Annotated in this window: 107 protein-coding genes; 65 read left to right on the top strand and 42 right to left on the bottom strand. The window is 61.7% G+C overall.

What is annotated here, in order from left to right:
- Nucleotides 1-38 precede the first annotated feature (38 nt).
- The 4 genes from ASC85_RS00530 to ASC85_RS00515 all read right to left on the bottom strand — a co-directional run bounded on the left by ASC85_RS00530 (nt 39) and on the right by ASC85_RS00515 (nt 4601).
- Nucleotides 39-2516, bottom strand: coding sequence for a TonB-dependent siderophore receptor (locus ASC85_RS00530; RefSeq protein ID WP_057447822.1), 2478 nt, complete (start codon nt 2514-2516; stop codon nt 39-41).
- Nucleotides 2517-2612: 96 nt separating this feature from the next.
- Entirely contained in the window at nt 2613-3572 is a 960-nt protein-coding gene (locus tag ASC85_RS00525; protein ID WP_057447821.1) for a FecR domain-containing protein, read from the bottom strand.
- A complete protein-coding gene (locus ASC85_RS00520) occupies nt 3569-4090 on the bottom strand; it encodes a sigma-70 family RNA polymerase sigma factor (RefSeq protein WP_057447820.1) in 522 nt (173 codons plus the stop codon). The genes ASC85_RS00525 and ASC85_RS00520 overlap by 4 nt, the downstream gene beginning before the upstream one ends.
- A gap of 103 nt (nt 4091-4193) precedes the next feature.
- Nucleotides 4194-4601, bottom strand: a complete 408-nt coding sequence (locus tag ASC85_RS00515; protein ID WP_057447819.1) for a response regulator — start codon at nt 4599-4601, stop codon at nt 4194-4196.
- A 244-nt stretch (nt 4602-4845) separates the two neighbouring features.
- Here ASC85_RS00515 and ASC85_RS00510 point away from each other — a divergent pair, with 244 nt between their 5' ends.
- Both ASC85_RS00510 and ASC85_RS00505 read left to right on the top strand, forming a co-directional pair.
- Nucleotides 4846-6792, top strand: a complete 1947-nt coding sequence (locus ASC85_RS00510) for a DNA topoisomerase III (RefSeq protein WP_057447818.1) — start codon at nt 4846-4848, stop codon at nt 6790-6792.
- 664 nt (nt 6793-7456) lie between these two features.
- Entirely contained in the window at nt 7457-7786 is a 330-nt protein-coding gene (locus ASC85_RS00505; RefSeq protein WP_003200138.1) for a hypothetical protein, read from the top strand.
- A gap of 67 nt (nt 7787-7853) precedes the next feature.
- On the opposite strand, the gene glsB is transcribed toward ASC85_RS00505, so the two are convergent.
- Nucleotides 7854-8762, bottom strand: a complete 909-nt coding sequence (glsB, locus tag ASC85_RS00500) for a glutaminase B (RefSeq protein ID WP_003200136.1) — start codon at nt 8760-8762, stop codon at nt 7854-7856.
- 302 nt (nt 8763-9064) lie between these two features.
- Between glsB and ASC85_RS00495 the strand changes: the two genes are divergently transcribed.
- Nucleotides 9065-9259, top strand: coding sequence for a hypothetical protein (locus ASC85_RS00495; protein ID WP_057447817.1), 195 nt, complete (start codon nt 9065-9067; stop codon nt 9257-9259).
- 9 nt (nt 9260-9268) lie between these two features.
- On the opposite strand, the gene ASC85_RS00490 is transcribed toward ASC85_RS00495, so the two are convergent.
- The gene (locus ASC85_RS00490; RefSeq protein ID WP_082534278.1) at nt 9269-10288 is read right to left on the bottom strand and encodes a hypothetical protein; all 1020 of its coding nucleotides are present in this window, start codon (nt 10286-10288) and stop codon (nt 9269-9271) included.
- Between the two features lie 243 nt (nt 10289-10531).
- Here ASC85_RS00490 and ASC85_RS00485 point away from each other — a divergent pair, with 243 nt between their 5' ends.
- A complete protein-coding gene (locus ASC85_RS00485) occupies nt 10532-10939 on the top strand; it encodes a YkvA family protein (protein ID WP_003200130.1) in 408 nt (135 codons plus the stop codon).
- A gap of 25 nt (nt 10940-10964) precedes the next feature.
- Here ASC85_RS00485 and ASC85_RS00480 read toward each other — a convergent pair whose 3' ends face one another.
- The 3 genes from ASC85_RS00480 to ASC85_RS00470 all read right to left on the bottom strand — a co-directional run bounded on the left by ASC85_RS00480 (nt 10965) and on the right by ASC85_RS00470 (nt 13081).
- Entirely contained in the window at nt 10965-11894 is a 930-nt protein-coding gene (locus tag ASC85_RS00480) for a ZIP family metal transporter (RefSeq protein WP_057447816.1), read from the bottom strand.
- A 310-nt stretch (nt 11895-12204) separates the two neighbouring features.
- Nucleotides 12205-12582, bottom strand: a complete 378-nt coding sequence (locus tag ASC85_RS00475; RefSeq protein WP_013692695.1) for a general stress protein — start codon at nt 12580-12582, stop codon at nt 12205-12207.
- A gap of 226 nt (nt 12583-12808) precedes the next feature.
- Nucleotides 12809-13081 (bottom strand): hypothetical protein, encoded by a 273-nt coding sequence (locus ASC85_RS00470; protein WP_057447815.1) that lies wholly within the window; start codon nt 13079-13081, stop codon nt 12809-12811.
- 184 nt (nt 13082-13265) lie between these two features.
- Here ASC85_RS00470 and ASC85_RS00465 point away from each other — a divergent pair, with 184 nt between their 5' ends.
- Nucleotides 13266-14093 carry an NAD-dependent protein deacetylase gene (locus ASC85_RS00465; protein ID WP_057447814.1) on the top strand — a complete coding sequence of 276 codons (828 nt, stop codon included), beginning with the start codon at nt 13266-13268 and terminating at the stop codon, nt 14091-14093.
- Between the two features lie 46 nt (nt 14094-14139).
- On the opposite strand, the gene ASC85_RS00460 is transcribed toward ASC85_RS00465, so the two are convergent.
- Complete coding sequence (locus ASC85_RS00460) at nt 14140-15045, bottom strand: LysR family transcriptional regulator (protein ID WP_057447813.1); 906 nt, start codon at nt 15043-15045, stop codon at nt 14140-14142.
- 166 nt (nt 15046-15211) lie between these two features.
- Between ASC85_RS00460 and ASC85_RS00455 the strand changes: the two genes are divergently transcribed.
- Genes ASC85_RS00455 through ASC85_RS00445 form a run of 3 tightly spaced genes read left to right on the top strand, consistent with a single transcriptional unit; the run spans nt 15212 to nt 17804 of the window.
- Nucleotides 15212-15910: a CoA transferase subunit A gene (locus ASC85_RS00455; protein ID WP_003200117.1), complete on the top strand. Its 699-nt coding sequence runs from the start codon at nt 15212-15214 to the stop codon at nt 15908-15910.
- Nucleotides 15911-15945: 35 nt separating this feature from the next.
- Nucleotides 15946-16611, top strand: a complete 666-nt coding sequence (locus tag ASC85_RS00450; protein ID WP_003180355.1) for a CoA transferase subunit B — start codon at nt 15946-15948, stop codon at nt 16609-16611.
- An 11-nt stretch (nt 16612-16622) separates the two neighbouring features.
- Nucleotides 16623-17804, top strand: a complete 1182-nt coding sequence (locus tag ASC85_RS00445; RefSeq protein WP_057447812.1) for an acetyl-CoA C-acetyltransferase — start codon at nt 16623-16625, stop codon at nt 17802-17804.
- Between the two features lie 249 nt (nt 17805-18053).
- On the opposite strand, the gene ASC85_RS00440 is transcribed toward ASC85_RS00445, so the two are convergent.
- The gene (locus ASC85_RS00440; RefSeq protein WP_003200113.1) at nt 18054-18764 is read right to left on the bottom strand and encodes a FadR/GntR family transcriptional regulator; all 711 of its coding nucleotides are present in this window, start codon (nt 18762-18764) and stop codon (nt 18054-18056) included.
- Nucleotides 18765-18841: 77 nt separating this feature from the next.
- Between ASC85_RS00440 and ASC85_RS31975 the strand changes: the two genes are divergently transcribed.
- Genes ASC85_RS31975 through gudD form a run of 3 tightly spaced genes read left to right on the top strand, consistent with a single transcriptional unit; the run spans nt 18842 to nt 21820 of the window.
- Nucleotides 18842-19105, top strand: a complete 264-nt coding sequence (locus ASC85_RS31975) for a hypothetical protein (protein WP_156395596.1) — start codon at nt 18842-18844, stop codon at nt 19103-19105.
- Nucleotides 19102-20448, top strand: coding sequence for an MFS transporter (locus ASC85_RS00435; protein ID WP_057447811.1), 1347 nt, complete (start codon nt 19102-19104; stop codon nt 20446-20448). The genes ASC85_RS31975 and ASC85_RS00435 overlap by 4 nt, the downstream gene beginning before the upstream one ends.
- A 28-nt stretch (nt 20449-20476) precedes the next feature.
- A complete protein-coding gene (gene gudD / locus ASC85_RS00430) occupies nt 20477-21820 on the top strand; it encodes a glucarate dehydratase (protein ID WP_057447810.1) in 1344 nt (447 codons plus the stop codon).
- A gap of 126 nt (nt 21821-21946) precedes the next feature.
- Here gudD and glgB read toward each other — a convergent pair whose 3' ends face one another.
- The 3 genes from glgB to ASC85_RS00415 form a co-directional block, all read right to left on the bottom strand.
- Nucleotides 21947-24181, bottom strand: a complete 2235-nt coding sequence (gene glgB, locus ASC85_RS00425) for a 1,4-alpha-glucan branching protein GlgB (RefSeq protein WP_057447809.1) — start codon at nt 24179-24181, stop codon at nt 21947-21949.
- Between the two features lie 11 nt (nt 24182-24192).
- Nucleotides 24193-27537: a maltose alpha-D-glucosyltransferase gene (gene treS / locus ASC85_RS00420; RefSeq protein ID WP_057447808.1), complete on the bottom strand. Its 3345-nt coding sequence runs from the start codon at nt 27535-27537 to the stop codon at nt 24193-24195.
- A 242-nt stretch (nt 27538-27779) separates the two neighbouring features.
- Nucleotides 27780-29777: an alpha-1,4-glucan--maltose-1-phosphate maltosyltransferase gene (locus ASC85_RS00415; RefSeq protein ID WP_057447807.1), complete on the bottom strand. Its 1998-nt coding sequence runs from the start codon at nt 29775-29777 to the stop codon at nt 27780-27782.
- Nucleotides 29778-29987: 210 nt separating this feature from the next.
- Between ASC85_RS00415 and ASC85_RS32555 the strand changes: the two genes are divergently transcribed.
- A complete protein-coding gene (locus ASC85_RS32555) occupies nt 29988-30152 on the top strand; it encodes a hypothetical protein (protein ID WP_013692690.1) in 165 nt (54 codons plus the stop codon).
- Nucleotides 30153-30202: 50 nt separating this feature from the next.
- On the opposite strand, the gene ASC85_RS00410 is transcribed toward ASC85_RS32555, so the two are convergent.
- Nucleotides 30203-30703, bottom strand: coding sequence for an MgtC/SapB family protein (locus tag ASC85_RS00410; RefSeq protein WP_057447806.1), 501 nt, complete (start codon nt 30701-30703; stop codon nt 30203-30205).
- Between the two features lie 135 nt (nt 30704-30838).
- Here ASC85_RS00410 and ASC85_RS00405 point away from each other — a divergent pair, with 135 nt between their 5' ends.
- From ASC85_RS00405 to mapR, 3 genes are all read left to right on the top strand, one after another.
- Nucleotides 30839-31075 (top strand): DUF3203 family protein, encoded by a 237-nt coding sequence (locus tag ASC85_RS00405; protein ID WP_003200097.1) that lies wholly within the window; start codon nt 30839-30841, stop codon nt 31073-31075.
- A 428-nt stretch (nt 31076-31503) separates the two neighbouring features.
- Entirely contained in the window at nt 31504-32916 is a 1413-nt protein-coding gene (ccoG, locus tag ASC85_RS00395) for a cytochrome c oxidase accessory protein CcoG (RefSeq protein WP_057447804.1), read from the top strand.
- 198 nt (nt 32917-33114) lie between these two features.
- The gene (gene mapR / locus ASC85_RS00390) at nt 33115-34524 is read left to right on the top strand and encodes a GntR family transcriptional regulator MpaR (RefSeq protein ID WP_057447803.1); all 1410 of its coding nucleotides are present in this window, start codon (nt 33115-33117) and stop codon (nt 34522-34524) included.
- 115 nt (nt 34525-34639) lie between these two features.
- Here the strand turns inward: mapR and ASC85_RS00385 are convergent, their stop codons facing one another.
- Together ASC85_RS00385 and ASC85_RS00380 are read right to left on the bottom strand one after the other, a co-directional pair.
- On the bottom strand, nt 34640-35386 hold the full coding sequence (locus tag ASC85_RS00385) for an SDR family oxidoreductase (RefSeq protein ID WP_057448212.1): 747 nt from the start codon (nt 35384-35386) through the stop codon (nt 34640-34642).
- A gap of 78 nt (nt 35387-35464) precedes the next feature.
- Nucleotides 35465-36343, bottom strand: a complete 879-nt coding sequence (locus tag ASC85_RS00380; protein WP_057447802.1) for a Dyp-type peroxidase — start codon at nt 36341-36343, stop codon at nt 35465-35467.
- 225 nt (nt 36344-36568) lie between these two features.
- Here ASC85_RS00380 and ampC point away from each other — a divergent pair, with 225 nt between their 5' ends.
- A complete protein-coding gene (gene ampC / locus ASC85_RS00375; RefSeq protein ID WP_057447801.1) occupies nt 36569-37717 on the top strand; it encodes a class C beta-lactamase in 1149 nt (382 codons plus the stop codon).
- A gap of 192 nt (nt 37718-37909) precedes the next feature.
- Here ampC and ASC85_RS00370 read toward each other — a convergent pair whose 3' ends face one another.
- The 3 genes from ASC85_RS00370 to ASC85_RS00360 all read right to left on the bottom strand — a co-directional run bounded on the left by ASC85_RS00370 (nt 37910) and on the right by ASC85_RS00360 (nt 40369).
- Nucleotides 37910-38458, bottom strand: coding sequence for a DUF4174 domain-containing protein (locus ASC85_RS00370; protein WP_057447800.1), 549 nt, complete (start codon nt 38456-38458; stop codon nt 37910-37912).
- 268 nt (nt 38459-38726) lie between these two features.
- A complete protein-coding gene (locus ASC85_RS00365; protein ID WP_057447799.1) occupies nt 38727-39512 on the bottom strand; it encodes a sulfite exporter TauE/SafE family protein in 786 nt (261 codons plus the stop codon).
- A 107-nt stretch (nt 39513-39619) separates the two neighbouring features.
- The gene (locus ASC85_RS00360) at nt 39620-40369 is read right to left on the bottom strand and encodes a hypothetical protein (protein ID WP_057447798.1); all 750 of its coding nucleotides are present in this window, start codon (nt 40367-40369) and stop codon (nt 39620-39622) included.
- Between the two features lie 298 nt (nt 40370-40667).
- On the opposite strand from ASC85_RS00360, the gene ASC85_RS00355 reads away from it, so the two are divergent.
- Complete coding sequence (locus tag ASC85_RS00355; RefSeq protein WP_057447797.1) at nt 40668-41819, top strand: aldose epimerase family protein; 1152 nt, start codon at nt 40668-40670, stop codon at nt 41817-41819.
- Nucleotides 41820-41997: 178 nt separating this feature from the next.
- On the top strand, nt 41998-42819 hold the full coding sequence (locus tag ASC85_RS00350; protein ID WP_057447796.1) for an aldo/keto reductase: 822 nt from the start codon (nt 41998-42000) through the stop codon (nt 42817-42819).
- A gap of 179 nt (nt 42820-42998) precedes the next feature.
- On the opposite strand, the gene ASC85_RS00345 is transcribed toward ASC85_RS00350, so the two are convergent.
- A complete protein-coding gene (locus ASC85_RS00345) occupies nt 42999-45362 on the bottom strand; it encodes a DNA polymerase II (protein ID WP_057447795.1) in 2364 nt (787 codons plus the stop codon).
- Nucleotides 45363-45680: 318 nt separating this feature from the next.
- Here ASC85_RS00345 and ASC85_RS00340 point away from each other — a divergent pair, with 318 nt between their 5' ends.
- From ASC85_RS00340 to ASC85_RS00320, 5 genes are all read left to right on the top strand, one after another.
- Nucleotides 45681-46121, top strand: a complete 441-nt coding sequence (locus ASC85_RS00340) for a CBS domain-containing protein (protein WP_018611433.1) — start codon at nt 45681-45683, stop codon at nt 46119-46121.
- Nucleotides 46122-46190: 69 nt separating this feature from the next.
- On the top strand, nt 46191-46787 hold the full coding sequence (locus ASC85_RS00335; RefSeq protein ID WP_057447794.1) for a paraquat-inducible protein A: 597 nt from the start codon (nt 46191-46193) through the stop codon (nt 46785-46787).
- Nucleotides 46784-47443, top strand: a complete 660-nt coding sequence (locus ASC85_RS00330; protein ID WP_057447793.1) for a paraquat-inducible protein A — start codon at nt 46784-46786, stop codon at nt 47441-47443. Before ASC85_RS00335 ends, ASC85_RS00330 begins: the two co-directional genes overlap by 4 nt.
- Entirely contained in the window at nt 47424-49082 is a 1659-nt protein-coding gene (locus ASC85_RS00325; RefSeq protein ID WP_057447792.1) for a PqiB family protein, read from the top strand. The genes ASC85_RS00330 and ASC85_RS00325 overlap by 20 nt, the downstream gene beginning before the upstream one ends.
- 17 nt (nt 49083-49099) lie before the next feature.
- Complete coding sequence (locus ASC85_RS00320; RefSeq protein WP_057447791.1) at nt 49100-49636, top strand: PqiC family protein; 537 nt, start codon at nt 49100-49102, stop codon at nt 49634-49636.
- A gap of 103 nt (nt 49637-49739) precedes the next feature.
- Here ASC85_RS00320 and ASC85_RS00315 read toward each other — a convergent pair whose 3' ends face one another.
- Nucleotides 49740-50369, bottom strand: coding sequence for a glutathione S-transferase family protein (locus ASC85_RS00315; RefSeq protein ID WP_057447790.1), 630 nt, complete (start codon nt 50367-50369; stop codon nt 49740-49742).
- Nucleotides 50370-50562: 193 nt separating this feature from the next.
- Between ASC85_RS00315 and ASC85_RS00310 the strand changes: the two genes are divergently transcribed.
- Nucleotides 50563-51075 carry a hypothetical protein gene (locus ASC85_RS00310; protein WP_057448211.1) on the top strand — a complete coding sequence of 171 codons (513 nt, stop codon included), beginning with the start codon at nt 50563-50565 and terminating at the stop codon, nt 51073-51075.
- Between the two features lie 108 nt (nt 51076-51183).
- On the opposite strand, the gene ASC85_RS00305 is transcribed toward ASC85_RS00310, so the two are convergent.
- The 3 genes from ASC85_RS00305 to ASC85_RS00295 all read right to left on the bottom strand — a co-directional run bounded on the left by ASC85_RS00305 (nt 51184) and on the right by ASC85_RS00295 (nt 54348).
- Complete coding sequence (locus ASC85_RS00305; RefSeq protein WP_057447789.1) at nt 51184-52278, bottom strand: DUF1615 domain-containing protein; 1095 nt, start codon at nt 52276-52278, stop codon at nt 51184-51186.
- Nucleotides 52279-52486: 208 nt separating this feature from the next.
- The gene (gene hemB, locus ASC85_RS00300; RefSeq protein ID WP_003200059.1) at nt 52487-53461 is read right to left on the bottom strand and encodes a porphobilinogen synthase; all 975 of its coding nucleotides are present in this window, start codon (nt 53459-53461) and stop codon (nt 52487-52489) included.
- A 188-nt stretch (nt 53462-53649) separates the two neighbouring features.
- The gene (locus ASC85_RS00295) at nt 53650-54348 is read right to left on the bottom strand and encodes a glutathione S-transferase family protein (protein ID WP_057447788.1); all 699 of its coding nucleotides are present in this window, start codon (nt 54346-54348) and stop codon (nt 53650-53652) included.
- 298 nt (nt 54349-54646) lie between these two features.
- On the opposite strand from ASC85_RS00295, the gene ASC85_RS00290 reads away from it, so the two are divergent.
- Complete coding sequence (locus tag ASC85_RS00290) at nt 54647-55342, top strand: histidine phosphatase family protein (RefSeq protein WP_430458884.1); 696 nt, start codon at nt 54647-54649, stop codon at nt 55340-55342.
- Between the two features lie 123 nt (nt 55343-55465).
- On the opposite strand, the gene mnmH is transcribed toward ASC85_RS00290, so the two are convergent.
- Both mnmH and selD read right to left on the bottom strand, forming a co-directional pair.
- Nucleotides 55466-56569, bottom strand: coding sequence for a tRNA 2-selenouridine(34) synthase MnmH (gene mnmH / locus ASC85_RS00285; protein ID WP_057447787.1), 1104 nt, complete (start codon nt 56567-56569; stop codon nt 55466-55468).
- Complete coding sequence (selD, locus tag ASC85_RS00280; RefSeq protein ID WP_057447786.1) at nt 56569-57603, bottom strand: selenide, water dikinase SelD; 1035 nt, start codon at nt 57601-57603, stop codon at nt 56569-56571. The genes mnmH and selD overlap by 1 nt, the downstream gene beginning before the upstream one ends.
- Before the next feature lie 298 nt (nt 57604-57901).
- Between selD and ASC85_RS00275 the strand changes: the two genes are divergently transcribed.
- The 3 genes from ASC85_RS00275 (at nt 57902) to ASC85_RS00265 (ending at nt 60365) form a co-directional block, all read left to right on the top strand.
- The gene (locus tag ASC85_RS00275) at nt 57902-58852 is read left to right on the top strand and encodes a nucleoside-specific channel-forming protein Tsx (RefSeq protein ID WP_057447785.1); all 951 of its coding nucleotides are present in this window, start codon (nt 57902-57904) and stop codon (nt 58850-58852) included.
- 45 nt (nt 58853-58897) lie between these two features.
- Nucleotides 58898-59923, top strand: a complete 1026-nt coding sequence (locus tag ASC85_RS00270; RefSeq protein ID WP_057447784.1) for a purine-nucleoside phosphorylase — start codon at nt 58898-58900, stop codon at nt 59921-59923.
- 160 nt (nt 59924-60083) lie between these two features.
- The gene (locus ASC85_RS00265) at nt 60084-60365 is read left to right on the top strand and encodes a hypothetical protein (protein WP_057447783.1); all 282 of its coding nucleotides are present in this window, start codon (nt 60084-60086) and stop codon (nt 60363-60365) included.
- A gap of 59 nt (nt 60366-60424) precedes the next feature.
- On the opposite strand, the gene ASC85_RS00260 is transcribed toward ASC85_RS00265, so the two are convergent.
- Nucleotides 60425-61027, bottom strand: a complete 603-nt coding sequence (locus tag ASC85_RS00260; RefSeq protein ID WP_057448209.1) for an NADPH-dependent F420 reductase — start codon at nt 61025-61027, stop codon at nt 60425-60427.
- A gap of 143 nt (nt 61028-61170) precedes the next feature.
- Here ASC85_RS00260 and ASC85_RS00255 point away from each other — a divergent pair, with 143 nt between their 5' ends.
- The 3 genes from ASC85_RS00255 (at nt 61171) to ASC85_RS00245 (ending at nt 63676) form a co-directional block, all read left to right on the top strand.
- Nucleotides 61171-62100, top strand: a complete 930-nt coding sequence (locus ASC85_RS00255) for a LysR family transcriptional regulator (protein WP_057447782.1) — start codon at nt 61171-61173, stop codon at nt 62098-62100.
- Nucleotides 62101-62216: 116 nt separating this feature from the next.
- Nucleotides 62217-63002, top strand: a complete 786-nt coding sequence (locus tag ASC85_RS00250; RefSeq protein WP_057447781.1) for a hypothetical protein — start codon at nt 62217-62219, stop codon at nt 63000-63002.
- An 86-nt stretch (nt 63003-63088) separates the two neighbouring features.
- A complete protein-coding gene (locus ASC85_RS00245; RefSeq protein WP_057447780.1) occupies nt 63089-63676 on the top strand; it encodes a hypothetical protein in 588 nt (195 codons plus the stop codon).
- Between the two features lie 44 nt (nt 63677-63720).
- On the opposite strand, the gene ASC85_RS00240 is transcribed toward ASC85_RS00245, so the two are convergent.
- From ASC85_RS00240 to ASC85_RS00225, 4 genes are all read right to left on the bottom strand, one after another.
- Nucleotides 63721-64437, bottom strand: a complete 717-nt coding sequence (locus ASC85_RS00240) for an alpha/beta hydrolase (RefSeq protein ID WP_057447779.1) — start codon at nt 64435-64437, stop codon at nt 63721-63723.
- A gap of 64 nt (nt 64438-64501) precedes the next feature.
- Nucleotides 64502-65614, bottom strand: a complete 1113-nt coding sequence (locus tag ASC85_RS00235; protein ID WP_057447778.1) for a M14 family metallopeptidase — start codon at nt 65612-65614, stop codon at nt 64502-64504.
- Nucleotides 65615-65800: 186 nt separating this feature from the next.
- A complete protein-coding gene (locus ASC85_RS00230) occupies nt 65801-66580 on the bottom strand; it encodes an ABC transporter substrate-binding protein (RefSeq protein ID WP_057447777.1) in 780 nt (259 codons plus the stop codon).
- A gap of 278 nt (nt 66581-66858) precedes the next feature.
- Nucleotides 66859-67293: a rhodanese-like domain-containing protein gene (locus ASC85_RS00225; protein WP_046064789.1), complete on the bottom strand. Its 435-nt coding sequence runs from the start codon at nt 67291-67293 to the stop codon at nt 66859-66861.
- A 101-nt stretch (nt 67294-67394) separates the two neighbouring features.
- On the opposite strand from ASC85_RS00225, the gene ftrA reads away from it, so the two are divergent.
- Complete coding sequence (gene ftrA / locus ASC85_RS00220; RefSeq protein ID WP_057447776.1) at nt 67395-68354, top strand: transcriptional regulator FtrA; 960 nt, start codon at nt 67395-67397, stop codon at nt 68352-68354.
- A 169-nt stretch (nt 68355-68523) separates the two neighbouring features.
- Here the strand turns inward: ftrA and cobF are convergent, their stop codons facing one another.
- Nucleotides 68524-69282 carry a precorrin-6A synthase (deacetylating) gene (cobF, locus tag ASC85_RS00215; protein ID WP_046064787.1) on the bottom strand — a complete coding sequence of 253 codons (759 nt, stop codon included), beginning with the start codon at nt 69280-69282 and terminating at the stop codon, nt 68524-68526.
- Complete coding sequence (locus ASC85_RS00210) at nt 69279-69857, bottom strand: histidine phosphatase family protein (protein ID WP_057447775.1); 579 nt, start codon at nt 69855-69857, stop codon at nt 69279-69281. Before ASC85_RS00210 ends, cobF begins: the two co-directional genes overlap by 4 nt.
- A gap of 299 nt (nt 69858-70156) precedes the next feature.
- On the opposite strand from ASC85_RS00210, the gene ASC85_RS00205 reads away from it, so the two are divergent.
- From ASC85_RS00205 to ASC85_RS00155, 11 genes are all read left to right on the top strand, one after another.
- Complete coding sequence (locus ASC85_RS00205; RefSeq protein WP_057447774.1) at nt 70157-71011, top strand: MurR/RpiR family transcriptional regulator; 855 nt, start codon at nt 70157-70159, stop codon at nt 71009-71011.
- Nucleotides 71012-71013: 2 nt separating this feature from the next.
- The gene (locus ASC85_RS00200) at nt 71014-71658 is read left to right on the top strand and encodes an isochorismatase family cysteine hydrolase (RefSeq protein ID WP_057447773.1); all 645 of its coding nucleotides are present in this window, start codon (nt 71014-71016) and stop codon (nt 71656-71658) included.
- Nucleotides 71655-73007 carry a glutamine synthetase family protein gene (locus ASC85_RS00195; protein ID WP_057447772.1) on the top strand — a complete coding sequence of 451 codons (1353 nt, stop codon included), beginning with the start codon at nt 71655-71657 and terminating at the stop codon, nt 73005-73007. The genes ASC85_RS00200 and ASC85_RS00195 overlap by 4 nt, the downstream gene beginning before the upstream one ends.
- Nucleotides 72991-73743 carry an N-formylglutamate amidohydrolase gene (locus ASC85_RS00190; RefSeq protein ID WP_057447771.1) on the top strand — a complete coding sequence of 251 codons (753 nt, stop codon included), beginning with the start codon at nt 72991-72993 and terminating at the stop codon, nt 73741-73743. The genes ASC85_RS00195 and ASC85_RS00190 overlap by 17 nt, the downstream gene beginning before the upstream one ends.
- 73 nt (nt 73744-73816) lie before the next feature.
- Nucleotides 73817-75166 (top strand): APC family permease, encoded by a 1350-nt coding sequence (locus ASC85_RS00185; RefSeq protein WP_057447770.1) that lies wholly within the window; start codon nt 73817-73819, stop codon nt 75164-75166.
- A 110-nt stretch (nt 75167-75276) separates the two neighbouring features.
- On the top strand, nt 75277-76293 hold the full coding sequence (locus ASC85_RS00180; protein WP_057447769.1) for an arginine N-succinyltransferase: 1017 nt from the start codon (nt 75277-75279) through the stop codon (nt 76291-76293).
- A gap of 61 nt (nt 76294-76354) precedes the next feature.
- Nucleotides 76355-77389: an arginine N-succinyltransferase gene (gene astA / locus ASC85_RS00175; RefSeq protein ID WP_057447768.1), complete on the top strand. Its 1035-nt coding sequence runs from the start codon at nt 76355-76357 to the stop codon at nt 77387-77389.
- Between the two features lie 139 nt (nt 77390-77528).
- Nucleotides 77529-78302 (top strand): hypothetical protein, encoded by a 774-nt coding sequence (locus ASC85_RS00170; protein WP_057447767.1) that lies wholly within the window; start codon nt 77529-77531, stop codon nt 78300-78302.
- Nucleotides 78299-78940 (top strand): hypothetical protein, encoded by a 642-nt coding sequence (locus ASC85_RS00165; RefSeq protein ID WP_057447766.1) that lies wholly within the window; start codon nt 78299-78301, stop codon nt 78938-78940. Before ASC85_RS00170 ends, ASC85_RS00165 begins: the two co-directional genes overlap by 4 nt.
- A gap of 35 nt (nt 78941-78975) precedes the next feature.
- Complete coding sequence (locus tag ASC85_RS00160; protein ID WP_003200007.1) at nt 78976-79158, top strand: hypothetical protein; 183 nt, start codon at nt 78976-78978, stop codon at nt 79156-79158.
- A 185-nt stretch (nt 79159-79343) separates the two neighbouring features.
- Nucleotides 79344-80213 carry an isocitrate lyase/PEP mutase family protein gene (locus ASC85_RS00155; protein WP_003200006.1) on the top strand — a complete coding sequence of 290 codons (870 nt, stop codon included), beginning with the start codon at nt 79344-79346 and terminating at the stop codon, nt 80211-80213.
- 26 nt (nt 80214-80239) lie between these two features.
- On the opposite strand, the gene ASC85_RS00150 is transcribed toward ASC85_RS00155, so the two are convergent.
- Complete coding sequence (locus tag ASC85_RS00150; protein WP_003200004.1) at nt 80240-81469, bottom strand: acyl-CoA dehydrogenase; 1230 nt, start codon at nt 81467-81469, stop codon at nt 80240-80242.
- A 177-nt stretch (nt 81470-81646) separates the two neighbouring features.
- On the opposite strand from ASC85_RS00150, the gene ASC85_RS00145 reads away from it, so the two are divergent.
- From ASC85_RS00145 to ASC85_RS00135, 3 genes are all read left to right on the top strand, one after another.
- Nucleotides 81647-82576 (top strand): LysR family transcriptional regulator, encoded by a 930-nt coding sequence (locus tag ASC85_RS00145; RefSeq protein ID WP_003200002.1) that lies wholly within the window; start codon nt 81647-81649, stop codon nt 82574-82576.
- A gap of 194 nt (nt 82577-82770) precedes the next feature.
- The gene (locus tag ASC85_RS00140; RefSeq protein WP_057447765.1) at nt 82771-83172 is read left to right on the top strand and encodes a MerR family transcriptional regulator; all 402 of its coding nucleotides are present in this window, start codon (nt 82771-82773) and stop codon (nt 83170-83172) included.
- A 155-nt stretch (nt 83173-83327) separates the two neighbouring features.
- Entirely contained in the window at nt 83328-84227 is a 900-nt protein-coding gene (locus ASC85_RS00135) for a hydroxymethylglutaryl-CoA lyase (protein WP_057447764.1), read from the top strand.
- 651 nt (nt 84228-84878) lie between these two features.
- Here the strand turns inward: ASC85_RS00135 and ASC85_RS00130 are convergent.
- Nucleotides 84879-86576, bottom strand: coding sequence for an AMP-binding protein (locus ASC85_RS00130; protein ID WP_057447763.1), 1698 nt, complete (start codon nt 86574-86576; stop codon nt 84879-84881).
- A gap of 372 nt (nt 86577-86948) precedes the next feature.
- Between ASC85_RS00130 and ASC85_RS00125 the strand changes: the two genes are divergently transcribed.
- The 4 genes from ASC85_RS00125 (at nt 86949) to ASC85_RS00110 (ending at nt 92592) form a co-directional block, all read left to right on the top strand.
- Complete coding sequence (locus ASC85_RS00125; protein ID WP_057447762.1) at nt 86949-88112, top strand: isovaleryl-CoA dehydrogenase; 1164 nt, start codon at nt 86949-86951, stop codon at nt 88110-88112.
- Between the two features lie 97 nt (nt 88113-88209).
- Complete coding sequence (locus ASC85_RS00120; protein ID WP_057447761.1) at nt 88210-89814, top strand: carboxyl transferase domain-containing protein; 1605 nt, start codon at nt 88210-88212, stop codon at nt 89812-89814.
- A 13-nt stretch (nt 89815-89827) separates the two neighbouring features.
- Nucleotides 89828-90646, top strand: coding sequence for a gamma-carboxygeranoyl-CoA hydratase (locus tag ASC85_RS00115; RefSeq protein ID WP_057448208.1), 819 nt, complete (start codon nt 89828-89830; stop codon nt 90644-90646).
- Nucleotides 90643-92592, top strand: a complete 1950-nt coding sequence (locus ASC85_RS00110; RefSeq protein ID WP_057447760.1) for an acetyl/propionyl/methylcrotonyl-CoA carboxylase subunit alpha — start codon at nt 90643-90645, stop codon at nt 92590-92592. Before ASC85_RS00115 ends, ASC85_RS00110 begins: the two co-directional genes overlap by 4 nt.
- A gap of 29 nt (nt 92593-92621) precedes the next feature.
- On the opposite strand, the gene ASC85_RS00105 is transcribed toward ASC85_RS00110, so the two are convergent.
- Nucleotides 92622-93269, bottom strand: coding sequence for a LexA family protein (locus ASC85_RS00105; RefSeq protein WP_057447759.1), 648 nt, complete (start codon nt 93267-93269; stop codon nt 92622-92624).
- A gap of 131 nt (nt 93270-93400) precedes the next feature.
- Between ASC85_RS00105 and ASC85_RS00100 the strand changes: the two genes are divergently transcribed.
- Complete coding sequence (locus ASC85_RS00100; protein ID WP_057447758.1) at nt 93401-93742, top strand: DUF6124 family protein; 342 nt, start codon at nt 93401-93403, stop codon at nt 93740-93742.
- 495 nt (nt 93743-94237) lie between these two features.
- Entirely contained in the window at nt 94238-95389 is a 1152-nt protein-coding gene (locus ASC85_RS00095; RefSeq protein ID WP_057447757.1) for a M14 family metallopeptidase, read from the top strand.
- Between the two features lie 175 nt (nt 95390-95564).
- On the opposite strand, the gene ASC85_RS00090 is transcribed toward ASC85_RS00095, so the two are convergent.
- Nucleotides 95565-96101 (bottom strand): cytochrome b, encoded by a 537-nt coding sequence (locus ASC85_RS00090; protein ID WP_057447756.1) that lies wholly within the window; start codon nt 96099-96101, stop codon nt 95565-95567.
- Nucleotides 96098-97180, bottom strand: a complete 1083-nt coding sequence (locus tag ASC85_RS00085; protein ID WP_057447755.1) for a catalase family peroxidase — start codon at nt 97178-97180, stop codon at nt 96098-96100. The genes ASC85_RS00090 and ASC85_RS00085 overlap by 4 nt, the downstream gene beginning before the upstream one ends.
- Before the next feature lie 167 nt (nt 97181-97347).
- On the opposite strand from ASC85_RS00085, the gene ASC85_RS00080 reads away from it, so the two are divergent.
- Nucleotides 97348-97854, top strand: a complete 507-nt coding sequence (locus ASC85_RS00080; protein WP_057447754.1) for a sigma-70 family RNA polymerase sigma factor — start codon at nt 97348-97350, stop codon at nt 97852-97854.
- Nucleotides 97851-98603: an anti-sigma factor family protein gene (locus ASC85_RS00075; protein WP_057447753.1), complete on the top strand. Its 753-nt coding sequence runs from the start codon at nt 97851-97853 to the stop codon at nt 98601-98603. The genes ASC85_RS00080 and ASC85_RS00075 overlap by 4 nt, the downstream gene beginning before the upstream one ends.
- 43 nt (nt 98604-98646) lie before the next feature.
- On the opposite strand, the gene ASC85_RS00070 is transcribed toward ASC85_RS00075, so the two are convergent.
- Nucleotides 98647-99483 carry an IclR family transcriptional regulator gene (locus tag ASC85_RS00070; RefSeq protein ID WP_046064767.1) on the bottom strand — a complete coding sequence of 279 codons (837 nt, stop codon included), beginning with the start codon at nt 99481-99483 and terminating at the stop codon, nt 98647-98649.
- A gap of 244 nt (nt 99484-99727) precedes the next feature.
- Here ASC85_RS00070 and ASC85_RS00065 point away from each other — a divergent pair, with 244 nt between their 5' ends.
- The 8 genes from ASC85_RS00065 (at nt 99728) to ASC85_RS00030 (ending at nt 107997) form a co-directional block, all read left to right on the top strand.
- A complete protein-coding gene (locus ASC85_RS00065; protein WP_057447752.1) occupies nt 99728-100753 on the top strand; it encodes an ABC transporter ATP-binding protein in 1026 nt (341 codons plus the stop codon).
- On the top strand, nt 100750-101619 hold the full coding sequence (locus ASC85_RS00060; RefSeq protein ID WP_014339287.1) for an ABC transporter permease: 870 nt from the start codon (nt 100750-100752) through the stop codon (nt 101617-101619). Before ASC85_RS00065 ends, ASC85_RS00060 begins: the two co-directional genes overlap by 4 nt.
- Before the next feature lie 3 nt (nt 101620-101622).
- Complete coding sequence (locus ASC85_RS00055; RefSeq protein WP_057447751.1) at nt 101623-102417, top strand: ABC transporter permease; 795 nt, start codon at nt 101623-101625, stop codon at nt 102415-102417.
- A gap of 7 nt (nt 102418-102424) precedes the next feature.
- On the top strand, nt 102425-102715 hold the full coding sequence (locus tag ASC85_RS00050) for a (2Fe-2S)-binding protein (RefSeq protein ID WP_003199964.1): 291 nt from the start codon (nt 102425-102427) through the stop codon (nt 102713-102715).
- Nucleotides 102716-102808: 93 nt separating this feature from the next.
- Nucleotides 102809-104164, top strand: coding sequence for an FAD/NAD(P)-dependent oxidoreductase (locus ASC85_RS00045; RefSeq protein WP_057447750.1), 1356 nt, complete (start codon nt 102809-102811; stop codon nt 104162-104164).
- The gene (locus ASC85_RS00040) at nt 104161-105276 is read left to right on the top strand and encodes an NAD(P)/FAD-dependent oxidoreductase (RefSeq protein WP_057447749.1); all 1116 of its coding nucleotides are present in this window, start codon (nt 104161-104163) and stop codon (nt 105274-105276) included. The genes ASC85_RS00045 and ASC85_RS00040 overlap by 4 nt, the downstream gene beginning before the upstream one ends.
- Nucleotides 105277-105294: 18 nt before the next feature.
- Entirely contained in the window at nt 105295-106356 is a 1062-nt protein-coding gene (locus ASC85_RS00035) for an ABC transporter substrate-binding protein (RefSeq protein ID WP_057447748.1), read from the top strand.
- A gap of 297 nt (nt 106357-106653) precedes the next feature.
- A complete protein-coding gene (locus ASC85_RS00030) occupies nt 106654-107997 on the top strand; it encodes a leucine-rich repeat-containing protein kinase family protein (RefSeq protein ID WP_057447747.1) in 1344 nt (447 codons plus the stop codon).
- 176 nt (nt 107998-108173) lie between these two features.
- Here the strand turns inward: ASC85_RS00030 and ASC85_RS00025 are convergent, their stop codons facing one another.
- The gene (locus tag ASC85_RS00025) at nt 108174-108878 is read right to left on the bottom strand and encodes a YebC/PmpR family DNA-binding transcriptional regulator (protein WP_003199952.1); all 705 of its coding nucleotides are present in this window, start codon (nt 108876-108878) and stop codon (nt 108174-108176) included.
- A gap of 219 nt (nt 108879-109097) precedes the next feature.
- Here ASC85_RS00025 and ASC85_RS00020 point away from each other — a divergent pair, with 219 nt between their 5' ends.
- Nucleotides 109098-110504 (top strand): type VI secretion system Vgr family protein, encoded by a 1407-nt coding sequence (locus ASC85_RS00020; RefSeq protein WP_057447746.1) that lies wholly within the window; start codon nt 109098-109100, stop codon nt 110502-110504.
- Between the two features lie 126 nt (nt 110505-110630).
- Nucleotides 110631-111179: a cytochrome b gene (locus ASC85_RS00015; protein ID WP_057447745.1), complete on the top strand. Its 549-nt coding sequence runs from the start codon at nt 110631-110633 to the stop codon at nt 111177-111179.
- A gap of 6 nt (nt 111180-111185) precedes the next feature.
- Here the strand turns inward: ASC85_RS00015 and ASC85_RS00010 are convergent, their stop codons facing one another.
- Nucleotides 111186-112094, bottom strand: coding sequence for a 1-aminocyclopropane-1-carboxylate deaminase/D-cysteine desulfhydrase (locus ASC85_RS00010; protein WP_057447744.1), 909 nt, complete (start codon nt 112092-112094; stop codon nt 111186-111188).
- Between the two features lie 456 nt (nt 112095-112550).
- On the opposite strand from ASC85_RS00010, the gene ASC85_RS00005 reads away from it, so the two are divergent.
- On the top strand, nt 112551-113513 hold the full coding sequence (locus ASC85_RS00005) for an IS110 family transposase (protein ID WP_003199432.1): 963 nt from the start codon (nt 112551-112553) through the stop codon (nt 113511-113513).
- The last annotated feature ends 11 nt before the right edge of the window (nt 113514-113524 follow it).

Raw genomic sequence — 113524 nt, 5'->3', positions numbered from 1 at the left:
AAACCGTGGCGAGGGCACTGGTGCCCTCGCCACCGGGATCAGAAGCGCGCCTTCACGGTCATGGTGAAATTGCGCGGCTCACCGTAATAGTTACCGAAACCCTCGGTGCCAATGGTGGTGTAGTAGCGCTTGTCGAACAGGTTGTTGCCATTGAGGGCCAACGACCAGGTGTCATCGACGCGGTAGCCGACGCGGCCATTCCACACGGCATAACCGGCCTGGGTGATCTTCTCGCCCGTCGCCGGCGATACGCGGAAGTTGTCGCTTTGGGCATTGACCCCGGCACCGACACTGAACCGTTCGAACGCTCCGCCGAGGGCATAATCGCCCCACAGGCGCAGCACATGACGCGGCACATAACTGTTGAACGAACCGCCGTTGAGGCTGGTGTCTATATCGCTGAGGGTCTTGGTCTGGGTGTAGGTGTAGCCGGCAAGCAGTTGCAGGCGTTCGATGACTTCACCGCTGATCTCGGCTTCGAAGCCTTGGGCGCGAACCTTGCCGGCGTTCTCATAGCAGTAACCGTCCGAGGACGCACAACTTGAGTTGTAGTCGGTCTGGGCCTGGTCTTTCTGCAGCGTGCGGAACAGGTTGAAAGCGCTGTTCAAGCGTCCCTCGAACCACTCGCCCTTGATCCCCAACTCATAACTCTCGCCCACCAGGGGTTTGAGCGCCGCGCCGCTTTCGGAGCGATAGTTGCCCTGGGGCGTGAAGATATCCGAATAACTGGCATAGGCCGTCAGGTGCTCATTGAGGTCCAGCAGCACGGCGGCAAACGGCGTGACCTGGCCGGTCTCCGTGCTCTTGGCGTGCTCCGAACCACCCGTGAGGAACACCGAGTCGGTCTTGGAGCGGTACCAGCTCACCCGACTGCCGACGACAAAGGTCAACGGGTCCGCCAGTTTCAGGCGCAGGGTCGAATACATGCCTTGCTGCTGGGTAACGGTCTTGACCGGGCCACCGCGCGTCGAGTTTTCGATGAAGTAACTGTCCTCCGGTTCGGGAATATGTCGATCCGGATCGAACACGTTCTGCTTCTGTGGCAGCAGTGCCACCGAGAAGAAGTCATCCTTGTCCGAACGACTGGCGTTGAAACCAACGATCAATTCATGTTGCTGCCCCAGGGCGTCGAACTTGCCGTCCAGGTAGGCGTCGAGGCCGTAATCGACCTGGTCGTAGTCGTACATGCTGCCCAGCAGGTTGGTGGTCGAGGTGCCTGGCGCCACCGAGCCCGATGCAAAGGCGTATTTGATGTCCTGGGTATTCTTCGTATAGACACCGGCGACCTTCACCGCCCAGTCGTCATTGAGCTGATGCTTGAGATCGCTGAACACCGTGGTCCGCTGGCTGCGCCAAGTGTTCCACGACGGGTCCAGGCAAGTGGAACGGCTGAGTTTCAGATCGCTGCCGTCGCGGTAGCGAGGAAGCCCGCCCCAGCAAGGGCTTGCATCGACGTCTTCATAGGCAACGCCCACGCCAAGCGTCGTGTCGGGCGACAGATCGAAATCCAGGGCACCGTAATAAATCTGGTCCTTGCGCCGGGCATCGTCGTAGAAAAAATGCCGGCTCTGCTCGGCGATCACCGCCCTGCCCCGCACAGTGCCGGAATCATTCAGCGGGCCACCGGTATCGACCTGCCCACGGTAGTTGTCCCAGGTCCCCCCCGAGAGGCTGAGTTCGGTCTGGGCCGTGGCCTGGCCACGTTTGCGCACGAAATTGACGCCGCCGGAAGTACCGCCCGCGCCCTTCATCATCCCGGCGGCACCGCGCAGGACTTCGACACGGTCGTAATAGGCCATGTCGCTGCTGAAACTGTCGGCCTGGACATAGCTGTTGCCCATGTCCAGTGGAACGCCGTCGTATTGATACTGGCCGGACATGCGGAACCCACGGGAATAGAAATACTTGCCACCCATGGTCGAGTCGTAGACGGTAATGCCGGGGGTCTTTTCCATCACTTGATCGATGGTGTTGAGGTTCTGGTCATCGAGCATCTTGCGGGTGATCACCGTCACCGACTGCGGCGTTTCGCGCAGGGAATGCTCGCCCTTGCCGATGGTCACAGCACCCGTCGTGTAGGAGCCACTGTTCTCGGTGGTCGCGCCGAGCATCTGTGCCTCGATGCTGGTGGCTCCCAGTTCCATGACCGAACCGTTGACGGGCAGCCGGCGCAGCACGTACGTGCCGTTGGCCTGGGGCTCAGCTTGCAGGCCACTACCGCCAAGAATGCGAGCGAAGCCGTCAGCCACGCCGAAAGAACCTCTCAGGCCGGGCGATTGCAGATCCGCCAGTTGCCGGGCATCAAACGAAAGGGCGACACCGGCGGCGCTGGAGAAACGGGTCAGCACATCCACCAGGCTGCCGGCGCCGATATCGTAGGCCTGCACCGAGCGTTGCTGCGCCGAGGCGCCTGGCACCGGGTTGGCATTCACGGCCGTGGCGCCGACGGTGGTGACCGCCAGCAAGCCGATTTTCACTGCAAACACCAGACGGCCTGGCGCGCTTACCCAAGGCATATTTCCCCTCCCCAAAACGGTCGATAAAAACTCACTGAGGAAGAGCCGAACGATGAGGATGAAAAGTGCAGGGCCAGATTTTTTTATTACACAGCGTCACCGCCGCTCGCCACCTGCGACCTGGACCCAGAATCGGCTGTAGCGCGTCACCCGCAACGAAAAGCCGCTCTCCAGCGCCGCCAGGGCGAGGTCAGTGTTATCGACAGGAAACACACCGGACACCTTCAAGTCGCCAATCGCCGGGTCCCAGCGCAGCACACCGGGGCGATAGCGCGACAGCTCATCCAGCAGCGCCGCCAGGGGACGGTCGATGGCGATGATGCTGCCCTTCTGCCAGGCACCGACCGACACATCGTTGCCCCGCAACGTGCCCAGCGACCGCTCATTGAAATCCAGGCGCTGGCCGGCTTCGACCCGCCTCCTTGCTCCCATCGCCGGCAGGCTCACCTCGACCGCTTTCTCCAGCACCGCCACTTCGCCGCCTCGCGCCTGACCACGGACGATAAACCGCGTGCCCAGTGCAAGCACCTCGACCGGCCCCGTCACCACCGTGAACGGACGTCGCAAGGGGTCGACCGCCGTCGTCACGAGCACCTCACCCCGCAACAACTCCACGAGCCGCTGCCTCCCATCGAAACGAACATTGATCGAGGTATCGGTGTTGAGCAGGACCGTGCTGCCATCGGCCAGTTGGAATTCGCGACGCTCGCCCACGGCGGTGCGGTAATCGCAAAACAGGTTCTGGCTTGCCTGGCTGCGCCAGCCCAACCAGCCCAGGCCGCCGGCGGACGTCAGCAGCAAGGCGCTGCGCAACACCTGGCGGCGGGATCGACGATGGGTGTTGCTCAAGGTCGGTGCGGCCAGGGCGCCGGGTACGCTTGCCATCTGCTCGGCCACTGCCGCCATGCGTTGCCAGGCCTGGCCGTGCAACGGATCCGCAGCCAGCCAGGCGCGCCAGTCGGCCCGGTCCGCGTCGGTGCTGATGCCGGAATGCAGCCGGGCGTACCACTGCGCCGCCACACGAATGGCGTCCAACTCTTCAGGAGGCAGGTTCATGAAAGCTGCAGTTGAATCTGCATCAGGCAGCAATGCTCCATGGCCTTGGCCATGTGGTTGTTGACCGTGCGTACGCTGACGCCCAGGCGTTCGGCGATTTGCGGGTACGTCAGGCCATCGAACTGCGACAGGATGAACGCCTGCCTGACCCGCGGTCCCAGCCCCAGGAGCAAGCGGTCGATCTCCATCAGGGCCTGGAGCATGATCGCCTGCTCTTCCAGCGAGGGGTGCTGCGCTTGCGGCATGGCCGCCAATACTTCGAGGTAGGATTGCTCCAGCGAGCGACGGCGAAACAGATCGATCAGCAGCCCTTTGGCGATCATCGACAAATACGGTCGTGGCTCACGGATATCCAGCGCAGTGCGCGCCTTGATAACCCGCACAAACGTATCCTGGGCAAGGTCCGCGGCATCGAAGGTGTTGCCCAAACGCTTGCGCAGCCAGCCCTGGAGCCAACCGTGATGATCACTGTACAGAACGTCGACAGCACTGCGTAGGGTCAGATCGTTGGCGGACATGGCAATGGAATAATTCGCGACTGATAATGACTCGCATTGTCATGGAGCCTATCGCCGCTTGCAACCCAAACATGCCCGGCCACCTTCCGCCCGCTGGAAGCATTCAGTTGATGGCGTGGTTTTTCACCGTGCTTTCCACCAGGTCCAGCATCTGTCCCAGCGCCCAGGGCTTGGCGATGAACGAAGCGTGGTGCTTGATTCCCGCGCTTTCCGGGGTCTCGAAGCCGGACATGATCAGCAGCGGTATCTGCGGCCAACGGTCACCGGTGAGGTTGGCCAGGTCCGCGCCGTCGATCTTGCCGGGCATGGTGATATCCGTGAGCAACAGGTCGACGTAATGGGCGCTCTCTTCGAGAAACGTCAACGCCGCGTCGGCGCTTTCCCGAGGCTCCACGACAAACCCTTCCTCCTCGAGAATTTCACAGAGGAACTCCAGGATGGTCGGATCATCTTCCACAACGAGAATCAAACGTGTAGTCGCCTGGCCGTTGCCATTTGGCATCGCATTCATGAAAGTGACTCTCCTTGACCTCATAAAACCTTCTTTGCGGCAACAACCGCCTTGAAGTTATGAGCAATCCCCCTGCGAGAAATTCATTCTGTGTGCCAACAGGTCGCCGAATGTCATGCCAGAGCCGTCCTGGCAACGCAGCGCAACGCTTTTTATCTGTATATCCATACAGATAAAACTTGCCCTGGCGCGCATCCATGACCATGCTACAGCCCCATGAAAATCTGCTCGGGAAAAGGGCGCTATGCAGCTGTACCTGTGTGAAAAACCGTCCCAGGCCAAGGACATCGCCGCCGTGCTCGGTGCCACGCGCCGTGGCGACGGTTGCTGGCTGGGCCCTGGCATCACGGTCACCTGGTGCATCGGCCATCTGCTGGAGACCGCCCCACCCGACGCCTACGACGCGCGCTACAAGCGCTGGGTACTGGCCGACCTGCCCATCGTGCCGGCGCAATGGAAAATGACCGTCAAACCGAAAACCGCCAGCCAGTACAAGGCGGTCAAGCGCCTGCTGGGGGAAGCGAAGGAACTGGTGATCGCCACCGACGCCGACCGCGAAGGCGAAATGATCGCCCGGGAGCTGGTGGAACATTGCCGTTATCGCGGGCCGATCCGGCGGCTATGGCTGTCGGCCCTGGACGAAGCATCAATCCGCAAGGCCCTGGCCGCCCTCAAGCCGGGGGCCGAAACCTTCAACCTGTATCACTCGGCCCTGGGCCGTTCCCGGGCCGACTGGCTGATCGGCATGAACATGAGTCGCCTGTTCACCTTGCTGGGGCGCCAGTCCGGCTACCAGGGCGTATTGCCGGTGGGCCGCGTACAGACACCCACGCTGCGCCTGGTGGTGGACCGCGACCGCAGCATCGCCGACTTCGTGCCGGTCGCCTACTGGGCCATCGACGTGCAGCTCAGCCACGAAGGCACGGCGTTCACCGCCCAGTGGCGCGCCGATCCGGACGCCTGCGACGACCAGGAGCGCTGCCTGAACCAGGCCCTGGCCCGAGACGCGGCCCAAGCCATGAACAACGCCGCCACCGCCCGGACGCTGAAAGTGCGTACCGAGCGTCTGCGCGAAGCGGCACCGTTGCCCTTCGACCTGGGCACGCTGCAGGAAGTCTGCTCGAAGAAACTCGGCCTCGGCGCCCAGGAAACCCTGGACATTGCCCAGTCGCTCTACGAGACCTACAAGCTCATCACCTACCCTCGCAGCGATTGCGGTTTCCTGCCCTTGAGCCAGCACAGCGAAGCACCGGCCATCCTGGCCGCCCTCGCCCAGGCCGACCCAAGCCTGGCACCGCTGCGCGAGCACCTGCAGCCGCAACGCAAGTCCCGGGCCTGGAACGACGCCAAGGTCAGCGCTCACCACGGCATCATTCCCACCGCCGCCGCCAGGAACCTCGACAAACTCGCCGGCAAGCAGCGCGCGGTCTACACGCTGATTCGCGCACGCTACCTGGCGCAGTTCCTGCCCAACCACGAATACGACCGGACCCAGGCCGACTTCGACTGTGCCGGCCAGGCGCTGCGTGCCGTGGGCAAGCAGATCGTCGAGCCCGGCTGGAAACGCGCCCTGCCCGAAGCGCTGGCACCGGCAAGGGGCCGTGAAGCACCGACGCCGCAGACGCTGCCGGCACTGAGCGAAGGTCGCGATTGCGCCGTGGACGAGGTGAAACCCAAGGACCTGTGGACCCAACCGCCCAAGCCGTTCACCGAAGGCGACCTGATCAAGGCGATGAAGAACGTCGCCAAGCTGGTGGAAGACCCGCTGCTCAAGCAAAAGCTCAAGGACACCACCGGCATTGGCACCGAAGCGACCCGGGCCTCGATTATCCAGGGGCTGCTCGACCGCGGTTACCTGGTGAAAAACGGCAAGGCCCTGTCCGCCACCCCGGCGGCCTTCAGCCTGATCGACGCCGTGCCCCGGGCCATCGCCGACCCGGGCACCACGGCCATCTGGGAGCAGGCGCTGGACATGGTCCAAAGCGGCGAAATGAGCCTAGAGGAATTCGTGACCCGGCAAGCCGCCTGGATGAGCAAGCATGTCGCCCGCTGCCAGGGCATGAGCCTGACCATCAGCGGCCCGGCCAGCCCCGCCGGGCGCGGCGCAACGCCGTGGAAAAACAAACGCAAGCCGGCCAAGCGCAAGGCTGGAGGCGCACCGCGCAAGGCGAGCAAGGCCAAGGCGACCTGAGCAGCGGCTCACCGATGGCATGAGAGACCTATGGCAGGAGGACCTGTGGAAGCAAGGCTTTGTGGGAGCAAGGCTTGCCCGCGATGAAGAGCACTCGGTCTATCGGGAACCCCGTCGCCTGCTTCGCGGGCAAGCCTTGCTCCCACAGATAAGTCCACGCCTCGCCATTTTTCATACCCAAACCATTTTGTCCGACAATATGTAGTGACCAAAAATAATCACTACAAAACCGTTGACGCCTCCGATTTGCCCTTGCATGATGCAGACGTCTCCCCGATCGGGAGTACAGGCAACTGTTTGAGCAAGCTCGTCTGACCGCCGAGCTGTTTTTTGGATAAGGGACTGCCCACAAGGCAGATTGAAGGTGCTGACCTGGCCTGACCGTCCGGTAACAAGGACGAGAAACGTCGGTGAAGATCCTCATGATGCGCGTGGTTCAACCCTCGAAAGTTGACACTGCCTGAAGATTCTTCGCTGTTTCTCTTCGTTGTCGCGCATTTGCGTAGCAGCCCTTCGATAACACTACACAACCGATGCACGACCCTGTCGAAGTTCGACGGAAGAATGCTGACGGCCTGGTTTCGGTAGCAGGCAGGTACTTACCGAGTAGCGAAGTTTTTGCGAACCACCAGACAGATCAACCAAATGGTCAAGGGGCTTACACATGAATCTGAATAATCAACCATCTATTGATGAACTGGCTCGCATATTCGCAGCACACAAGGACACTCTCGACAGCCATATCCTGTGGATCAGCAAGACTGGCCAGGTGCATATGGACTGCCTGTCGCCCTACACCCGCGAAGACGAGTTCGAAAAGAACACGCAAGAGCTGGGTGCCCGGCTGAAGATGTACCGCCGTGGCCAGGGCTACGTTGGCAAGAAGGCCGCGGCCGACAAAGACTTCATCGGTCGCGTGTTGCAAACGCTGACCCAGGCCTGGCAGTCGATGCAGAACACTTCTGAGGTCCGGGTCATCGACCGCCTCTGCTGATACGCCCTAAACAAAAGGGCCCGCTCCTGACTCAGGAGCGGGCCCTTTCTTTTGTGAGATACGTCCCCTAGAACACCGACCAGCCGATCCGCTGGCTCATCAACTCCAGCGCAGCCATGCCGGCCAGGGAGTTGCCGGCGACGTTGAGCTCAGGCGACCAGACGCACACCGTGAATCGCCCCGGCACCACGGCGACAATCCCGCCACCGACCCCGCTCTTGCCCGGCAGACCGACGCGATAAGCGAAATTGCCGGCCTCATCGTACAAGCCGCTGGTGGCCATGATGGAATTGACCTGCTGGGTTTGCCGGGCGCTGAGGATCTGTTCGCCGCTGTGCTTGCAGAACCCGTCGTTGGCCAGGAAGCAGAATGCCCGTGCCAGGTCGACACAGCTCATCCGCAGGGCGCAGTGGCTGAAGTAACTGCGCAGTACCGCTTCCACATCGTTATGGAAATTGCCGAACGATTGCATCAGGTACGCCATCGCCGCGTTGCGGGCGCGGTGCTGGTATTCCGATTCGGCGACCTTGCCGTCCACCATCACCTGTGGGTTACCCGACAGACGGCGTACGAAATCGCGCATCGACAGCGCCGGGGCGGCGAAACGCGACTGGTTGATATCGCAGATCACCAACGCGCCGGCATTGATGAACGGGTTGCGCGGTCGACCGCGTTCGAATTCCAGTTGCACCAGGGAATTGAACGGTTGGCCGGACGGCTCATGGCCCAGGCGCTCCCAGATCGCTTCGCCGGAATGCCCGATGGCCTGCACCAGGCTGAACACCTTGGAAATACTCTGCACCGAAAACGCTGTTTCGGCGTCGCCGGCGCAATACAACTCGCCGTCGTTGCCATACACGGCAATGCCCAACTGGTTGGGCGCCACAGTGCCCAGGGCCGGAATGTAGTCGGCCACCTTGCCCTGACCAATCAGGGGGCGAACCGCATCGAGGATCTCGTTCAACAGTGCTTGCATATGCGCGGGGTCCAGTCATTCCCCGTTCGAGTGCGGGGATACAGACGCTAGACGCTGGTGGGCGAGGTCAGAGCACACTGATTATCAAGCTTCAGACACACAACCCTCCGGCAAGGGGATCTGTGGAAGCAGACTTTGTGGGAGCAAGGCTTGCCCGCGATGAAGATCACACGGTCTATCTGGAACCGAGTCGCCTGCTTCGCGGGCAAGCCTTGCTCCCACAAGATGCAAGCGTTTTCATGGGCGCTGGTCATCAGATCGAGCGGTCTATAGTTCAAAGGATCAATCGACAGGAGCAGACGATGCGCCAGATCATGCAAAAAGAACCCTGGTGGGCCTCGCCGCCCAAGCCCGGGCAGGATGAAAGCGAGCTGGAATGGGGCTGGCTGGTGATCTACAGCGAAGGCGAGCCGCGCTTCGAGTTCATCAAGGAGCGCCCATCGGACGAGCAGATCCGCCAGCGCAAGGGTTGTCGTGTCACCCTCGGGGCAGAATGAGCCGGCCCGTCACGGCTTGATCTGCGGCAATGCCACCGCGCGATTGGCCAGCTCCGCCTCCACCAGATTGCCTTCTATCTCCTCGTCCAGGTAGTACACCGGTGCCATCACCCCGCTGAGGGGATGCTTGAGCGACTTGGACCATGCCTCATCGAACGCAGCGCTCAGGCTTTTGCGGATTTGCGCCTCCATTTCCGGCCGCTCGCCCTCGTGGATGATCGCGCGAATACCCGCCACGCCCACCGAGATCAATGCCCCTGCCGCCTTCCCGGCCACCGCTGCCGCCGCGCCGGTCGCCCCTCGGGTGGCAAATTGCGCCTCGATTTTCTCGCTGGTGCGTTGCGCCACCGTTGCGATCACCGCCTCTGAAGGCCCGGCACCTGTGGTAGCAGCCTTGTTGACGTGGTCGATCAGGGCCGCATAAGCCGGCAGCGTGTTCAGCGGTTCGGTATGCACCACCTCGTACAACGACGCGTTACGCGCCGCCGGCGGCCCCAGGTTGATGGCAGGAATGCCGTGCAGGCGCCGGTTCATCAGTTCGTTCGGGATTTGATGTCGCAGGGCGATGACCTGGACCTGCTGATTGAGCTGGCGTATGTAGTAGTCCGTCGCGGCAGCCCTGATCGCCTCGGGATCAATTTCCACCGCCACCGGTTCCAGTACCTGCTCGCGATACTGTTCTTGCAGGTAAACCGCCAGGCGCCTGGAGGAGGAATCCGCCTCGCCCTCGGCGCTGGCGGCGTACCAACTGACCTTCACTGCCAGCCATTCCTGAGTCCAGTAGCTGCTGAACCAGGGGATGAACTCAGCCTCGGTGCGTTCATAGACCAACACACGCCAGTGCTCCATCGAACCGCGCGCGTAGAGGGCCGCCTGTTCGATAGCGCTTTTCGACGCCGCGATGATCTGCTGGTCCACCTGTCGCCAAGTATCCTGGGCTATCACTACCGTGGCGACCGGTTGGCCGCGCTGTGACGTGGCGCACCCCGCCAGAACGAGCATAACGGCCAACATCAGCGAACGCAGCACAGTCGCGCCACCCCGGATTCAGGTCACCCATGGGGTTGAGTATAGGTCGCGAGAACAGTAAAACCTGTGGAGGCAAAAACCTATGGGAGCAAACCTGTGGGAGCAAAGCTTGCTCGCGATAGCGGTGTATCAGCCGACATCAATACTGCTGATACACCTGTCGCGAGCAAGCTTTGCTCCCACAGGTTTCATCTCGCAGTTTGCGAGTATCCTTTGTCGATCCCTAGACCTTGCAGGGCTTTGATGACCAAGCTCCTCGAACGTCTTCGCCAATGGGCCAGGACCCTGAAACGCCAGACCATGACGCTGTGGTTCTGCTATCGCCATCCGCAGACGCCCTGGCTGCCCAAATGGATCGCCGTTATCGTGGTGGCGTATGCCCTGAGCCCCATTGACCTGATCCCGGATTTCATCCCGGTATTGGGTTATCTGGATGATGTGATCTTGCTGCCCCTGGGGATTTGGTTGGCGCTTCGCCTGACGCCGCTCGCAGTGCTGGCAGAATGTGCAGCCAAAGCCCGGCAATGGCAGGAAAACGATGGCCAGCGCCCGGTGAACAAGCTAGCGGCGGCGTTGATTGTGCTGGCCTGGATAGCGACACTGGCAGGTACCTGGTTCATGTTCTACGGCGGTCCCGTCAATACCGGCTGAAACCATGCATTCGGTTCAGGGGGGCTCAGCCCAGCGCCGTGTCGAGAAACATCATCACCGCAAACCCCATCATCAGCCCCAGGGTGGCCGGTGTTTCATGGCCGTTGCGGTGGGTTTCGGGAATCACTTCGTGGGATACCACGAAAATCATCGCCCCCGCCGCCAACCCCAGGCTGATGGGGTACGCGACGGCGACGCCCGATGACATGCCCAGGCCAATCACCGCGCCCAGTGGCTCCATCAATCCCGAGCCGACTGCGATGAGCGCGGCACGCAAGGTGCTGATACCGGTAACCCGCAGCGCCATGGCAATGGCCAGGCCTTCGGGGATGTCCTGGATAGCGATGGCGGTGGTCAGGGGCAGGCCGACCTTGAAGTCGCCGTCGGCAAAACTGACGCCGATGGCCATGCCCTCCGGCAAGTTGTGCAAGGTGATGGCAAGCACGAACAGCCAGACGCGATTGATGCGCTCGGCCTGGGGCCCACGTCGGCCACTGAGTTCGTGCTCGTGCGGCACGAAACGGTCCAGGCCGATCATCAGGGCGACACCCAGGCCCAGGCCGACCACGACGACAAACGCGGCGAGCAACTGATTGCCGCAGATGATCTGTGCCGCTTCGATGCCCGGCAGGATCAATGAGAACGAACTGGCGGCGAGCATCATGCCGGCGGCAAAACCGAGCATGATGTCCTGGGTCCGCGAGGCGATATCGCGCAACACCACAGCCATCAACGCCCCAAGGGCGGTGGCGGCAAAGCCCGAGGTCCCGCCCAACACCGCATAGCCCAGGTTTTGACGATTGGCGCCAACCAGGGCGTTGTAGCCGCTGTAGAGCAGCAATGCAGTCACCAACGCCAGCCCGAGCCAGAACGTCACCCCCAGCAACAGGTTGTCTTGCAGGGGGTTGAGCCAGGTTCGCCAGGGCGATCGAATTCGGGAGGTGGGTTGGTCCATCGAAGGTCCTTACTGGTGTTGACCAAAACATGGCTGATCGTGCTCCTAAACGGTGGCAACGATCAAACGTAATATCCAGGCAAGGAAGCGCTGCCCCCGCCGTTTTTATAGTCGGAGGAAGTAACAGGGTGATTTATCTTTTATTCAATGAACAAGACAAACGGTTCTCGGCTCAACAATTAACGAACATCTTTTAATGAATAAGGCGAAAGACTGTAAAGCCCGACAGTAGTTTAAACCCGGTAAACCCGACTATATAAACCAATGGGGCCCCATGCCATGGGCACGGGGCTTGCCATGTCACCGGGCATTATGAATCACGGCCGCCGCCGCGGCTGTTCTCACCGCCTTTTCTACCCGCTTCGGAGGCTTTCTCCCGGTCGTTGGCAAAGTTGCCGCCCGAGGCCTGGCCACCTTTGCGGCCGGCTTCCGAAGCCCGCTCAGGGTCATTGGCAAAATTACCGCCCGAGGCTTGCCCGCCTTTGCGGCCGGCTTCTGCGGCACGCCCAGGGTCGTTGGCAAAATTACCACCCGAGGCCTGCCCTCCCTTGCGCCCGGCCTCGGATGCACGCTCAGGATTATTGGCGAAGTTACCCCCTGATGCATGGCCGCCCTTTTTCCCGGCTGCCGATGCCTTTTCACGATCGTTAGCGAAATTGCCAGGATTGTTATTTCCTGTGTTAGCCATTTCATTCACCTCGTTTAGTTAATGTCAACGAGCCTTGCTGACTCGTCTTATTCGGAAAACATGACGCCGCCAAGGTTTTAAGGAAACGTCGTAAACGGCGACGAATGGTCAGCGCTCAATTTATATCGCCGCCGCCAATGATCTTTATTGCATCAGGCTATTAAACAGGCCGAGACCGAAACTTCCTGTGGGCTTGCTCGCGATGGCGGTGTGTCAGAAGGCGCCGTCAGGAAGAACCCACCATCAACTGGACCTCAAGGTTGGCCGTCGCCACACCGTGGTTTGCCACATACACATCGGCGGTCCAGCCCTTGGTCTGGTTGTGATAGGACTGAGTGCCCAAGGCCGTGCCGCTGCCCCACTCCAGGATGTCGCCAATATCGATGTCATTGGCCGAACGCAGCACGAGCACGGTATGGCTGTGCTCCTGCTCCACGTACACACCCACCATTGCGCGCGGTCGATTGATGGCCCGTACTTCACCGATGGTCTGTTTCATAAGCCTCCTCTGCGACAGGTTCAGAGCGACCGAAACACCCGATTGCTCTTTTACACATAAGTGTGGAGGTCCCACCGGCAAGGAAAGTTTGCAGAACAGCGCCGCTGAGCGACGAAAGGCGTGACGCAGGCCCCGTGCTCGACAGTGCTACCCTCAACGAATCCAGGCCCACGGAGAAACACCCATGCCGGACGATTTCCATCGCGAACCGCTCGATCAGTTGCAGGCGTACCTGGCCGGACGCCGTTTCCTGGTGCTCACCGGTGCTGGCATCAGCACCCCTTCGGGCATCCCCGACTACCGCGACAGCGACGGTGTACGCCGGGGTCGACAGCCGATGATGTACCAGGAGTTCCTCGCCCAGGCCGAGGCACGACGGCGCTACTGGGCGCGGGCGATGCTGGGCTGGCCGCGGGTGCGGCAGGCCAGGCCGAACGCGGCTCACGAGGCCTTGGCCCAATTGCAGGCACGGCAACGCATCACCGGCCTGATTACCCAGAATGTCGACACGCTGCATGACCAGGCCGGCAGCCAGGACGTCATCGAACTGCACGGCAGCCTGCATCGCGTGCTGTGCCTGGATTGCGGCCAGCGCAGCGAACGGCAGCAGATTCAACAGTTGATGGAAACCGAAAACCCTTACCTGGCCGGTGTCGATGCGGTGCAGGCGCCCGATGGCGACACCCTGCTCGACCCGGCCTTCGAGGCGCGTTTCCAGGTCCCTCGCTGCCCTCACTGCGACGGCGAGCGGTTGAAACCCGACGTGGTGTTTTTCGGCGAGAACGTCGCCCCCCTCACCGCGACCCGCGCCGTGCAAGCCGTCGAGCAAGCGGACGGCCTGCTGGTGGTGGGCTCGTCGCTGATGGCGTATTCGGCGTTTCGCCTGTGCCGGGCCATCAAGGACCAGGGCAAGCCGCTGCTGGCGATCAACCGCGGCAAGACCCGGGCCGATGAGCTGCTGGACCTCAAGCTGGAAGAGCCGTGCGAGCAACTGTTGCCACTGTTGATCTGACACCACGCCATACCCTGTGGGAGCGAGCAAGCTCGCTCCCACAGGATCAGTGATAGCCTGCGGTCAATGTGCCCAAATCCTGATCCCTGAGCGTATCGAACAACGCCTGCGCCGCCGCCGACAGTTCATGCCCCGGCTTGGTCAGCACCCCGATGGCCCGTTCGATCACCGGATCGCTCAAGGTGATGCAGCGGGCACCCAGTTCATGCATCTGCCCGACGCACAGCGCCGGCACGGCACTCACCCCCAGCCCGCTGGCGACCATCCGCCCGACGGTCGCCAACTGGTGGCTCTCGAACTCCACAGGCAGTTTCATGCCCCGGGCCCGCAGATGTTCCTCCAGCATCACCCGTACGGTGGAGGGCCGTTGCAGCGTGATGAAGGGCTGCTCCAGCAGGGTTTCCCAGTGGATTTCGTCGCGCTGGGCAAGGGGTGAGTCCAGTGGCACTACCGCGACGAAACGATCGAGATACAAGGGCGTGAACGCCAATGACGAACCTTGCATCGGCTCGAACGCCACGCCCAATTCGACATGACGATCACGGACCATTTCCAGCACCTGCTCGTTGATCACGTCGTTGACCGTGACGTTGACATTCGGGTAGCGGGCGCGGAAGGTCTTGAGGATCGGCGGTAGCAGGTTGCCGGCAAACGACGGCATCGCCGCCAACGTCACACGACCACGCTGCAAGGTGAAGCGCTGGCGCATTTCATCCTCGGCGTTGTCCCAGTCGGCAATCAGCCGTCGGGCCAGTGGCAGCAAGGATTCGCCTTCGGGCGTCAGCGCCACGTTACGGGTATTGCGGCTGAACAAACGACCGCCGAGGCCTTCTTCCAGGGCCTTGATGGTCAGGCTCAGGGCCGACTGGGACAGGTGCAGCCGCTCGCAGGCCACAGCAAAGCTCAGGCTCTGGGCCACGGCGAGGAAGGCGCGGATTTGCTTGAGGGTCATGGTCGCTTTGCTCCCAGCGGCAAGTGGTTAGCTACAAGCTGCAAGCGGAGGCCGGCAATTATTGAGTTTTATCAATCAATCCAACCTAAAAATCAACTTAACAAATATATGACTTGGCGCAACACTGCATTCCATTGCGACCCCATCAAGAATAAAAGAGGTGTCTATGGCAGGTTTCGACAAACGCGTGAGTTCTTATGAAGAAGCGCTGGAAGGCTTGAAGGACGGCATGACCGTCATCGCCGGCGGCTTCGGCCTGTGCGGTATCCCGGAAAACCTGATCGCCGAGATCAAGCGCAAGGGCATCCGCGACCTCACCGTGGTGTCCAACAACTGCGGCGTCGACGGCTTCGGCCTCGGCGTGCTGCTGGAAGACCGGCAGATCCGCAAGGTGGTCGCCTCCTACGTGGGCGAAAACGCCCTGTTCGAGAAGCAACTGCTCAGCGGTGAAATCGAAGTCGTACTCACCCCCCAAGGCACCCTCGCCGAAAAAATGCGCGCCGGTGGCGCAGGCATCCCGGCGTTCTTCACCGCCACCGGCGTCGGCACCCCGGTGGCCGAAGGCAAGGAAGTGCGTGAATTCCATGGCCGCCAGTACCTGATGGAAGAATCCATCACCGGCGACTTCGCCATCGTCAAAGGCTGGAAGGCCGATCATTTCGGCAACGTGATCTATCGCCACACCGCCCAGAACTTCAATCCGCTGGCCGCCACGGCGGGCAAGATCACAGTGGTGGAAGTCGAAGAAATCGTCGAACCCGGCGAGCTGGACCCGACGCAGATCCACACCCCTGGCATCTACGTCGACCGGGTCATTTGCGGCACGTTCGAAAAACGCATCGAACAGCGCACCGTGCGTAAGTGATCCCCTGCCCCCGGCCCGAATGAAGGAATAACAACATGGCACTTTCCCGCGAACAAATGGCTCAACGCGTCGCCCGCGAAATGCAGGACGGCTACTACGTCAACCTGGGCATCGGCATTCCGACCCTGGTCGCCAACTACATTCCCGAAGGCATGGAAGTCATGCTGCAATCGGAAAACGGCCTGCTCGGCATGGGTGCGTTTCCCACCGAAGCCGAAGTCGATGCCGACATGATCAACGCCGGCAAGCAGACCGTCACCGCGCGCATTGGCGCGTCGATCTTCTCTTCGGCCGAATCGTTTGCCATGATCCGTGGCGGCCACATCGACCTGACCGTGCTCGGCGCGTTCGAGGTGGATGTCGAAGGCAACATCGCCTCGTGGATGATCCCCGGCAAGCTGGTCAAGGGCATGGGCGGCGCGATGGACCTGGTGGCTGGTGCCGAGAACATCATCGTCACCATGACCCATGCGTCCAAGGACGGCGAGTCGAAACTGCTCCCGCGTTGCAGCCTGCCACTGACCGGCGCCGGTTGCATCAAGCGGGTGCTGACCGACCTGGCCTACCTGGAAATCCAGGACGGCGCCTTCATCCTGAAAGAACGCGCCCCGGGCGTCAGCGTCGAGGAAATCGTCGCCAAGACCGCCGGCAAATTGATCGTGCCGGACCATGTGCCTGAAATGCAATTCGCTGCCCAGTGAGGAGAGATTCGATGCAAGAAGTCGTGATTGTCGCCGCTACCCGTACCGCCATCGGCAGTTTCCAGGGTTCGCTGGCTTCCATTCCCGCGCCGGAACTCGGTGCCGCGGTGATTCGTCGCCTGCTGGAACAGACCGGTTTGTCGGGTGAACAGGTCGATGAAGTGATTCTTGGCCAGGTGCTGACCGCAGGCTCCGGGCAAAACCCGGCTCGCCAGGCGGCGATCCTGGCCGGCCTGCCTCATGCGGTGCCGGCGCTGACCCTGAACAAGGTCTGCGGCTCGGGACTCAAGGCGTTGCACCTGGGCGCCCAGGCGATCCGCTGTGGCGACGCCGACGTCATCATCGCCGGCGGCATGGAGAACATGAGCCTGGCCCCGTACGTGTTGCCGGCCGCCCGCACCGGCCTGCGCATGGGCCACGCGAAGATGATCGACAGCATGATCACCGACGGCCTGTGGGACGCCTTCAACGATTACCACATGGGCATCACCGCCGAGAACCTGGTGGACAAGTACGGCATCAGCCGTGAGGAGCAGGACGCTTTCTCTGCCGCGTCCCAGCAGAAGGCCGTCGCCGCCATCGAGGGCGGTCGGTTCACCGATGAGATCACGCCGATCCTGATTCCCCAGCGCAAAGGCGATGCTGTGGCGTTCGCCACCGACGAGCAACCGCGCGCCGGTACGACCGCCGAATCCTTGGGCAAGCTCAAGCCTGCCTTCAAGAAGGATGGCAGCGTCACCGCTGGCAACGCGTCTTCGCTGAATGATGGCGCCGCCGCGGTGATCCTGATGAGCGCGGAAAAAGCCAAGGCCCTGGGCCTGCCCGTGCTGGCGAAAATCAGTGCCTACGCCAATGCCGGCGTCGACCCGGCCATCATGGGCATTGGCCCGGTCTCGGCCACCCGCCGCTGCCTGGACAAGGCTGGCTGGTCGCTGGATCAACTGGACCTGGTCGAAGCCAACGAAGCCTTCGCCGCCCAATCGCTGGCCGTGGCCCGGGAACTGAAATGGGACATGGACAAGGTCAACGTCAATGGCGGCGCCATCGCCCTGGGCCACCCTATCGGCGCATCGGGGTGCCGAGTCCTGGTGTCGCTGCTACATGAAATGATCAAGCGCGACGCCAAGAAAGGCCTCGCGACACTGTGCATCGGCGGCGGCCAAGGCGTGGCCCTGGCGCTGGAACGGGCATAACCGACACAGGTTCAACGGTGGTTGCGCGGCCCCACGAATATCCGCGCAGCCACTGGCACCACCACCGGCGCAATCTCGGTTGCGCCGGTTTTTTTTGCCTGCTGGTTTTGAGCACGGCCTACCGGCCTCATCGCGAGCAGGCTCGCTCCCACAGGGGATTGGCGGTGAGCACAGAACCCCAGAGCACCACAGATCCACTGTGGGAGCGAGCTTGCTCGCGATGGCGGTGGGTCAGGCGACGATGAGCCGTCAGGAACCCGCGCCAAACCGGTCGCGGCTGTTGGTCAGATGCAGCCACATGGCGGCGCGGGCGGCGTCCGGGTCCTGGCGTTTGATGGCGTTGAAGATCGCCTCATGCTCGAGGTTGGCCAGTTGTGCCAGCTTGCCCAGGTCCGCCTGGCCGCGTTCGGCCACGTTCACTCGGGTCCTGGGGATCATCGCACTGCCCAGGTGCTGCATGATTTCGACAAAACAGGCGTTGTCCGTGGCTTCGGCGATGAGCAGATGGAAGCGCCGGTCGGCCTCGACACAGCTATCGTTGTTACTGGACAACCGCTGATAGTCATCCAGCGCCTGGCGCATCTGCTGCAACTGGTGTTCGCTGCGGCGCTGGGCCGCCAATGCCACCGCCTGGGTCTCCAGGCCCAGGCGCAGCTCCAGGATTGCCCGCACACCCGCCGCAGTGTCGACATTGAGCCGCAACCCAGGCTCGCCGGTTTGCGCCAGCACAAAGGTGCCGATGCCGTGGCGAGTCTCCACCAGCCCCGAAGCCTGCAACTTGGAAATCGCCTCGCGCACCACGGTCCGGCTGACGCCATGCTCGCGAACGATGGCACCTTCCGATGGCAGTTTTTCCCCGGGTTTCAACTGCCCCAGCAAGATGCTCTGGCTCAGCTTCGCCACCAGGTCATGGGCCAGGTTGTGGGTACGCTTGCGCAGCGGCGCTTCGGTGTCTTGCATCGCCAGGGTTCCTCGAAAACAGGCTGATCGATCCTATCATCAGCAGGCTTGAGAGTGAGTATTACCGAACGCCGAACTTGTATGACAACACACCGATTCTGGCTATTTACTTCGAATATCAACGCCAAGAAAGCCTCGAATTCTGCCGCGCCGAGCCCCCTGCGCACAGTCAAAAACTCCAACAACACCCAATAAAAGCAGTAACAACAAGTCTGACCGCCCATCCATTCGCGCTAAAAAATGTGTTGTCACTCAAAAAAATCAAGTTGTATGATGTCTATCAACATCGACACCTGCACGATGCCCCGCATAAAAATAACGAGTGGGAGAAAAACCAGTGAACACATCCAGCCTCAAGGCAAATGCCGGAGCGGATCCGGTGCTGCTGTCGGCCATCGCCAAGGTCAAGCGCCACATCCTGCCGCTGTTCGTCATCATGTTTATCGTCAACTACATCGACCGCGTGAACATCGGCTTCGTGCGCGCCCATATGGAGCACGACCTGGGCATCGGTGCTGCGGCCTATGGCTTTGGTGCCGGCCTGTTCTTCATCGGCTATGCGCTGTTCGAAGTTCCGTCCAACATCCTCTTGCAACGAATCGGCGCGCGCATCTGGCTGACCCGCATCATGCTCACCTGGGGCCTGGTGGCCGCGGGCATGGCCTTCATCCAGAACGAAACCCACTTCTACATCCTGCGCTTCCTGCTGGGTGTGGCCGAAGCCGGTTTCTTCCCCGGGGTGATCTACTACTTCACTCGCTGGTTGCCCGGTGTCGAACGCGGCAAAGCCATCGCCATCTTCCTCAGCGGCTCGGCCATTGCATCGCTGATCTCCGGCCCGCTGTCGGGATTGCTGCTGCAAATCAACGGCCTGGGCATGCACGGCTGGCAGTGGATGTACTTCATTGAAGGGATGTTTTCCGTCGGCCTGTGCGTCTTCGTCTGGTTCTGGCTGGACTCCAAGCCCCACGACGCCAAATGGTTGAGCCGTGAAGAACAAGACGTGCTGGTCAAGACCATCGACGATGAACAGCGCGCACGGGAAGCCGCTTCGCCGATCAAACTGTCCATCGGCCAACTGCTCAAGGACCGCCAGATCATCCTGTTTTGCCTGATCTACTTCTTCATCCAATTGACGATCTATGCCGCCACGTTCTGGCTGCCGAGCATCATCAAGAAAATGGGCGAACTGAGTGACATCCAGGTCGGGCTGTTCAACTCGATCCCGTGGTTGCTGTCGATCGTCGGCATGTACGCCTTCGCTTCGCTGTCGGCCAAGTGGAAATTCCAACAGGCCTGGGTCGCCGCAGCCTTGTTGATCGCGGCAGCCGGGATGTTCATGTCCACCACCGGCGGGCCGATCTTCGCCTTCGTCGCCATCTGCTTCGCGGCCCTGGGTTTCAAGTCGGCGTCGTCGCTGTTCTGGCCAATTCCCCAGGCTTACCTGGACGCCCGGATCGCCGCAGGGGTAATTGCCCTGATCAACTCGGTGGGCAACCTCGGTGGGTTCGTCGCCCCGACCACGTTCGGCCTGCTGGAACAGCACACCGGCTCGATCCAGGGCGGCCTCTATGGCCTGGCGGCCACGTCGATCATTGCCGCGATCATCGTATTTGCCGCACGTAATACACCCAAACCCAACGCAGTCACGACGCCAGCCAACCCGGCCGCCAGCCACGCCTGATCATTCGATTGTTCAAGGATAAATACAGATGAGCACCCCAGAAACCAGCAAAGCCCCGATCATCACCAGCATGCAGATCGTGCCCGTGGCCGGCCACGACGGCATGTTGCTGAACCTCAGCGGCGCCCATGGCCCGTTCTTCACCCGCAACATCGTCATCCTCAAGGACAATGCCGGCCACACCGGCGTGGGCGAAGTACCCGGTGGCGAGCGCATTCGCCAGACCCTCGAAGACGCCCGTTCGCTGGTGGTCGGCAGCCCCATCGGCACATACCAGAAGATCCTCAACACCGTGCGCCACGCCTTTGCCGACCGCGATGCCGGCGGCCGTGGCCTGCAGACCTTCGACCTGCGCATCACCATCCACGCGGTGACCGGCCTCGAAGCGGCGTTGCTGGACCTGCTCGGCCAACACCTGGACGTACCGGTCGCGGCGCTGCTTGGCGAAGGCCAGCAACGCGATGAAGTGAAGATGCTCGGCTATCTGTTTTACCTCGGCGATCGCCAACAGACCGACCTGCCCTACCGCAGCGAGCCGGACGCCGACAATGACTGGTTCCGCGTACGCCATGAGAAGGCCCTGGACGCCGACGCCGTGGTGCGCCTGGCCGAGGCCGCCCACGCTCACTATGGTTTCCAGGACTTCAAGCTCAAGGGCGGCGTGCTTCAGGGAGACGCAGAGATCGAAGCGGTCACGGCGCTGGCCGAGCGCTTCCCCCAGGCACGCATTACCCTGGACCCGAACGGCGCCTGGTCACTCAAGGAAGCGATCCGTTTGTGCCGCGACCAGCACAAAGTACTGGCCTACGCCGAAGACCCTTGCGGTGCCGAGAACGGCTATTCGGGCCGCGAGGTCATGGCCGAGTTCCGCCGCGCCACGGGCCTGAAGACCGCCACCAACATGATCGCCACCGACTGGCGCGAGATGGGCCACGCCATCACCTTGCAGTCCGTGGACATTCCCCTGGCCGATCCGCACTTCTGGACCATGCAGGGTTCGGTACGGGTGGCGCAGATGTGCAATGAATGGGGCCTGACCTGGGGCTCGCACTCCAACAACCACTTCGACATTTCCCTGGCGATGTTCACCCACGTGGCCGCCGCCGCACCGGGCGACATCACGGCCATCGACACCCATTGGATCTGGCAGGACGGCCAGCGGCTGACCAAGGCGCCCTTGCAGATCCAGGGCGGTTGCGTGCAGGTGCCGAAAAAACCGGGGCTGGGGATTGAGCTGGACACCGACCAACTGGCCAAGGCCCATGAGTTGTACAAAGGCATGGGCCTTGGCGCGCGGGACGATGCGGTGGCGATGCAGTTCCTGATTCCAGGCTGGACGTTCAACAACAAGCGGCCGTGCCTGGTTCGCTAAAGCGGGCAATATCCCTTGTGGGAGCGAGCCTGCTCGCGATGACGGCGGCACATCCACATAACCTTCTCAGGCAGACCGCATCGCGAGCAGGCTCGCTCCCACAGGGTTGCATGGCAAGACTCGCGACTAACCCTCCGGCCGCAGGATCAATACCGCCAATGGCGGCAAGTTGAGTTCCAGCGACAGCGCCTGGCCATGGCTGGGCACTTCTTCGGTGGAGGCACCACCGCCATTGCCATAATTGGAACCGGCGTAGGTGTCGGCATCGCTGTTGAGCAGTTCGACCCAGCGCCCGCCGAACGGCACGCCGACCCGGTAGGCCTCGCGCGGCACCGGTGTGAAGTTGGCGACCACCAGCACTGGCCGGCCTTCCTTGCTCCAGCGCAGCCAGGCGTAGACGCTATTGACCGCATCGTCGCCAATCAGCCACTGGAAACCCTGGGGCGCATCATCCTGGTCATGCAGCGCCGGTTCTTCGCGATACAGACGGTTCAGATCGCTCACCAGTTTCTGCACACCACGGTGCTCAGGGTATTGCAGCAGGTACCAGTCCAACTGCTGGTCGTGGTTCCACTCGCGCCATTGGCCAAACTCACAGCCCATGAACAACAGCTTCTTGCCGGGATGGCCCCACATGAAGCTGAGGTAGGCCCTCAGGTTGGCGAATTTCTGCCAGCGGTCACCGGGCATCTTGTCGATCAGCGAGCGTTTGCCATGAACCACTTCGTCATGGGAAATCGGCAGGACGAAGCGCTCGGACCAGGCATACACCAGGCCAAAGCTCAGTTCGTTATGGTGATGGGCGCGGTACACCGGGTCTTGCTGGATGTAGTGCAGCGAATCGTGCATCCAGCCCATGTTCCACTTGTAGGCAAAACCCAGGCCGCCCTGCTGGGTGCTCTGGCTGACGCCTGGCCACGCCGTGGACTCTTCGGCGATGACCAGCGCACCGGGGGTTTCCAGCGCCACCACATCGTTGAGGTGCCGGAGGAAATCGATGGCTTCGAGGTTTTCCCGACCACCATGGCGGTTGGGCACCCACTCACCGGCCTTGCGCGAATAGTCGCGGTACAACATCGAGGCCACGGCATCCACCCGCAGGCCATCGACGTGGAAATGCTTGAGCCAGTGCAGCGCCGACGCCAGCATGAAGCCGTGCACTTCGGTGCGGCCCAGGTTGTAGATCAGCGTGTCCCAATCCTGGTGGAAGCCTTCCAGCGGGTTGCCGTATTCGTACAGCGCGGTGCCGTCGAACTGGGCCAGGCCGTGGGTGTCGGTGGGGAAATGCGCCGGTACCCAGTCGAGGATGACGCCGATATTGGCCTGGTGGCAGGCGTTGACGAACGCCGCGAAATCGTCCGGCGAACCGAAGCGTGCCGTCGGCGCGAATTGCGACAACGGCTGATAGCCCCAGGAACCGCCGAACGGGTGCTCCATGATCGGCATCAGCTCGATGTGGGTGAAGCCCAGGTCCTGGACATACGGGATCAGCCGCTCGGCCATTTCATGCCAGTTGTATTGCCGGGCCACCTCCCCCGCCTCGTCGATTTCGCACTGCCAGGAGCCGGCGTGCAATTCGTAGATCGACAGCGGCGCCCCCGGGAGCTGCCGCTCGCGACGGTGCTGCATCCACTCGTCGTCCTGCCACTCGATCTTCAGGGGTGAGGCGACTCTCGAAGCCGTGTCTGGCGGCATCTGCGTGGCCAGGGCCACCGGGTCGGCCTTGAGCGGCAAAATCCCGTGGGCGCCGAGGATTTCATACTTGTAACCTTCACCGGCACCTAGCCTGGGGATGAATATCTCCCACACGCCGGACGGATAACGGATGCGCATCGGATGCCGACGCCCGTCCCAGACGTTGAAATCCCCGACCACCGAAACGCGCCGGGCATTCGGCGCCCAGACCGCGAACCGCACGCCGTCGATGCCATCGACGGTGGTCAGTTGCGCACCGAGGCAGGAACTGAGATCGCGGTGATTGCCCTCGCCAAACAGGTAAAGGTCCATCTCCCCCAGCAACGGACCGAAGCTGTAGGGGTCTTCGGCAACCTGCTCGCCGCCAGCCCAACGGGTGCGCAGCAAATACGCCTGGGCACGGTCGAAATGGCCGACGAACAGTCCCGGGGTTGCGGTGGGTTGCAGCTCCCCCAGCTCTTCGCCGTCATCACGGGCCAGCACATGCACGCTCAGGGCTCCGGGCAGATACGCGCGAATGAATTGGCCGCCGGCGTCGTCGCCATGAGGCCCCAGGATGGAAAACGGGTCGTGGTGTTCGGCGCGCACCAGCGCGTCGATGTCATGGGGCGCCGGCAGCAACGACTCTTTGGCCTGCCCCTGTGGTTCTTTGTTCGAGACACTCATGATTCTCTCCACTAAATCGGTCCGGCTACGTCGGAAAAGGGTTGCAGCCCACTCAATAACCCGACCAGACCGTGTAACGGCACGGGCAGCCAGGTGGGGCGATTCTCGGCTTCATAGGCCACTTCATAGGCCGCCTTCTCCAGGCCGAACAACGCCAGCGCGGCGTCTTCGCCTTCAGCATCCTTCCACTCATGGGCAAGACTAGCTGCCGCCAGCCGATATGCCTCGACAAATGCCTGGCGAGCCTCTTTCAGATAACGATCGGCGACCCGTTGCCGCGCCGCATCGGCATCGGCCGTGCTGTCGACGGTGTGCAAGTGAATCGCCATGGCTGCCGCATAATCGAAGGAACGCAGCACGCCACTGACGTCCTTATAGGGGCTGTGCTTGCCCCGTCGTTCATGCAATGGCCGCGCCGGCTCACCTTCGAAGTCGATCAGGTAGGCATCGCCCTTGATCACCAGCACCTGCCCCAGGTGCAGGTCACCGTGGACACGAATGCGCAAGCCTCCCTCAGCCTTGCCGGCCAGCGTCTGGACATGGGCCAGGACGGTTTTCTTGTGCTCCAGCAAGCGTGCGACCATGGCCTGGTCCGCGGGGTTCAATTGGCCCTGGTTCTGCTTGAGCAGGCGCAAGGCGTTTTCCACTTGGGCGGCCACGTCCTTGCCGATGGCCTGGGCTTGCTTGGCGTTGGTAGCCTGGGGCGCGAAGTCCGGGTCGTCGGTGGACTGGGCCAATACCTGGTGCATTTCCCCCAGGCGCTGGCCGAGCATGCCGGCGAAATCCTTCAGTTCGCCCAGGGCGTTGTAATGCTGCTCCTGCTCGGACACGGCGTCCGCCAGCTCATCGCGCAGGGCGCGTTCGAGGTTGTTCTGGGTCCATTCCCAGGCGTCGCCCTGATTGCTCAAGTAGCCCTGGGCAATCATCAGCAGCGCATCTTCACCCTGGGCGTCGCGGCGAACCACCGAACCCAGCAGCGGTGAAATATTGCTGAAACCGGCAGCGGTCAGGTAAGCGCTCATTTCCAGTTCCGGGTGCACACCCGAGGCGACCTTGCGAATCAGCTTGAGCACCAGGCTGCTACCCACCACCACCGAACTGTTGGACTGTTCGGCGGACAGGTAACGCACCTCTGGCTCATCCCCCAGGTTCAGCGCGGCCAGGCCTTCGGTGGGCTCGAAGCGCAACTCACCTTCGGCGAACGGCAGCACCGTGGCGGCCTGCATACTGTGCAGCACGGCGCGCACGAAGCTTTCCAGGCTGAATGCATCGGTGATCAGTCCCACCTGACGCACCCGACGTACTCGCGACAACGCCAGTTGCTGCGGCAACGCCGCACCGACCTGGTCTTCGGCGAGCAGACCGAACGGCAGCTGATAACGCAGGGTCTGGCCGCCACTGGTGACATCGATTTCGCTGAGCAGCACCGGGTGCTGCGGGTCACCAAAGCGCACGCCATAGACAATCTCGACCTTCTCGATCGCACTGTCCTTGCCGGCGAACCAGCGCCGGTTCTGCAACCAGCTCGGCAGGATGGTTTGCTCCAGCGTGGTGCGCGATGGCGCTTCGAGCAATTCTTCCAGGCGTTTTTTCAGCACCAGGGTGGTGAAGTCCGGCAGGCTCTGGGCCGGTTCCACGTGCCAGCTCGGCATCTGGTTCTCGGTTGCCAGGGCGAACCAATAGAAACCGTACGGCGCGAGGGTCAGCAGGAAGTTCAACTGGCCAATGGGTGGGAAGGCATTGCCGCCGAGCATCTCCACCGGGACCATGCCGGCGTAGGTCGACAGATCCAGTTCGGCAGCCTGGGCGCTGCGGGACACGTTGGCCACGCAGAGGATGATTTCGTGCTTGCCGTCGGGCCCGGTGTATTCGCGGGTATAAGCCAGGATCCGGCGATTGCTCGGTGAGAGCATCTTCAACGTGCCACGGCCGAAGGCCTTGGACTGCTTGCGCACCGCCAGCATCCGCCGGGTCCAGTTGAGCAGCGAGTGCGGGTCGCCGGCCTGGGTCTCGACGTTGACCGACTGGTAGCCGTATTGCGGGTCCATGATCGGCGGCAGCACCAGGCTGGCCGGGTCGGCGCGGGAGAAACCGCCGTTGCGGTCGATGGACCACTGCATCGGCGTACGCACGCCATCGCGGTCGCCGAGGTAGATGTTGTCGCCCATGCCGATTTCATCGCCGTAGTACAGCGTCGGCGTGCCAGGCATCGACAGCAGCAGGCTGTTGAGCAACTCGACGCGACGACGGTCGCGCTCCACCAACGGCGCCAGGCGCCGACGAATACCCAGGTTGATGCGCGCCCGACGGTCGGCGGCGTAGTAGTTCCACAGGTAGTCACGCTCCTTGTCGGTGACCATCTCCAGGGTCAACTCATCGTGGTTGCGCAGGAAAATCGCCCACTGGCAATTGGCGGGGATCTCCGGGGTCTGGCGCAGGATGTCGGTGATAGGGAAGCGATCTTCCTGGGCCAGCGCCATGTACATGCGCGGCATCAGCGGGAAGTGGAAGGCCATGTGGCATTCGTCACCGTTCATCCCTTGGGCGTCGACATCGCCGAAGTACAACTGGGTGTCTTCCGGCCACTGGTTGGCTTCGGCCAGCAACATGCGGTCGGGGTAGTTGGCGTCGATCTCGGCGCGGATCAGCTTCAGGACGTCATGGGTCTCGGGCAGGTTTTCGTTGTTGGTGCCGTCGCGCTCGATGAGGTACGGGATGGCGTCCAGGCGCAGGCCGTCGATGCCCATGTCGAGCCAGTAGCGCATCACCGACAACACCGCCTTGATGACCTGCGGGTTGTCGAAGTTGAGGTCGGGCTGGTGGGAGTAGAAGCGGTGCCAGAAGTACTGGCCCGCCACCGGGTCCCAGGTCCAGTTGGACTTCTCGGTGTCGAGGAAGATGATGCGCGTGCCGTCGTACTTGTGGTCGTCATCGGACCAGACGTAGAAGTCCCGCGCCTTCGAACCCGGCTTGGCCTTGCGCGCGCGCTGGAACCAGGGGTGCTGGTCCGAGGTGTGGTTGATGACCAGCTCGGTGATCACCCGCAGGTTGCGCTTGTGGGCTTCGGCAATGAACCGCCGCGCATCGGCCATGGTGCCGTAGTCGGGGCTGACGCCACGGTATTCGGCAATGTCATAACCGTCGTCGCGCCTGGGCGAAGGATAGAATGGCAGCAGCCAGATAGTGTTGACGCCCAGATCGGCGATGTAGTCGAGCTTTTCGATCAGGCCGGGAAAGTCACCGATCCCGTCGTTATTGGAGTCGTAATAGGATTTTACGTGGACTTGGTAAATCACCGCGTCCTTGTACCAGAGCGGATCTTTGATGAAGGTGGCAGACCGGGGTTTCTTCGCCATTTGCAACTCCTGATGAATTCAATAAAGCCGCGGGATACAGGCTTGTGAGGTCTTTTTGTGGCGGAGGGCTTTATCCCCCTGTAGGAGCTGGCGAAGCCTGCGATCTTTTGATCTTTCGCTTGAGATTCAAGTGTCTGGGGCAAGATCGCAGCCTCGTTTCACTCGACAGCTCCTACACAGCTCCTACATAGCTCCTACATAGCTCCTAGGCAGCTCCTAGGCAGCGCCTGTGGGAGTGCGCATCACGCCACGCTGATCCGCCAAATCCCGAACGGCTGGTACGCCGGGTCAATCCGCATGAACTGGTACTTGCCGTACCAGCTCCAGCGATGTCCGTTCATCAGATCCTCGCCTTGGGTCTGGGCGTCGTCGGGCAGGCCCATCTCCCACAGCGGCAACTCAAAACTGGCTTCCTGCGGGTTGTGCGGATCAAGGCTCACCGCCACCAGGATGAAATTGCTGCCGTCGGCGGTGCGCTTGCCGAAATAGAGAATGTTGTCGTTCCAGGCGTTGTAGATTTTCAGGCCCAGGTGGGTATGCAGCGCCGGGTTCTGCCGGCGGATGCGGTTGAGCTGGGCGATCTCGGCAATGATGTTGCCCGGCGCGGTGAAGTCCCGGGGGCGGATCTCGTATTTCTCCGAATCGAGGTATTCCTCCTTGCCCGGCACCGGTGCCGACTCACACAGCTCGAAACCCGAATACATGCCCCACAGGCCCGAGCCCATGGTTGCCAGGGCCGCGCGGATCAAAAAACCGGCGCGCCCCGACTCATGAAGAAAGGCCGGGTTGATGTCTGGCGTGTTGACGAAAAAATTCGGCCGGTAGCATTCACGCCACGGCGATTCATTAAGCTCACTGAAGTAGGTCGCCAGCTCAGCCTTGGTGTTGCGCCAAGTGAAGTAGGTATAGCTCTGGGAGTAACCGACCTTGCCCAGCCGCGCCATCATCGCCGGGGTGGTGAACGCTTCAGCCAGGAAGATCACTTCAGGGTACTGGGCTCGCACATCGGCGATCAGCCATTGCCAGAACGGCAGCGGCTTGGTGTGAGGGTTGTCGACGCGGAATATCTTCACGCCTTCCTTGACCCAGCCCACCACGATGTCCCGCAGCTCCACCCACAGGCTGGGAATCGCATCGGCCGCGTAGAAATCAACGTTGACGATGTCCTGGTATTTCTTCGGTGGGTTTTCCGCATATTTGATCGTGCCGTCCGGCCGCCAGCTGAACCAGCCCGGGTGCTGCTTGAGCCAGGGGTGGTCCTGGGAACACTGGATCGCGAAGTCCAGGGCGATCTCCAGGCCGTGGTCAGCGGCCGCCGCCACCAGGCGCCGGAAGTCCTCGCGGCTACCCAATTGCGGGTGAATGGCCTCGTGCCCACCCTCCTCGCTGCCAATGGCATACGGACTGCCCGGGTCGTCGGGACCGGCGGTGAGGGAGTTGTTCGGGCCTTTGCGGAAACTGCGACCGATGGGGTGGATCGGCGGGAAGTACAGCACGTCGAAGCCCATGTCCTGGATCACCGCCAGGCGCGAATGCACGTCGTTGAAAGTGCCGTGGCGCCGGGGATCGTCGGTGATCGAGCGGGGAAACAGCTCATACCAGCTGGCAAACTCGGCCAGCTGGCGCTCCACATCCAGCGGATACTCGGGGCTGATGCTCAAGTACGGGCGATGATCGGCCCGAGACATCAGATCGGCACTGCGCGGTGCCAGGAACAGCGCCACCTGCTCGGTCGGCAACAAGCCGGAGAGCTCATGGTGCAAGGCAGCCAGTTGCTCGCTCAGTTCACCCGTGCTGCGCTCGACGGCCATTTGCACTTGGCTGCGCCCTTCCTGCAACTCCAGGCTGATCGGTACCCCTGCACCGAATTTCTTCTCCAGCTCGTAGCGAAAACTGGCGAACTGATCGATCCAGGCCTCGATACAAAACACATAGCGACCTTGTTCCGGCACGTTGAACTGGCCCTGCCAGCCGTTGTTGCCCAGGTCACTCATAACCTCGCTGTTCCACACTTCATCCTGCAGCGCACGCCAGCGAATGCGCACGGCCAGCTTGTCATGACCATCGGCGAAGACTTTGCTGGTCACTGTCACGTCCTGCCCAGCCACGGCCTTGGCGGCGAATTGTCCGCCGTCGATCACCGGCATGGTGTTTTCAATAGCAATACGCGGCAACAGCAAGGCTTGGGACAGCGGCAAATGCGGGTTGCAGGCCAGTTCAGTCGGGTGTTCGGCAGTCATCGAGCATCGCTCCTTTTACGCCCCATGGACGCGCTTGTGGCGGTAAAGGCCCAACGGGTCCCTGAAAAAACTCACTTAAACTCCGAACCGAATCAACGGCTAAAAGTTCAGAGGGATTTACCCCGATGCATCCGGGGATCAAAGCCGGTGCAAGGCGGTCAACAACAATAAGCACGACTCAAGCCATGTGCGTCACGGAGACCCGTCCCGATGAATATTCCGATCCCGGCCGAAACACCCGACCCGAACATCGACGACCCCACCTTACCCCCGCCCGGCCCTGATCCCGAGCCGATTCCAGAGAAAGACCCGCCACTGGACCCCCAACCGCCGCTGGGCGACCCGCCGAGCGAGGCGCCGCCGGAACGGGTTTGATTCAAGCGTAGTAATAAAAAACCTGTTGTGTTTGCAGGCTCATAGCCGCGTCACGGCTTGTCGCCCTTCTCCAGCGCCCGGACGATCACCGGCATCACACTGAAGATCGCCAGCGCCAGCACCGTGCTGAGCACCGCCGTCGCCTCTCGCCCCAAGCCGGCGGCGACGCCAATGGCGGCGGTCATCCACAGGCCCGCAGCGGTGGTCAGGCCCTTGACGTGACCTTCGTCGCCGTCGGTGTTTTTCAGGATGGTGCCGGCGCCGAGAAAACCGATGCCGGCGACCACGCCTTGTATCACCCGACTCATCGCGTCGGCCTGGGACCCGGACATCTGTGGCACCAAGACGAACAGCGCCGCCCCCAGGGCCACGAGCATGTGGGTCCGTACACCGGCAGCCTTGCCCTTGTGTTCGCGCTCGAAACCCAGGATGCCGCCCAGCAGCGCGGCCATGAGCAGGCGCACCATGACCCGGGTCATATGCTGGGCATCGGTGATATCGGCGAATTCCGCCTGCAGGGTTACCCAGACTTCATGCCACCAGGCGTCCATGGACCATCCTCTTTTCCAGTCGATAAACGATGGACCGCAGGCGACGCCAGAGGTGCGCCTGACCGCTGATCAGCCGCCACGAACCCTGGCTTGGCCGCGCGACCTAACGTTCATGACCCCAGAAGGAGGAACACCATGACTGTCCGTATCGATGACAACCAGACCTGCCATTTCGAAACCCCCAACGGCACCGAACAGCGCCCCGCCAGCGAGCTGACCATCATCACCGACCCGGACAAGGCCATGTCGGTCGTGGAGCTCAATGGCGACCGGGTCTACATCACCGAGGCCGAAGCCGATGCACTGACCGTGGCCGGCGCGGTCGACGGGCGCAAGCACCTGAAGGCCAGCGACAGCGGCTCGGCGATCTGAGGGAGTTTGCTCCCGCTGGGCTCTGTAGGAGCTGGCGAAGCCTGCGATCTTTTGATCTTGATCTTGATCTTGATCTTGATCTTGATCTTGATCTTGATCTTGATCTTGATCTTGATCTGCCTCGTTGCACTCGACAGCTCCTACACAGCTCCTACACAGCCCCTACACAGCATCTACGCAGCTCCTACACAGCTCCTACACAGCATCTACGCAGCTCCTACAAAGCTCCTACACAGCTTCTACAACCCAGCGGGAGAGAGCTCCCTCGCCATAAGGGTTGTTCGCTCGTCCTTGGGTGCATCAAAGTGTCGCAGGGCCTGGGTTTCGCGGCATCTGATCCGGTTTTTATCGAAACACCTGAGTCTGTTATGCAAACAGTTCCATGGTCATAGTGCGCCGGCCAGATAGAGGCTGATGAGCGACCGACCATGAGCGATAGAATCCCCGTCCAGTTGATACAGACGTATGAACCTGCGCCAACGAAGATAAAGGCCAGGAGCACCGACAACCTGATCCACACCCGCAGTTTCACCGGTTTGTTCCGTACCCTGCGCATCAGCGGTGCGGGGGTTCTGTTCTTGCTGTTCTTCGGCACGGTGTGGTTGAACTGGGGCGGTCGCCAGGCGGTGCTCTGGGACCTTTCCGAAAGCAAGTTCCACATCTTTGGCGCGACCTTCTGGCCCCAGGATTTCATCCTGCTGTCGGCCTTGCTGATCATTGCCGCCTTCGGCCTGTTTGCGATCACCGTGTTTGCCGGTCGCGTGTGGTGCGGCTACACCTGCCCGCAGAGTTCCTGGACCTGGATCTTCATGTGGTGCGAGAAAATCACCGAAGGCGAACGCAACCAGCGGATCAAGCTGCAGGCCGCGCCCTGGGGCCTGAACAAACTCTTGCGCCGCTCAGCCAAGCACACCTTGTGGCTGGCCATCAGCCTGCTCACCGGCCTGACGTTCGTGGGGTACTTCACGCCGATCCGCCCCCTGGCCGAAGAACTGCTGACCCTGCAAATGGCCGGCGTGAGCCTGTTCTGGGTGCTTTTCTTTACCGCAGCCACCTACCTCAACGCCGGCTGGCTGCGTGAAGCGGTGTGCATGCATATGTGCCCCTATGCACGCTTCCAGAGCGTGATGTTCGACAAGGACACGCTGACCATTTCCTACGATGCGGCCCGTGGTGAAATCCGCGGCCCACGCAAACGCGAGGCAAACCCGGCCAATATTGGCCTGGGCGACTGCATCGACTGCCAGATGTGCGTGCAGGTCTGCCCCACCGGCATCGACATCCGCGACGGCCTGCAGATGGAATGCATCGGCTGCGCGGCCTGCATCGATGCCTGCGACTCGATCATGGACAAAATGGGCTACGCCCGTGGCCTGATCAAATACACCTCCGAACATCAGTTGCAGGGCGGCAAGACTCACCTGCTCAGGCCTCGGCTGATCGGCTATACCGCCGTGCTGCTGGTGATGATCGGCGCGCTGATCGTGGCGCTGATGCAACGGCCCATGGTGTCTCTGGATGTCAGCAAGGACCGTGGCCTGTTCCGCGAAAACAGCGCAGGCCAGATCGAGAACATCTACAGCCTGAAAATCATCAACAAGACCCAACAGCGCCAGGATTATCACCTGTCCCTGGTGGACGGCGACGGTTTCATCCTGCAAGGCAAGACCCAACTGAGCCTGGCCCCGGGGGAAATCGTCGATGTGCCGGTGTCGGTGGCGATGCTCAGCGAACGGCCCGGTAAAGGCTCCCAGGAAATGACGTTCAAGGTCGCCGACAGTGACGAGCCGGGCATCTACAGCATCGCCAAGAGCCGTTTTGTCGCACCGATGAATCGTTGAAGCTTTAAGATGCCGGGCACCTGTGGGAGCGAGCCTGTGAGGGCAAGCCTGTGGGAGCAAAGCTTGTTCGCGAAGAACGATGACACGACCTTACTGTTGATTTGTGTCGCCTGTATCGCGAGCAAGCTTTGCTCCCACATGCTCGCTCCCACAGTGTAAAAAGCGCAAACCACGCGTCATTCGAGACTGGGCCCCACCATGAAACGCTACGAGAAATTTGCCGACGACATCGCCGAACTGATCCGCTCGGGCATGCTGGGGCCGGGTCAGCGCGTGCCGTCGGTACGCTACGCCAGCCAGACCTACGGTGTCAGCCCGTCCACCGTGTTCCAGGCCTATTACCTGCTGGAGCGACGCGGCATGATCCGGGCCCGGCCGCGCTCCGGCTACTTCGTCAACACCCATGCGCCGAGCCCGTTTTCTGAGCCTGCGATCAGCAGCCAGGTCCACGAGTCCACCGAAGTCGACGTCAGTGAGCTGGTATTTTCGGTCCTCGACTCGATCAAGGACCCGGCCACCGTACCGTTCGGCTCGGCATTCCCCAGCCCGATGCTGTTCCCACTGCAACGGCTGTCCCGTTCGCTGTCCAGCGCAACACGGGACATGGACCCGCGAATGGTGGTCACGGACATGTCGCCAGGCAACCCGCAACTGCGCCGACAGATCGCCCTGCGCTACATGGTCGGCGGGTTGATGCTGCCCATGGAGGAGCTGCTGGTCACCAACGGCGCCCTGGAAGCCTTGAACCTGTGCCTGCAAGCCGTGACCGAGCCCGGCGACCTGGTGGCAATCGAAGCGCCAGCGTTCTACGCCAGCCTGCAGGTACTGGAGCGCCTGAAGCTCAAGGCCGTGGAAATTCCCGTGCACCCGCGCGACGGCATCGACCTGGACGTGCTGGCGCAGACACTGGAGCGCCATCCGATCAAGGCCTGCTGGTGCATGACCAGTTTCCAGAACCCCATGGGCGCGACCATGCCCGAGGAGCGCAAACAGGCGCTGGTAGAGTTGCTGCGCCGCCATCAGGTGCCGCTGATCGAGGACGACGTGTACGCCGAACTCTATTACGGCCAACAGGCCCCCAAGCCCGCCAAGGCGTTCGACACCGAAGGCTTGGTGATGCATTGCGGTTCGTTCGCCAAGAGCCTGGCACCGGGTTATCGCATCGGCTGGGTCGCCGCCGGGCGCTACGCGCAGAAGATCGAACGGCTCAAGCTCATGACCTCGTTGTGCGCCTCGATGCCGGCCCAGGCCGCCATCGCCGACTACCTGCAACACGGCGGCTACGACCGTCACCTGCGCAAACTGCGCTATGCCCTGGAGGAACAGCAAAACGCGATGCTCGCCGCCATCGCCCGCTACTTCCCCGCCCAGACCCGGGTCAGCCAGCCGGCGGGCGGTTACTTCCTGTGGCTGGAGCTGCCGGAGCAGATGGATTCGCTGAAGCTGTTCCAGATGGCCCTGGCCCAAGGCATCAGCATCGCGCCGGGACCGATCTTTTCACCGACCCGGCGTTTCAGGAATTGCATCCGTTTGAACTATGGCAGCCCGTGGACCGAAGCCTCGGAAAAGGCCATGGAGACGTTGGGGCGGATTATTCGATCGTTTTGAATTTGGGTTGTCTGTCAGGCCGCCATCGCGAGCAAGCTTTGCTCCCACATCGGAACACTGTCCCCTGTGGGAGCAAAGCTTGCTCGCGATAGGGCCAAAACAGACACCCCAGGACTCAGCGCCCACCCCCCAGATCCACAAACGTCCCGGTCGCATAGGAAGCCTTGTCCGACAACAGCCAGATAATCGCTTCGGCCACTTCATCCGGACGCCCGCCCCGAGCCATGGGGATCGCTGATTCCAGCTTGCTGACCCGGTCCGGGTCGCCGCTCAGGGCATGGAAATCGGTGTAGATATAGCCGGGGCGCACCGCGTTGACGCGAATGCCTTCGCCGGCCACTTCCTTGGACAAGCCGATGGTGAAGGTGTCCAGCGCGCCCTTGGAGGCCGCGTAATCGACGTACTCCCCCGGTGCGCCCAAGCGCGCGGCCACCGATGAGACGTTGACGATGCTGCCACCCTGCCCGCCATGCCTGGGCGACATGCGCAGCACCGCGTGCTTGGCGCAAAGAATCGGCCCCAGCACGTTGGTCTTCAGGATCTTGAGAATGCGGAATTCGGACATTTCATCGAGCCGGGACTTGTGCGCCACCGTGCCGGCGTTGTTCACCAGGGCGGTGACTCGGCCCAGCTCGGCGTCCACCCGGTCGAACAGGCCGATCACTTCGTCTTCGATGCTCACGTCGGCCCGCACGGCAATCGCCTGCGCGCCCTTGGCCCGGACCTGTTCGAGCACCTCCTGCGCGGCACTCTCATCGGACTGGTAATTGATGCAGATCCGATAGCCCAACTCGGCAGCCAACAGCGCCGTGGCCGCCCCGATTCCGCGGCCGCCACCGGTGATGACGATGACTTTATCCACGTTTGCTTCCCCCATTCCACGGATAGACGTCCGGCCCAAGAATAGCGTTCACGTCACGCTTTGCACAAACCGTTGCGCTTACCGGGCCAGGGCGCGCAGATCCAGGCGTCCGTCCAACAGCGGCGGGCACCAGTAATAGCCGCCGGTGATTGGCCGGCTCATGCGATACAGGCCATCGGTGATGCCGTCTTCCAGGCCACTCATGCGGCGCAGTTGTGCCTCGAAGGCATCGAGGGAAAAGCCGAACGCCAGGAACATCAGCCCCGCACGGTCGCCTTCGATCCACGGCATGGAACGACGGACCACGAATGCCTCCGGGGCGAAGCTTTCCTGGGCGGTGCGCTTGACGTGGGCCGATTCCGGCGCATCGTCGATTTCTTCGTTGTCGCTCAGGCGCCGGCCCATGATGTTGTCGCGTTCATGGGGTTGCATCGCCGCGAAGCCATCCAGATCGTGCTGCCATTGCTGGATCGCGGCGAAACTGCCACCGCGCACCCCGTCGGCGCCCTGGGCCAGGGCGGCGGCGATGGCCGCTTCGTCGTGAGGGTTTTCGGTGCCATCTTCGTAGCCGGTCAGGTCATTGCCGGTCATGTGGCGGAAGGTTTCGTTCATCTGCACCAGGCGCAGCGCCGGGGCCAGCGCCGCCGCGATGGCTCGACTGCGGTGCATCAGCTCGCCGCGGTCTTCGCCGTGCAACCAGCACCACAGCGCGTGTTGGGTCGACGGGTTGTCCACGCCCACGCCGGCCAACGCAGGAAAGGCTCGCAGGCCTTCGACCTGGGCGCCCAGCGCCTGGACCAGCGATTCGCCAAAGCCGACCACGACCCGGCCATCGAGCAGTAACAGGAGTTTATCTATCGCAGCCGGCAGTGCCTCGACCGATTCCAAGGCAAAAAACATATGACGGGCCTGAGGCGGAACAGGGGTGGCGAGAATGCCGGGCTGGTAGTAACTCATATGAACTCCTTTAGAAAGAGCGCAAGTTTACCCGGCGGCTGCCGCTTTGTGTGGTTTGGCTTGAGGTCCGGTCGCGCCGGGAAACCGGGCGGTTTTGTGGGAAGGTTCCCGCAGCCCTGTCAGACCGCTCAGAAACATGCCTCCGTCCGATAGCCTCAGATTGCCGGGCAGCCAAAAACGCCCTAGATTGCCCCACTCTAGGAAGGCCAACGAGAACGCTGCACCATGCAAATTGCCAGATCGATACTCGCCGGGACTTTTTTCCTGGTCTGCGGGACGCCCGCAGGCTTTGCCCAGGAGCGCATTGAAGACACAGTCAATGCCGTCATCCAACCGTTGATGAAGCAACAGGACATCGCCGGCATGGCCGTGGCGGTCACCTACAACGGTCAACGCCATTACTTCAACTACGGCGTGGCCTCCAAGGACACGAAAAAGCCGGTCAACGACCAGACCCTCTTCGAAATCGGCTCCGTCAGCAAGACCTTCACCGCCACCCTCGGCGCCTATGCCCAGGCCCAGGGCAAGCTGTCCCTGGCGGACCCGGCCAGTCGCTTCGCTCCCGAGTTGCGCGGCAGCGCCTTCGACGGCATCAGCCTGCTCAACCTCGCCACCTATACCGCCGGTGGCCTGCCGTTGCAGTTTCCCGCCGAGGCGGACCAACAGGACCGGATGTTCAGTTACTACACAACCTGGAAACCGCTCTACCCGGTCGGCACCCAGCGGCTCTATTCAAACCCGAGCATCGGCCTGTTCGGCTATCTGGCAGCCCGCAGCCTGGGGCAGCCGTTTGACGAGGTGATGGAGGGCACGCTGATGCCAGGGCTGGGCCTCAAGCAAAGCTATGTGCGGGTGCCGCAGGATCAGTTGAGCCGATACGCCCAAGGCTATGCAAAAGACGGCAAGCCCGTCCGGGTCGGACCGGGTGCCCTGGATTCCGAGGCCTACGGAGTGAAAACCAGCTCATCGGACCTGATGCGCTTCCTCGAGGCCAACCTGCGACCTGAAAAACTGGACGCGGATCTCAAGCAAGCGATTGCCACGACGCATACAGGTTTCTACAAGGCTGGCGGGATGAACCAGGGGCTGGGCTGGGAGTTCTACCCTGCTCCGTTCACCTTGGATGACCTTCTCGCTGGCAACACACCACAAATGGCCCTGACCCCACAAAAAGTCGAACCGCTCAACCCGCCCCGCCCAGCGCCAGACGGCGCCTGGGTCAACAAGACAGGATCTACCAACGGTTTCGGCGCATACGCGGCGTTCGTGCCCGGAAAGGACATGGGGATCGTCATGCTAGCGAACAGAAACTACCCGATCGAAGAACGGGTGAAAGCGGCGCATCGGATCCTGATGGCGTTGGATAGCCAATAGCGAGGGCGACGAGACCGCTGGGCCTGTAGGAGCTGCCGAAGGCTGCGATCTTTTGATCTTTTGATCTTTCGCTTCCGACTCAATTGCCTGAAACAAGATCGCAGCCTCGTTGCACTCGTCAGCTCCTACATAGCGCAACCCCGCGGGAGCAAGCTCCCTCGCCACAGGGGGGAGCCTTGTCGTTACTGGAAATCAATCATCCAGCGGCTTCGGCGGCGCCGCCGGCTTGGCGGCCTTGCCAGGCTTGGTGCCTTTCGCATCCTTGGTCGGTGCAGGCTCTGGCGCGGGTGGTGGGGCTGGAGGTGTTGCTTCTTTCTCTGCCGCCGGCAGTTTATCAACGGTGTCGAAGAGGTCTTTCAACTCGATCGCCCCGGAATGCTCAAGCTTCTTCTCCCCGTCCTTGCCCACCAGGATGATCTTGGTCTGCGCTCCGGCTCCCAGCTTGAGCGAGCGAATCAACGCCATGGTGCTTTGCGGATCCAGGTCCTTGCCATCGCGCTGCCCAATGGTATTGAGCACGGTATAGAGCACCATGTTGCGCTCGGAAAAGCCCTGCTTGCCTGCCGGCTCATCCAGGGCCTTTTTCAGGCCCACCCAGGCAGGGTCGACCGTGCTGGGTGCGATGACCACAAGGGGACGTGACTTGCCTGCGTCCGCCAACAGCGGCGAGTCGCCATCGGCAGCGAACAGGGGGCCGGCGATGGCCAGCAAGGTAGCGAAGGTCAACGACCGAATGAGCATGCGCCTCTCCTTTTGATATTTACGCTGTACTGATTGCACAGGGCGGCGATTGTTCCGCGAGAGTCGCTCAATACTGCGCCTGCCTGTCTTGAAGCTTAGGCGAGGGGGTTCATTGCGCAACTGCAAGGAGAGCGCTGAAGTCGGGAGAGACTGATTGTGGGAGCGAGCTTGCTCGCGATAGCGTCATGACTGCCAACATCGAGCAGACTGACACTCCGTTATCGCGAGCAAGCTCGCTCCCACACGATTGGACTTGAGGTGATCCGCTCTAGAACGCCAGCTTGAACCCGATCATCGCCAGCATCACCGCCAGGCACGGGCGCAGCAGTTCGTCGGAGATGCGTCCCGACAAGTGACTGCCCAGGTAGATCCCCGGCAACGAACCGATCAGCAGGAAACCCAGGATATGCCAGTCCATGTTGCCCATGCTCGCATGGCCCAGGCCAGCCACCAGGGTCAGCGGTACGGCGTGGGCGATCTCGGTGCCCACCAGACGCTTGGTGACCAGGAACGGGTAGAGGATGAACAGCGCGACAGTACCCAGGGCGCCGGCACCGATGGAGGTCAAGGCGACCATCGTACCCAGTACGAGGCCGGTGATGACCGTCAGCACATTGAGGCGCGAACCGGAGGGATTGTAGTGGCCGCCAGCGCGGTCGTGGGCGAATTGCAGCAGGCGCTTCTTGAACAGGATTGCCAGGGCGGTGGCGAACAACACGAAGCCCAAGGCTTGCTTGATCACCGCGTTCATGGCGTCGGGGGAGCTGTGCAGGCTGCTGAGGAACCACAGCGTCAAGCCGACCGCCGGCACGCTGCCCAACGTCAGCCAGCCAGTGATTGCCCAGTCGATGTTGCGATTTTTTGCATGAACCAGGACACCGCCAGACTTGGTAATGGCTGCGTACAGCAGGTCCGTACCCACCGCCGTCGCAGGGTTGATACCAAACCACAACAGGATCGGGGTCATCAGCGAACCACCGCCGACGCCGGTCATCCCAACGATGAAACCGACCACCAGGCCTGCAACGACTAAACCGACATTACCGAAATCCATTAAACCCGTCTCAGCACGACCGCGTGAAAAATCTGGCCGCGAGCATAGCGATTTTTCTTATAACCCCCTATATCGATGTGATCTATCTTTATTCCTTTTCCATCACTTCACTGAACCGGCAGGAAGTTGAGGAACAGCAGGCTCTGGGCGTAATTCAAGCCGATCCGCCGGTAGCGCTCATCGAGCATCTGGGTCAGCAGGTCCAATCGGGCGACGATTTTTCCGAACTCCACGGCAAAACTCAGGTTGCTGCCCTCCTCCGAAATCTCATTGGAAAACAGCAACAGCTTGCCGTCCTTGTTCTGCCGCTGGCTCAGCAGCCAGGTGGCTTTTTCGATATTGCGCGCCGCGTTGCTGACAAAACGCGGGTCGATGGTGTCGGTCATGTAGAACTCGAGGCGATTGCCGTGCGCGGTGACCAGCATGCTGCCAATGGCATAGATGAACGCCCCTACCCGATCGCCGAGAAATTCCGGGCTCATGGCGTAGCTCAGGGCTGCCAGGTCCTTCTTGCCACCCAGGGTCGGCAAGGGCTGTTGCTGCTCGATGGCCATGCGCACCTGTTTTTCCGCAGTGCGGGCGTCGAGAAAACCGGACTTGCGCAGTTCCTCTGGGTTGCGCAGGTACAGCTTGTTCATCAGCAGATAGAGGCTTTGCAGGTTGTCGTGCATCGACAACGTGGCCATGCGGTCGACGCTGGTCTGCAAGAACTCCTGGGGCTTGGCGTTGCTGAACTGCGTGACCATGTCCTGCCCCTGCTGATGGCTGCAGCCGCCGCTGAACAGCATCGACACACCGACCAACAATGCCAGGCAGCAGCGGCGCAATCTCGTCACAGGATAAAAAACACCGGCCATCGAATCTCGGTCTGGGCATGGGGAAGCGATGGGGGGTCGTCGCTTCCAGGCCATGGATAGAGCGGCAAAAATCACAAAAGTGCAGTGCCCGGAGAAAACCCTCAGCCTTCCACAACACCTCCTCAGCCTAATTAGTATTACTTTTTAATTGATAAATCCCAATTAATGGCTATAAATCCCTTCTCACCCACCAAATAGAAAGACTACTAACCAGAAAAACCTTCAGCGCTGTCCGACCAGTAGCGGACTCGCCCCGCGTTCAAAACAACAACAAAACAACAGGAAGGAAGGTCATACCATGCTTGAATCCAGACAACTGCTCACGGCCCTCGGAGTGTCTCTGATGATCGCCACCTCGGCTTCCCACGCTGCCGGCCTGACCAACGAACGTGGTGCGTTCGGCAAGACCGACGACGGCACGGCGGTGGAAAAATTCGTGCTGCGCAACAGTCACGGCATGGAGGCCACGGTCATCACCTACGGCGGCATCCTCCAGTCATTGAGCGTGCCGGACAAAAACGGCAAGGCCGCCGACATCGTGCTCGGCTTCGACGACGTGCAGGGTTACCAGAAGAACGGCAGCGTGTATTTCGGCGCGACCATCGGTCGCTTTGGCAATCGCCTGGCCGACGGCGCCTTCGAGCTGGACGGCAAGCGCTACCAAGTGCCGCAGAACGACCATGGCAACTCCCTGCACGGCGGGCCGCAAGGGTTCGACAAGCGCGTCTGGAAGGCTCAGCCGCACAATGCCAAGGACTCGGTGGGCGTCACCCTGACCTACCTGTCACCCGATGGCGAGATGGGCTTTCCCGGTGCACTGAAGACCGACGTCACCTACAGCCTCAACGAACAGAACGAGCTGCGCATCGAGTACAAAGCCACCACCGACAAGCCCACAGTGCTGAACCTGACCAACCACAGCTATTTCAACCTGGCCGGGGCAGGCAACGGCGACATACTCGAGCAACTCGCGACCCTGCACGCGGCCCATTACACGCCGGTCACCGGCAAGCTCATTCCCACCGGCGAACTGGCCCCCGTGGCCGGTACGCCGATGGACTTCACCCAACCCACCGCCATCGGCACCCACATCAAGGCCGATCACCCACAACTCAAATTCGCCGAACCGAAACAAGGCGGCTTCGATTTCAACTGGGCGCTGGACGCCAAGGGCGACGTGAACAAACTGGCCGCCGAAGTGTATGACACGGACTCCGGACGACGCCTGCAGCTCTACACCACCGAACCCGGCGTGCAGTTCTACACCAGCAACTTCCTCGACGGCACCATCAAGGGCAAGCAAGGCAAGGTCTATCCGCATTGGGGCGCGTTCACCCTGGAAACCCAGCACTACCCCGACTCGCCCAACCAGCCGAACTTCCCTTCGACGCGGCTTGATCCGGGCCAGACCTATACCCAGACCATGGTGTTGAAGTTCTCCGCAAAATAGAAAAGCTGCGCAACACCCGTAGGAGCTGACGAGCGAAGCGAGGCTGCGATCTTTCCCCAGGCAATTGAGTCTGGAGCGAAAGATCAAAAGATCGTCCGAACGCGGCCCGAGCCTTCGCCAGCTCCTACGACTATCCTGCTGTCCATTGGATTATCGATCAGCACAACAGGAGAAAGGCATGAGGATGCTGGAATTGGCGGGTGTGTCCGTACCGGTCATTGGCCAGGGCACCTGGCGCATGGGTGAGGAACCGTCTCATCACAAGAAAGAAGTGGCCGCACTGCGGTTGGGAATCGAATTGGGCATGACCCTGATCGACACGGCGGAGATGTATGCCGAAGGCGGTGCCGAGACCGTCGTTGGCGAAGCGATCACCGGCCTGCGCGACCAGGTTTTCCTGGTGAGCAAGGTCTATCCCCACAACGCCAGTCGCAAAGGCATTCCCCTGGCCTGCGAACGCAGTTTGCGGCGGCTCGACACCGATTACATCGACCTTTATCTGCTGCACTGGCGCGGGCAGTACCCGCTGGACGAAACCGTCGAAGCCTTCGAGCGGCTGCGCGAAGAAGGCAAGATCGGCCGTTGGGGCGTGTCGAACTTCGATGTAGCGGACCTTGAAGAACTGGCCGCGCCGGCCTGCGCGACCAACCAAGTGCTGTACAACCTGCAGGAACGCGGCGTCGAATTCGACCTGCTGCCCTGGTGCCAGCGCCAGTCCATGCCCGTCATGGCCTACTGCCCGGTCGGTCAGGGCGGGCACCTGCTCAAGGATCACACCCTGGGACAGATCGCCGAACGCCACCGCGCAACACCGGCGCAGATCGCACTGGCCTGGCTGTTGCGCCAGGACAATGTGATTGCCATTCCCAAGGCCGTGAAGCCTGAGCATGTGCGTTTGAATGCCGAAGCGGCCAACCTCAAGCTGGAACCGCAGGACCTGGCAGCCCTCGACCTGATATTTCCCCAACCCCAGGGCAAGCAGCGCTTGGCGATGGTCTAACCCCCATCCAAAGATTCACGCTGATCTGTGGCGACGGAGTTTATCTGTGGGAGCAAGGCTTGCCCGCGATGAAGACGACACGGTGTCCTGGAAAAACGAGGCGCCCGCATCGCGGGCAAGCCTTGCTCCCACAGGGGATAAAACCCTGACCACGGGCTTGGTCTGAATACTGGCAAACTTCAGAACAACCCCATCTGCCCACCCACCAACGTCGAAAAATCATCATCCACAAACGGCAGGATCGCATCCGCCACCGGCTGTAGCTGCTTGGTCACGTAGTGGTCGTAATCGATTGACGCGCTGCGGGTTTCCAGCGGTTCGGGGCCGGCGACGGTGATGACGTAGCTGATCCAGCCACCATTCTGGTATTGCCGCGGGCGGCCCTGGCGCTGGTTGAACTCATCGGCCAGCCGGGCGGCCCGCACATGGGGTGGGACGTTGCGTTCGTAGTCTTCCAGCGGCCGACGCAGGCGCTTGCGGTAGACCAGCCGTTCATCGAACGCACCGGACAGGGTCTGCTGCACATAATCGCGCACATAGTCCTGATAGGGCTTGCGGTGGAAGATTCGTCCGTACAGCTCCTGCTGGAACTGCCGGGCCAGCGGCGACCAGTCGGTGCGCACGGTTTCCAGGCCCTTGTAGACGATTTCGTCGCTGCCATCGGCACGTGTCACCAATCCGGCGTAGCGTTTCTTGCTGCCCTCCTCCGCGCCGCGGATAGTCGGCATCAGAAAGCGCTTGAAATGCGTTTCGAACTGCAGCTCCAGCGCACTTTCCAGCCCGAACTCATCGCGCACCTGCTCGCGCCACCATTGGTTGACGTGGGCCACCAACTCGCGACCGATCCTGGCCGCTTCCTCCTGGCCATGGGCCCGGCGCAGCCAGACGAACGTGGAATCGGTATCGCCATAGATCACCACATGCCCCTGGGCTTCGATCAACTGGCGGGTGCGCTGCATGATCTCGTGACCGCGCAGGGTGATGGACGAGGCCAGGCGTGTGTCGAAGAAACGGCAGCCACTGGAACCGAGCACGCCATAAAAGGCGTTCATGATGATTTTCAACGCTTGGGACAGCGGCGCATTGTGCTCGCGCTTGGCGGTCTCCCGGCCTTCGGAGATCCGCGCCACGATGGCCGGCAGGCAATGTCGAGTACGGGAGAAGCGCGCCCCGCGAAAGCCTGGCACCGACTCCTGGTCATCCGGGTGGCGCAGCCCTTCGATCAAGCCCACCGGGTCAATCAGGAAGGTGCGGATGATCGATGGGTACAGGCTCTTGTAGTCCAGCACCAGCACCGACTCGTAGAGCCCCGGCTGGGAGTCCATGACAAACCCACCCGGGCTGGCCTCGGGCGGGCGCTGGCCCAGGTTGGGTGCAACAAACCCTTGGCGATGCATCAGCGGCATGTACAGGTGCGTGAAGGCCGCCACCGAACCCCCGCTGCGGTCCGCCGGCAGGCCGGTGACGCTGGCTCGTTCCAAGAGAAACGTGAGCAGTTCGGTCTTGGCGAAGATCCGCGTCACCAGTTCACAGTCCTTGAGGTTGTAGCGGGCCAGGGCCGGCTTGTCCTCGGCGAACATGCGATTGATTTCGTCCATGCGCTGGTACGGGTTATCGATGGACTTGCCCTCCCCCAGCAGCGTCTGGGCGACGTTTTCCAGGCTGAACGAGGGGAAACTCCAGGTCGCCGAACGCAGGGACTCGATGCCGTCGATGATCAGCCGGCCAGCGGCCGAGGCGAAGAAGTGGTTGTTGCGCGCGCCGTGCTCGCGCCATTGCATCTCTTCGCCACCGCGCCCCAGGCGCAACGGCACGGCCAGGCGCCGGGCGTGTTCATGCAGCACCCGCAGGTCGAATTGCACCAGGTTCCAGCCAATGATCGCGTCAGGGTCGAAACGGGCGAACCAATCGTTGAGTTTCTTCAGCAGCACCGTGCGCGATTCGCAGTATTCCAGCTGGAAATCCACGCCGGCATCGTCGCCATTGGCTGGCCCGAGCATGTAGACCTGGCGCTCGCCGCAGCCCTCCAGGGCGATGGAATACAATTCGCCCTGGGCGGTGGTTTCGATGTCCAGGGACACCAGGCGCAACGGTGGACGGTATTCGGGCGCCGGCTTCATCTGGGCATCGACCAGCAGGCCATCAGCGGTCGGCGTACCGCCAAACCAGACCGGGGCGGTGATGAAGCGCTCCATCAGGTAGCGCTCCGGCGGTCGGATGTCCGCTTCGAACACCTCCACGCCGGCGCGGCGCAAGGTGCTGTCCAGGCGCATCAGTTGGGCATGTTGCTGGCAATACAGCCCCAGCACCGGACGATGCTCGAAATCCAGCAGGTCCAGGGGGCGTAGTTCTACCTCCTTCTCCCCTTGCAGCAAGGCTTCGAGCTGGCCGCGCTGGATCTGCGGCACAAAGGCCACCGAGGTCTGCACAGGCAGGCGCACGCGCCGGGGACCGGCGTCGGTCGCCAGCCAGAACTCGACTTCGGTGCCGGCCGGGGTATCGCGCCAATGCCGGGTCAGGACGAAGCCCTGCTGTAAATCCACCGCTGCAACCTCGAATTCTACGTAGGCGACGATTCTACCCTGTGGCGAGGGGATTTATTCCTTTGTGGGAGCAAGGCTTGCCCGCGATGCGGTTCAACTGCTAGACCGTGTCATCGTTCATCGCGAGCAAGCTTTGCTCCCACAGGCTTGCTCCCACAGAGGGACGCCCCTCGCCACAATGCTGGATGGCATCACATCGGTGGGAAATCCCCCGGTAATGACGCTTTTGGACGACTGGCCGCCGCTTTACCGCTTGCTCTGCGCCGTTGGGTCTACGATGCTTTAACAACCAGCAAAAACAACACCTGAGGCTCCCCCATGAAAACCGTCGCGCAGTTGCTCCGGATAAAAGATGAGAAGAACCAGCAAGTGCACACCATCTCACCGGACGACATGGTATTGCAGGCCCTGATGCGCATGGCCGAGAAGAACGTCGGTGCCTTGCTGGTGGTGAAGAACGATGAAGTGCTGGGGATCATCAGCGAGCGCGACTATGCCCGCAAAATGGTCTTGCGCGGGCGCTCGTCGGTGGGCACGAAGGTCAGCGACATCATGGTCTCCCCCGTGATCACCATCGACCCGCACCAGAATGTCGAGACCTGCCTGAGCATCATGACCGAAAAACACCTGCGGCATTTGCCAGTGGTAGAGGACGGCAAACTGGTCGGCCTGCTGTCCATCGGTGACCTGGTCAAGGAAGCCATCGCCGAACAGGCCGATCTGATCAGACAACTGGAGCAATACATTCGCGGGGAATGATCCGTTCGGTCGGGTTGCTCATTCTCAAGGCACTTCTATATTGAAGAGGTTGTTCCTGCGAGCATCCCGATGGCCAACACCGACCGACTGATCATTTGTGAACATTGCGATGCGGTGTACGAGCCGGTGGTGCTCGTTGCGCACCAGAAAGCCTCGTGCGTGCGCTGCCACGCGGTGATCCAGCGCTACAACGGCCTGACCATCGAACAGCGCCTGGCCTTGAGCGTAACGGCCGCGGTGCTGTGGGCCTTCGCCAACATCTACCCGATCATGAGCATCCGCCTCCAGGGCCTGAGCAACAGCGCGACGTTATGGGATTCCATCGTGGCGCTGAGCCAGGGGCCGATCGCCTTCATCGCTCTGGTGACAGCGGTGGCGATCATCATCGCACCGGCCTTTCAATTGGTGCTCCTGATCTGGGTGCTGGGCCATGCCTACCTCCAGCGGCGGGCACCAGGGTTCAACCTGTGCATGCGCAGCCTGGAAACCCTGCGGCCCTGGAGCATGCTGGAAGTGTGCCTGCTGGGCGCGCTGGTGGCGGTGATCAAGCTCGCCGGGCTGCTGGACGTGCTCCCGGGCATCGGCTTGTTCGCCCTGGCGGCCTTGAGCCTGCTGATGATCCGCATTGCCGGGCGCGATGTCCGCGACCTGTGGGACAGCCTGTGAACGGCCAGCCGCAGGAAACCCCGCCAGAGGCCCGCGACCTGGACCTGTGCCTGTGCCACAGCTGCGGCCTGGCCTGCGACATGACCGACGAGCCCCAGACCTGCCCCCGCTGCGATGCCGCCCTGCATCGACGCAAACCCGATGCCATCACCCGCACCTGGGCCTACATGCTCGCCGCGCTGGTGTTCTACATCCCGGCCAACCTGCTGCCGGTCATGAATACCCAGATGCTCGGCGAAGGCGCCGACAGCACCATCATCAGCGGTGTCATTGAGTTCTGGCAAAGCGGCGCCTGGGACATCGCCCTGATTATCTTCATCGCCAGCATCGCGGTGCCCGGCATCAAGTTCGTGGTGCTGACCCTGTTGCTGGTGACCGCACAACGGCGCAGCACCTGGGCCCAGGTCCAGCGGGCGAAGCTGTACCGGCTGGTGGAAGTCATCGGCTACTGGTCGATGCTCGATGTGCTGGTGGTGGCCCTGGTGGCGGCACTGGTCAAGTTCCAGGCATTGAGCGACATCGAACCACGACCGGGCATCCTGTTCTTCGGCCTCGTGGTGCTGTTCACCATGCTGTCGGCCATGAGTTTCGACCCCCGGCTGATCTGGGACACTCAACCATCCGAGGAGGTCATGGATGAAGTCGCAAGCCACTGACGGGCAGCAACCCGCACCCGGCCGCGCCCACGTCACCACCCGCCGCTGGACGGTATCGCTGGTGTGGATCGTGCCGATCATTGCGGTGCTGGTGGGCATTTCCCTGGTGGTCCACAACTGGCTGCAGGAAGGCCCGACCATCACCATCACCTTCAAGACCGGCCAGGGCCTGACCGCCAACAAGACCGAGGTGAAATATCGCAACGTGGTCATCGGCCAGGTCACCGACGTGCAACTGAGCGAGGACCAGAAGAACGTCACCGCCACGGTCAAGCTCGCCAAGACGGCCGACACCTTCACTCACGAAGACTCGGTGTTCTGGGTCGTACGGCCACGCATCGGGGCCGGCGGTATCTCGGGGATCGACACCTTGCTGTCCGGGGATTTCATCGGCGCCGACGCCGGCCAGTCGAAAGTGCGCGCCAAGTCCTTCACGGGCCTGGAGAACCCGCCGCCCATCACCTACGGCGAACCGGGCAAGCGCTTCACCCTGCATTCCCAGGACCTCGGTTCGCTGGACATCGGCTCGCCGGTGTACCTGCGCAAGATCCCGGTGGGCCAGGTCGTGTCCTACGCCCTGGACGCCGAGGGCAAAGGTGTCAACATCGACGTATTCGTCAACGCCCCCAACGATGCGTACGTCACCGAAAACACCCGGTTCTGGAACGTCAGCGGCGTGGACGTGAACGTCGGCGCCAATGGTTTCGCGGTCAAGACCGAATCGCTCTCGGCCCTGCTGCTGGGCGGCATCGCGTTTCGGGCGCCGGAGTACAGCCCCAACGACGTCCCCGCCAGCGAGGACAAGACCTACGAGCTGTTTGCCGACCAGCAGAGCGCCCTCGCCCCGCCCGATGGCAAGGCGCAATACCTGGCCCTGCGCTTCGATCAGGCACTGCGCGGCTTGCGCGTCGGTGCGCCGGTGGAGTTCCTCGGGGTGGAGGTCGGCAGGGTGGTGGCCATCAATCTGGATTTCGATGAGAAACAGCGCAGCTTTCCGGTCAACGTCGGCGTGGTGATCTACCCACAGCGCCTGGGCAAGGCCCATGAGAAACTGCTCAAGGCACTCAATCACGACCCGGAGGACGAAGCCGCCTCCGCCCGCCTGATGGGCAGTTTCGTCGATCGGGGGCTGCGCGCCCAGGCCCGCAGCGGCAACCTGCTGACCGGGCAGTTGTACATCTCGCTGGATTTCTACCCCAAGGCGGAAAAAGTCGCCTTCGACCCAAGCGCCCGTCCCGTGCGTATTCCGACCATCCCGGGCAGCCTCCAGCAACTGCAGGAACAACTGCAGGCGATGGTCGAGCGGATCAACAAGCTGCCACTGGAGAGCATTGCCGGCAACCTGGATGGCAACCTGGTGGAACTGCGCAAAGGCCTGACCCAGTTCAACAGCAAGACCCTGCCGGGCGTGCAAAGCACCTTGCAAGACGTCAGCAAGACCCTGCAATCGGCCAACTCGACCCTGGCCGAAGATTCACCGCAGCGCGAACAACTGACCCAGACCCTGGACGACCTGGGGCGCATGTCGCGCTCGCTGCGCGAACTGTCGGACTACCTGAGCCGCCATCCCGAATCGCTGCTTCGCGGCCGTCCCAAGGACGCACCGGCGCAGAACCTCACATTGCCGGTGAAAGAATGATCACAGGAGCGCGCCCCATGCCACTGACGCTGAAACTCACCCTGGTTGCCGTCGCATTGCTGCTCGGCGCCTGCCGCAGCGATCCGATCCACTATCACACCCTGAGCCCCGCTCAGCCGGCGGGCCTGTCGCGCTCCGGCGTGGACATCCAGATCGAACAGGTCAGCGTCCCACCCCAGGTGGATCGCACCCAGATGGTCATTCGCCAAGGCAACAGCGGGTTGGCGATCCTGGAAACCGAATGGTGGGGCGCCAGCCTGGCCGATGAACTGCACAGCAGCCTGGACGAACAACTGAGCAACCCTGGTGCACCGAAATCATTGCTGCGGGTAGACGTGCAACGCTTTGACTCGATCCCTGGCCGCTATGCCCGCATGGATGTGCAATGGCGCCTGCGCAGCCTGGGCAACGACGCACGTCCCCTCACATGCCGCAGCAGCCTGCAGACGCCAGCGGGAACCAACATCGACGAACTCGTGACCGCGCACCAGCAGAATGTCCGGCAGTTTGTCGGCCTCGTTGAGCAGGCGGCTGCGCGCAAAGCCTGTCCTTGACCCCGTAGGAGCTGCCGAAGGCTGCGATCTTTGATCTTTTGATCTTTCGCTTAAGACGCAAGCGTCAGGGGAAAGATCGCAGCCTCGCTTCGCTCGGCAGCTCCTACAACGGCCAGTGCAGCGACAGCACCGGCGCCACGCGTGGATGGCGATCGATGCGTTCCAACAATTCGTAGAACGCCGGACGAGCGCTCAGCATCGCCTCCCGCGTGTTTCTCCACTTCGTGATCACGGCCGCCAGGATATCCAGCGCCCCCGGTTCGTCACCGCCTAGAAAAGGTCGGGCCGGGAACTGGTCGGCAAACCGCGCCCAATTGCGATACAGCCGTTGCTGCGTGCCGGATATCAATCGCTGCCGAGTCGCTTCGTCCGCCTCGTCCAGCCAGCGTTCCGGAAAATCGATAATGCCGATGGGCGTGTAGCAATTGGCCGCGATGTAGACCAGGCCCCGTATGGCTTGCGCGCGCTGGGTCGGGTCTTGGGGGAGCAGCTTCGATGCCGGGAAGGTCAACCCTAGGTGAATCAGGATCGCCGCCGCTTCAGTCAGCACCGAGCCATCCGGCAACTGCAGGGTCGGCACCTGCTTCAGAGGATTGAGTGCCTCGAGCTCTTTTGCCGCATCGTTGTCTTGCGTCGAATAGGCATCGACCCGCCGATAAGCCACCTCACAGAGACACAAGGCAACCTCCACCGCCGAAGAGCCGGATTGCCTGCAACCGAATAACTGATACATGAACGTACCTCCTGCATAAGCGTTAGCCGATAGAGCCCGTGAGCCCGTCAGTGTTCCATCAAGCTGACCGGTAGCGGGCCAACGAGGTATCACTGCTGTCGATGTTCACCATCATGCCAATGAAGTTCTCTTGATGATCGCCCGGGACAACAATGGCCCCACACAAACCACTGCACCCCCGGAGCACACCATCATGAAACGCCAAGTCATCCTCAGCCTCGCTTTCTCTGTACTGGCCGCCAACGTATTTGCCGCCTCGTCCCAACCCGTCGTCGCCGAAGGCGGTTCTGATCGCCTGATCGAAAACCGCGTCGCTGAAGGCGGTGCCGAACGCCTGCTGGAACGTCGTGTCGCCGAAGGCGGTTCTGATCGCCTGATCGAAAACCGCGTCGCTGAAGGTGGTGCCGAACGCCTGCTGGAACGTCGTGTCGCTGAAGGTGGCTCCGACCGCCTGATCGAAAACCGCGTCGCTGAAGGCGGTGCCGAACGCCTGCTGGAACGTCGTGTCGCTGAAGGTGGCTCCGACCGCCTGATCGAAAACCGCGTCGCCGAAGGCGGTTCTGATCGCCTGATCGAAAACCGCGTCGCTGAAGGTGGCTCCGACCGCCTGATGGAAAACCGCGTTGCTGAAGGCGGTGCCGAACGCCTGCTGGAACGTCGCGTTGCCGAAGGTGGCTCTGATCGCCTGATCGAAAACCACGCATGAGTTGCCTGGCAGCTTACCCGATACGCCGCTTCAGACTGATCCCGCACCAAACCATCCCCCTAAAAGCCCGGCCTCATCCACCGGGCTTTTTCACGCGCCAACGCCTGGCTAACGCCCCGACGCCCGCGCCATGCATCGCTGATAACGCTCATCCACCCGCTTGGCAAACCACGCCGTGGTCAGCTTGCGCGTGATCTTCGGGCTCTTGAGCACGATTCCCGGCAATACCGCCCGCGGCAACGCCTTGCGCTCGGCCCGCTCAGCCAGTTCGAACACACGCTTGTAGAGCTTGCTGTCCTCGAACGCCAGGCTGTCACCCTGCTCCAGTTGATCGCGGATGGTCGGGTTGCGCATTCCCAACGACTTGCCCAGCGTGCGCACCGCCAGTTCCGTGCTGCCTGGCATGATGGAATCATGGGCAATCAGATCGCCGTCCAGCGCCAGGGCAATGCCCGACGCCACACTCACTGCATGCTGGAAAGCCGCGTTGCGGCTGGCGTACCACCCGGCATTGAAATCGGCAAAACGATACAGCGGCTCGGTGTAGCTCACTGGATAGCCCAACAAATGCGCGATACCGAAATACATCCCGCCACGACGACTGAACACTTCGCGACGAATCGAGCCATCCACCGTATAGGGATAATTGCGCGCATTGGCCTGGGCAAACGCGATGCTGACCTGCATCGGCCCGCCGGTGTGCACCGGATTGAAATCGCCGAACAGTGTCTTGCCCAACGGCACCATGCCGATGAAATCATCGAAAATCCCGCTCAGTTCTTTCTCGCTACGCGCAGCATTGAGCCGATCGCTGTAGCTTTTGCCATTGGGTGAACGCACCTGGAGGGCACCACTGACCAACAGCTCCGGAATGTGCACTTTCGCCGCACGGCGGTTGATCTCCTGACGAGCGATCTTGCCCAGCCCCGGCACTGGCGGATCGGATTGGAACGTCGACTCCTGTTCGGTCACCGCCAGGACAGCACAGATGTTCTGCGTCGTAGAGGGAATCTGCTGGGCCGCAAAGGCCACATGGATATCCGTCGCCCAGCCTTCGCGATCCACAGTCTTGGCCGGCAACAACTGCACAATCTGCTTCTTGACCTCAGCGGGCGAACGCTCGGGCTCCTGCGCCTGGCGACTGCCGCAACCGGCCAGGGCCAGCAGCGCAGCAAGGCTGATCATCAATCGGTTGAATTGCATGGTGCTCCATCGGGTTCGTTATTCCGGAGCAACCATACGATCAAAAGTGGATGCGGGCTATGCCCAATATGGAGCAAGCCTCGCGATGACGGCGGCACAGGCAACACTGATGCAAGCCGACCCAGCGCTATCGCGAGCAGGCTCGCTCCCACAGGAGAATGGCGGTGTACCTGGATCTTCCGTCCAACCCAAACCAGTGTGTGCTGGATCAGATCCCGCTCAGCGCCAGGTCCATGGCGAAGTAGGTGAAGATCAGGTCTGCCCCCGCCCGCTTGATGGCGCCAAGGCTCTCGCGTACCACACGGGCTTCGTCGATGGCGCCAGCCTGGGCGGCGAACTTGATCATCGCGTATTCGCCGCTGACCTGATAAGCCGACAGCGGCAGGTTCGAGGCCTGGCGAATGTCGCGGATGATATCGAGGTAGGCACCGGCCGGCTTGACCATCAGCGCATCGGCACCTTCCTGTTCATCGAGCAAGGACTCGCGCAATGCTTCGCGGCGGTTCATCGGGTTCATCTGGTAGCTCTTGCGATCGCCTTTCAACGCGCTGCCGCCGGCCTCGCGGAACGGGCCATAGAGTGCCGAGGCGAACTTGGTGGAATAGGCCATGATTGCCGTCTGGCTGAAGCCGGCTTCATCCAGGGCCCGGCGAATTGCCTGGACCTGCCCGTCCATGGCCGCCGATGGCGCGATCACATCGGCACCGGCGCGGGCCGCCGCCACGGCTTGCTTGCCCAGGTTGACCAGGGTCCGGTCGTTGTCCACCTCATCGCCGTGGAGCACACCGCAGTGACCATGATCGGTGTATTCACAGAAGCAGGTGTCGGACATCACGATCATCTCCGGCACCGCGTCCTTGCAGATCCCGGCCATGCGCGACACCAGGCCGCGCTCGCTCCAGGTGTCGCTGCCGTCGTTGTCCAGGTGATGGGACACACCAAAGGTCATCACCGACTTGATGCCGGCACGGGCATAGCGCTCGATCTCGCCGGCCAGCTTCGATTCAGGAATGCGTACCACGCCCGGCATGCTCTTGATCGGCACAAAATCATCGATTTCTTCTTCGACGAAAATCGGCAGCACCAGGTCGTTCAAGGTGAACTCGGTTTCCTGGAACAGGCTGCGCAGGCTTGCATTGCGACGCAGACGGCGTGGACGTGCTTCGGGGAACTGGCTGGACATGGGACTCCTGGGCAGAAATGGGTGCTCGATCACAAGGCGCAAAGCTTATGCCCTGGCCGACCAGGGCACAAACGTTGGCTGGAAAACAGAGCGTTACCGGCCAGGCAATAATCTACTCTCAAGGTCAGCGAGCCATTGATGCACGTCAGCCGGTGGCTTGTAATCGAATCGGCGAGTCGTCGGGTGACTCATTCCGGAATCTTCAACCCACGCACCACAGCCGGTCGAGCCAGGAAGCGCTCCAGCACCCGCGTCACATTGGGGAAGTTCTGGATCCCGACCAAATCACCGGCCTCATAAAAGCCGATCAAGTTGCGCACCCAGGGGAACGTGGCGATATCAGCGATGGTGTAGCGCTCGCCCATGATCCAGTCGCGCCCTTGCAAACGGCCATCGAGCACTTTGAGCAGGCGCTTGCTTTCCTCGACGTAGCGATCGCGCGGCCGCTTGTCCTCGTAATCCTTGCCGGCGAACTTGTTGAAGAACCCCAGTTGCCCGAACATCGGCCCGATCCCGCCCATCTGGAACATCAGCCACTGGATCGTCTCGTAGCGCGCCGCCGACTCCTGGGCCAGCAACTGTCCGCTCTTGTCCGCCAGATAAATCAGGATCGCCCCCGACTCGAACAACGCCAACGGCTGGTCGCCCGGCCCATGGGGATCGAGAATCGCCGGGATCTTGTTGTTGGGGTTCAGGGAAAGGAACTCGGGCGACAGCTGGTCGTTGCTGGCGAAGTCCACTTTGTGGGGCTCGTACGGCAGGCCGATCTCTTCCAGCATGATCGAGACCTTCACGCCGTTGGGGGTGGGCAGGGAGTAGAGCTGAATCCACTCCGGGTACTGGGCAGGCCATTTCTGGGTGATGAGGAATGGAGTCAGGTTGGGCATGAGCTGGATTCCAAGTGCTATCTAGAAAGCGGGAGCATAAATCAGATGACTGAGCTTTTGGATCCGGGATCATGTCGGCGACATATGGCTATTCATAAAGTCGCAACATCCTGTCGCTAACATTCGCCCTACCTCCCCACAGGAGGCCTTACAGTGCACCGGGACCAGCCAGGATCGAACCAAAGGGCTTGAAGAGACTCTGAGCAATGCCCCCGAGGATTCGACGCGGCGTAATGACAGGGAAAACACCCGAGGCCAACCGCTTCGCGGTGCCAGGGTTTGTCAGCCTGACTCAAACATGCTGAAGATTATTTATTCGATGATGAACCCACTGAATTTCGCCAGGCGCTTCAAACACCGTTCGTGGCTGCTGCTGCCGACGCTGCTGGTGGTCTGTGGACTGGTGCTGTCGCTGGAATCCAGCGTCAGCCGCGCCCAGCCGGCCGACGGCGTGCAGACGTTGGTGTTCCTGCGCCACGCCGAGAAACCCGACGGTGGCCTGGGCCAACTCAATTGCCAGGGCCTCAACCGCGCCATCGACCTGGCCACCCTGCTGCCGGAAAAATTCGGCAAGGCCGACTACGTGTTCGCGGCCAACCCGACCCGCAATGTCGAAGAGGGTGAGCTGGACAATTCCTACAGCTATATTCGCCCGCTGATGACCATCAGCCCCAGTGCCATCAAGCTCGGGTTGCCGGTGAACATCAATTATTCAGCCAACGACACCAGCGACCTCGCTGATGAACTGCTGGACGACAAGTACCACAACGCCACCATCTATACCGCCTGGTCCCATGGCTATCTGCCGGAGTTGATCAACAAGGTCGCTGGCGAGGCCGTGGGCAAGAAGCAGACCATTACCGATGACTGGGCGTCAGGCGATTTTGACTCGCTGTACGTGCTGACCCTGACCTGGCACAACGGCAAGGCCAGCCTCACCAGCCAGAGCTACAAGCAAGGCTTGGATAATGGCCAGGAGACCTGCCCGACCTGATCAGTCGCCACGTCCCTTTGTGGGAGCGAGCTTGCTCGCGATAGCTATGGGCCAGTTTGCATCAATGGTGCCTGTGTCGCCGCCATCGCGAGCAAGCTCGCTCCCACAGGGGACTTTCGGTGGTCACCCGCCCCGGGCCGCCCGCTCCCGCAGATACTCCAGCACCGCCGCCTGCTCCCCCGAGAACTCGATCCGCAAGCCCTTCTTTTCCCGCTGGAACACGTACATCGGGTCGTAATACTCACGCAGCAAGCCTTCGATCCAACCGCGATGCAAGTCGACGGCGCCGCTGTTGGCCTGCTCGGCCAGGGCGGCTTCCAGGATGTTCATCAAGCGCCGGTGACGGTCACCGCCCAGGCGCTTGTGGATGTTGTCCAGGCTTGCCAGCAACCGCTCGGAAAACAACGAGAAACCTTCGTCGCCATGTACAGCGACAAATTCCGCGCACAGGTTGATGACGTAATCCTGCAGGATCCGCTCGACCCGATGCTCCAGGCTGTCTTCCAGCCAGACCATGGGAACCTGCTGCATGCGCTGGTACAAAGGCAGCGGCAAGGCGCAACTGCCGACCGCACGGCTCTCATCCTCAAGCACGAATTGTTCGATGCCGGCGGCGCGCTTTTTCAGCACATCCACGGCCAGGCGGTTTTCAAAATCGATGTTGGAAGGCTGGCCGGTGGCGCGTTTGCCGAAGCTCGAACCGCGATGGTTGGCATAACCTTCCAGATCCAGGCTATTGCTCAGTTGCCCCAGCGCTTCGGTCTTGCCGGTGCCGGTCATGCCGCCCAGCAGCACCAGGTCGCACTGGGCGACCGCCTGCTCGACCGTGTCCAGCAAGAACGTGCGCATGGCCTTGTAGCCACCGCCGACCCTGGGGTAATCAATGCCAGCTTCGTCCTTGAGCCATTGCTGGACGATCTGCGAACGCAAACCGCCGCGAAAGCAATACAGCAAGCCGTCGGGATGGGTCTTGGCGAACTCGGCCCAGGCCTGGATGCGTTCGGCCTTGATTTCACCGGACACCAGTTGATGCCCCAGGACAATGGCGGCCTGCTGCCCCTGCTGCTTGTAGCAGGTACCGACGCGTTGCCGTTCGCTGTCGGTCATCAACGGCAGATTGACCACGCCGGGGAAGGCCCCCTTGATGAATTCGACCGGGGCGCGCGTGTCCATCATCGGCCGGTCATTGAGGAAGATGTCGCGGTAATCGGTGATGTCATGGCTCATCAAGACACCTCGACCGCGTAACTCTGTCGCTCGACCAGTTCGCCGATAGGTTCCAGCGCCAGCCCGAGTTCAACGGCAACCCGCAGGAACTCGGCCTCGCCTTCGGGGGTGACGGCAATCAGCAGGCCGCCGCTGGTCTGCGGGTCGCACAACACGCGCTTGTGCAGCTCCTGGACTCGACCGATCTTGCTGGCGTAACTGTCGTAGTTGCGCAGCGTGCCGCCCGGCACACACCCCTGGTCGAGGTAGTACTCGACACCCGGCAGGCGCGGCACCGCGTCATAGCGGATGCGCGCAGTCAGTTGGCTGCCGTCGGCCATTTCCACCAGGTGACCGAGCAGGCCGAAACCGGTGACGTCGGTCATCGCCGTCACACCGTCGAGTTTGCCGAAGCGGCTGCCCGGTTTGTTGAGGGTGCACATCCAGTCACGGGCCAGGCCGACGTCGGCGGCGCGCAGCTTGCCTTTCTTTTCCGCCGTGGTGAGGATGCCGATGCCCAGGGGTTTGGTCAGGTACAGGCGGCAACCGGCGGTGGCCGTATCGTTGCGTTTCATATGGCGCTTTTGCACCAGGCCTGTGACCGCCAGGCCGAAAATCGGCTCAGGCGCGTCGATCGAATGCCCGCCGGCCAGGGGAATACCGGCCTCGTCGCACACGGAGCGACCGCCGCGAATCACTTCCCGGGCAATTTCCGGGGCCAATACGTTGACTGGCCAACCGAGAATCGCAATGGCCATCAGCGGGTCACCGCCCATGGCGTAGATATCGCTGATGGCATTGGTGGCGGCGATGCGACCGAAATCGAAGGGATCATCGACAATCGGCATGAAGAAATCGGTGGTCGAGACCACCCCGCGCTCCTCGTCGATGGCGTACACCGCAGCATCGTCCCGGGAAGCATTGCCGACCCACAACTTGGGATCAAGGTTCTGCGCACCGCTGCCGGCCAAGATCACTTCCAGCACCTGGGGCGAAATCTTGCAGCCGCAGCCGGCGCCGTGGCTGTACTGGGTCAGGCGAATCGGCTCGCTCATGGGCATACCTCTGGTCAGTCAAGATGGCCGATTCTACCAGCAACGCCACCGACTCAGTGCCGCGTCGAGCACATGCTCCTGCAACACGTTGGTGCCACTTCATACGACGCTGCCGAATTCGGTGCACCGAGCCTGACCAACAGGACAGGAAAAAAGCCTGAACCCCATGCATTTCAAGCCAATACAAAAAACTGGTACGACATGTGCAAACGTTTGCGCAATCGATCCTACCCAGCGGGTCGATGGCTTTTTTCAACCACGGAACCCGGGCTTCAGCCCGCACGAACAAGGACTTTCCATGCACTGCACTTCCTGGTATCGCGCTACACCCGGCGTATTGGCAGCCGCCCTGCTACTGACCGCCGTTACCGGACTACTCAGCACCACGACCCAAGCCCAGACCACCGAGGCGTCCGCCCAGGGCGAGGCCCTCAGCCCTGAGGCCACCCCCTCCAAGAAAGGCGCCTACCTGTCGGACTGGTACAACCAGGACCTGACGCTCATCGGCAGCAAGGACATCAGTTTCGGCCCGCAACCGGTCGACGATGTCTATCTGGAATATGAATACTTCGGACGCAAAGGGCCCTTCGAGCTCTATGGCTACGTCGACATCCCAAAGATCTTCAACATTGGCAACAGCCATGACAAAGGTGCGTGGGACCACGGTTCCCCGGTGTTCATGGAGCACGAACCGCGTATTTCCATCGACTACCTGGCTGGCCGCAGCCTGGCCATCGGACCGTTCAAGGAATGGTATGTGGCGTTCGACTGGATCTACGATCACGGCAGCAACAGTGCCAATCGCGCGAACACCTTGTACAGCGGCCTGGGCACCGACATCGACACCCACTCAAGGGTCAACCTGTCAGCCAACTTCTATGGCCGCTATCAATGGGAAAACTATGGCGCGAGCAATGAATACTCCTGGGACGGCTACCGCGCCCAGCTCAAATACATCGTGCCGATCAGCCAGTTCAGCAACGGCGCCTCGCTGACGTACATCGGCTTCACCAACTTCGATTTCGGTTCGGACCTGCACAAGGACAACCCCGCCCGCACCGCCAACGCCACGGTCGCCACCAACGTTTTGCTGTATTCGTTCACGCACCTGCGCTTTACGCTGGTGGGCCGCTACTTTCACAACGGCGGCAACTGGCAGGACGGCAGTGAGCTTAACTTTGGCGACGGCAACTTCCGCGCCCGCTCCGACGGCTGGGGATACTACGCCGGGGTTGGCTATCAATTCTGAGCAAACGTAGAAGCACCATTTCGAATCCATGGAGGTCACGAATACATGATCAATCGCCTGTCTATTTCAATCGGCCTGGCCTGCACGGCTCTGTTCTGCTCGACCGCCGGAGCCGCGCCGGCGCTTCAACCCAAAGTGATGCTGATCACAATGTTCGCCCCCGAGGCGCAGAACTGGATCGAACGCCTCGAACTCAAGACTGAAATCCGCGTGCCGGGGCTGGCCGCCGAGTACCCGACGATCCGCTGCAATACCGAGCGGGTCTGCCTGCTGATTACCGGCATGGGCCAGACCAACGCCGCTGCCTCGACACTGGCCCTGGCGCTCTCCCCCACCGTCGACCTGCGCAAAAGCTATTTCCTGGTGGCCGGGATCGCCGGCATCAACCCGCACCACGGCACGCTTGGCACAACCGCCTGGGCCCATTACCTGGTGGAGTTCGGCACTCAATGGGAGCTGGATTCGCGGGATGTGCCCAAGGACTGGCCCACCGGCTACCTGGGCATCAACACCAAGGGGCCGAACGAAAAACCGCCGCTGGACTACAAGACGGAAGTCTTCGAACTCAACCCGGCCCTGCAAGCCAAGGCCTTTGCCCTCAGCCAGAAGGTGACCCTGGCGGAAAGCAAGGAATCGGCGGCCTGGCGCTTGAAGTATCCGTACGCCCCGGCCAACCAGCCGCCGGTGGTGACCCGCTGCGACACCCTGGCCGGCAACACCTGGTTTTCCGGTACGCGCCTGAGCGAGCGCGCCGAAGTCTGGACCCGCCTGCTCACCGATAACAAAGGCGTCTACTGCACCACCCAACAGGAAGACAACTCCACCTACGAGGCCTTGCTCCGGGCCAGTCGCGAAGGTCGGGTGGACATCAACCGGCTGGCCGTGCTGCGGGCCGGGTCCGACTTCGACCGCCCCGAGCCCGGCGGCAACGAAGTGGACAACCTGCTCAAATACGCCGACCAAGGCGCGTTCGTCCCGGCACTGGAAAACCTGTTCCGCACCGGCAACCCGTTGGTGCAGGACATTGTGAAGAACTGGTCGGTGTGGAAAAACGGCGTGCCTAGCCTTTGATCACCAGCCGCCCCGTTCTTGGGGAGAAGGGAATGATCTGTGGGAGCAAGGCTTGCTCCCACAGGTTGAGGCTAATCTCTACAGATCACCCAATGGAATTTTCCATTGCGGGAAGAATCACTTGAACATCAGCCGTGCGTACCCACCCAGGAGACCGCCGATGTCCCTCGACCCTGCTGCCGACAGCACTCATCTTGATTACGCTCTCGACACGATGTTTGGTCGCAATACCACAAGTGTCAGCTGCGAGTTCGACGTCAAACGCCTCGATGACGGCGAACCACCCTGGTTCGCGCTGCACGTGCGACCACCACTGCCGAAGGATCTGCATAAGGCCCAGCTCGTGGTGTTCAATGCCGAAGGCCGACGCATCAGCGGCATTGTCCGGCGAGCCAAACGCCTGGCAGACGACAGCCTGCAATTGGACGTGGAACCCGACTGAGTGCTTCAGGCCGGGTTCCCACGCTGATCGAGCGCTTCCTTACGCATGCCGCGAAGTACTCAGTCGAACTTGACCAGGTTCAGCACCGGCAATGGCCCGCCCGGGAATTGAGTCAAGCATGCGCCAACGCTCAATGGGCCCAGGTCCACGCCGAAGAATCCCAGCCGGGCGATCAACTGCGCGACTTCCCCACGGGCCTGCTCATCGTCGCCAGTCAGGAATAACACGCGCTTGCCGCCTTCGGACGCTGGATCAGCCTCCAGCAGGCGCGCCAACATGTGGTTGAACGCCTTGACCACCCGTGCCCCCGGCACCCATTCGCTGAACACCTCGGTAGAAGCCCGGCCCTGCAGATCAATCGCCTCGAACTCCGGGACTTTGATTGCGTTGTTGGCATCAATCACGATTCGTCCGGCAAAGTCCGGCAAGCCATTCAACGCCTGGGGCAACTTCGGCCAGTTGACGGCCACCAGCACCATGGGTTGGGCAGCGGCTTGCTGCACGGTGCCGGCGCGTACGTTGGGGCCGAGCTCGGTGACCAACCCGGCCAGGCTTTCCGGGCCGCGGCTGTTGGCAATCACGACGTTGATGTTCTGGCGGGCCAAGGCCCGGGCAAATGCACTGCCAATGGCGCCAGCGCCGATGATGCCGATGGTGTCGATGCTGCTCATGTCGTATGTCCTCAAAGTTGGATACCCCTGGGCGGTGATGTCCGCCGTTGAGGTGCATATTGCCCTTGCTATTACGTCATGATTAGCCAGTAATACGTTGAATCATTTTCAAGCATTACTATCAGGCCACGTTGATGGAAAGCCTCGCCAATCTCGAATGCTTTGCCCGCAGCGCCGAAACCGGCAGTTTCTCGGCGGCCGCCAGGTTGCTGGCCCTGACGCCTGCCGCGGTGAGCCGCAATGTGGCAATGCTGGAGCGTAACCTGGGGGTGCGGCTGTTCCAGCGCTCGACCCGCAAGCTGTCCTTGACCGAGAACGGCGAACACTTCCTGGCCAGCATCGGCACGCATCTCGAAGCCTTGCAGGCCGCCATCGGCGCCGTGACCACTGAGCGTGGCGAGCCGGCCGGGGTACTGCGCCTCAGCCTGTCGCCAAGCTTCGGCATCGGCCATGTGCTGCCGTTGCTGCCGCAATTTCTGGCCCTGCACCCGTTGATCCGCCCGCAATGGCATTTCGAGAACCGACGGGTAGACCTGATCGCTGAAGGTTTCGACGCGGCGATTGGCGGCGGCTTCGAACTGACACCTGGCGTGATCTCGCGAACCTTGGCGCCGGCACATCTGGTCGCGGTAGCCAGCCCGGCCTACCTGGCCGCACGCGCCTGCCCCGAACACCCGGAAGACCTGGCCCACTTCGATAACATCGTGCTGCGCTCCAGCCTCACCGGGCGCGTACGCCAGGCCACGATGCGCAACGCCGCCGGGTTCGAGTCGGCGTTGCGGCTGCCTGAATCCATCATTCTCAACGACCCGGTCGCAATGCGCGAAGCCACCTTGCTGGGCCTGGGCATTTCGCTGCTGACCGTGCCGGACGTGCTGCCCTGGCTGGAACGCGGCGAACTGGTACGGCTGCTGCCGGACTGGTACATGGACCTTGGCGTGATTTCCCTCTATTACCCCAGCCGCACGCTGATGCCAGCCAAGACTCGCGCCTTTATCGAGTTCATCACCGAACACTTCGAGCGTGAGGGGCTGGCGCGGCGTTTCAGTGCTGCGCGGGGTTGAGCCTTAGGGTCTTTCGTGCCAGTGCTGCCGCCATCGCGAACAAGCTCGCCCCCACAGTGGGTTTGCGGTGCGGGCGGTGCTAACGTGGCGCCTCGACAACTGACAGGGATGACCGCGTGCTGCTGCTCAAATTGCTGGTGATTCCCACGTTCCTGCTGCTGATTTCCCGGGCGGGCAGGCGTTGGGGACCGAGTGTGGCCGGCTGGCTCTCGGGGTTGCCAGTCGTGGTGGGGCCGATTCTGCTGTTCCTGGCCATAGAACAAGGCGAGCTGTTTGCCGCACAGTCGGCGACCGCGGCGTTGGCAGCGATGTTCGCGATGATTGCCTTCTGCGTGGTGTACGCCCAGGTCGCCCAGCATCGCAACTGGCCCTGGGCGCTGGGCATCGCGCTAGGCGTCTGGGCCTTGGTGGCGTTGATCCTGTCCTGGCTACCGGCTTCGCTGCCGTTGTCGAGCCTGATCGCCCTGGTCGCGCTGCTGGCGGCGCCATATCTGTTCCCAACGGTCCGGCCGGTGATGAACGGGCCGGCGGCCAAATCCGACAAACTGCTGCTGCGCATGATCGCCGGCGCGCTGTTGACCCTGGCGGTGACGCTGCTGGCCAGCACCGTGGGCGAACGCTGGAGCGGGTTGCTGGCGGTGTTCCCGGTGTTGGGCAGTGTCATGGCGGTGTTCTCCCAACAAACCCGGGGCCCGGCCTTCACCGCCGCGCTGCTTCGAGCGACGGCCACCGGCATGTATTGCTTCGCCGCCTTCTGCCTGATCCTGGCCCTCGCCCTGCCGGTGCTGGGCATGCCCGCCTTCGCCTTGGGCGTCGCAGTGTCGATGGCCATGTTGCTGGTGACCCGACGCCTGCTGGTGCGGCCACCGCCCGGCGACACCACACACCTTTCGCTAAAATGACGGTCTCTTCTGCACTGGTGCTGGAGTCAGGTGCGACGCCCATGGGATGATCGGCCTCCAGGCACGACCATCTGTGGAGCGTTTCAATGTCATTGCTGAGTAAACAAGCCGCCGCCCTGTTGCTGGGCGCCATCGCCAGCCTGGTCGTGGTGTCCGCCCAAGCGGCCCCAGCCAAACCTGCCGGCGATGCACCGGCGCAGAAAGTGTCGATGCTCGGCGGCAAGTTCACCTTCACCTTGCCCAAGGGCTTCACAGCGACGCCGCTACCCGCCGGTGAAGTGGCCCAGGGCACCGCCGGGGCGACAGGGACGATGTACAGCAATGCCACCAGCAGAACCGTGGTGATCGCCGCTGAGAACACCATCGTCAATGGCACGAATGTGAAGGACGACGATGGTGCATTCCTCGACACCACCATGGCCGACTTCGCCGCCCAACGCATCAAGGCTCTGCCGGACGCCAAGATCCTCAGCGAAAAAAGCCTGAAGCAACAAGGCACCGGCCTGGGCCTGCGCCAGCTCGACACCAGCGCGACCCAGGGCGGCGGACCCACTCTCGACACCACCTTGCTGGGCGCCTCCGGCACGCACATGGCCGTGGTGCAGGTCATCTCCCGGGCCAGCGACAAGGCCGGTCATGAAGCGTTGGTGAAACAGATCGCCAGCGGTAAGTAACAAGCACCCCGGAACATGTGGGAGCCCACAGGGACTTGCGGTGGTCAGGGATTGAGCCGCTCCAGCCAGGCCCGCAGGTCCTGTACTTCCAGGGCGCTGATACTGTGGCCGACGCCCGGGTAGGCATGGAATTCCGGTTCCAGCGCCAGGGTCTTCAGGAAGCTGTTGGCCTCGGTACCATCGTGGTAGGGAATGATCGGGTCTGCCGTGCCATGGCCGATGAACACCGCCAGTGTCCGGCGCGACTCGTCGGGGGTCAGTTCCGCCCGCAGCACCGACAGGACCCGCCCACCCATTGCGGCAATACCGCCGACGGCTTCGGGGTGTCGCAGGGCCACTTCGTAGCTCATCATCGCGCCCTGGCTGAACCCTACCAGGTAGACCTTGCTCGCGTCGGTCGAGTACTTGGCCCGAGCCTTGTCGATGAAGTCCAGCAGCATCTTGCCGCTGGCCTTCAAGTCCGAGGTGTCACCGTCGTAGGCACCGTCGCCCTTTTTCGCGAACCACTGATAACGGTCCTGTTCCATGCTCTTCGGCGCCCGCACCGAGAGGTAGTTGTAATCCCGGGGCAACTCGCCCTTGAGTTCGAACAGGTCCTGTTCGTTGCTGCCGGAGCCGTGCAGGAAGATCACCAGCGGGCGGTTGCCGGCTTGCTCATCGGCTTGGGCCAGGTAATTGAGCGGCAAGTCCGTGTGCAGCGAGGGTTGGGCCTGCAACCCGGACGAGACCAGCAATAGAAACAGGGCGAGCGCTTTAAACATCAATCTTCCTCCATCGTTCGATAGCCGCACGACAAGAAGCGTGCGGTGAGGTAGACAGCACTTATCAGTCGTTGCTCAATTTCCCCGTACGAATCGGCTCACGCCCGGCGACTTTTGCCTGCCAGATCCCCGGCTGGGTGTAGCGCCCGCGGTCCAGGGCGAACAGCACGCCACTGGTGCCGGCCCGCACGGTGGTGACCCGATCATTCAACGGATCGACCACTTCGAACAGCGGATCGCCGCGCTCCACCCATTCACCGGCCTCACGCAGGAAGCTCACCACGCCATGGTGCGGCGCGAACAGGTATTGGGTGCCTTCGAACGGAAAGCCTTCGCAGCATTCGGCGGGGGCGGCTGGCCAGTCCCCGGCGATAAAACCCTGCTCGGCCAAAAACCCGAGGATGGCTTCACAATTGGCCTGGGCCTGTTCCACGCGGGTGTCGCCCATGCTGCCCAGCTCCAGCGTCGTCGCCAGGTTCGCCGCTGGGATCGCCGCCGCCGGAAAGGCTTTGGCCAGGCGCAACCAGGGTGAGGAGCAGGACTCGTCGAACGAACTGCCACCGGAATCTTCACTGAGCAACGCCACACCGGCCTTCAGGCGTGCAGCCAGGGAGCGCCATTGCGGCCACTGTTGCGGCAAGGCATACAAGTGGATCGCTGCCTCGAAATCGCAATGCAGGTCCAAGGTGATGTCGGCGTCGCAGGCATGGCGCAGCAGCAGGCGATGCAGTGCTTCGAGTTGCGAAGGTGGCGCTGGCAGGTCGTCGAGAACCTGGGCCATGGTCTGGCGGATCAAGGTGATATTGGCGGCCGGGTCGTCACCCAGGCGATCGCCGATGCGTTGCGCCACCGGGGCACTGAGTTCCACGAAGGCGCGGTTGAAATTCTTGCCGCTGCCCAGTTCGAAACGCCCCATGTGGGCACTTTGCAGATGTTGATCCAGGCCGATGGGGTTGGCCACCGGCACCAATTCGATCACACCCTTGAGCAGCCCTTGCGCCTCGAGGTCGTTGAGCCGCTGCTTCAGCTCCCAGGCGGTACGCATGCCCGGCAGTTCGTCGGCGTGCAGGCTGGCCTGGATATAAACCTTGCGCGGGCCATGGCCGTAACGAAACACACTGAGCCGACGCTCGGTGCCCAGGTGGCTCCATGGCAGGGTGTGGTCGATGCGTTGCATGAAATCTCCGAATGACTAGGCGTAGGAGCTGTGTAGGAGCTGTGTAGGAGCTGTCGAGCGAAGCGAGGCTGCGATCTTTTGATCTTTCGCTCTGGACTCAACTGGCAGTGGAAAGATCGCAGCCTCGCTTCGCTCGGCAGCTCCTACAGCAGCTCCTACAGCAGCTCCTACAGCAGCTCTTACCGATTAATGCCCGTAGACATCAAAGGCGAAGTATTTGTCCTGCACTTTCTTGTACGTGCCATTGGCGCGGATTTCGCTGATGGCGGCGTTGAATTTGTCGGCCAGGGCCTTATCGCCCTTGCGCACCGCAATGCCGGCGCCACCGCCGAAATATTTCGGGTCTTCATAGGTCGGGCCCACGAAGGCGAAACCTTTGCCGGCATCGGTCTTCAGGAAGCCGTCGTCGAGGTTGACCGAGTCGGCCAGCATGGCGTCGAGGCGACCGGCGACCATATCCAGGTTGGCTTCCTGCTGGGAGCCGTAGCGCACCAGGTTGATCCCGGCGGGCACCAGCACTTCAGTGGCGAAACGATCGTGGGTACTGGCGCGCAGCACACCGACTTTCTTGCCCTTGAGCTCGGTCAACGGGTCCTTGACCTCGGAGCCTTCCTTCATCACGAACCGCGCCGGGGTGTGGTAGTACTTGATGGTGAAATCGACGTTTTTCTTGCGATCGTCGGTGATGGTCATGGACGACAGGATCGCATCGATCTTCTTCACTTTCAGCGCGGGGATCAGGCCATCGAACTCCTGCTCGACCCAGGTGCACTTGACCTTCATCTGCTCGCAGAGGGCGTCGCCGATATCGACATCGAAGCCGGTCAGCTTGCCATCGGAGGTTTTCATCGAAAAAGGCGGGTAACCGGCTTCGATCCCGAGGCGGATCGGCTTGGCGTCTTCGGCCACGGCCGACAGGGACAATACGGACAGTGCCAGGGCACCGAACATGGCTAGCTTCTTCATTTTCGCTCCTGAGTGCGCAGGGTATTTTATTGATCGTTATAGGCAGATTCGTAAGCAGCGTTCGGTCAGCAAAAACCGAAGTGGCCGGGAGTCTAGAGGGGCACTCGGGAGGGGAATTATGTTGAGGCGACAAATAGTTATAAAAAGCCACTAATGCCGTGTTGTAACGCCGAAGTTCTGTAGGAGCGAGCTTGCTCGCGATCGCGGTGCGTCAGCGTGCCTCGATGCCGAATGTGCCGCCGTCATCGCGAGCAAGCTCGCTCCCACAAAAAGCTGTCTCAGCAGTCGCAGCTGATCGCCTCATCCGCCATGCGCTCCACTGTGCCGGTCAAGCGAAAGCCTTCATCGAGCCAGCCCATGACGCCGCCGATCATTTCCTTGACCGGGTAGCCCAACGTTGCCAGGCGCACTGCCGCCTTGTTCGCACCATTGCAATGGGGGCCGGCGCAATACACCACAAACAGGGTGGTCTTGGCATAGGCGGCCAGTGCCTGGGCGGTGAGCGTGCGGGTTGGCAAGTTGATCGCCCCGGGTACGTGGCCGCGTTCGTAGGCCAGTGGTCCGCGTACATCCACCAGCACAAAATCGATATTGCCGGCCTGTTGGCTGGCGTGAACGTCGGAACAATCGGTTTCGAATGTCAGGCGACGGCTGAAATGCTGCAGGGCGATATCGGAGGGGGCAGCAGGCACTTCGCGAACCAGGCTGGTCATGGGCGTGTACTCCAGGATAGATAAGGCGTGAAGGGACTTTATCCCCCCGATGCTTGCCGCTACAGTGGCGCACAAGACACTCTGTGGGAATTTTCCGCCAAATGCAGCCTAACCCTGGTCTGGTCGCGATTCTTGCCTACGACGGCCTGTGTACTTTCGAATTCGGTGTCGCCGTCGAGATCTTCGGATTGGAGCGACCGGAATTCGATTTCCCCTGGTATACGCATCGGATCGTCGCGGTCGATGACGGCCCGATGCGCGCCATGGGCGGCTTCCAGGTATTGGCCGATGGCGGCATGGAACTGCTCGAAACCGCCCGGACCATTGTCGTGCCAGGCTGGCGCAACCGCAGCGAGCCACCGTCCCAGGCGTTGCTCGAGGCACTGCGCAGGGCCCACGCCCGTGGTGCGCGCCTGCTGTCGATCTGCTCCGGTGCCTTCGTACTCGCCGCCGCCGGGCTGCTCGACGGGCTGGGCGCCACGACTCATTGGCGCTACACCGACGAACTGGCCGCAAGCTTTCCGGCCGTGCGAGTAGACCCGGATGTGCTGTACGTGGATTCAGGACAGGTCATCACCTCGGCGGGCAGCGCCGCCGGTATCGATGCCTGCCTGCACCTGGTGGCACGGGACTATGGCATCCAGGTCGCCAACTGCGTGGCACGCCGGTTGGTGATGTCGCCGCAACGTACGGGCGGCCAGGCGCAGTTCATTCCCTCACCGGTCAGCCGCACGCCACGCAGCGACCTGTCGAGTGTCATGCAATGGGCCCGCGAACGCCTGCACGAACCCCTCGGTGTGCGCGAACTGGCCAGCCAGGCGGCCATGAGCGAACGCACCTTCCTGCGCCATTTCACCCAGGCCTGCGGCGTGTCGCCCAAGGCCTGGCTGCAACATGAACGCCTGGCCCGGGCCCGCGAGTTGCTGGAAAGCACCGGGGACAACACCGACAACATCGCACAACTGTGTGGCTACCGCTCGGTGGAAAGCTTTCGCGTGGCGTTTCGCAGCGTCGTGGGGTTGGCGCCGTCGGTGTATCGGGAGCGGTTTGGGCGGGGGTAAATAGCCTACTGGTGATGAAGCTGTCGAACGCTGTTATGGCAAGGGCATATTTGTGGGAGCAAAGCTTGCTCGCGATATGAGCGCCTCGATTTCTGGAAGACCGCATCGCCTGTATCGCGGGCAAGCCTTGCTCCCACATACCCTCTCGCCACAGGTTGATGCGCAAGCGTCATTGAGGCTTGCGCAACAAATACGTATCCATGATCCAGCCATTGGCCTTTCGCGCGGCCTTGCGGGTGCGTTCGATGTCATCGGCCACATCCCCCAGGCGGCCGGCGATAAGGATTTCATCCGGCGTCCCCACATAGGCACCCCAGTAGATGTGCGTATCGGGATCGCTCACCTGGCGATAGGCGTCCTCGGCATCGAGCATCACCACCACACTCGCCGCGTCGCCCACCTGCCCCGCCGCCAACCGGCGTCCGGTGGTGATTTCCAACGAACCGCCAATGCTGTTCAACGGCACTTTATGCCGGGCGGCCAAGGCCTGGACGCTGGTGATGCCGGGGATCACCTCAAATTCGAAGGCGCAGCGGCCCGCGTCAAGGATCGCCTGCAGGATGCGCACGGTACTGTCGTACAGCGCCGGATCGCCCCACACCAGAAAACCACCCCGTTGACCGTCGGACAGTTCTTCATTGATCAAGCGTTCGAAGGTGGCCTGTTTAGCCCGGTTCAACGCTTCGACGCTGTCCTTGTAGTCCAGGTCGCCGCGTTGGCGTTCCGGGCTGTAGGCTTCGACGAAACGGTAGGTACGATCAACGATATAGCGCCGACAGACTTCGCGCCGCAGGTCCAACAGTTTGTCCTTGGCCGGGCCCTTGTCCATGAGGAAGACCACGTCCAAGCAGTTCAAGGCTTTCACTGCCTGCATCGTCAGGTGATCCGGATCGCCGGCCCCAATGCCAATGACTGACAACGTCTTCATCGCGGCGACTCCTGGTCAGGTCCCTGGGTGCGTAATCGCCATACGCCGTTGAAACGCAATTCAAGGGTGGACAACGGTTCAATGTCGATCCGGTTGAATGTGGCGGCCGGGCAGCCCAAGACATTCACCAGGGCTGCGCGAATCACGAAGGGGTGGGTGACGGCCAGCAGATGTCCTGGCCGGGTTTCCAGACTGGCCAGCCAATTCCCGACACGGCGACACAACTGGGCGACAGATTCACCACCATGGGGCGCCGCCTCGGCATCATCGAGCCAACTCTGCAGGGCTTGCGGTTCAGTCTGGAGCAAGTCATCGATGGACAACCCGCGCCAGCGTCCCAGATCGCAATCGGCCAGGGCCTGGTCCTGCTCGGGCTCGGCGCCGAACAAGGCGGCGGTCTGGCGCGTGCGCAGTTCCGGCCCGCACAGCAGTTGCCGGACATTTCGGTAGTGGTGCTCGACCTGCGCGCGGCGTGCCAGCCAGTCGGCGTCCAGCGGTTCGTCCAGGCCAAAGCGCGCCTGCTTCTGGGCGGCGGTGCGGGCGTGGCAGATCAAGGTCAGACGAGTGGCTTGCACACTGGATTCTCAGGCAATCGGAAGGGTCGCACGGGCGGGATATTCACGCACTAAGTTGTACAGCACCTTATACGAAATCAAATAAGTGAGACAAAAAGGCGTTATGTCCGACATCGTCAGAAGCATCGACTGACATACCCGTTCTACCCAGCCGGGACCAACTCCTACAAGGGTTTCGCACAATATTCGAGCATTTTAAACGGAACGTAAAAACCACTGGACATGTAGCACCAGCTACATAAATACTGTTTTCAGGAGTTATGAAAAAAATTCAACACCCATCCTGGCAAGGAGCACGGATGCCACCTCTTAGAGACCTGATCACCGATCCCGGCCTGGTTTTGACGCCGTCGGAACGCAAGGTCGTACGTGCCCTGCTCGATCACTACCCACGCAACGGCCTCGGCCCGATGTCACGCCTGGCGGACCATGCCGGCGTCAGCGACCCGACCATCGTGCGGCTGGTGAAAAAACTCGGGTTTGGCGGTTACGCCGAATTCCAGGATGCACTGCTCAGTGACATGGATCATCGCCTGCGCTCCCCCCGCACCCTGTTGAAACCGCGGGCCAAATTGCAGCAAGGCGATACCTGGAGCCAGTACCTGGCCGCCAGTCAACGTCACCTCATCGACACCCAGGCCCTGACCCAACCCGAAGACGTGCGCATTCTCGTGCAGTGGTTACTCGACAGCCGCCATCAGGTGCATTGCTTCGGCGGACGCTTCAGCAGCTTCCTGGCCCACTACCTGCTCAATCATTTGCGGCTGTTGCGCGCCGGCTGTTTTGCCCTGGAAGACAACGCCCAACTGCCTGACCGGCTATTCGACGTGCAGCGCCAGGATGTGGTGCTGATCTTCGATTACCGTCGCTACCAGGCCCAGGCCCTGCGCGTGGCCAGCGCGGCCAAGGAGCGCCACGCCCGGGTCGTGCTGTTCAGCGACGTCTACGCTTCGCCATTGCGCGAGCTGGCCGACCTGATCATCAGCGCCCCGGTGGAATCGATCTCGGCCTTCGACAGCCTGGTGCCGGCACTGGCCCAGGTCGAGGCGCTGATTGCCTGCCTGACCCTGCAATGCCCCGAGCTGGCCGAACGCCTGGAAGGCATCGATGCCTTGCGCACGGAATTCAACACGCACCTGCTGGAGGAAAAATAAGGATGTTCTCGCTCCCCCACCGCTCGCCCCGGGATTTGCCGTTCACCTGCCAGCACACGGCCTTGCTGCTGGTGGACATGCAACGCGCCTGGCTGGAACCGCAATTCGATGCCCACCTGCACACCCGCGAGGCCGAGTATTTCATCCAGCGGGCCCGCCAGCAGGTCATCCCCAACCAGCAGCGCTTGCTCAACGCGATGCGCGAAGCGCAGCACAACGTGTTGCACACCCACATCGAAAGCCTCACCGCCGATGGCCGCGACCGTTCCCTGGACCACAAGCTGTCGGACATGCACCTGCCCAAGGGCAGCCCCGAGGCGCAGATCATTGCCGAACTGGCGCCGCTGGAAAACGAAATCGTGCTGCCCAAGACCTCCTCCGGGGTTTTCAATTCCACCAACATCGACTACGTGCTGCGCAACCTGCAGACCCGACACTTGATCGTCGCCGGCATCGTCACCGACCAGTGCGTCGACATGGCCGTGCGCGACGCCGCCGATCGCGGCTACCTGGTCACGCTGGTGGAAGATGCCTGCGCCACCTACACCGAACAACGGCACCTGGCGTGCCTGAACGCGATCAAGGGCTATTGCTGGATCACCGATACCGACACCGTGCTCGCGCGTTTGCAGGAGATGCAGCCATGAGCCGCCTCGATCCTGCCGCCGTCCTCGCCCCGCTGCCCGTCACGACCCTGGTGACCACCGATCTGATCGGCGTGACCCGTGGGCGCTCGTTTCCCAGTGATGAATTGCCTCACTACGTCACCGCTGGCTGTGGCTGGGTGCCGGCCAACAGCGCACTGACGCCCCAGGACATCATCGCTTCGACCAACCCCTGGGGCGCCTATGGCGACCTGCGGCTGGTGCCGGACCTGTCCAGCCGGGTGACCGTCAACAACGGCCCCGACGCCCAGGCGCCCGCCCTCGACTTCATCCATTGCGATGTGCGCGAGACCGATGGCCGGCCATGGAGCGCCTGCCCGCGCACGCTGTTGCAGGACGAAGTGGAGCGTTATCGCACCGACTTGGGCTTGCAGGTCTTCGCCGCGTTCGAGCATGAATTCAACCTGGTTGCCACGCCTGCGCAGCCTGATCGCCTGGCCTTCAGCCTCCAGGCCCAGCGCCAGCAGGCCGAATTCGCCGGATGGTTGCTCAGTGCCCTGCGGGCCGGCGGTGTCGAGCCGGAAATGTTCCTGCCGGAATATGGCCAGCATCAATACGAAATCACCTGCCGCCCGACCTTGGGCGTGGCCGCTGCCGACCGGGCCGTGAACGTACGGGAGATCACCCGCGAGATCGCCCGGCAAATGGGCCTGGACCTGAGCTTCGCCCCCAAGACCGCGGAAAACGCCGTCTGCAACGGCGTGCATTTGCACCTGAGCCTGCAAGACCTGAGCGCGGACCCGGTGCTGCATGACGCCGCCAGCAGCAACGGCTTGTCCAGCCTCGGCCAGCATTGGGCCGCCGGTGTGCTGCACTATCTGCCTGCACTGTGTGCGCTGACCGCGCCGACACCGGTGTCCTACGAGCGCCTGCAACCTCATCACTGGAGCGCGTCCTATGCGTGCCTGGGACAGCGCAACCGCGAAGCAGCGCTGCGCATCTGCCCGACCGTGAGCCTGAGCGGCAAACCGCTGGCGAACCAGTACAACCTGGAGTTCCGCGCCATGGACGCCACCGCTTCGCCGCACCTGGCGATGGCTGCGCTGTTGATTGCCGGGCGACTGGGCATCCAGCAACGACTGGCCTTGAACGCTGTCACCGATGAAATACCCGATGAGCTGGATGAAGCACAACGTCGTGCCCGTGGCATTATCGCCCTGCCGACAACCCTGGCCCAGGCGCTGGACTGCCTGCGCCACAGCGGGGCGCTGGTCGAGACCCTGCCCGGCCCGCTGGTCGAAACCTACTTCGCCTTGAAGGCCCAGGAGCTGGCCTTGACCGAGGCACTGTCACCTGCCGAGCGTTGTGAGCACTATGCACGAATCTATTGAATGTGCTGAATCGGGCCTCTACACCAGGCCACCCTACCGACTGGCCCGGGAGGACTCCGAACACCCGGTGCTGCTGGTGTGCGAACACGCCAGCCGCTTCATTCCCGATGCGCTGAACGATCTGGGCCTGGATGAAACCGCGTCCCAGGAGCACATTGCCTGGGACATTGGCGCCCTGCACCTGGCCGAACGCCTGTCCGAAACCCTCGGCGCGACCTTGCTGGCGGCCAATTACTCACGGCTGTTAATTGACCTCAACCGGCCGCTGCATGTGCCGGACAGCATTCCGGCCCAGAGCGAGATCTACCAGGTCCCGGGCAACCATGACCTGGACGAGGCCACGCGCGAATATCGCCAGCAGCGCCTGTTTCATCCCTTCCACGATCAGTTGCGGGCGTTGATCGACCAGCGCCTGGCCGCCAACCGACCGGTGCGCGTGGTGGGCATCCACAGTTTCACCCCGGTGTTCTACGGCCAGCCGCGTGCCCTCGAAGCGGGCGTGCTGTTCGGCGAAGCCAAGGAATACGCCCAGCACATCGTCGACGGGCTGGGCCGGCATTCGCTGCGGGCAGCAGGCAACCAGCCCTACAAGATCAACCCCCTGACCGACATGACGGTTCCGGTACACGGCGATGGCCGCGGCCTGGATTCGGTGTTGATCGAAGTGCGCAACGACCAACTGCGCAGCCCCGAGGCGGTACGGACCTGGAGTGCCTACCTGGCGCCCCTGCTGTAGCGCGGCAGCGGCAAGTTTCCAGCGACAGACAGCAAGCAAGCGCAACCCACACAGCTGAAAAGGAAAACGGCTCATGAGCATTGAGGCATTTGGCTACAAGCAGGAATTGAAACGCGGCCTGTCGCTGACAGACCTGGTGGTATACGGGATGATTTTCATGATCCCCATCGCGCCGTTCGGCGTGTATGGCTATGTCAACGCCGAGGCACCGGGGATGGTGCCGCTGGCGTACATCATCGGCATGGTGGCGATGCTGTTTACGGCCTTGAGCTACGGCAGCATGGCCCGGGCCTTTCCGGTGGCAGGTTCGGTCTATTCCTACGCGCAACGGGGCCTTAACCCACACGTTGGCTTCATTGCCGGTTGGCTGATGCTGCTGGACTACCTGCTGATCCCGCCGCTGCTCTATGTCTACGCCGCCATGGCACTGAACCATTTGTACCCGGACATTCCCAAGGTCGGTTTCATCCTGGCGTTCCTGGTGAGCGCGACCTTCGTCAACCTGCGCGGCATCACCTTCACCGCGCGGATGAACATCATTTTCCTGCTGGCGCAGCTGGTGGTGCTGGGGATTTTCCTGTTCTACGCCTGGAACGCCCTGCACGGCGGGGCCGGTAACGGCCAACTGACCCTGGCGCCGCTGTACAGCCCCGAACATTTCAACTTCGCCCTGCTGATGCAAGCCGTGTCCATCGCAGTGTTGTCGTTCCTGGGCTTCGACGCCATTTCCACCCTGGCTGAAGAGATCAAGGGCGACCCGGGCCGCAGCGTCGGCAAGGCAGCCCTGGTGACCTTGCTGGTGATGGGGGCGATCTTCGTGGTGCAGACCTGGATCGCCACGGACCTGGCCGCCGGCATGGGTTTCAAGTCCGCCGACACCGCATTCTATGAAATCGCCGAGTTGGCAGCCGGCAGCTGGCTGGCCACCTTGACCGCGGTTGCCACGGCCCTGGCCTGGGGCGTGGCCGTGGCGATCACTTCGCAGGCGGCGGTATCGCGCCTGTTGTTCGGCATGGCCCGGGACGGCCAGTTGCCCAAGGTGCTGGCCAAGGTCCATCCAAAACACAACACCCCGTACTTGAGCATCTACCTGGTGGCGGTGCTGTCGCTGCTGATCTGCTACCTGTTCATCGACGCCGTGGACACCCTCACCTCCCTGGTCAACTTCGGCGCCCTGAGCGGCTTCATGTTGCTGCACATCACCGTCATCAACCATTACTGGCGCCGCCAGCGGTCCGGCCAGCTGATTCGCCACTTGATCTGCCCACTGGTCGGCTTCGTGATCGTCGCGGCCATCATGTACAACATGGGCGTGGCTGCGCAGAAGCTCGGCCTGATCTGGATCGCCGCAGGCGTGGTCTACCTGTGTGTGCTCAACAAATTCGGCAACCCTGGCGCCGTGTCCGATCCGGCCGGCCAGTGAGGGCTGGCGGCCGAAGGATTCGGCCAACCGTGGTTACAACGCGTGGACATCGACAGTGATCGTCAAGCCCGGTGCTGGTCACCGGGCTCTCTGGAACAGGAGTGCAATCCATGCTGGCCTTACGTCCAGTTCAATTAACCGATCTGCCGCAACTGCAACAACTGGCCCGTGACAGCTTGGTGGGGGTCACGTCGCTGCCGGACGATACCGCGTGCCTGGAGGAAAAGATCCTCGACTCGTGCGCCTCGTTCGAGGCTGATGTGCAGGGTCCTGGCGCGGAGAATTATTTTTTTGTCCTGGAGGACCTGGAATCCGGGCGCCTGGTCGGTTGTTCGGAAATTCTCTCCAGCACCGGTTACAACGAACCGTTCTACAGCCTGCGCAACCGGCCGTTTTCCAGCGAATCCCGGGAGCTGAACATCCAGCATGGCGTGCCCGCGCTGTCACTGTGCCAGGACCTCAACGGACAGACGCTGCTGCGTGGCTTCCACATCGACGCCGAGCGGGTGCGCACGCCGGAATCGGAGCTGCTGTCCCGGGCCCGGCTGATGTTCATCGCTGCCCACCCCCAGCGCTTTGCCGAATCGGTCATCACCGAAATCGTCGGTTTCAGCAGCGAGGACGGCCAGTCACCTTTCTGGGACGCCATCGGCCAGCACTTCTTCGACCTGCCCTACGTCGAAGCCGAACGGTTGTGTGGCTTGCAGAGCCGGACCTTTCTCGCCGAGCTGATGCCGCAATACCCGATCTACGTGCCCATGCTGCCGCCAGCGGCCCAGGCCTGCATCGGCCGGGTGCATCCCGACGGCCAGGAAGCCTTCGACATCCTGGCGCGCGAGGGTTTCGAGACCAACAGCTACGTCGATATCTTCGACGGCGGGCCGACCTTGCATGCCCGTATCGCCAACGTCCGCACCATCACGCAAAGTCGGAGCGCCACGGCCCGGCAAAGCCTGCAGATCGATGCCAGAGGCCGTTATCTGCTGAGTAACGACCGTCTTGGAAACTACCGGGCCATCGTCGCCGAGCTGGACGTCAATGCCGAAGGCCCCGTGGCCCTGTCGCCCGACATGCTGGCCGCCCTGGACGTCATGGATGGCGAGCGGATCCGGGTGGTTGCCCTATGAACTTCACTCGATCCCGTGGCACGCATCGGCGCTTGGACCGACACGATGAAGGAGCTGCAGCATGATTGTCCGTCCGGTCGCCATTACCGATCTGCCCGCGTTGCTGGACCTGGCCCGTTGCGCAGGTCCCGGCTTCACCAGCCTGCCGGCCAACGAAGAGCGCCTGGCCCACCGTATTCGCTGGGCCCAACGGACCTTTGCCGGGCAAGTCGAACGTGCCGACGCCGATTACCTGTTCGTGCTCGAAGACGATGACCGGCAGGTGGTGGGCATCAGTGCCCTGACCGGCGCGGTCGGGCTGCGCGAGCCCTGGTACAACTATCGGGTCGGGCTGACGGTCAGCTCGGCGCCAGAGCTGGGGATCCAGCGGCAGATCCCGACCCTGTTCCTCAACAACGAGATGTCCGGGCAATCGGAAATCTGCTCGTTGTTCCTGCACCCCGAGCAACGCCACGGCCACAACGGACGCCTGCTGTCCCTGGCGCGCCTGCTGTTCGTGGCCGAATTTCCCCAGCTGTTCGGCGAAAAACTGATCGCCGAACTGCGGGGCCATTCCGACGAACGAGGCTGCTCGCCGTTCTGGGACAGCCTGGGACGGCACTTCTTCAAGAAAGATTTCAGCTACGCCGATCAGTTGTCCGGCATGGGCAACAAGTCGTTCATCGCCGAGCTGATGCCACGCCAGCCACTGTATACCTGTCTGCTCACCGAACAGGCCCAGGCGGTGATCGGCAAGGCTCACCCGAACACCGAGCCGGCCCTGAAGATCCTCAGTGCCGAAGGTTTCAGCCATAAGGGCTACATCGACATCTTTGACGGCGGCCCGGTGATCGAGGCGCCAGTGTCGAAGATCCGCACCGTGCGCGACAGCCAGATGCTGACCCTGGTCATTGGCACCCCGGACGAACAGGCACCGGTCTGGATGATTCACAATCGGCGCCTGGAAAACTGCCGCGTCACCAGCGCTCGCGCACACCTGCATGGCCACAAGCTGCTCGTCGATCGCCTCACCGCCAAACGCCTGCAAGTGCAACCGGGTGATACGGTGCGGGCCGTGGCATTGCCCAGGCAGGGACAACAGGCGGTGGCGGCGTAGCCTCGGTACCGCCCGACCTCGGATATTCAATACATAAGAATGTCGTTAATCAGCAATACTTCTCCACAATTGCATAATTGCCACTTATCTACTCGAGACCCATACTTTCGCGCACCGCCCCACTGTAACGACAATGTTCATGATCAAGAATCTGATTGCTACACGAATACCGCTCGAACGCATAGCGGAGAAAATCAAGACATTAGACATGACCGCGCAAATCAAACAATTGATCGCCGACCTGGACAGTCAAAACCAAGTTGCCACGGCACAGTCTCGACGCGCGACCGTCATGAACATGACCAACCCGCACACCGGCACCATCACGCTGCATTGCACCAGCGTTGGCAATATCAGTATCAAGGCACCTGCATCTAACACTGCGTCTTCGCAACTGTACTCGGTGCCTGGCCAAAGCATTCTATTCGCACTTGATCAACCTTTCGAAATCCAGCAATACACCCTCAACACGCATCAACTTGAAAAAACCGACACCTCGATCATCGACAACTGCAATCCGCTGATCATTGATGGCAATCGAACCTTATTCGACTATTCTCAAAGGGACGAAAAACAACCTGCATTGATTGGCAGAATTAATTTCCCCGACCGCAGTGCGGACATCAGCGTATTTGATCCTGTCTCATTGCGTAAAACAGCCTGGCTGCCTCAAGACAATAGTGCCGCCCGGTACCTGGTGAGCCTCGAATTACTCGAAACGATCCAGGACCCGGAAGGTGTCAGGGTTGCCGGGGAGCTGATCTTCCATTATCACCCCGCCGTGGCATGGAAAGCCTTCCAGATGCTTTATCGGGCTGACCCGCAAAACGCGTTGAGTTACGTCCCGTCGCTGAAAAAACGCGAAGACGCACGCCTGGACAATTTGCTCCGTCCACTGGAGCTGGCGGCATGAACCTGGAAACGTTTGTCGAGCGACTGAACACTTATGACCTGCAGCGAGACAAAGCCAGGATCATTGCAGACTTGCGCCAACTGGCCAAAAACCGTTGTCTATTGAGCGGCCATCTTTATACCACCCTCCAGCGAGACGGTTTCAGTACACGCAACAGCCTCTATAACGCCTATGGTTTTGTACTGCACAAGAATGATTCATTCACCCTTCGCCTGGGATTCTGGTCGCCGGTAGAAACTCATGATGAAAGCGAAACATTCATTTATAACCTGAACCACAGTCACGACTTTGAAATGTATGCAGTCGGCTACAGCGGAGATGGCTACACCACCATTACACGCAAAATACTTGATGATCTACCGCTGCAAAAAGGTAAAAGACCCAGGCTGGGTAAAGTGCAAAAACTTAAACTTGCGCCAGGTGAAGTCCTGTACATGCCTGCACTACGGGAAATCCATAAGCAAATCGCCCCGAAGTCAATGTCCGCTTCATTGAGTGTACTTATTCATCCTAAACACCTGGTCAAGACCGACGAAGCTTGGTGTTTCGATAAAAATTACAGACCGCTTTACCCCGGCATCGCTGCGCCAGAGATCGCACTGTTTACAGAGACGCTGTCACAGCTCAACGCCAACTAGTCATTCGCTGTCCAACAACTAAAGAAGGAGAAACCATGAATAACCTGATGAAAGACTGGGATGAAACCCCATTACTGCGAGCGGGTACCAATGTAGTCGATACCGCCATGCAGTTAACCAACGAAATCCACTGCACACTCCCCGGCTTCCCGACGCGCTTCAACGTCGGAAACATCCACGAGATCAAGCAGTTCTGGAGCCTACCGACCGAAGACTGAATAGTTTGAAATGGGCTTTTTTTGCCCGGCTGCAGACTTTCCGGGCCTGCAGCCTTTTTTCGATGCCATAACGGCATCACCCATACACATTCGTCATCATCTTTGCGCTTGCCACGTGATAGCCTTTGGATCTTTCGGCGTTGACACTTTTGCTCAAGCCTTTCCATTCCATTGGTGGAACTCATATGTCCAGGCTTTCCCATCAAGATTTACGTCGTAACTTTCGCCAATTGCTGGCTTCCAACACCTGCTACCACACCGCGTCGGTGTTTGACCCGATGTCGGCGCGCATTGCCGCTGACCTGGGGTTCGAAGTAGGCATCCTGGGAGGCTCGGTGGCGTCGTTGCAAGTATTGGGCGCGCCGGACTTCGCCCTGATCACCCTCAGTGAATTTGCCGAACAGGCCACCCGCATCGGCCGCGTGGCCCAACTGCCGGTCATTGCCGACGCCGACCACGGCTATGGCAATGCCCTGAACGTGATGCGCACCATCGTTGAACTGGAACGCGCCGGCATCGCGGCGCTGACCATCGAGGACACCTTGCTGCCGGCCCAGTTCGGGCGTAAATCCACCGACCTGATCGGCGTAGCCGAAGGCGTCGGCAAGATTCGTGCGGCGCTGGAGGCGCGAGTCGATCCGGAAATGGCGATCATCGCCCGGACCAACGCAGCGATTCTGCCGGTCCAGGAAATCATCAGCCGTACCCAGCAATATGAGCGTGCCGGGGCGGACGGGATTTGCATGGTAGGCGTGCAAGACTTCGATCATCTGGAGAAGATCAGCGAAAACCTGACCGTGCCACTGATGCTTGTCACTTATGGCAACCCGTTGCTGCGCGACGACAAGCGCCTGGCCGAGTTGGGCGTGCGCGTGACCATCGACGGCCACGGCGCCTATTTCGCCGCGATCAAGGCGACTTACGACAGCCTTCGCGAACAACGGCAGATCTTCACCCAGGCTTCGGACCTGAGCGCCACCGAACTGACCCACACCTACACCCAGCCCGAGGACTACATCCGCTGGGCCGAGGAGTACATGAGCGTCAAGGAGTAAGCGGACTCGCTCCCACAGGCCAGATCCTAGCCCTTGCTGCGCAACATTTCCCTGGGCACATACTTGCCGATCTCGAACTTGCCGATGGCCGCGCGGTGGACTTCATCCGGACCGTCGGCCAGGCGCAGGGTGCGTTGCATGGCGTACATGTAGGCCAGCGGGAAATCGTTGGAAACCCCGGCACCACCGTGGATCTGGATCGCCCGGTCGATGACCTTCAAGGCCACGTTCGGCGCGACGACCTTGATCTGGGCAATTTCGCTCTTCGCCACTTTATTGCCGACCGTGTCCATCATGTACGCCGCCTTCAACGTCAGCAGGCGCGCCATGTCGATTTCCATCCGCGAGTCGGCAATCTTGTCGATGTTACCGCCAAGACGCGCCAACGGCTGGCCGAAGGCCGTGCGGCTGACGGCACGCTTGCACATCAACTCCAATGCGCGCTCGGCCATGCCGATCGAACGCATGCAGTGATGAATCCGGCCCGGGCCAAGGCGACCCTGGGCAATTTCAAAGCCACGTCCTTCACCCAACAGGACGTTTTCGTACGGCACCCGCACGTTCTCGAACAGCACCTCGGCATGCCCGTGAGGCGCATCGTCGTAGCCGAACACCGGCAGCGGCCGGACGATCTTGACGCCGGGGGTGTCCACCGGCACCAGGATCATCGAATGCTGGGCATGGCGTGGCGCATCAGGGTTGCTCAGGCCCATGAAGATCAGGATCTTGCAGCGCGGGTCGCAGGCCCCTGAGGTCCACCACTTCTTGCCATTGATGACCCACTGGTCGCCGTCGCGCTCGGCACGGGCGGCCATGTTGGTGGCGTCCGAGGAGGCAACATCCGGCTCGGTCATGGCAAAAGCCGAGCGGATCTCGCCGCGCAGCAGTGGCTCGAGCCAGCGTTGCTTTTGTTCTTCATTGGCGTAGCGCACCAGCACTTCCATGTTGCCGGTGTCCGGCGCCGAGCAATTGAACGGCTCCGGTCCCAGCAACGAGCGCCCCATGATCTCTGCCAGCGGCGCGTATTCCAGGTTGGTCAGGCCGGCACCCAGTTCGGATTCAGGCAGAAACAGGTTCCACAGGCCTTCTGCCTTGGCCTTGGCCTTGAGCTCTTCCATGATGGCCGTGGGTTGCCAGCGGTCGCCTTCGGCCACTTGCCGCTCGAACACTGCTTCGGCCGGGTAGACGTAGGCATCCATGAACGCCGTGACGCGTTCACGCAGTTCCTGAACCTTGGGGGAATAGGCAAAATCCATGAGCAGCACCTTCTGGGCAGAGGTTGTTTTAGGTCATGAAATCGATGCTAGTTCAGCTACGAAAATTTACCTAACCTATTCTCGGCGTGTATTAACATTCATCACCGATATATGTTTCACTGATTTTTATCGCCACCCGGCACCTCACAACAAGCCCAAGAACAAGAGTGCAGCGCCATGAATCTGAGCAAGGTCGACCTCAACCTTTTCATTGTCTTCGATGCGATCTACACCGAAGCCAACCTGACCCGCGCCGGGCAGATCGTCGGCATCACTCAGCCGGCCGTGTCCAATGCCCTGGCGCGTCTGCGGGAAACCTTCAACGACCCGCTCTTCGTGCGCACCGCCCAGGGGATGGTGCCGACGCCCATGGCCCAGAACATCATCGGTCCGGTGCGCAACGCCCTGTCGTTGCTGCGGGTGTCGGTTCAGGAAAGCCGGATTTTCAACCCGCTGCAGGCGGTCAAGACCTACCGCATCAGCATGACCGACCTCACCGAAGGCGTGATCCTGCCGCTGCTGTTCCAGCGCCTGCGTCGCCTGGCGCCGACCGTGGCGATCGAGAGCTTCCTCTCCAAGCGCCGTGAAACCACCAAGGAGCTGGCCGCCGGCCGCCTCGACTTCGCCGTGGACGCACCGCTCAACACCGACCCACAGGTACGCCACGTCAAGTTGATGGAAGATCGCTACGTGTGCGCCATGCGCAAGGGCCATCCGTTGGCGGGCAAGGAAAAGATCAGCCTCGATGATTACCTGGCCCAGACCCACGTGCATATTTCCAGCCGCCGCAACGGGCTGGGGTATGTCGACCTGGCCCTCGGCAAGATGGGTATCCAGCGCAAGATCGCCCTGCGCTCCCAGCATTACCTGATGGCCTCCCAGGTGCTGCAACAAACGGACATGGTCATGACCGTTCCCGAGCGCTTTGCCCGTCGTCACGATTTGCATGCCTTCCTGTTACCAGTCAACGATGTGCCGCCGGTGGAAACCCACCTCTACTGGCACGAAAGCACCGACCAGGACCCGGCCAACCGCTGGATGCGCGAGCAGATGATCGAGCTGTGCCAGCAGGTGACGGCCCATGAAAAGAAGCTCGACAAGGTTTAGGCAATCAAAATTGTGGGAGCGAGCTTGCTCGCGATGGCGGTGGATCAGCTTGCATTAATGTTGAATGTGCTGCCGTCATCGCGAGCAAGCTCGCTCCCAAAGGTGCTGCGCTTCCAGGATGAGACCGCTCTGCTTGACGCGAACGTCAACCTGCCTTTAGCTTAGCGCCAGCCCCTTTCGTTTCGAGCGCTTCCATGAGCAGCCAGACCTACAGCATCTCCGACCTCGCCCGCGAGCTGGATATCACCACCCGGGCCATCCGTTTCTACGAAGAACAAGGCCTGTTGAGCCCGGAGCGACGAGGCCAGGAGCGCATTTATTCGCCGCGGGACAAGGTCAGCCTGAAGCTGATCCTGCGCGGCAAGCGCATTGGCTTTTCCCTGGCCGAGTGCCGCGAGCTGATCGAACTCTACGACCCCTCCAGCGGCAATCAGAAACAGCTGCACAGCATGCTGGCGAAAATCGCCGAGCGCCGGGAACAGCTCGAACAGCAACTGCTTGACATCGAACAGATGAAACTGGAACTCGATACCGCCGAAGAACGCTGCATCCAGGCGCTGGAGCAGACGATCAAGGGCGAGGAAATCGTCCAGTAACACAACATGCCCCTTGTGGGAGCGAGCCTGCTCGCGATAGCGATGTAACTGACAACATCAATGTTGACTGACATACCGCTATCGCGAGCAGGCTCGCTCCCACAGGGGGCAGCATCGTTCTCGATACTTTGGCAACTCACTACAGGTCAATCCCCATGTCCCTCCCCTCCTTTGTACGCCTGATCGAAGTCGGCCCCCGTGACGGGCTGCAGAATGAAGCACAGCCCATCAGCGTCGCCGACAAGGTGCGTTTGGTGGATGCCTTGAGCGCCGCCGGCCTGGGCTACATCGAAGTCGGCAGTTTCGTCTCGCCCAAGTGGGTGCCGCAAATGGCCGGTTCCGCCGAGGTGTTTGCGCAGATCCAGCGCAAGCCCGGTGTGACCTATGGCGCCCTGGCGCCGAACCTGCGGGGTTTTGAAGACGCGCTGGCGGCGGGCGTGAAAGAGGTGGCGGTGTTCGCCGCCGCGTCCGAAGCGTTTTCCCAGCGCAATATCAACTGCTCCATCAAGGACAGCCTGGAGCGCTTCGCGCCGATCATGGAAGCTGCAAGACAACACGACGTCAGTGTGCGCGGCTACGTGTCCTGCGTGCTGGGCTGCCCGTATGAAGGGGCGGTCAAGCCTGAACAGGTGGCTTGGGTCGCTCGGGAGCTGTATGCCATGGGCTGCTACGAAGTCTCCCTGGGCGACACCATCGGCACGGGCACCGCCGGGGCCACCCGCAGGATGTTCGAGGTGGTGGGCGCCGAAGTGCCTCGGGACAAGCTCGCCGGACACTTCCACGACACCTACGGCCAGGCCATGGCCAACGTGTATGCCAGCCTGCTGGAAGGCATCGCGGTGTTCGACAGCTCCATCGCCGGCCTGGGCGGCTGCCCTTATGCCAAGGGCGCCAGCGGTAACGTTGCCACCGAAGACGTGCTGTACCTGCTCAATGGCTTGGGTATCGAAACCGGTGTCGACCTGGACGCCCTGATCGCCGCGGGTCGGCAGATCTGCGACGTGCTCGGCCGCCCTAGCGGTTCGCGTGTCGCCAAGGCCCGCAGCGCACAGTGAGGTGTTACCGCTAGCTTTGTAACAGCGGTGAAACGAGTAACACGGAAACAATTTGTCTGGTCTGGCGCGTCAGTTTTTTCGACGACAAAACATAAATCATTGATTTATATAGAATTTTAAAAATTGGCACGCCACCTGCTTTATCTCTTGCATAACAAGAATAAAAAAACGCAGCAAACCCAATAAAAACAAGACGAAACGACTCTGACATAACAAAAACAACACGGCAGAGACGCAGCTAACAGATTTTTTTGGAGAGGATGTGCTTTTCAGGGTGCTTTCAGGAGCAACCCGCAACCGGGCAGAGAACAATAAAACTACCTTCAGGTAGCTCCCGAATCGGTTGGATCGCAAGGCGAAAAAGCAGATCAGCGCTCAAAAAAATACGTTTGCTCTTGATCCCGGATGGGGATCGCCAAAAACAGCGGTAAAGGGCAACGGCTGCCAAAAACAACAACAGGCCGCCCCTCAATAATAAAAAAAGAGCACGCGACGACAAAATTAAAGGGGAGCTTCGGCTCCCCTTTGTGCTGTCTGGGGTTTGAGCTTTTCTTGTGGGAGCGGGCTTGCTCGCGAAGAGGCCAGCCCATCCAACATCTTCATCGACTGTGACGCCGCCTTCGCGAGCAAGCCCCACACAGGGGGTCTTGCTCAGCCTTCTACCTCGCGCAGTTCCTCGATGCTGATTTCGCGCATGCGGAATTTCTGGATCTTGCCGGTGACCGTCATGGGAAATTCTTCGACGAATTTGAAATGACGCGGCGTCTTGAAGTGGGCGATGCGCTCCTTGCACCAGGCTTGCAGTTCTTGCTCTGAGGCACTGTGGCCGGGATGAAACTTGATCCAGGCAACGATTTCCTCGCCATAGCGCGAACACGGGATGCCGATCACCTGCACGTCCGCCACCGCCGGGTGAGTGAAGAAGAACTCCTCCAGCTCACGCGGGTAAATATTCTCCCCGCCGCGGATGATCATGTCCTTGTTGCGCCCGACGATGCGCACGTAGCCCTGCTCGTCCATGGTCGCCAGGTCGCCGGTGTGCATCCAGCCATCCGGGTCGATGGCATCGGTGCTGCCCTTGGGGTTGTTCCAGTAACCGAGCATCACGCTGTAGCCGCGGGTACACAACTCGCCGACAGCCCCACGCGGGACGATATTGCCGGTCTCATCGATAATTTTGCTTTCCAGTTGCGGCTGGGTACGGCCGACGGTGGTTACGCGCAGTTCCAACTCGTCTGTAGGACCGGTCTGCAATGACACCGGGCTGGTTTCCGTCATGCCGTAGGCAATCTGCACTTCGGCCATGTGCATTTCATTGATGACCCGTCGCATCACTTCGATGGGGCATGTGGCCCCGGCCATGATGCCAGTGCGCAGGCTGGACACATCGAAGTCGCCCCGCTGCGGCTCATCCAGCAGGGCGATGAACATGGTGGGCACGCCATACAGTGCCGTGGCTTTTTCCTCGGCCACGGCCTTTAGCGTCAGCAACGGGTCAAAGGCATCGTTGGGGTAGATCATGGTGCTGCCATGGGTCATGCAGCCCAGGTTACCCATGACCATGCCGAAGCAATGGTAGAGCGGCACCGGGATCACCAGCCGATCGCCAGCCGTCAGGCCCAGGCTTTCGCCGACCATGTAACCGTTATTGAGAATGTTGTGATGACTGAGGGTAGCGCCCTTGGGGAAGCCGGTGGTGCCGGAGGTGTACTGGATATTCACCGGTTGATCGGACTGCAGGCTGGATTGACGTTCAACCAGTTGTTCCGGCGTCACCGCCGCACCCAGGCTGGCCAGTTGCGACCAGGGCAGGAAACCTGATGGCGGCTGGGAATCGAGGCTGATCACACCGCGCAAATCCGGCAAGCGTTCGCTCTGCAAGTGGCCGATCGATTGCTCCGCCAGCTCTGGTGCCAGCGCTTGCAACATGGAGTGATAATTCGAGGTCTTGAACGACCCGGCACACACCAGCCATTGGCATCCGGATTGTTTCAGCACGTATTCGAGTTCAGAAACGCGATAGGCTGGATTGATGTTGACCAGAATGGCGCCGATTTTCGCACTGGCGAACTGGCTGATGCACCACTGGGCGCAATTGGGCGCCCACACGCCAAGGCGATCACCGCTTTTCAAGCCTAGCGCCAATAAGGCTCGGGCGTGCAGATCAACGGCCTCGGCCAGCTGTTGCCAGGTATAACGCAGCGATTGATGGCGAACCACCAACGCCTCGCCCTCCGGATAGCGGGCCACCGTCTGGTCGAAAATCTCGCCGATGGTTTGGGCCAGCAAAGCCTTGGCCTGGGAGCCACGGGTGTAGCTGAGCTGCGAATGCGAACCGGGTTGATCCATGACGCCCCCTCTTGTCTTTATTAGTGGGTGTAGCGGTGAATCTCATGCACAGATGCCGTTGTGGCTGCGTAGAAGCTGTGTAGGAGCTGTGTAGGAGCTGTCGAGTGCAACGAGGCTGCGATCTTTCCCAGACACTTGAGTCTCAAGCGAAAGATCAAAAGATCAAAAGATCGCAGCCTTCGGCAGCTCCTACACGCGCTCGAGCGGGAGCAAACTCCCTCGCCACGATTTTTCCAGGCGCACTTACTCTGGCTCAAGTTGACGTTAACGTAAAGGTAGATTGACAGCCTCTCGTCACAGGCTTACGTTAACGTAAAGGTGAGAGCCGTTCCACCGCTCCCCGCACCCAATAAAAAAGCCCAAAGGTGTCCCATGAGCTACCCATCCCTGAACTTTGCCCTCGGCGAAACCATCGACATGTTGCGCGACCAGGTGCAGGCCTTCGTCAAGGCCGAGCTGGCGCCGCGAGCAGCGCAGATCGATATCGATAACCTGTTTCCCGCCGACATGTGGCGCAAGTTCGGCGACATGGGCCTGCTGGGCATCACCGTACCGGAAGAATACGGCGGCGCTGGCCTGGGCTACCTGGCCCACGTGGTGGCGATGGAAGAAATCAGCCGCGGTTCGGCCTCGGTCGCCCTCTCCTACGGTGCCCACTCCAACCTCTGCGTGAACCAGATCAACCGCAACGGCAATCACGAACAGAAAACCAAGTACCTGCCCAAGCTGATCAGCGGCGAACACATCGGTGCCCTGGCGATGAGCGAGCCGAACGCCGGCTCCGACGTGGTCTCGATGAAACTGCGAGCCGACAAGCGTGGCGACAAGTACGTGCTCAACGGCAGCAAGACTTGGATCACCAACGGCCCCGATGCCAACACCTACGTGATCTACGCCAAGACCGACCTGGAAAAAGGTCCCCACGGCATCACCGCCTTCATCGTCGAGCGCGACTGGAAAGGCTTCAGCCGCAGCAACAAATTCGACAAGCTCGGCATGCGCGGCTCCAACACCTGCGAGCTGTTTTTCGATGACGTCGAAGTGCCGGAAGAAAACATCCTCGGCACACTCAACGGTGGCGTGAAAGTGCTGATGAGCGGCCTTGACTACGAGCGCGTCGTGCTCTCTGGCGGCCCGACCGGGATCATGCAGGCCTGCATGGACCTGATCGTGCCCTACATCCACGACCGCAAGCAGTTCGGCCAGAGCATTGGCGAATTCCAGCTGATCCAGGGCAAGGTCGCCGACATGTACACCCAGCTCAACGCCAGCCGCGCCTACCTGTATGCCGTGGCCCAGGCCTGCGAGCGCGGCGAAACTACCCGCAAGGACGCCGCCGGGGTGATCCTCTACAGCGCCGAACGCGCCACGCAAATGGCCCTCGACGCCATCCAGATCCTCGGCGGCAATGGCTACATCAATGAATTCCCGGCCGGCCGTCTGCTGCGTGACGCCAAGCTGTACGAAATCGGTGCTGGCACCAGTGAGATTCGTCGGATGTTGATCGGCCGCGAACTGTTTAACGAGACGAAATGAATTTCGTCAGTTGCAAGCGACAAGCTCCAAGCGGCAAGAGAAACGCGCTCTGGCTTGCAGCTTGTGGCTTGAAGCTAACAGCTGCTACGGAGTAGCCATGATTCTGCACACTCAGCTCAACCCGCGCTCGCCGGAGTTCATCGCCAACCGCGATGCGATGCTCGGACACGTCGAGGCCCTGCGCACCCTGCTCGCGCAAATTCGCCAAGGCGGCGGTCCCAAGGCCCAGGAACGGCACACCTCGCGAGGCAAGTTGCTGCCCCGTGAACGCATCAACCGGCTGCTGGACCCGGGCTCGCCGTTTTTGGAAATCAGCCCATTGGCAGCCCACGAAGTGTATGGCGAAGACGTGCCGGCGGCTGGCGTGATTGCTGGCATCGGCCGCGTGGAAGGCGTCGAATGCATGATTGTCGCCAACGACGCGACGGTAAAAGGTGGCTCCTACTACCCGCTGACGGTGAAAAAACACCTGCGCGCCCAGACCATCGCCCAGCAGAATCGCCTGCCCTGCATTTACCTGGTGGACTCCGGCGGCGCCAACCTGCCGCGCCAGGACGAGGTGTTCCCGGACCGCGAGCACTTCGGGCGGATCTTCTTCAACCAGGCCAACATGAGTGCCCAGGGCATCCCGCAGATCGCCGTGGTCATGGGTTCCTGCACCGCCGGTGGCGCCTATGTGCCGGCCATGGCGGACGAGGCGATCATGGTCCGCCAGCAGGCGACGATTTTCCTCGCCGGCCCACCGTTGGTGAAAGCCGCCACCGGTGAGGTGGTCAGTGCCGAAGACCTGGGCGGTGCCGATGTGCACTGCAAGATCTCCGGCGTGGCTGACCATTACGCCGACAGCGACGAACATGCCCTGGCCCTGGCCCGCCGCAGCGTGGCCAACCTCAATTGGCGCAAACAGGGCGAGTTGCAGCATCGCCTGCCGATTGCCCCGCTTTACTCGGGCGACGAGCTGTACGGCGTGGTTTCGGCCGACGCCAAGCAGCCGTTCGATGTGCGGGAGGTGATCGCGCGCCTGGTGGACGGTTCGGTGTTCGACGAATTCAAGGCGCTGTTCGGAACGACGCTGGTGTGCGGCTTCGCTCATTTGCACGGCTACCCGATCGCGATTCTGGCCAACAATGGCATTCTCTTCGCCGAGGCCGCGCAGAAAGGCGCGCACTTCATCGAACTGGCCTGTCAGCGCGGGATCCCCCTACTGTTCCTGCAGAACATCACCGGTTTCATGGTCGGGCAGAAGTACGAAGCCGGCGGCATCGCCAAGCACGGGGCCAAACTGGTGACGGCCGTGGCCTGCGCCAAAGTGCCGAAATTCACCGTGATCATTGGCGGCAGTTTCGGCGCGGGTAACTACGGCATGTGCGGCCGCGCCTACGACCCGCGGTTCCTGTGGATGTGGCCAAACGCGCGGATTGGCGTGATGGGCGCCGAACAGGCAGCCGGCGTGCTGGTGCAGGTCAAGCGTGAACAAGCCGAACGCAGCGGCCACCCCTTCAGCGCCGAACAGGAAGCCGAGATCAAGCAACCGATCCTCGACCAGTACGAAGAACAGGGTCACCCCTACTATTCCAGTGCCAGGCTGTGGGACGACGGCGTCATCGACCCGGCCCAGACCCGCGACGTGCTGGGCCTGGCCTTGTCCGCGTCACTGAACGCGCCTATCGAACCGAGCCGCTTCGGCGTGTTCCGGATGTAAACGGGGAATGTCCATGGATAACTTCAACACCCTCGAACTGCACACCGACCCACGGGGGGTTGCCACCCTGTGGCTCAGCCGCGAGTCGAAAAACAACGCGTTCAACGCCGAAATGATCCGCGAACTGATCCTGGCCCTGGACCACGTCAGCAGCGATCCAAGCTTGCGCTTCCTGCTGATCCGCGGGCGCGGCAAGCATTTCAGCGCCGGCGCCGACCTGGCCTGGATGCAGCAATCGGCCGAGCTCGACTACCACACCAACCTCGATGACGCCCGGGAACTGGCGGAGCTGATGTACAACCTCGCCAAGCTGAAAATTCCTACGCTGGCCGTCGTCCAGGGTGCGGCGTTCGGTGGCGCACTGGGGCTTATCAGCGCTTGTGACATGGCCATTGGCGCCGATGAAGCACAGTTCTGCCTGTCGGAAGTGCGCATTGGCCTGGCGCCAGCGGTGATCAGCCCATTCGTGGTGCAAGCCATCGGCGAGCGTGCCGCGCGTCGTTATGCCCTGACGGCGGAACGCTTCGACGGGCAACGTGCGAAAGAAATCGGTTTGCTGTCGGAAAGTTACCCGGCCGAGACCCTGGACCACCAGGTCGAACAGTGGATCGACAACCTGTTGCTCAACAGCCCGGCGGCCATGCGCGCCAGCAAGGAACTGCTGCGTGAAGTCGGCAACGGCGCTCTTACCCCGGCGCTGCGGCGCTACACCGAAAACGCCATCGCCCGCATCCGCGTCAGTCCGGAGGGCCAGGAAGGCCTGCGGGCCTTCCTGCAAAAGCGCGCGCCGAACTGGCAAGCCGAATCGAATAACAAGGAGCCGCGTCGATGAGCGCCCCTGCCCTCACTACGTTGCTGGTGGCCAACCGTGGCGAAATCGCCTGCCGCGTGATGCGCACCGCCAAGGCCTTGGGCCTGACCACCGTGGCCGTCCACAGCGCCACCGACCGCGATGCCCGCCACAGCCGTGAAGCCGACATCCGCGTCGACCTGGGCGGCAGCAAGGCAGCCGACAGCTACCTGCAAATCGACAAGCTGATCGCCGCAGCGAAAGCCAGCGGCGCCCAGGCCATCCACCCCGGCTATGGCTTTCTGTCCGAGAACGCCGGGTTCGCCCGGGCGATTGAAAGCGCCGGGCTGATCTTCCTCGGGCCACCGGCCTCGGCCATCGATGCCATGGGCAGCAAATCGGCGGCCAAGGCCTTGATGGAAACCGCCGGGGTGCCCCTGGTGCCCGGTTATCACGGCGAAGCCCAGGACCTGGAGACCTTTCGCGACGCCGCCGAGCGCATCGGCTACCCGGTATTGCTCAAGGCCACGGCCGGCGGTGGCGGCAAGGGCATGAAAGTCGTCGAGGACGTCAGCCAACTGGCCGAAGCCCTGGCTTCGGCCCAGCGTGAAGCGCAGTCCTCGTTCGGCGACTCACGGATGCTGGTGGAAAAGTACCTGCTCAAGCCGCGCCATGTGGAAATCCAGGTATTTGCCGACCAACACGGCAACTGCCTGTACCTCAACGAACGCGATTGCTCGATCCAGCGCCGCCACCAGAAAGTGGTGGAAGAAGCCCCCGCCCCCGGCCTGACCCCGCAATTGCGCCAGGCCATGGGTGAAGCCGCCGTGCGCGCAGCCCAAGCGATTGGTTACGTCGGGGCCGGCACGGTGGAGTTCCTGCTGGATGCGCGGGGCGAGTTTTTCTTCATGGAAATGAACACCCGCTTGCAGGTCGAGCATCCGGTCACCGAAGCGATCACCGGACTGGACCTGGTGGCCTGGCAGATCCGCATCGCCCAAGGCGAACCCTTGCCGATCACTCAAGCGCAAGTGCCGCTGCTCGGTCACGCCATCGAAGTGCGGCTATATGCCGAAGACCCGGTCAACGATTTCCTGCCGGCCACCGGACGCCTGGCGTTGTATCGCGAATCGGCCGAGGGCCCGGGCCGGCGGGTCGACAGCGGGGTTGAAGAAGGCGATGAAATCTCGCCGTTCTACGACCCGATGCTCGGCAAGCTGATTGCCTGGGGTGAAGACCGTGAACAGGCGCGCTTGCGGCTGTTGAGCATGCTCGACGAATTTGCCATTGGCGGGCTGAAAACCAACATCGGGTTCCTGCGCCGAATCGTGGCCCACCCTGCCTTCGCGGCAGCAGAACTGGACACCGGATTTATCCCACGTTACCAGGCGCAATTGCTGCCAGAGCCTGGCGAATTGGATGACGCATTCTGGTTCGCAGCCGCCCAGGGCTTCGCCTTGAGCCTGACACCGCGCGTGCGCTGCGATGATGCCGATTCGCCTTGGGCCAGCACCACCGGGCTGCGTCTGGGGCTGCCAAGGGAAACCACCTTGCACCTGAGCTGCGAAGGCCAGGATCGCGCGCTGACGCTGGACGTTAGCGCCCATTGCGCGGAACTCGAGGGCGAGCAACTGGTGATCGAGTACCATGGCCTGCGCCGCAGTCATCGGGCCATTCGCCAGGGCGACAGCCTGTATCTGCAATGGGCGGGTGACCTGCACCGGATCGACCTGTACGACCCGTTGGCCGCCGCCGAGGCCAGCCACAGCCATCAAGGCGGCCTGGCCGCGCCCATGAACGGCAGTATCGTGCGGGTATTGGTGAGTGTCGGCCAGCCGGTGGAGGCCGGGGCTCAACTGGTGGTGCTGGAGGCCATGAAAATGGAGCACAGCATTCGTGCGCCCAAGGCCGGGGTGATCAAGGCGCTGTATTGCCAGGAAGGCGAAATGGTCAGCGAAGGCAGCGCCCTGGTGGCGTTCGAAGAATAGGTATCGGCCCGCTCCCAGGGCCGATCCAGTCAGAACCTGATGGTGGCCTGCACCACCACACCGATGAGGCGACATTGCTCGGTGTACAGGTTTTTCGGGTAAGTCGGATTGAGCGGAACCAGGTAACGCTGCCCGCTCTCTTCGATCAATTTGCGAAAGGTCGCGTCACTGCTGCCGGGCAAGCAGGCGACCACCAGTTTGCCTGGCACCGCCTCGATGGCCGGATCCACCAGGATCGACATGCCCTCGGGAATGCTCAGCCCGCTGGGTGCGGTCATCGCGTCGCCCACCACCACCAGCCAGAACGCGGCCCCCAGGGCGTGGTAGTCCGTCAGTTCGTAGCGCACTTGGCTGTAGGCGCCAGGATCGCCTTCGCGGACCTCGCCAACCTCGTGCCATTCACTGACCGGGTAGCGGAAGTACGGGTTGTACTTCTGCGCCAGGGCCATGCCTTCGTCCGTGGAGGTGTCCGGCTCGCGAATCACCATCGCCACTTCCAGGAACTCCAGCCCCAGCTCCCGCAGGACCCGGTTCATGTCTTCGACACTGGGTTGCCGGCGCCTGGTCAGCCAATGGCCGACGCCGCCCTGGGACATTCCCAACCGTTCTGCGAGCACCACTTGCGTGATGCGCAGCTCCTTCATCTTGGCCTTGACCAACTCTATCCATTTATCCATGTGCGGCACGATACGTGGATGACTCCGGCCATTCAAAACACAAATTGTAGTATTTAAATTATCGTCACAATTACGATAAGTACTACTCTGGATTCAGGAGTTCAGCCCCACACACGGAGATTTTCATCATCATGGATACACCCAACAAAGACCAACCCGGCAGCCCTTTCGACAGCACGTTCCCTTCCTTGCAGGATTGCCCAGCGGCCAAACGCGCCCTCGACTACTACTTGAAACCAGGTGTTTCGCAGGCACAGGCAGAACATCGCTTCTTCGACGTCCACCACAGCATCAGCGCAGAAGAAGCCCTTGTTCACGCATGCGACCTGCTGCGCTGCGCTGCGGCAACCGCCCACGAGTCCGCCAGCCAGTTGAACGGTTCGAACCGTGACCTGGCATTTTCGGTGGTGCACATGATTGATCTGGTCAAGGTGATGCTTGACCGATCCCTGGATGGCTACCCGACTCGCTAGGGGTAACACTCGGGAATGTCGCCGCGAACGCGGACGACGAGAAAAAATTTTCCAATCGATGCGATAAAACCATTTGACTTGCAAATGATAATGATTATTATTGCATCAGCTGGTCGCGAGATCAGTCGATAGCCCAGAAGACCTTAGGTCGGACTTCTGGAATATCTCCTCATCAGGCTAATCACGGTTTTTGACCCGGCTTTTTGCCGGGTCTTTTTTTTGCCGATTTTTCGGCTTATGTCTTCAGGCTAATGAAGTCTTTTTGGGTGCTGCCAATTCGGTGGCGGCGATGATAGCAAATGAATATCTGTTTGCAAGAGCAGCCCCGCCACGCGGGCCGAAACTATCGACAGCCAGCACTTGAGAATCAATTGCAGACTCTCTAAGCTGGCTCGGCGTCCAGGGAGGACGCCCCCTCTTTTACGTGACGTAAATCGTCTCGGCGCCCTCTTCTTGCGTGTACAGTAATGGCCATGAAAATCCTCTCCAGGAATCGTGACCGTGGCTAAATCTTCCTTTGATATCAGTGCCAATTTCGACAGCGGCAACATCGAAGTCGTCGACATCAGCAACCCGTTGCAGTCGTTGCTCAAGATCAGGCCCGACACCCGCAGCGCCCATTTCCAGTGGTTCCACTTCAAGGCCAGCGGCCTGCACGTCGGCCAGGAGTATTCCTTTCGGCTGCTCAACGCCAGTCAATCGTCCTACAACAAGGCCTGGACGGACTACCAGGCCGTTGCCTCCTACGATCACGTCAACTGGTTCCGCATTCCGACCCAATTTGAAGGCGACGCCCTGCGCTTTTATCTGGAGACCGAACAGACCAACGCCTGGTTCGCCTACTTCGAACCCTACAGCCGCGGCCGGCACGATTGGCTGATCGAGCAAGCGCAACACAAGGCCGGCACCGAACTATTGGCCGTTGGTAAAAGCGTGGAAGGCCGTGACATTCAGCTGCTGCGCAAAGGCAGTGGTGCCGAAGGCCGGCGCAAAATCTGGATCATCGCCCAGCAGCATCCCGGCGAGCACATGGCCGAGTGGTTCATGGAGGGCGTGATCGAACGCCTCCAGCAGCATGACGATAGGCAACTGAACCAGTTGCTCGCCAAAGCCGATCTGTACCTGGTGCCGAACATGAACCCGGACGGCGCGTTTCACGGGCATCTGCGGACCAACGCCATGGGCCAGGACCTCAACCGCGCCTGGCAGAACGCCAGTCCGGAAATCAGCCCCGAGGTCTTTTTCGTCCAGCAGCAAATGGAAAAGTACGGCGTCGATCTGTTCCTCGATGCTCACGGCGATGAGGAAATTCCCCACGTCTTCACCGCCGGTTGCGAAGGCAACCCGGGCTACACGCCACGCATTGCCGAACTTGAAGAGCGCTTTCGCAGCCATCTCAAGCACCAGACCAAAGACTTCCAGACCGTTCACGGCTACACCCGCGACGAACCGGGCCAGGCCAACATGACCCTGGCCTGCAACGCGGTCGGGCAGAAATATGACTGCCTGTCCCTGACTCTGGAAATGCCGTTCAAGGACCACAACGATCACCCGAACCCGATCACCGGCTGGTCGGGCAAACGCTCGATGCAACTGGGCAAGGATATGTTGAGCACCATCGAGGCCATGGTCGACGAATTGCGCTGATCCACCGTGGCGAGGGAGCTTGCTCCCGCTCGGCGATGTAGGAGCTGGCGAAGCCTGCGATCTTTTGATCTTTCACTTGAAGCTCAAGCGCCAGTGGAAAGATCGCAGCCTCGCTTCGCTCGGCAGCTCCTACAGACGCCACCCGGCGGGAGCAAGCACCCTTGCCATGATTTCATCAGCCCTTGCCGCGCAACATACTGTCCAACACCTCATCCCGGCGCACCCAAGCGTGAAACAACGCCGCCGCCAGATGCACCAGCACCGTCACGAACAACAGGTAAGCCAGGTACCCGTGGGCCTTGCGCAGCAGTGCGAACGTCTGGGCGTGGGCTGGCAGAATCGAAGGCAGTTGCAACGAGTCGCCGAGCATCACCGGGTCCCCAGCCGCCGAAATCATGCCCCAGCCCAACAGCGGCAGGACCAGCATCAGGGCGTACAACAGCACATGCGAGGCGTTTGCCGCCAACACTTGCCATGCCGGCAGATCCGCCGGTAGCGGCGGTTGGCGGGTAGTAAAACGCACCACCAGGCGCACGATCACCAACAGCAAAATCGCAATACCCAATGGTTTGTGCAACTGCAGCAGCCATTCATGGCGCTCGGAGACTGAGGCGACCATGCCCGCGCCGATGAACAGCATGGCGATGATCATCACTGCCATCAGCCAGTGCAGCACCCGGGCCAGCGGTGCAAAGTGACGAGGGGCGCTCATGGGCGGGACTCCTGTTTGGCGGGCAACTGGCTCACTTCGCTGGTACGGCGCAGATAGGAACTGGCATAGGCGGCGGAGCGCGCAACCAATAGCGGGTCTTCGGAACCTTCGATCCCTTGGGGCAGGATCAACGGGTCATAGTTGATGTCGCGGCATTCGCCGTTGTCCTGCGCCTGGGTGCGCTCGAGCACCAACGTGCCGGCATTGAGGACCTTGCGGTCAGCAGGCCAGGCCTTGCTGGCATCGTTCACCGGGTCACCCGGGTTGGCCAGGGTGATGTTCAACTGCCAGCGCAACGGCCCGGCGGCGAGACGCTTCGCCAAGTCTTGCTCGAGGAAGTCGGCCCCTTGGGGTGGCGTCGTATCCGCAGCGTCCTGGCTCATCGGCACCACGCCCCAGCGCACCGCCTGGCGCTGCCCGGCGGGGTTGACCAGATAAAACGCGTTGATGCCGTTGTAGGTTTCGGTGGCATAGCTGGCCGACGGCTTGGCGGTCTTGATCCATTGCAGGAACGGCGCCGCTTCGGGGTGCGCGGCAAAGAACGCCGGTACGGCCGCAGGGTTCGGTTTTCCTGTGGCAGGGTCCGGCGACTGGGCTTGCTGGAGTTGGTAGAAGGCTTCGGGCGTGCCCACCGGAAACACGGGCATGCTGTTCATGCCGGTGCGCCATTGCTGGCCGTTGGCCTGGGTAAAGCGCAGTGCCAGGCTGCGAATCGGCACACTGCCGTCCGGTGCATAGGGGTTGCCGCTGGGCAAGGCAAAACGCCCAACCACAGGCGTTTGCGGCTGCGAGAACACTTGGGCGCTGGAATAGGCGCTGGCCTCGCCCGTGCTTTGGAAATAGCCCGCGACGCAGACACCTTTTGAGTGGTTGCGTCGAAAGCCCGGGTGAACGCCGTTGTTTTTTTCCAGCACATTGACCAATGCCTGCGGTGTCAGGCGCTGTGGGTCGAGGCTGCCGTTGACGTAGGCAAACGCCCCGGCCAGCGCGGCAACAATCACGGCGATGCCGCTCAGGCGCAATGTCAGGCCGGCGGCACTCAAGGGTGGCCGGCTTGACGAGGGTGAAGGATCAACCATGAGAAAGCTCCAGGGCTCGGGGCCATTTGTTGGAAAGGACCCGTCAGACGAAAGCCCGGCAGGTTTATTCCCACGCCTCGTATTTATTTTTCCTGCACTGGAATAATCTCGTTCACGGATCGTCTTTCCAGTCCCGGCGCAGTGACTGCCCACAGAAGCCACACCCTATGAACGCATTCGACGAACAGTTGCGCGAGCTCATCCCAAGGCTACGGCGTTTTGCCGTATCGCTGACGCGCAACCCGAGCAACGCCGACGACCTGGTGCAGATGTGCCTGGAACGGGCGTTGTCCAAATGGAGCGACAAGCGTCCGGACGGCGATCTGCGGGCCTGGCTGTTTTCGATTCTGTACCGGCAGTTTCTCGACGGTCATCGCCGCTCCCGTCGGTATGCGCGCATGCTGGAGTTTTTCACCGGCCGCGACGATGCCCACCCTTCGGCCGAGCGCAGCGTGATCGCGCAATCGTCCCTGCAGGCCTTCGATCAACTCACGACGGAACAACGTGCACTGTTGTTGTGGGTGTCGGTGGAAGGCTTGAGTTACCAGCAAGTCGCCGACATCCTCGGCGTGCCGACCGGCACGGTCATGTCCCGCCTGTCCCGCGCTCGCCAGGCCCTGCGCCAACTCAGCGACGGCGAAATCACCCGCCCTACCCTGCGGATACTCAAATGATCAGCATGCCCCCCAGCGACAGCGACCTGCACGCCTACGTCGATCGCCAACTGAGTGAGGCCGACCAGCGCCTGGTGCAGGCCTACCTGGCCAACCAGCCGGAAGTCGCCGCCCGAGTCCGGGCCTGGCAACAGGACGCGCAGCACCTGCGCACGGCCCTGAGCGGTGCCTTGCAACAGTCGCCCAACCCCGACCTCGACCCGGCCATGATTCGCCAGCACCTGAAACATCGCTCCCGCCGCCACCTGGCCAGCGCCGCGGTGTTGCTGCTGGCCGTCAGCGTGGGTGGCTTCGGTGGCTGGCAGGCTCGGCAAATGACCCTGCTCAGCGCCGCCGCCCCCATGGCCGATGCCCTGCAGGCGTACCGTTTGATTGCCCAGCAGGGCATCCTGCCAGCCGATTACCAGACGGGTGACGAGCAGAGCATGCAAGGCTGGCTCGACCGCTACTTCACCCAGGCCAACCGGCTGCCAGACCTGTCGGGCGCCGGCTTCAAGCCGGTCAGCGGACGCTTGCTCAGCACCGAACAAGGCGCGGCGGCGATGGTGGTCTATCAGGACCCGAGCGGTCAGAAAATCAGCTTCTACGTGCGCCCGCCTGGCCCGAAGAACTTCCTCCTGCCCCGGGGCAGTCGCCGCGAGGGCGAGTTGCAAGCCGAGTACTGGTCCGGGCCGGGCTACAACTATGCGATGGTCATTCCCAGTGATACGCCAACGGTGCAGCGGCTCAAGCAGACCCTGAACTTCTGAACCCCCTACCCACAGGGGATACAGGCTGCTCTTGAGAGTGTGTTCACCCCTGCCCAAACACCTGCGAAGGCCTGCGCAGCAACGGGTCGAACGGGTTGATCCGCGGTCCGATCAGGGCCGCCTCGCGCTTGAGCATGTCCACCACCGTCGGCAGGCGATCGGGCCCGAGGCGGTCGCTCACCGTTGCCACGCTCAAGGCGGCCACGGCGCGGCCGTCACGGTCCAGGATCGGCACGGCCACCCCGGCCATGCCTTGCAATACGCCTGTATTGCGCCCGGCGTAGCCCAGCGTACGGACGTTCTCCACTTCCGAACGCAGGAAGACTTCGTCGTACAAATGAAAATCCTTGAGCCGCGGCAGGTTGTATTGAATCACCGTGTCGCGCTCCTCCTCCGGCAGAAATGCCAGGATCGCCAGGCTACCCTGCCCCACACCCAACGCCACGCGACCACCGATGTCGCCAGTGAACGTGCGGATCGGAAACGGCCCCTCGCTGCGATCCAGGCAGACCGCATCGAAACCACTGCGCGCCAGCAAAAATAACGAGTCCCCCAAGGAGGCCGACAACCGCAGCATGGCCGGGCGCACCAGTTCGCGCAGGTTGCCGGTGTTGCCGGCGCGGGCAGCCAGGGCGAAGAACTCCAGGCTCAGGCGGTAGCGTTTGCTGCGTGCGTCCTGCTCGACCATGCCCTCGTCCATCAGGCTGCGCAACAAGCGATGCGTGGTGGGCTGGGACAGGCCGATACGCTGGGCCAATTGTGTCACCCGCTCCCCACCCTCGGCGGTGTCACCCAGGCTGCGCAACACGGCAAACAGCCGGGAGACCGCACCGACCCCGACTTCGCCTTTCTCATTATTCCGATCAGTGGAATCAGACATGCCATTTCTCATTATTAAATTTACTTACTGAATGAAACTGAAAATAGTCTTCGCTTCAGTGAAATAGTCCATTGAGCCCATCCTATTCTTCGTCCTACTCTTCGTCCAGACAGGGGCGATTCGAACAACAGCGGCAGCCGACTCAAGGTCGAGCGCCAACGCACCCCAGCAACACCCTTTCGTATCTGCCCATAAAAAAGCGCGCCCGCGGGCGACGCATAACAATCCCAGGTGGAGCGCAGCTATGGCTTTTGTGCAACTTGAAGGACTTGGCAAACGTTACGGCGATATCGACGCCGTGGTCGCCACCCATCTGTCGGTGGAAAAAGGCGAGTTCGTCTCGCTACTGGGACCTTCCGGCTGCGGCAAAACCACAACCCTGCAAATGATCGCCGGCTTCGTCGAAGTCAGCAGCGGGCGCATCCTGCTGGACGGTCGCGACATTACCCACGCCAAGCCCGCCAGCCGTGGCTTGGGTGTGGTGTTCCAGAGCTACGCGCTATTTCCCCACATGACCGTCCAGGACAACGTCGCCTTCGGCCTGCGCATGCGCAAAGTGGCCAGTACCGAACTGCAACAACGGGTAGACCGGGTGTTGAAACTGGTACGCCTGGACCGCCACGCCGACCGCTACCCGCGAGAGCTCTCGGGCGGCCAGCGCCAACGCGTGGCACTGGCCCGGGCGCTGGTGATCAAGCCGCCAGTGCTGTTGCTCGACGAGCCACTGTCCAACCTCGACGCCAATTTGCGCGAAGAGATGCAATACGAAATCCGCCGCATCCAGCGCGAAGTCGGGATCACCACGCTGATGGTGACCCACGACCAGTCCGAAGCCCTGTCGATCAGCGACCGGGTCGTGGTGATGCAGGCCGGGCGCATCACCCAGATCGACGCGCCGTATACCCTTTACGAGCACCCGCGCACCGAATTCATTTCCGGATTCGTCGGCAAAGCCAACCTGCTGCCCGGCATGCGGGACAGTGCGGGCGTCGTTCAAGCCTGCAGCCAGGGCAATGGCGATCTGACCCTGAGCCTGCGTCCGGAAAAAATCGACCTATGCGAGGCCGGTTCAGGGCGACTGCAAGGCACCCTCGTCAGCCGCTTCTTCCTTGGCAGCCAATGGCTGTACGGCGTCTCGACCAGCCTGGGGGAGCTCTGCGTGGTGCGCCGCAACGACGGCTCCGCGCCCTTGGTCGAAGGCACGGCGGTGGGCCTGGATTGGGACCCGGCGCTGCTGCGGGTGCTGAGCGCGGACGAGGTGCCGGCATGAAGCTGATCGATGCGATGCGCCGCGGTCGCCAAGGCTACCTGATGTCCGCGCCGGCCCTGGCCTTGTACCTGGGCTTGCTGGTCATTCCCTTGGGCTTGACCTTGGTCCTGTCGTTCAACGTCTTCGACTACAGCTCGGGCATCAACGGCGACGCCTATACCTTCGAGCACTACACCAGCCTGCTGGGCGATCCGTACTTCTACGAGATCTTTTTGCGCACGTTCTGGATCAGCGCCCTGACCACCCTCCTGTGCGTGCTGATCGGCGTGCCCGAGGCGTACATCCTCAGCCGCATGGGCGCACCGTGGCGCTCGATTTTCCTGATCCTGATTCTCACGCCACTGCTGATTTCAGTGGTGGTGCGCGCCTTTGGCTGGAGCCTCCTGCTTGGCGCCGACGGCTTGGTCAACCAGGCCCTGCAAGCCTTCGGCGGCTCGCCGATGAAGCTGCTCTATACACCGTTCGCCGTGGTCATCGCCCTGGTCCACGTGATGTTGCCGTTCATGATCATTCCGGTCTGGACCTCGCTGCAGAAACTCGACCCGGCCGCCGAGCAGGCCGCGCTGTCCCTGGGGGCCAGCCAGTTCACGGTGATCCGCAAAGTGGTGCTGCCGCAAATCATGCCCGGCGTGCTGTCCGGCACGCTGATTGTGTTCGGCCTCGCCGCCAGTTCCTTCGCGATTCCCGGCCTGCTCGGCGGACGGCGCTTGAAGATGGTCGCCACGTTGATCTACGACCAGTACCTGTCGGAACTGAACTGGCCAATGGGCGCGGCCATTGCCGTCGCGCTGCTGCTGCTCAACCTGCTGATCATGCTGTCGTGGAACCGGATGATCGAAGGCCGCTACAAGAAGTCATTGGGGTAATTCATGTCCAGAAACGGTCCTTTCGCGCTGCTGTTTCACGCCCTGGTAGTGGCCTTCATGCTCGCGCCGCTGGTGGTGGTCTGCCTCGTCGCCTTCACTCCGGAAAACACCTTGAGCCTGCCGACCACGACGTTTTCCCTGCGCTGGTTTCGCGCCGTGTTCGAACGCGCGGACTTTGTCGATGCGTTCTACAACAGCCTGGTCCTGGCTTTCAGCGCGGCCTCGCTGGCGACGTTGATCGCGGTGCCGGCGGCCCTGGCGATCACCCGGCTCGAGTTCCCCGGCCGGGACTTCTTCAACGGCCTGTTCCTGTCGCCAATCATCATTCCGCACCTGGTGCTGGGGGTCGCATTGCTGCGCCTGTTTGCGCTGATGGGCGTGAACGGCAGCTTTGCCTGGCTGATCTTCGCCCATGTGCTGGTGATCACGCCCTACGTGTTGCGCCTGGTGCTGGCCTCGGCCATCGGCCTGGACCGCAGCGCCGAACAGGCCGCGCAATCGCTGGGGGCCGGACGCTTCACGCTGTTCCGGCAAATCACCTTGCCGATGATCCTGCCAGGGGTGGCCGGGGGCTGGCTGCTGGCGTTCATCAACAGTTTCGATGAAGTCACGCTGTCGATCTTCGTCACCTCGCCGGCCACGCAAACCTTGCCGGTGCGCATGTACGTGTACGCCACCGAATCCATCGACCCGATGATGGCGGCGGTGTCGGCACTGGTCATCGCGCTCACCGCGCTGACCATGATTCTGCTCGACCGGGTCTATGGCCTGGATCGGGTCCTGGTAGGCAAACAATGAGGGCACCATGGCGCTGCTGAAACGACTGGCCGAAGGCGACCGCCCGGCCCTGGACTTTACCCTCGACGGCCAGCCTGCCACCGGCCTGCTGGGGGACACGCTGCTGACCGCCGTGCTGACCTGCAGCGAACACCTGCGCGGCAGCGACTTCAGCGCCGAGCCCCGGGCCGGCTTCTGCCTGATGGGCGCCTGCCAGGACTGCTGGGTGCGCCTGGGCGACGGCCGCCGCGTACGCGCCTGCTCGACACTGCTCGAAGCCGGCCAGCACATCAGCCGCGAACCGGGGCGCCAGGTATGAACACAGTCGACTGGCCTGGCCTCATCGCGAGCAGGCTCGCGATAACGGTTTCGAGCACAGCACAAATCCCCCGGCCCGGCCAATGAGGTGGCGATGAAACCGATAGCCATCATCGGCGCCGGCCCCGCCGGCATTCGTGCCGCGCAGACATTGGTCGCCCACGGTCTGTACCCGGTCCTGCTGGACGAAGCCGCCCGCGGTGGCGGGCAGATCTATCGGCGCCAACCGGCCAATTTCAAGCGCTCGCCAGGCAAGCTCTATGGCTTCGAAGCGCACAAGGCCAACGCCATCCACCAGACGCTAGACGCGTTGCGCGAACAACTCGATTACCGTCCCGACACCCTGGTGTGGAACGCCGAAGCCGGTCTGCTCGATACCCTGCATGAAGGCCGCGCCGACCGCCTCGAGTACGCCAGCGTAATCGTCGCAACCGGCGCCACCGACCGGATCCTGCCTGTACCCGGCTGGACCCTGCCAGGGGTCTACAGCCTGGGCGCGGCGCAGATCGCCCTGAAGTTCCAGGGGTGCGCCATCGGTGAACGGGTGGTGTTCGCCGGCAGCGGCCCCTTGCTGTATCTGGTGGCCTATCAATACGCCCGGGCCGGCGCCAACGTGGTCGCAGTGCTCGACAGTTCGCCCTTTGGCGCCCAGGTCCGCGCCCTGCCCGGCCTGCTCGCACAACCGGCCACCCTCGCCAAAGGCCTCTATTATCGCGCCTGGCTGACCGCCCACGGTATCGCGGTGCATCAAGGCGCGAGCCTGTCGCGCCTCGACGGCGAACGCCGGGTGCAGTCGCTGAAATGGCGCAACGCCAATGGCGAACACACCCTCGACTGCGACGCGGTGGCCTTCGCCCACGGCTTGCGCAGTGAAACCCAGCTGGCCGACCTGCTGGGTTGCGAGTTTTCCTGGAACGCCCTCAACCGCGCCTGGCTGCCACGACGCGACGGTGCTGGACGCAGCAGCGTGCCGGGGATCTACCTGGCCGGTGACGGCGCCGGCATCATGGGCGCCGACGCCGCTGAGATGGCCGGTGAACGGGCGGCCCTGGCCTTGCTCGAAGACATTGGTTATCTGATCGACCCGCAGCGTTGCACTCAGTTGGAACAATCCCTCGAACGTATCGGCCATTTCCGACAGGGCCTGGAACGTGCGTTTGCCTTTCCTGAAGCGTGGGCCGCCGATGCCGCCGATGACCTGATGATTTGCCGCTGCGAAGAAGTCAGCGCTGGCGACATTCGCCAGGTGGTGGGCGAAGGCCATTGGGAGATCAATCGGGTCAAGGCGCATTGCCGGGTCGGCATGGGCCGTTGCCAGGGGCGAATGTGCGGTGCCGCCGCGGCGGAAATCATTGCCCGTGAAAGTGGCCGCACCGTGTCCAGCATCGGCCGCTTGCGGGCCCAGGCGCCGATCAAGCCCGTGCCGTTCGGCCTGGAGGTCGAGCCATGATCGAAGTGGATGCAGTGATCATTGGCGGCGGCATCGTCGGCGCCTCGGCCGCGTTGTTCCTGAGCAAGGCCGGACGCCGGGTGGCGTTGCTGGAGCGCGACTTCTGCGGCTCGCATTCCAGCGGCGTGAACTACGGCGGTGTGCGCCGCCAGGGCCGGCCGCTGTCGCAATTGCCCTTGTCGCAACGGGCCCATGAGATCTGGAGCCAGTTGCCACAGTTGATCGGCATCGACGGTGAGTACCAGCGCAGCGGTCATCTGAAGCTGGCCCGCAGCGCTGAAGATCTGCAAGCGCTGCACGACTATGCCGTCGCCAGCCTGGGCTTTGGCCTGGATCTGCAACTGCTCGATCGCAAGGCCCTGCGCGCGCGGTTTCCGTGGGTCGGCACTGTTGCGGTCGGGGCGTCACTGTGCCCGGACGACGGCCATGCCAATCCGCGCCTGGTATCGCCAGCCTTTGCCCAGGCCGCTCGCCGGCATGGCGCGCAAGTCCACGAACAGTGCGCCGCCAGCAACGTTGTGCATGACGGCCAGCGCTTTGCCGTACACACCACAACGGGGCTGACGTTCCACGCGCCCTGGCTGCTGAACTGCGCCGGCGCCTGGGCGAGCCAGTTCGCCGCGCAGTTCGGCGAAGCGGTACCGATGCACGCCGGACACCCGGCGATGCTGGTCACCGAACCCTTGCCCTTGGTGATGGACGCCAGCACTGGCGTCGAGGGCGGCGGTATCTATGCCCGCCAAGTCTCGCGCGGCAATTGCGTGCTGGGGGGCGGCCAAGGTTTTGCCTTGGACGCTGCACGCGCCCGACCCGGCCAGAACGCGGTGCTGGAAATCCTGCGCCAGGCCGTCGAGCTCTACCCGTTCTTGGAAGGCGCCCAGGCGATTCGTACCTGGAGCGGCACCGAAGGTTACCTGCCCGATCGCCAGCCAGTGATCGGCCACAGCAGCACCCAGCCTGGTCTGTTGCACGCGTTCGGCTTTGCCGGCGCGGGCTTCCAGATCGGCCCGGCGGTGGGCCAGGCGCTCACCGAGATCATCTGCAGCGGGGCTTCGACCACGCCGCTGGATGCGTTTTCCATCACCCGGTTCCACTCCATCTCCGTTGCTTGATAGAGGAAGGTCGCGCCAATGAATAACGTCAAACGCAGTGCACTGTTCGGTTTCTGCTCGCTGGGTTCCGCTTGCCTGGGCGCCCTGCTCCCGGTCACCCAGGCGTTGGCCGAGCCGACACTTTACCTGGGCATGAACGGCGGAACCATGGAGCGGCTCTATGCCGACAAGGTCTTGCCGGCTTTCGAGAAAGCCAACAACGTCAAAGTGGTCATCGTGCCCGGTACCTCCGCCGACATCCTGGCCAAAGTCCAGGCCAGCAAGGGCAACCCGCAGATGCACGTGATGTTCCTCGATGACGGCATCATGTACCGCGCCATCGCCATGGGCTTGTGCGACAAGCTCGAAGACAGCCCGCCCCTGGCGCAGATCCCGGCCAAGGGGCGCATCAAGGATCAGGCCGTGGCCGTCAGCCTCGGGGTGACGGGGTTGGCCTACAACACCCGGCTGTTCAAGGAAAAGGGCTGGAATACGCCCACCTCATGGATGGACCTGGCCGATCCACGCTTCAAGGACAAAGTGGTGTTCCAGTCGATGGCCTCGTCCACGTTCGGCCTGCACGGCTTTTTGATGTTCAACCGGATCCAGGGCGGCAGCGAAACCGACGTCGAACCGGGCTTCAAGGCCTGGCCGAACACGGTGGGGCGCAACGTGCTGGAGTACATCCCGAGCTCGGCGAAGATATCCGAAATGCTGCAGACCGACGAAGCTGCGCTGTTCCCGCTGACGCCGACCCAGGTGACCGCATTGAAACTCAAGGGCATGCCGGTCGAGTATGCCCAGCCGAAGGAAGGCGCCGTGGTCCTCAACGTCGCCGAATGTGCCATCGCCCAGAATACCCAACCGGAACTGGCGCAAAAGCTCGCGGCTTTCCTGCTGACCCCGCAAGCCCAGGCCATCGCCCTGGAAGAGGGCGACCAGATCCCGTCCAATCCCAACACCCCGACCACCGACAAGACCCGCGGTCAGGTGGAGGCGATGAAGCAATACCTGGAAACGGCGATTGCCGTGGATTGGGACCAGGTCAACGAACAACGCCCGGCCTGGAACGCCCGCTGGAACCGCAGCATCGAGCGCTAGCGCGTACTTTGCAGTTATCATGCAGCCATCTTTCACAATGAATTGAGCGAATGGCCTGTGGCGGGGGAGCTTGCTCCCGCGGGGCTCTGTAGGAGCTGGCGAAGCCTGCGATCTTTTGATCTTGATCTTGATCTTTCGCTTGAGACTCAAGTGTCTGGGGAAAGATCGCAGCCTCGTTTCACTCGACAGCTCCTACATAGCTCCTACATAGCTCCTATGACGCCGCCGAGTGGGAGCAAGCTCCCTCGCCACAGTTTTTTCTGCGCGCTTTCTTCTTGATCAACAGCGACCCCCTCCATGCACACCCTCGCCCAACTACGCGCCGGCCAGCTCTCCGGCATTACCCGGCTGGACCTGGCCTGCGGCTTGACGGAATTTCCCCGGGAAATCTTCGACCTGGCCGATTCCCTCGAAATTCTCAACCTCAGCGGCAATCAGTTGGACACGCTGCCCGACGACCTGCATCGGCTGACTCGCCTGCGCGTGCTGTTCTGTTCGGACAACCGCTTCACAGAACTGCCCGAATGCCTGGGCCGTTGCGGCGCCTTGACCATGGTCGGTTTCAAGGCCAACCGCATCACGCACGTCACGGGCGCCGCATTGCCGCCACTGCTGCGCTGGCTGATCCTGACCGATAACTGCGTCAGCCAATTGCCGGATGAACTGGGCCAACGCCCCTATCTGCAAAAACTGATGCTGGCCGGCAACCGTTTGCAGCAGTTGCCGGCCAGCCTGGGCCAGTGTCATCGCCTCGAACTGCTACGCATCGCCGCCAACCAACTGAGCGAACTGCCGCAATGGCTGCTCACGTTGCCGAGCCTCAGTTGGCTGGCCTACGCCGGCAACCCGCTGGAAGCCCAGGCAGAAGCGGCGGCCCTGAATACCACGACGCCTATCGACTGGTCGCACCTGGAACTGCAGCAACAACTGGGCGAAGGTGCGTCGGGGGTGATTCATCAAGCGCTCTGGCAGGCGCCCGGCCAGGTGGCACGAAAGGTCGCCGTGAAGCTGTACAAAGGCCAGATGACCAGCGACGGCTCGCCCCTGCATGAGATGCATGCCTGCATCACGGCCGGTCGACACCCGAACCTGATTGAGGTGTTGGGCCAGGTTGCCGGGCACCCCGACCAACAGGCCGGGCTGGTGATGGCGCTGATCGAACCCAGCTACCGTAACCTCGCCGGGCTGCCGAGCCTGGCGTCGTGCAGCCGCGACGTCTATGCCGATGAACTGCGCCTGAGCGCTCCGGCGGCCCTGCGCATTGCCCACGGCATCGCCTCGGTGGCGGCGCACCTGCACCGCCAGGGCATCACCCACGGGGATCTCTACGGGCACAATATTCTGTGCGATGACCAGGGCGATTGCCTGTTGGGGGATTTTGGCGCGGCGTCGTTTCACGCCACCACGGACAACCTGCAAACCCGCGCGCTGCAACGCATCGAAGTGCGGGCCTTCGGGATTTTGCTGGGGGAATTGCTGGCGCGGATCGAACCGGGGCTCGGTGCGCAGGATCTTGCGTGGCTGCAGGCTTTGGAGGCGCGTTGCTGTCAGTCGGATGTACTGGCGCGGCCGGGGTTTGATGAGATTGAAGGTTTACTGCGCGACCATGGCGAGGGAGCTTGCTCCCGCTGGGCCCTGTAGGAGCTGGCGAAGCCTGCGATCTTTTGATCTTGATCTTTCGCTTGAGACTCAAGTGTCTGGGGAAAGATCGCAGCCTCGTTGCACTCGACAGCTCCTACACAGCTCCTATACAGCTCCTACACAGCTCCTACGCGCCGCCGAGCGGGAGCAAGCTCCCTCGCCACAGGGGGTAGTGCTTAACCCGCCAACCCGACAAACATGTCCTGCACGTCATCGTGGTTGTCGAGGCCTTCGAGGAAGGCTTCGACTTCAGCCATCTGCTCGTCGGTCAGGCCACTGACCGGGTTTTTCGGCTGGTAGCCCAGCTTGGCCGACAACACGGTGAAGCCCTGCTCCGGCAAGGCCTTCTGGACGGCATCGAGGTCGGCAGGATCGGTGAGGAACAAGGTCGCGCCCTCTTCGCCCGGTTCGAAATCCTGGGCGCCGGCCTCGATGGCGGCCATTTCCGGATCGGCGTCCGGGCTGTCCGGTGCGGCTTCGATCATGCCGACATGGTTGAAGTCCCACGCCACCGAACCCGAGGCGCCGAGTTGGCCCTTGCGGAACGCGACGCGAATTTCGGCAACGGTACGGTTGATGTTATCGGTCACGCATTCAACGATCAGCGGTACCTGGTGCGGCGCGAACCCTTCGTAGGTGACGCGGTGGTATTGCACGGTTTCACCGAGCTGGCCAGAACCTTTCTTGATCGCACGTTCCAGGGTCTCGCGGGGCATCGAGGCCTTTTTCGCCTGTTCGACCACCAGTCGCAAATGCGCGTTGGTAGCGGTATCAGCGCCGTTGCGCGCGGCAATGGTGATTTCCTTCACCAATTTGCCGAAGATCTTGCCCTTGGCGTTGGCAGCCGCTTCTTTGTGTTTAACCTTCCACTGTGCGCCCATTACTCACTCTCTTGTCTGACGCGCCGAGACATCTGCCGGCCGGCGCTGTGGCGCAAGTTTATACGGCCTAAACCGGCTGATCGACCAAAAAATTCACCCTGCCGGATCGACATTTTCACAGCGTGTTGTAGGGCATTTCTGAAATAGCGACTCACAAGCACCGTTTCCCCCCGCAGTTTCGTACCCTCTGCGCCTCTCTTCCCGCCAGTAGGAGCTGCGATGCGCAACGACACGGAAAGTCCCTTCAGCCTGACGCTCACGCAAAGCGACTTGCAACTGCAAGTCTTGCGGTTCAATGGCCGCGAAGCCCTCAACCAGCCATACCGCTTTGACCTCGAACTGATCGGCCTGGCCCCGCCGATAGATCCTGAGCTGATCTTGGGGCGTCCGGCTTTCCTGCGCCTTGACGGCGAATCGGGCGTCCATGGGATTGTCCACAGTGTGAGCCTGAGTACCCTGGCGCCGCGGCGCGTCGGCTATCGCCTGACGTTGGTCCCCCACCTCCAGCAACTGGAACAAGGCCCGCGGCGCCGGGTTTTCCATCGGCTCAGCGTGGTGCAGGTGCTGCAACGGCTGCTGGAAGAACACGCGCTACCCGTCGACAGTTACCGTTTCGAACTGCCTCATGGGCAGTATCCATGTCGCCCGTTTTGCATCCAGTACGACGAAAGCGACCTGACCCTCCTGCAAAGGCTGTGCGAGGAAGAAGGCATTCATTACCACTTCGAACACGCTCCCCAGGGTCATGCCCTGGTGTTTGCCGAAGACCCGAAGAGCTTTCCCGCGCGCCCCGTCGAACTGCCCCTGCGTCCGAACGACAGCCAGCTACCGGCCGCCAAACGCTTGTATTTGCGTCACCATCCGATGATGCCTGGCCTGCCCGTCGGGTTCAGTGACCGGGCCCCGCCCGAAGCCGAGGCCTCGGCGGCGAATCAACCTCTTGAGCGGATCGATCACAAAGCCATGCGCGACAACCCGGCCTTGGCTCACCGCTACCAGGTCGGTCGCCGTCACCTTGAACGGCTGCGCTGCCGGCAACGGGAAATCCATGGCCACAGTACCCAACCGGCCCTGCACGGTGGCAACATCGTGCAGATCTGCGAACACCCGGTTGCAACCTTCAACGATCAATGGCTGATCACCGAGGTCCAGCACCGCGGACGGCAGTTTTCGATCCTGGAACCGGACCTGCCCGTCGCACCGTCGTCCCGTGACTACCGCAACCGGTTCACTGCCATTCCCTGGTCCACCGCGTTCAGGCCGGCCCTCAAGCATCCCAAGCCTTGCATCCCCGGGTACCACCTGGCCCATGTACTCGGCCGCGCCGGCCAGTCGGCCAACCCCGATGAACGTGGCCAGGTGTGTGTCAGCCTATGGGCGCCGGACCAGGACGGTATCACGCTGCCCGTGTCTCGGCTGACGCGCGATGGCAGCCCCAACCTGATGGTCGGCAGCGAAGTGCTGGTGAGTTTTCTCGATGGCGACCCTGATCGACCAGTGCTGTGCCCGGGGGCTGTCGATACCGGCGCAGGCCATACCGCCATGCCCCCGAAACCGCCCCATGGCAATCATGATGCGGGGCTGCTGTTGGACTGGCTGCTGAATCCGCCGGACTTCACGCCCTGACTCAACTCTGTACTTTCATGCCGGCAAAACTGATCTGGCTCATGCCAATTCAACGAAACGGGCTTACAGTAAATAGACAACGCCGCTCTAGACGGCGCTATACCCTGATCGTTGGAGATACCTGCAATGCCCTGGAAAAGCTCAGAAAGCCGCTACAGTACCGTCACGGTAACCTTGCATTGGTTGATGCTGGTTCTGCTGGCCGTGGTTTATGCCTGCATCGAGTTCCGAGGGATTTTCCCCAAGGGCAGTGGCGGCCGGACCCTGATCAAGGAAGCGCACTTCATGCTCGGCCTGACAGTGTTCCTGCTGGTCTGGCTGCGCCTGTTCGCCCGCAGCATGGGTAAGACACCGGCGACTTTCCCGGCCTCGCCTGTGTGGCAAACCTTCCTCGCTCGCCTGATGCACTGGGCGCTGTACCTGTTCATGATCGCCATGCCGCTGCTGGGCTGGCTGATCACCAGCGCCGAGGGGCATCAGGTGATGTTCTACGGTTTCGATCTGCCCTTGCTCATCGATCAGGACAAGGAGTTTGCCAAGCAACTGGAAGGCTGGCATGTGCTGGGCGGCACTATCGGCTATTGGTTGATTGGCTTGCATGCCTTGGCGGGGCTGTACCACCACTATGTGGTACGGGACAACACGCTGTTGCGGATGATGCCCAAACGCGCCTGATCGCCGTTACTCGAACCCTCGGCGGCCTTGCAAACCGCCGGTGTGGACGAAAATCAAACGGGTGCCTGGGGCAAACCCTCCGACCTCGACCCGTGCTCTAAGCAACATCAAGGCTTTGCCGGTGTACAACGGCTCCAGTTCGATGGCCGCCGTGGTTTCGATGAACTCGGCGAGCTCGGCATCGACCCGGGCGAAACCGCCACGGCTGCCGTCAGACAATTCATAAAGCGCACGGCAAAGACCTGCCTCTGCCACGATGTTTTCGACTTGCTGCGCCACGCCATGGTCCTGGGGCACCGCCAGCACACCATAGACCGGGCGCTGTCCCGCTTCGGCCAGCACCAGCCCGGCCAACGACGTACCGGTGCCGCAGGCCAGCCACCAGCCGTGATAATCCGCCCATCCCAACGTCGCCAGTTGTTCACGGACATTGGCCACCCATACCTGGCAGCCTTGCGCGCCGGGTAATCCTGAACCGCCCTCGGGCACCGGATGCAAATATGGATAGCGGATCTGCCACGGCGCCCAGAAACCCGGCGCATGTCGCTCTCGGTACCCGCCATATCCCAACCAGTGCAGGTCCATGCCAAACGCTTTCAGGTCGCGCACCGTCGGCGTGTCCTGGGGATGACCACGCAACAGCCCCGCCGTGGGAAACCCGAAGCGCTTGCCCGCCGCCGCCAACGCATGCAAATGGTTGGAATAGGCCCCGCCCAGGCTCATGACCCCCTCGGCACCGGCCTCATGGGCGGCGCGCAAATGATGGACCAGCTTGAACCACTTGTTGCCGCTGATCAGTGGATCGATCCGGTCCAGGCGCAACACCGCCACTTCAACACCGGCACGGGCGAGCCAGTCCAGGTGAAGGGGTTCGAGTCGGGGTTGGGGATGCCAATCGAGGGCGGGAAGCAGCATGGCAGCAGGCCCGTGGGGAAATAGGCCGGCATCTTAACAGCTGGTCGCGGACTCCCTGACATCGAAAAAACTTGTAGGAGCGAGCCTGCTCGCGATAGGGGTGGGTCAGCCAGCATTTCTGAAACTGACTAACCGCCATCGCGAGCARGCTCGCTTGTATGTTTAGACTTGAAGGGGTGGGCGGGACTAAAAGCTCGATTCCGACTCTAGCCAGTACGGACCGTGGGAGACTTCTCGTCCCGCCCTTNGCTCGCTTGTATGTTTAGACTTGAAGGGGTGGGCGGGACTAAAAGCTCGATTCCGACTCTAGCCAGTACGGACCGTGGGAGACTTCTCGTCCCGCCCTTTCTACCCAAAGCGCCAATAAGGAATTCATCGGTAAACCGACGATAGAGACAAGCCAGCGCAAAGGTAGACCCCCGACAAGCACCTAAACCCTAGCTCCGAGGATTCGTCATGACAATCCTTACCTCGCAGACGGTTGTTGGTATCGATATAGCCAAGGCCGAAATTGTTGTTTATCGCTCTGATCTGCAAGCCATCGACACTATCAAGAATGATCGAACAGCCCTCAAGCGCTGGCTAAAAACGTTGCCCACCCAAAGCGCTCTTGCCGTTGAAGCCACCAATATCTATCACCTGGATACCGTCGAGCTGGCTCACGCGATGGGTCATCAGGTCTATGTCGTGGATGCTTACCGGGTGAGCAACTATCGTCGCGGCATCGGCCAAAGAGCTAAGAACGATCCTTGTGATGCCCGTCTTCTGGCGCGGTATTTGACCAATGAACAGCACGAGCTGCGGCTCTGGAACCCGCCACCGAAGGCTTACACGACATTAAAAAGCCTGCTTCATCGGCGCGCGACGCTGGTCAAGAATCACGCCGGTCTTATGTTGAGCTGGGCCGACGAACCCTTGTTAAAAAAAGCGCTGATTGCTCAGCAAAAAGCGTTCAAAGAGGCGATTCAGGCCATCCAGAAGTTGCTACAAAAAGTTAGCAAAGAGTCGGGAATTGAGGCGAATATCGACCGCTGCAAAGCCATCGAAGGCGTTGGTGAACTGGTCGCAACTGGGTTGGCGACGAGTTTTATGCGAGGTGATTTTGCGGACAGTGATGCATTTATCGCGTTTTTAGGGATGGACCTGCGGGTCGATGATTCTGGAAAAAAGAATGGTCCCCGATACCTGAGCAAAAAGGGGGATCCAGAAATACGCCGATTAGCTCATATCGCTGCAATGACGGCATGTCGCTCGCCTAGATGGAAACCGTTTTATGAGTCGTACCTGGTCAGAGGCTTCTCAAAAACCCAGGCATTGGTGGTGCTTGCTCGCAAGCTCTGCCGGGTGGCATTTGCCTTGATGAAAAATCAGAGCGAATACCAGCCGAAGCCTATGTTGCAGGGTTGCCCTGCAACATAGAATCTCCCACA

This window comes from Pseudomonas sp. Root401 (genome assembly GCF_001425105.1).
Lineage (GTDB): Bacteria > Pseudomonadota > Gammaproteobacteria > Pseudomonadales > Pseudomonadaceae > Aquipseudomonas > Aquipseudomonas brassicacearum.
Note: the sequence above shows the minus strand (reverse complement) of the source record. Positions and strands in the feature narration are given on the sequence as shown.

Coding starts and splice junctions, on each gene's coding strand:
- ASC85_RS00005 (WP_003199432.1), top strand. CDS start 112,551: ATGACAATCCTTACCTCGCAGACGGTTGTTGGTATCGATATAGCCAAG.
- ASC85_RS00030 (WP_057447747.1), top strand. CDS start 106,654: ATGCACACCCTCGCCCAACTACGCGCCGGCCAGCTCTCCGGCATTACC.
- ASC85_RS00275 (WP_057447785.1), top strand. CDS start 57,902: ATGCACTGCACTTCCTGGTATCGCGCTACACCCGGCGTATTGGCAGCC.
- ASC85_RS00325 (WP_057447792.1), top strand. CDS start 47,424: ATGAAGTCGCAAGCCACTGACGGGCAGCAACCCGCACCCGGCCGCGCC.
- ASC85_RS00065 (WP_057447752.1), top strand. CDS start 99,728: ATGGCTTTTGTGCAACTTGAAGGACTTGGCAAACGTTACGGCGATATC.
- glsB (WP_003200136.1), bottom strand. CDS start 8,762: ATGCAAGCACTGTTGAACGAGATCCTCGATGCGGTTCGCCCCCTGATT.
- ASC85_RS00070 (WP_046064767.1), bottom strand. CDS start 99,483: ATGTCTGATTCCACTGATCGGAATAATGAGAAAGGCGAAGTCGGGGTC.
- ASC85_RS00045 (WP_057447750.1), top strand. CDS start 102,809: ATGAAACCGATAGCCATCATCGGCGCCGGCCCCGCCGGCATTCGTGCC.
- ASC85_RS00190 (WP_057447771.1), top strand. CDS start 72,991: ATGCACGAATCTATTGAATGTGCTGAATCGGGCCTCTACACCAGGCCA.
- ASC85_RS00440 (WP_003200113.1), bottom strand. CDS start 18,764: ATGCAAGACACCGAAGCGCCGCTGCGCAAGCGTACCCACAACCTGGCC.
- ftrA (WP_057447776.1), top strand. CDS start 67,395: ATGCAGCCTAACCCTGGTCTGGTCGCGATTCTTGCCTACGACGGCCTG.
- ASC85_RS00415 (WP_057447807.1), bottom strand. CDS start 29,777: ATGACTGCCGAACACCCGACTGAACTGGCCTGCAACCCGCATTTGCCG.
- ASC85_RS00015 (WP_057447745.1), top strand. CDS start 110,631: ATGCCCTGGAAAAGCTCAGAAAGCCGCTACAGTACCGTCACGGTAACC.
- ASC85_RS00025 (WP_003199952.1), bottom strand. CDS start 108,878: ATGGGCGCACAGTGGAAGGTTAAACACAAAGAAGCGGCTGCCAACGCC.
- ASC85_RS00050 (WP_003199964.1), top strand. CDS start 102,425: ATGGCGCTGCTGAAACGACTGGCCGAAGGCGACCGCCCGGCCCTGGAC.
- ampC (WP_057447801.1), top strand. CDS start 36,569: ATGCAAATTGCCAGATCGATACTCGCCGGGACTTTTTTCCTGGTCTGC.
- ASC85_RS00310 (WP_057448211.1), top strand. CDS start 50,563: ATGAAACGCCAAGTCATCCTCAGCCTCGCTTTCTCTGTACTGGCCGCC.
- ASC85_RS00405 (WP_003200097.1), top strand. CDS start 30,839: ATGACTGTCCGTATCGATGACAACCAGACCTGCCATTTCGAAACCCCC.
- ASC85_RS00525 (WP_057447821.1), bottom strand. CDS start 3,572: ATGAACCTGCCTCCTGAAGAGTTGGACGCCATTCGTGTGGCGGCGCAG.
- ASC85_RS00295 (WP_057447788.1), bottom strand. CDS start 54,348: ATGCCCAACCTGACTCCATTCCTCATCACCCAGAAATGGCCTGCCCAG.
- gudD (WP_057447810.1), top strand. CDS start 20,477: ATGAGCACCCCAGAAACCAGCAAAGCCCCGATCATCACCAGCATGCAG.
- mapR (WP_057447803.1), top strand. CDS start 33,115: ATGAAACGCTACGAGAAATTTGCCGACGACATCGCCGAACTGATCCGC.
- ASC85_RS00205 (WP_057447774.1), top strand. CDS start 70,157: ATGCCACCTCTTAGAGACCTGATCACCGATCCCGGCCTGGTTTTGACG.
- ASC85_RS00460 (WP_057447813.1), bottom strand. CDS start 15,045: ATGACCCTCAAGCAAATCCGCGCCTTCCTCGCCGTGGCCCAGAGCCTG.
- ASC85_RS00100 (WP_057447758.1), top strand. CDS start 93,401: ATGGATACACCCAACAAAGACCAACCCGGCAGCCCTTTCGACAGCACG.
- ASC85_RS00075 (WP_057447753.1), top strand. CDS start 97,851: ATGATCAGCATGCCCCCCAGCGACAGCGACCTGCACGCCTACGTCGAT.
- ASC85_RS00255 (WP_057447782.1), top strand. CDS start 61,171: ATGGAAAGCCTCGCCAATCTCGAATGCTTTGCCCGCAGCGCCGAAACC.
- ASC85_RS00120 (WP_057447761.1), top strand. CDS start 88,210: ATGATTCTGCACACTCAGCTCAACCCGCGCTCGCCGGAGTTCATCGCC.
- ASC85_RS00160 (WP_003200007.1), top strand. CDS start 78,976: ATGAATAACCTGATGAAAGACTGGGATGAAACCCCATTACTGCGAGCG.
- ASC85_RS00360 (WP_057447798.1), bottom strand. CDS start 40,369: ATGGCCGGTGTTTTTTATCCTGTGACGAGATTGCGCCGCTGCTGCCTG.
- mnmH (WP_057447787.1), bottom strand. CDS start 56,569: ATGAGCCATGACATCACCGATTACCGCGACATCTTCCTCAATGACCGG.
- ASC85_RS00105 (WP_057447759.1), bottom strand. CDS start 93,269: ATGGATAAATGGATAGAGTTGGTCAAGGCCAAGATGAAGGAGCTGCGC.
- ASC85_RS00380 (WP_057447802.1), bottom strand. CDS start 36,343: ATGAGTTACTACCAGCCCGGCATTCTCGCCACCCCTGTTCCGCCTCAG.
- ASC85_RS00010 (WP_057447744.1), bottom strand. CDS start 112,094: ATGCTGCTTCCCGCCCTCGATTGGCATCCCCAACCCCGACTCGAACCC.
- ASC85_RS00110 (WP_057447760.1), top strand. CDS start 90,643: ATGAGCGCCCCTGCCCTCACTACGTTGCTGGTGGCCAACCGTGGCGAA.
- ASC85_RS00455 (WP_003200117.1), top strand. CDS start 15,212: ATGGCAGGTTTCGACAAACGCGTGAGTTCTTATGAAGAAGCGCTGGAA.
- ASC85_RS00520 (WP_057447820.1), bottom strand. CDS start 4,090: ATGTCCGCCAACGATCTGACCCTACGCAGTGCTGTCGACGTTCTGTAC.
- ASC85_RS00035 (WP_057447748.1), top strand. CDS start 105,295: ATGAATAACGTCAAACGCAGTGCACTGTTCGGTTTCTGCTCGCTGGGT.
- ASC85_RS00060 (WP_014339287.1), top strand. CDS start 100,750: ATGAAGCTGATCGATGCGATGCGCCGCGGTCGCCAAGGCTACCTGATG.
- ASC85_RS00130 (WP_057447763.1), bottom strand. CDS start 86,576: ATGGATCAACCCGGTTCGCATTCGCAGCTCAGCTACACCCGTGGCTCC.
- ASC85_RS00235 (WP_057447778.1), bottom strand. CDS start 65,614: ATGCAACGCATCGACCACACCCTGCCATGGAGCCACCTGGGCACCGAG.
- ASC85_RS00020 (WP_057447746.1), top strand. CDS start 109,098: ATGCGCAACGACACGGAAAGTCCCTTCAGCCTGACGCTCACGCAAAGC.
- ASC85_RS00265 (WP_057447783.1), top strand. CDS start 60,084: ATGTCCCTCGACCCTGCTGCCGACAGCACTCATCTTGATTACGCTCTC.
- ASC85_RS00040 (WP_057447749.1), top strand. CDS start 104,161: ATGATCGAAGTGGATGCAGTGATCATTGGCGGCGGCATCGTCGGCGCC.
- ASC85_RS00145 (WP_003200002.1), top strand. CDS start 81,647: ATGAATCTGAGCAAGGTCGACCTCAACCTTTTCATTGTCTTCGATGCG.
- ASC85_RS00195 (WP_057447772.1), top strand. CDS start 71,655: ATGAGCCGCCTCGATCCTGCCGCCGTCCTCGCCCCGCTGCCCGTCACG.
- ASC85_RS00270 (WP_057447784.1), top strand. CDS start 58,898: ATGATCAATCGCCTGTCTATTTCAATCGGCCTGGCCTGCACGGCTCTG.
- ASC85_RS00290 (WP_430458884.1), top strand. CDS start 54,647: ATGCTGAAGATTATTTATTCGATGATGAACCCACTGAATTTCGCCAGG.
- ASC85_RS00350 (WP_057447796.1), top strand. CDS start 41,998: ATGAGGATGCTGGAATTGGCGGGTGTGTCCGTACCGGTCATTGGCCAG.
- ASC85_RS00090 (WP_057447756.1), bottom strand. CDS start 96,101: ATGAGCGCCCCTCGTCACTTTGCACCGCTGGCCCGGGTGCTGCACTGG.
- ASC85_RS00080 (WP_057447754.1), top strand. CDS start 97,348: ATGAACGCATTCGACGAACAGTTGCGCGAGCTCATCCCAAGGCTACGG.
- ASC85_RS00530 (WP_057447822.1), bottom strand. CDS start 2,516: ATGCCTTGGGTAAGCGCGCCAGGCCGTCTGGTGTTTGCAGTGAAAATC.
- ASC85_RS00465 (WP_057447814.1), top strand. CDS start 13,266: ATGCCGGACGATTTCCATCGCGAACCGCTCGATCAGTTGCAGGCGTAC.
- ASC85_RS00150 (WP_003200004.1), bottom strand. CDS start 81,469: ATGGATTTTGCCTATTCCCCCAAGGTTCAGGAACTGCGTGAACGCGTC.
- ASC85_RS00335 (WP_057447794.1), top strand. CDS start 46,191: ATGGCCAACACCGACCGACTGATCATTTGTGAACATTGCGATGCGGTG.
- ASC85_RS00165 (WP_057447766.1), top strand. CDS start 78,299: ATGAACCTGGAAACGTTTGTCGAGCGACTGAACACTTATGACCTGCAG.
- ASC85_RS00510 (WP_057447818.1), top strand. CDS start 4,846: ATGCAGCTGTACCTGTGTGAAAAACCGTCCCAGGCCAAGGACATCGCC.
- astA (WP_057447768.1), top strand. CDS start 76,355: ATGATTGTCCGTCCGGTCGCCATTACCGATCTGCCCGCGTTGCTGGAC.
- ASC85_RS00445 (WP_057447812.1), top strand. CDS start 16,623: ATGCAAGAAGTCGTGATTGTCGCCGCTACCCGTACCGCCATCGGCAGT.
- ASC85_RS32555 (WP_013692690.1), top strand. CDS start 29,988: ATGAATATTCCGATCCCGGCCGAAACACCCGACCCGAACATCGACGAC.
- ASC85_RS00370 (WP_057447800.1), bottom strand. CDS start 38,458: ATGCTCATTCGGTCGTTGACCTTCGCTACCTTGCTGGCCATCGCCGGC.
- ASC85_RS00115 (WP_057448208.1), top strand. CDS start 89,828: ATGGATAACTTCAACACCCTCGAACTGCACACCGACCCACGGGGGGTT.
- ASC85_RS00365 (WP_057447799.1), bottom strand. CDS start 39,512: ATGGATTTCGGTAATGTCGGTTTAGTCGTTGCAGGCCTGGTGGTCGGT.
- ASC85_RS00315 (WP_057447790.1), bottom strand. CDS start 50,369: ATGTATCAGTTATTCGGTTGCAGGCAATCCGGCTCTTCGGCGGTGGAG.
- glgB (WP_057447809.1), bottom strand. CDS start 24,181: ATGAGTGTCTCGAACAAAGAACCACAGGGGCAGGCCAAAGAGTCGTTG.
- ASC85_RS00320 (WP_057447791.1), top strand. CDS start 49,100: ATGCCACTGACGCTGAAACTCACCCTGGTTGCCGTCGCATTGCTGCTC.
- ASC85_RS00480 (WP_057447816.1), bottom strand. CDS start 11,894: ATGGACCAACCCACCTCCCGAATTCGATCGCCCTGGCGAACCTGGCTC.
- ASC85_RS00340 (WP_018611433.1), top strand. CDS start 45,681: ATGAAAACCGTCGCGCAGTTGCTCCGGATAAAAGATGAGAAGAACCAG.
- ASC85_RS00155 (WP_003200006.1), top strand. CDS start 79,344: ATGTCCAGGCTTTCCCATCAAGATTTACGTCGTAACTTTCGCCAATTG.
- cobF (WP_046064787.1), bottom strand. CDS start 69,282: ATGAAGACGTTGTCAGTCATTGGCATTGGGGCCGGCGATCCGGATCAC.
- ASC85_RS00200 (WP_057447773.1), top strand. CDS start 71,014: ATGTTCTCGCTCCCCCACCGCTCGCCCCGGGATTTGCCGTTCACCTGC.
- hemB (WP_003200059.1), bottom strand. CDS start 53,461: ATGTCCAGCCAGTTCCCCGAAGCACGTCCACGCCGTCTGCGTCGCAAT.
- ASC85_RS00305 (WP_057447789.1), bottom strand. CDS start 52,278: ATGCAATTCAACCGATTGATGATCAGCCTTGCTGCGCTGCTGGCCCTG.
- ASC85_RS00055 (WP_057447751.1), top strand. CDS start 101,623: ATGTCCAGAAACGGTCCTTTCGCGCTGCTGTTTCACGCCCTGGTAGTG.
- ASC85_RS00475 (WP_013692695.1), bottom strand. CDS start 12,582: ATGGCTAACACAGGAAATAACAATCCTGGCAATTTCGCTAACGATCGT.
- ASC85_RS00185 (WP_057447770.1), top strand. CDS start 73,817: ATGAGCATTGAGGCATTTGGCTACAAGCAGGAATTGAAACGCGGCCTG.
- ASC85_RS00515 (WP_057447819.1), bottom strand. CDS start 4,601: ATGAATGCGATGCCAAATGGCAACGGCCAGGCGACTACACGTTTGATT.
- ASC85_RS00485 (WP_003200130.1), top strand. CDS start 10,532: ATGACCAAGCTCCTCGAACGTCTTCGCCAATGGGCCAGGACCCTGAAA.
- ASC85_RS00495 (WP_057447817.1), top strand. CDS start 9,065: ATGCGCCAGATCATGCAAAAAGAACCCTGGTGGGCCTCGCCGCCCAAG.
- ASC85_RS00125 (WP_057447762.1), top strand. CDS start 86,949: ATGAGCTACCCATCCCTGAACTTTGCCCTCGGCGAAACCATCGACATG.
- ASC85_RS00245 (WP_057447780.1), top strand. CDS start 63,089: ATGTCATTGCTGAGTAAACAAGCCGCCGCCCTGTTGCTGGGCGCCATC.
- selD (WP_057447786.1), bottom strand. CDS start 57,603: ATGAGCGAGCCGATTCGCCTGACCCAGTACAGCCACGGCGCCGGCTGC.
- ASC85_RS00170 (WP_057447767.1), top strand. CDS start 77,529: ATGATCAAGAATCTGATTGCTACACGAATACCGCTCGAACGCATAGCG.
- ASC85_RS00135 (WP_057447764.1), top strand. CDS start 83,328: ATGTCCCTCCCCTCCTTTGTACGCCTGATCGAAGTCGGCCCCCGTGAC.
- ASC85_RS00355 (WP_057447797.1), top strand. CDS start 40,668: ATGCTTGAATCCAGACAACTGCTCACGGCCCTCGGAGTGTCTCTGATG.
- ASC85_RS00240 (WP_057447779.1), bottom strand. CDS start 64,437: ATGTTTAAAGCGCTCGCCCTGTTTCTATTGCTGGTCTCGTCCGGGTTG.
- ASC85_RS00225 (WP_046064789.1), bottom strand. CDS start 67,293: ATGACCAGCCTGGTTCGCGAAGTGCCTGCTGCCCCCTCCGATATCGCC.
- ASC85_RS00450 (WP_003180355.1), top strand. CDS start 15,946: ATGGCACTTTCCCGCGAACAAATGGCTCAACGCGTCGCCCGCGAAATG.
- ASC85_RS00180 (WP_057447769.1), top strand. CDS start 75,277: ATGCTGGCCTTACGTCCAGTTCAATTAACCGATCTGCCGCAACTGCAA.
- ccoG (WP_057447804.1), top strand. CDS start 31,504: ATGAGCGATAGAATCCCCGTCCAGTTGATACAGACGTATGAACCTGCG.
- ASC85_RS00140 (WP_057447765.1), top strand. CDS start 82,771: ATGAGCAGCCAGACCTACAGCATCTCCGACCTCGCCCGCGAGCTGGAT.
- ASC85_RS00085 (WP_057447755.1), bottom strand. CDS start 97,180: ATGGTTGATCCTTCACCCTCGTCAAGCCGGCCACCCTTGAGTGCCGCC.
- treS (WP_057447808.1), bottom strand. CDS start 27,537: ATGGCGAAGAAACCCCGGTCTGCCACCTTCATCAAAGATCCGCTCTGG.
- ASC85_RS00505 (WP_003200138.1), top strand. CDS start 7,457: ATGAATCTGAATAATCAACCATCTATTGATGAACTGGCTCGCATATTC.
- ASC85_RS00230 (WP_057447777.1), bottom strand. CDS start 66,580: ATGAAGAAGCTAGCCATGTTCGGTGCCCTGGCACTGTCCGTATTGTCC.
- ASC85_RS00470 (WP_057447815.1), bottom strand. CDS start 13,081: ATGAAACAGACCATCGGTGAAGTACGGGCCATCAATCGACCGCGCGCA.
- ASC85_RS00410 (WP_057447806.1), bottom strand. CDS start 30,703: ATGGACGCCTGGTGGCATGAAGTCTGGGTAACCCTGCAGGCGGAATTC.